Origin of the sequence: Robertmurraya mesotrionivorans (genome assembly GCF_050971805.1) — a bacterium.
In the GTDB taxonomy this organism is placed as follows: domain Bacteria; phylum Bacillota; class Bacilli; order Bacillales; family Cytobacillaceae; genus Robertmurraya_A.
The window spans coordinates 57,672-173,014 of sequence record NZ_JBPCCH010000003.1 but is presented as its reverse complement, the minus strand read 5'-3'; the positions used below and the strand labels follow the sequence as shown (position 1 = coordinate 173,014).

At 37.6% G+C, this 115,343-nt stretch carries 82 protein-coding genes, 2 pseudogenes and 1 riboswitch (2 of these 85 cut by a window edge); of the genes and pseudogenes, 76 read left to right on the top strand and 8 right to left on the bottom strand.

Annotated elements, in window-relative coordinates; translation table 11 throughout:
- From ACRX5O_RS07175 to araA, 9 genes and pseudogenes are all read left to right on the top strand, one after another.
- On the top strand, positions 1-4,654 hold the 3' portion of the coding sequence (locus tag ACRX5O_RS07175) for an immunoglobulin-like domain-containing protein (protein WP_433905335.1). 1,721 nt of this gene lie to the left of the window's left edge; only the last 4,654 of its 6,375 coding nucleotides appear in the window; its start codon lies beyond the left edge, outside the window; its stop codon occupies positions 4,652-4,654.
- Between the two features lie 139 nt (positions 4,655-4,793).
- Positions 4,794-5,903, top strand: coding sequence for a substrate-binding domain-containing protein (locus ACRX5O_RS07170; RefSeq protein WP_433905334.1), 1,110 nt, complete (start codon positions 4,794-4,796; stop codon positions 5,901-5,903).
- A gap of 905 nt (positions 5,904-6,808) precedes the next feature.
- Positions 6,809-7,816 carry a substrate-binding domain-containing protein gene (locus ACRX5O_RS07165; protein ID WP_433905333.1) on the top strand — a complete coding sequence of 336 codons (1,008 nt, stop codon included), beginning with the start codon at positions 6,809-6,811 and terminating at the stop codon, positions 7,814-7,816.
- Positions 7,817-7,835: 19 nt separating this feature from the next.
- Positions 7,836-9,623: a cache domain-containing sensor histidine kinase gene (locus ACRX5O_RS07160; RefSeq protein ID WP_433905332.1), complete on the top strand. Its 1,788-nt coding sequence runs from the start codon at positions 7,836-7,838 to the stop codon at positions 9,621-9,623.
- A 34-nt stretch (positions 9,624-9,657) separates the two neighbouring features.
- Entirely contained in the window at positions 9,658-10,890 is a 1,233-nt protein-coding gene (locus tag ACRX5O_RS07155) for a response regulator transcription factor (protein WP_433905331.1), read from the top strand.
- A 275-nt stretch (positions 10,891-11,165) separates the two neighbouring features.
- Positions 11,166-12,242 (top strand): multiple monosaccharide ABC transporter substrate-binding protein, encoded by a 1,077-nt coding sequence (gene chvE / locus ACRX5O_RS07150; RefSeq protein ID WP_433905330.1) that lies wholly within the window; start codon positions 11,166-11,168, stop codon positions 12,240-12,242.
- An 85-nt stretch (positions 12,243-12,327) separates the two neighbouring features.
- Positions 12,328-13,857: a multiple monosaccharide ABC transporter ATP-binding protein gene (mmsA, locus tag ACRX5O_RS07145; RefSeq protein ID WP_433905329.1), complete on the top strand. Its 1,530-nt coding sequence runs from the start codon at positions 12,328-12,330 to the stop codon at positions 13,855-13,857.
- 6 nt (positions 13,858-13,863) lie between these two features.
- Positions 13,864-15,027: a multiple monosaccharide ABC transporter permease gene (gene mmsB / locus ACRX5O_RS07140; protein ID WP_433905328.1), complete on the top strand. Its 1,164-nt coding sequence runs from the start codon at positions 13,864-13,866 to the stop codon at positions 15,025-15,027.
- A gap of 180 nt (positions 15,028-15,207) precedes the next feature.
- Positions 15,208-16,687, top strand: a pseudogene (gene araA / locus ACRX5O_RS07135) (L-arabinose isomerase).
- Between the two features lie 134 nt (positions 16,688-16,821).
- On the opposite strand, the pseudogene ACRX5O_RS07130 reads toward araA, so the two are convergent.
- Together ACRX5O_RS07130 and ACRX5O_RS07125 are read right to left on the bottom strand one after the other, a co-directional pair.
- Positions 16,822-16,957 (bottom strand): annotated as a pseudogene (locus tag ACRX5O_RS07130) (IS3 family transposase); the annotation flags it as partial.
- A 367-nt stretch (positions 16,958-17,324) separates the two neighbouring features.
- On the bottom strand, positions 17,325-17,531 hold the full coding sequence (locus tag ACRX5O_RS07125) for a helix-turn-helix domain-containing protein (RefSeq protein ID WP_433905327.1): 207 nt from the start codon (positions 17,529-17,531) through the stop codon (positions 17,325-17,327).
- 703 nt (positions 17,532-18,234) lie between these two features.
- Here ACRX5O_RS07125 and ACRX5O_RS07120 point away from each other — a divergent pair.
- From ACRX5O_RS07120 to ACRX5O_RS07000, 25 genes are all read left to right on the top strand, one after another.
- Positions 18,235-21,990 (top strand): alpha-L-arabinofuranosidase C-terminal domain-containing protein, encoded by a 3,756-nt coding sequence (locus ACRX5O_RS07120; protein ID WP_433905326.1) that lies wholly within the window; start codon positions 18,235-18,237, stop codon positions 21,988-21,990.
- 252 nt (positions 21,991-22,242) lie between these two features.
- The gene (locus ACRX5O_RS07115; RefSeq protein ID WP_433905325.1) at positions 22,243-23,355 is read left to right on the top strand and encodes a type I restriction endonuclease; all 1,113 of its coding nucleotides are present in this window, start codon (positions 22,243-22,245) and stop codon (positions 23,353-23,355) included.
- A 180-nt stretch (positions 23,356-23,535) separates the two neighbouring features.
- Positions 23,536-24,609, top strand: coding sequence for a Wadjet anti-phage system protein JetD domain-containing protein (locus ACRX5O_RS07110; protein ID WP_433905324.1), 1,074 nt, complete (start codon positions 23,536-23,538; stop codon positions 24,607-24,609).
- The gene (locus ACRX5O_RS07105) at positions 24,600-26,114 is read left to right on the top strand and encodes a hypothetical protein (RefSeq protein ID WP_433905323.1); all 1,515 of its coding nucleotides are present in this window, start codon (positions 24,600-24,602) and stop codon (positions 26,112-26,114) included. The genes ACRX5O_RS07110 and ACRX5O_RS07105 overlap by 10 nt, the downstream gene beginning before the upstream one ends.
- The gene (locus ACRX5O_RS07100) at positions 26,111-26,857 is read left to right on the top strand and encodes a DUF6063 family protein (protein WP_433905322.1); all 747 of its coding nucleotides are present in this window, start codon (positions 26,111-26,113) and stop codon (positions 26,855-26,857) included. Before ACRX5O_RS07105 ends, ACRX5O_RS07100 begins: the two co-directional genes overlap by 4 nt.
- The gene (locus ACRX5O_RS07095) at positions 26,835-31,298 is read left to right on the top strand and encodes a hypothetical protein (protein WP_433905321.1); all 4,464 of its coding nucleotides are present in this window, start codon (positions 26,835-26,837) and stop codon (positions 31,296-31,298) included. Before ACRX5O_RS07100 ends, ACRX5O_RS07095 begins: the two co-directional genes overlap by 23 nt.
- 224 nt (positions 31,299-31,522) lie before the next feature.
- On the top strand, positions 31,523-32,608 hold the full coding sequence (bglB, locus tag ACRX5O_RS07090; RefSeq protein ID WP_433905320.1) for a beta-galactosidase BglB: 1,086 nt from the start codon (positions 31,523-31,525) through the stop codon (positions 32,606-32,608).
- A 37-nt stretch (positions 32,609-32,645) separates the two neighbouring features.
- Positions 32,646-33,473 carry a sugar phosphate isomerase/epimerase family protein gene (locus ACRX5O_RS07085; RefSeq protein ID WP_433905319.1) on the top strand — a complete coding sequence of 276 codons (828 nt, stop codon included), beginning with the start codon at positions 32,646-32,648 and terminating at the stop codon, positions 33,471-33,473.
- A 62-nt stretch (positions 33,474-33,535) separates the two neighbouring features.
- Positions 33,536-34,846 (top strand): Gfo/Idh/MocA family protein, encoded by a 1,311-nt coding sequence (locus ACRX5O_RS07080; protein ID WP_433905318.1) that lies wholly within the window; start codon positions 33,536-33,538, stop codon positions 34,844-34,846.
- Positions 34,847-34,870: 24 nt separating this feature from the next.
- On the top strand, positions 34,871-35,902 hold the full coding sequence (locus tag ACRX5O_RS07075) for a glycoside hydrolase family 88/105 protein (RefSeq protein ID WP_433905317.1): 1,032 nt from the start codon (positions 34,871-34,873) through the stop codon (positions 35,900-35,902).
- 85 nt (positions 35,903-35,987) lie between these two features.
- Positions 35,988-38,075: a glycosyl hydrolase 115 family protein gene (locus ACRX5O_RS07070; protein WP_433905316.1), complete on the top strand. Its 2,088-nt coding sequence runs from the start codon at positions 35,988-35,990 to the stop codon at positions 38,073-38,075.
- The gene (locus ACRX5O_RS07065; protein ID WP_433905315.1) at positions 38,072-38,761 is read left to right on the top strand and encodes a rhamnogalacturonan acetylesterase; all 690 of its coding nucleotides are present in this window, start codon (positions 38,072-38,074) and stop codon (positions 38,759-38,761) included. Before ACRX5O_RS07070 ends, ACRX5O_RS07065 begins: the two co-directional genes overlap by 4 nt.
- 35 nt (positions 38,762-38,796) lie before the next feature.
- Positions 38,797-40,794 (top strand): beta-galactosidase, encoded by a 1,998-nt coding sequence (locus tag ACRX5O_RS07060; protein WP_433905314.1) that lies wholly within the window; start codon positions 38,797-38,799, stop codon positions 40,792-40,794.
- Positions 40,791-41,105, top strand: a complete 315-nt coding sequence (gene rhaM / locus ACRX5O_RS07055; protein ID WP_433905313.1) for an L-rhamnose mutarotase — start codon at positions 40,791-40,793, stop codon at positions 41,103-41,105. The genes ACRX5O_RS07060 and rhaM overlap by 4 nt, the downstream gene beginning before the upstream one ends.
- A 113-nt stretch (positions 41,106-41,218) precedes the next feature.
- Positions 41,219-42,970 (top strand): ABC transporter ATP-binding protein, encoded by a 1,752-nt coding sequence (locus ACRX5O_RS07050; protein ID WP_433905312.1) that lies wholly within the window; start codon positions 41,219-41,221, stop codon positions 42,968-42,970.
- Between the two features lies 1 nt (position 42,971).
- Positions 42,972-44,753, top strand: a complete 1,782-nt coding sequence (locus ACRX5O_RS07045; RefSeq protein ID WP_433905311.1) for an ABC transporter ATP-binding protein — start codon at positions 42,972-42,974, stop codon at positions 44,751-44,753.
- 240 nt (positions 44,754-44,993) lie between these two features.
- On the top strand, positions 44,994-46,760 hold the full coding sequence (locus ACRX5O_RS07040) for a cache domain-containing sensor histidine kinase (RefSeq protein WP_433905310.1): 1,767 nt from the start codon (positions 44,994-44,996) through the stop codon (positions 46,758-46,760).
- A complete protein-coding gene (locus ACRX5O_RS07035; protein WP_433905309.1) occupies positions 46,753-48,312 on the top strand; it encodes a response regulator transcription factor in 1,560 nt (519 codons plus the stop codon). The genes ACRX5O_RS07040 and ACRX5O_RS07035 overlap by 8 nt, the downstream gene beginning before the upstream one ends.
- Positions 48,313-48,337: 25 nt before the next feature.
- The gene (locus ACRX5O_RS07030; RefSeq protein ID WP_433905308.1) at positions 48,338-49,633 is read left to right on the top strand and encodes an ABC transporter substrate-binding protein; all 1,296 of its coding nucleotides are present in this window, start codon (positions 48,338-48,340) and stop codon (positions 49,631-49,633) included.
- Between the two features lie 193 nt (positions 49,634-49,826).
- Positions 49,827-51,128: an ABC transporter substrate-binding protein gene (locus ACRX5O_RS07025; protein WP_433905307.1), complete on the top strand. Its 1,302-nt coding sequence runs from the start codon at positions 49,827-49,829 to the stop codon at positions 51,126-51,128.
- 90 nt (positions 51,129-51,218) lie between these two features.
- Entirely contained in the window at positions 51,219-52,178 is a 960-nt protein-coding gene (locus ACRX5O_RS07020; protein WP_119707678.1) for a carbohydrate ABC transporter permease, read from the top strand.
- A gap of 2 nt (positions 52,179-52,180) precedes the next feature.
- On the top strand, positions 52,181-53,026 hold the full coding sequence (locus tag ACRX5O_RS07015; RefSeq protein WP_433905306.1) for a carbohydrate ABC transporter permease: 846 nt from the start codon (positions 52,181-52,183) through the stop codon (positions 53,024-53,026).
- A gap of 124 nt (positions 53,027-53,150) precedes the next feature.
- The gene (locus ACRX5O_RS07010) at positions 53,151-53,789 is read left to right on the top strand and encodes a YesL family protein (RefSeq protein WP_433905305.1); all 639 of its coding nucleotides are present in this window, start codon (positions 53,151-53,153) and stop codon (positions 53,787-53,789) included.
- Positions 53,790-53,863: 74 nt separating this feature from the next.
- Complete coding sequence (locus ACRX5O_RS07005; RefSeq protein ID WP_433905304.1) at positions 53,864-54,664, top strand: alpha/beta hydrolase; 801 nt, start codon at positions 53,864-53,866, stop codon at positions 54,662-54,664.
- Positions 54,665-54,704: 40 nt separating this feature from the next.
- A complete protein-coding gene (locus ACRX5O_RS07000; protein WP_433905303.1) occupies positions 54,705-55,547 on the top strand; it encodes a glycoside hydrolase family 43 protein in 843 nt (280 codons plus the stop codon).
- A gap of 57 nt (positions 55,548-55,604) precedes the next feature.
- Here the strand turns inward: ACRX5O_RS07000 and ACRX5O_RS06995 are convergent, their stop codons facing one another.
- Positions 55,605-56,966: a PFL family protein gene (locus ACRX5O_RS06995; protein WP_433905302.1), complete on the bottom strand. Its 1,362-nt coding sequence runs from the start codon at positions 56,964-56,966 to the stop codon at positions 55,605-55,607.
- A gap of 17 nt (positions 56,967-56,983) precedes the next feature.
- The gene (locus ACRX5O_RS06990) at positions 56,984-57,259 is read right to left on the bottom strand and encodes an ACT domain-containing protein (protein WP_119707683.1); all 276 of its coding nucleotides are present in this window, start codon (positions 57,257-57,259) and stop codon (positions 56,984-56,986) included.
- A gap of 90 nt (positions 57,260-57,349) precedes the next feature.
- A riboswitch (glycine riboswitch) is annotated at positions 57,350-57,427 on the bottom strand.
- A gap of 519 nt (positions 57,428-57,946) precedes the next feature.
- On the opposite strand from ACRX5O_RS06990, the gene ACRX5O_RS06985 reads away from it, so the two are divergent.
- The 4 genes from ACRX5O_RS06985 (at position 57,947) to ACRX5O_RS06970 (ending at position 62,821) form a co-directional block, all read left to right on the top strand.
- A complete protein-coding gene (locus ACRX5O_RS06985) occupies positions 57,947-58,918 on the top strand; it encodes an ABC transporter substrate-binding protein (protein ID WP_433905301.1) in 972 nt (323 codons plus the stop codon).
- 87 nt (positions 58,919-59,005) lie between these two features.
- Positions 59,006-60,562, top strand: coding sequence for a sugar ABC transporter ATP-binding protein (locus tag ACRX5O_RS06980; protein WP_433905300.1), 1,557 nt, complete (start codon positions 59,006-59,008; stop codon positions 60,560-60,562).
- Positions 60,562-61,539 (top strand): ABC transporter permease, encoded by a 978-nt coding sequence (locus tag ACRX5O_RS06975; protein WP_433905527.1) that lies wholly within the window; start codon positions 60,562-60,564, stop codon positions 61,537-61,539. The genes ACRX5O_RS06980 and ACRX5O_RS06975 overlap by 1 nt, the downstream gene beginning before the upstream one ends.
- Before the next feature lie 523 nt (positions 61,540-62,062).
- Positions 62,063-62,821, top strand: a complete 759-nt coding sequence (locus tag ACRX5O_RS06970; protein WP_433905299.1) for an NAD-dependent epimerase/dehydratase family protein — start codon at positions 62,063-62,065, stop codon at positions 62,819-62,821.
- A 106-nt stretch (positions 62,822-62,927) separates the two neighbouring features.
- Here the strand turns inward: ACRX5O_RS06970 and ACRX5O_RS06965 are convergent, their stop codons facing one another.
- Entirely contained in the window at positions 62,928-63,614 is a 687-nt protein-coding gene (locus ACRX5O_RS06965) for a rhamnogalacturonan acetylesterase (protein WP_433905298.1), read from the bottom strand.
- Between the two features lie 330 nt (positions 63,615-63,944).
- Here ACRX5O_RS06965 and ACRX5O_RS06960 point away from each other — a divergent pair, with 330 nt between their 5' ends.
- Positions 63,945-66,176: a helix-turn-helix transcriptional regulator gene (locus ACRX5O_RS06960; protein ID WP_433905297.1), complete on the top strand. Its 2,232-nt coding sequence runs from the start codon at positions 63,945-63,947 to the stop codon at positions 66,174-66,176.
- An 81-nt stretch (positions 66,177-66,257) separates the two neighbouring features.
- Here ACRX5O_RS06960 and ACRX5O_RS06955 read toward each other — a convergent pair whose 3' ends face one another.
- Positions 66,258-67,142, bottom strand: coding sequence for a carbohydrate ABC transporter permease (locus ACRX5O_RS06955; RefSeq protein WP_433905296.1), 885 nt, complete (start codon positions 67,140-67,142; stop codon positions 66,258-66,260).
- A gap of 396 nt (positions 67,143-67,538) precedes the next feature.
- Between ACRX5O_RS06955 and ACRX5O_RS06950 the strand changes: the two genes are divergently transcribed.
- The 11 genes from ACRX5O_RS06950 to ACRX5O_RS06900 all read left to right on the top strand — a co-directional run bounded on the left by ACRX5O_RS06950 (position 67,539) and on the right by ACRX5O_RS06900 (position 79,698).
- Positions 67,539-68,423: an ABC transporter permease gene (locus ACRX5O_RS06950; protein ID WP_433905526.1), complete on the top strand. Its 885-nt coding sequence runs from the start codon at positions 67,539-67,541 to the stop codon at positions 68,421-68,423.
- 21 nt (positions 68,424-68,444) lie between these two features.
- A complete protein-coding gene (locus ACRX5O_RS06945) occupies positions 68,445-69,125 on the top strand; it encodes a YesL family protein (protein WP_433905295.1) in 681 nt (226 codons plus the stop codon).
- A complete protein-coding gene (locus ACRX5O_RS06940) occupies positions 69,094-70,605 on the top strand; it encodes an extracellular solute-binding protein (protein ID WP_433905294.1) in 1,512 nt (503 codons plus the stop codon). The genes ACRX5O_RS06945 and ACRX5O_RS06940 overlap by 32 nt, the downstream gene beginning before the upstream one ends.
- Before the next feature lie 108 nt (positions 70,606-70,713).
- A complete protein-coding gene (locus tag ACRX5O_RS06935; RefSeq protein WP_433905293.1) occupies positions 70,714-71,829 on the top strand; it encodes a glycoside hydrolase family 88/105 protein in 1,116 nt (371 codons plus the stop codon).
- Positions 71,830-71,833: 4 nt separating this feature from the next.
- Positions 71,834-73,168 (top strand): glycoside hydrolase family 28 protein, encoded by a 1,335-nt coding sequence (locus ACRX5O_RS06930; protein ID WP_433905292.1) that lies wholly within the window; start codon positions 71,834-71,836, stop codon positions 73,166-73,168.
- Positions 73,165-74,064, top strand: coding sequence for an alpha/beta hydrolase family protein (locus ACRX5O_RS06925; RefSeq protein WP_433905525.1), 900 nt, complete (start codon positions 73,165-73,167; stop codon positions 74,062-74,064). The genes ACRX5O_RS06930 and ACRX5O_RS06925 overlap by 4 nt, the downstream gene beginning before the upstream one ends.
- Positions 74,034-74,963 carry a pectinesterase family protein gene (locus ACRX5O_RS06920; protein WP_433905291.1) on the top strand — a complete coding sequence of 310 codons (930 nt, stop codon included), beginning with the start codon at positions 74,034-74,036 and terminating at the stop codon, positions 74,961-74,963. Before ACRX5O_RS06925 ends, ACRX5O_RS06920 begins: the two co-directional genes overlap by 31 nt.
- 25 nt (positions 74,964-74,988) lie before the next feature.
- Positions 74,989-75,426 carry a DUF4064 domain-containing protein gene (locus ACRX5O_RS06915; RefSeq protein WP_433905290.1) on the top strand — a complete coding sequence of 146 codons (438 nt, stop codon included), beginning with the start codon at positions 74,989-74,991 and terminating at the stop codon, positions 75,424-75,426.
- Positions 75,404-76,978, top strand: a complete 1,575-nt coding sequence (locus ACRX5O_RS06910) for a glycoside hydrolase family 43 protein (protein ID WP_433905289.1) — start codon at positions 75,404-75,406, stop codon at positions 76,976-76,978. The genes ACRX5O_RS06915 and ACRX5O_RS06910 overlap by 23 nt, the downstream gene beginning before the upstream one ends.
- 44 nt (positions 76,979-77,022) lie before the next feature.
- Positions 77,023-79,461: an Ig-like domain-containing protein gene (locus ACRX5O_RS06905; RefSeq protein WP_433905288.1), complete on the top strand. Its 2,439-nt coding sequence runs from the start codon at positions 77,023-77,025 to the stop codon at positions 79,459-79,461.
- A 78-nt stretch (positions 79,462-79,539) separates the two neighbouring features.
- Complete coding sequence (locus ACRX5O_RS06900) at positions 79,540-79,698, top strand: hypothetical protein (RefSeq protein WP_433905287.1); 159 nt, start codon at positions 79,540-79,542, stop codon at positions 79,696-79,698.
- 42 nt (positions 79,699-79,740) lie between these two features.
- Here ACRX5O_RS06900 and sstT read toward each other — a convergent pair whose 3' ends face one another.
- A complete protein-coding gene (gene sstT / locus ACRX5O_RS06895) occupies positions 79,741-80,973 on the bottom strand; it encodes a serine/threonine transporter SstT (RefSeq protein ID WP_433905286.1) in 1,233 nt (410 codons plus the stop codon).
- Positions 80,974-81,265: 292 nt separating this feature from the next.
- Here sstT and ACRX5O_RS06890 point away from each other — a divergent pair, with 292 nt between their 5' ends.
- The 8 genes from ACRX5O_RS06890 to ACRX5O_RS06855 all read left to right on the top strand — a co-directional run bounded on the left by ACRX5O_RS06890 (position 81,266) and on the right by ACRX5O_RS06855 (position 90,579).
- Positions 81,266-81,607 (top strand): hypothetical protein, encoded by a 342-nt coding sequence (locus tag ACRX5O_RS06890; RefSeq protein WP_433905285.1) that lies wholly within the window; start codon positions 81,266-81,268, stop codon positions 81,605-81,607.
- Between the two features lie 91 nt (positions 81,608-81,698).
- Positions 81,699-82,862, top strand: coding sequence for a serine hydrolase domain-containing protein (locus ACRX5O_RS06885; protein ID WP_433905284.1), 1,164 nt, complete (start codon positions 81,699-81,701; stop codon positions 82,860-82,862).
- Between the two features lie 569 nt (positions 82,863-83,431).
- A complete protein-coding gene (locus tag ACRX5O_RS06880; protein ID WP_433905283.1) occupies positions 83,432-84,604 on the top strand; it encodes an ABC transporter substrate-binding protein in 1,173 nt (390 codons plus the stop codon).
- A gap of 106 nt (positions 84,605-84,710) precedes the next feature.
- Positions 84,711-85,583, top strand: a complete 873-nt coding sequence (locus ACRX5O_RS06875; protein ID WP_433905282.1) for a branched-chain amino acid ABC transporter permease — start codon at positions 84,711-84,713, stop codon at positions 85,581-85,583.
- Between the two features lie 16 nt (positions 85,584-85,599).
- Positions 85,600-86,637 (top strand): branched-chain amino acid ABC transporter permease, encoded by a 1,038-nt coding sequence (locus ACRX5O_RS06870; protein ID WP_433905281.1) that lies wholly within the window; start codon positions 85,600-85,602, stop codon positions 86,635-86,637.
- A gap of 6 nt (positions 86,638-86,643) precedes the next feature.
- Positions 86,644-87,411, top strand: coding sequence for an ABC transporter ATP-binding protein (locus ACRX5O_RS06865; protein WP_433905280.1), 768 nt, complete (start codon positions 86,644-86,646; stop codon positions 87,409-87,411).
- Positions 87,411-88,139, top strand: coding sequence for an ABC transporter ATP-binding protein (locus tag ACRX5O_RS06860; RefSeq protein WP_433905279.1), 729 nt, complete (start codon positions 87,411-87,413; stop codon positions 88,137-88,139). Before ACRX5O_RS06865 ends, ACRX5O_RS06860 begins: the two co-directional genes overlap by 1 nt.
- 208 nt (positions 88,140-88,347) lie before the next feature.
- Positions 88,348-90,579, top strand: coding sequence for a helix-turn-helix domain-containing protein (locus ACRX5O_RS06855; RefSeq protein ID WP_433905278.1), 2,232 nt, complete (start codon positions 88,348-88,350; stop codon positions 90,577-90,579).
- A gap of 60 nt (positions 90,580-90,639) precedes the next feature.
- Here ACRX5O_RS06855 and ACRX5O_RS06850 read toward each other — a convergent pair whose 3' ends face one another.
- Positions 90,640-91,626, bottom strand: coding sequence for an alpha/beta hydrolase fold domain-containing protein (locus ACRX5O_RS06850; RefSeq protein WP_433905277.1), 987 nt, complete (start codon positions 91,624-91,626; stop codon positions 90,640-90,642).
- A gap of 389 nt (positions 91,627-92,015) precedes the next feature.
- On the opposite strand from ACRX5O_RS06850, the gene ACRX5O_RS06845 reads away from it, so the two are divergent.
- The 18 genes from ACRX5O_RS06845 to ACRX5O_RS06760 form a co-directional block, all read left to right on the top strand.
- A complete protein-coding gene (locus ACRX5O_RS06845) occupies positions 92,016-92,870 on the top strand; it encodes a 3-hydroxyacyl-CoA dehydrogenase family protein (protein WP_433905276.1) in 855 nt (284 codons plus the stop codon).
- 18 nt (positions 92,871-92,888) lie between these two features.
- A complete protein-coding gene (locus ACRX5O_RS06840; RefSeq protein WP_433905275.1) occupies positions 92,889-93,668 on the top strand; it encodes an enoyl-CoA hydratase-related protein in 780 nt (259 codons plus the stop codon).
- A 76-nt stretch (positions 93,669-93,744) separates the two neighbouring features.
- Positions 93,745-95,313 (top strand): class I adenylate-forming enzyme family protein, encoded by a 1,569-nt coding sequence (locus ACRX5O_RS06835; RefSeq protein WP_433905274.1) that lies wholly within the window; start codon positions 93,745-93,747, stop codon positions 95,311-95,313.
- A 14-nt stretch (positions 95,314-95,327) separates the two neighbouring features.
- On the top strand, positions 95,328-95,747 hold the full coding sequence (locus ACRX5O_RS06830; RefSeq protein ID WP_433905273.1) for an acyl-CoA thioesterase: 420 nt from the start codon (positions 95,328-95,330) through the stop codon (positions 95,745-95,747).
- 4 nt (positions 95,748-95,751) lie between these two features.
- Complete coding sequence (locus ACRX5O_RS06825; protein WP_433905272.1) at positions 95,752-97,455, top strand: acyl-CoA dehydrogenase FadE; 1,704 nt, start codon at positions 95,752-95,754, stop codon at positions 97,453-97,455.
- 44 nt (positions 97,456-97,499) lie between these two features.
- Entirely contained in the window at positions 97,500-98,675 is a 1,176-nt protein-coding gene (locus tag ACRX5O_RS06820) for an acetyl-CoA C-acetyltransferase (RefSeq protein ID WP_433905271.1), read from the top strand.
- A 245-nt stretch (positions 98,676-98,920) separates the two neighbouring features.
- Positions 98,921-99,913: a thiamine pyrophosphate-dependent dehydrogenase E1 component subunit alpha gene (locus ACRX5O_RS06815; RefSeq protein ID WP_433905270.1), complete on the top strand. Its 993-nt coding sequence runs from the start codon at positions 98,921-98,923 to the stop codon at positions 99,911-99,913.
- Positions 99,914-99,946: 33 nt separating this feature from the next.
- Entirely contained in the window at positions 99,947-100,975 is a 1,029-nt protein-coding gene (locus tag ACRX5O_RS06810; RefSeq protein ID WP_433905269.1) for an alpha-ketoacid dehydrogenase subunit beta, read from the top strand.
- Positions 100,976-101,001: 26 nt separating this feature from the next.
- The gene (locus tag ACRX5O_RS06805) at positions 101,002-102,228 is read left to right on the top strand and encodes a dihydrolipoamide acetyltransferase family protein (RefSeq protein WP_433905268.1); all 1,227 of its coding nucleotides are present in this window, start codon (positions 101,002-101,004) and stop codon (positions 102,226-102,228) included.
- Between the two features lie 15 nt (positions 102,229-102,243).
- Complete coding sequence (lpdA, locus tag ACRX5O_RS06800; RefSeq protein ID WP_433905267.1) at positions 102,244-103,623, top strand: dihydrolipoyl dehydrogenase; 1,380 nt, start codon at positions 102,244-102,246, stop codon at positions 103,621-103,623.
- Positions 103,624-103,641: 18 nt separating this feature from the next.
- A complete protein-coding gene (locus ACRX5O_RS06795; RefSeq protein WP_433905266.1) occupies positions 103,642-104,700 on the top strand; it encodes a 2,3-butanediol dehydrogenase in 1,059 nt (352 codons plus the stop codon).
- Between the two features lie 167 nt (positions 104,701-104,867).
- The gene (locus tag ACRX5O_RS06790; RefSeq protein WP_433905265.1) at positions 104,868-106,727 is read left to right on the top strand and encodes a sigma-54-dependent Fis family transcriptional regulator; all 1,860 of its coding nucleotides are present in this window, start codon (positions 104,868-104,870) and stop codon (positions 106,725-106,727) included.
- A gap of 144 nt (positions 106,728-106,871) precedes the next feature.
- The gene (locus ACRX5O_RS06785) at positions 106,872-107,846 is read left to right on the top strand and encodes a LacI family DNA-binding transcriptional regulator (RefSeq protein ID WP_433905264.1); all 975 of its coding nucleotides are present in this window, start codon (positions 106,872-106,874) and stop codon (positions 107,844-107,846) included.
- Positions 107,847-108,059: 213 nt separating this feature from the next.
- Positions 108,060-109,016: an ABC transporter permease gene (locus tag ACRX5O_RS06780; protein WP_433905263.1), complete on the top strand. Its 957-nt coding sequence runs from the start codon at positions 108,060-108,062 to the stop codon at positions 109,014-109,016.
- A 12-nt stretch (positions 109,017-109,028) separates the two neighbouring features.
- Positions 109,029-109,943, top strand: a complete 915-nt coding sequence (locus tag ACRX5O_RS06775) for a carbohydrate ABC transporter permease (protein ID WP_433905262.1) — start codon at positions 109,029-109,031, stop codon at positions 109,941-109,943.
- 56 nt (positions 109,944-109,999) lie between these two features.
- Positions 110,000-111,607, top strand: coding sequence for an ABC transporter substrate-binding protein (locus ACRX5O_RS06770; protein WP_433905524.1), 1,608 nt, complete (start codon positions 110,000-110,002; stop codon positions 111,605-111,607).
- A 92-nt stretch (positions 111,608-111,699) separates the two neighbouring features.
- Positions 111,700-113,193 carry a glycoside hydrolase family 32 protein gene (locus ACRX5O_RS06765; protein ID WP_433905261.1) on the top strand — a complete coding sequence of 498 codons (1,494 nt, stop codon included), beginning with the start codon at positions 111,700-111,702 and terminating at the stop codon, positions 113,191-113,193.
- Positions 113,194-113,324: 131 nt separating this feature from the next.
- A protein-coding gene (locus tag ACRX5O_RS06760) for a GH32 C-terminal domain-containing protein (protein ID WP_433905260.1) crosses the window boundary here: on the top strand, positions 113,325-115,343 show its 5' end (the start). 3,384 nt of this gene lie beyond the right edge of the window; 2,019 of the gene's 5,403 nt are visible here — the first part of the coding sequence; it begins with the start codon at positions 113,325-113,327; its stop codon lies off the right edge, out of view.

Below are 115,343 nucleotides of genomic sequence, written 5' to 3'. Positions count from 1 at the left end.
TGATGACCTTGTAAACTGGAGCGAACAGCGAATGGTTGAGGTGGCTCCTAAAACAGGTGGTAATACTTGGGCACCTGAAGCAATTTATGACGAAAAAACAGGGGAATACGTTGTATTTTGGGCGTCTTCAATGAAAAATACTGAAACATATGGTGATTACCCAAATGGAAGACCAGCAGGACAGTATAATGTCATGTATTATGCAACAACTAGGGATTTCCATGCGTTTTCTGAACCCAAAGTATTTATTGATGAAGGCTTCCCAACAATCGACACAAGTTTTGTTCAAGATAAAGGCTCATTTTATCGCTTTACAAAATCTGAAGTGAATTACAGAGTATATTACGAGAAAGCAACAGATATTTTCCAAGATAAAGATGGAATCAAGGAGAATGGGTATCAATATGATGTGATTTCAGGAACAAAGGATGGAAATAGAGGACTAATCGGTCATCAAGGTAACAATGAGGGACAGACGATATTTAAAGATATCCATGAAGATAAATGGTATATGTTCTTAGATTCATGGCCATATCACGTTCGTTGGTCAACAAATTTGGAGGATGGTTCACAGTTTGTTAATAATTTACTTCCTGAATCAGAATATGCACTACCTCCTGGCCCACGACATGGTACGGTTATTCCGATTACTCGTTCTGAATATAATGCGCTCAATGACAAGTATGGCGTGCCTAGACCGGAAGTAATGAAGGAACCAGTAGTTCATTACACTTTTAATACAGAGGATATGAATGGGACAACAGTAAAGGATGTTTCAAAAAGTGGATTTGATGCAAAATTAGTAGGTGGATCTAAGATTAATACGATTGATACAGTTGGAAAATCAAGTGGATCAGTAGAACTAGATGGGACTGGGTATGTTGAATTTCCCCAAAATTTAATTAAAGAACTAAACCTAGAAAAAATGACAATGTCAACTTGGGTTAACGTAAAAAAGAACCAAGCAAATCAACGAATCTTTGACTTTTCCTCTAATACAGGAAGAGTAGCAAACCGTAATACCATGTATTTAAGTACTCAAGGTGATTCAGGTAACTTGGAATTTGCAATTGTTACTCCTTTTACCGAAAAATTCGCCAATCAAAGTTCAGTCTTAGGAAGTTCCTATAAATATGCTGTGAGAGCTCCTATGCTTTCTGCTACAAACTGGCATCATGTGGCCATAACCATAGAAGGGTTTGATGCCGTGTTATATGTAGATGGAAAAGAAGTATCTAGAAGTTCTACATATAATGTGGAGCCAAGAATGATATTAGAAACAACCATGAACTATCTAGGTAAATCCAGCAACGAAAATCACAGTCTTTTTAACGGGAAATTTGATGATTTTAGAATTTATAACCGTGCCCTAGATGCTGAGGAAATTGCTAATCTAGCAGATGAGGAGGTTTCTACACCTCCAGTAGAGGAGCCGTTAGAGTCTAAGCTAATCCTTAATTATGATATGAATAAAATTGAAGACACTAGAGTCATAGATCAAACAGGTAATTTTGATGGAAAACTGGTAAACCCACAAAGCGCTGAAGTAATTAAAGGAGAAGCAGCGGGTGTCATAAACTTTACAGGTGGATCTACAAGCTCTTATATTGAAATGCCTAAGGGCGTCTTAACGAATTTAGAAAGTGTAACGGTTTCATCCTTAGTGAATTGGGAGGGTAAGAATGAAGCGGAATGGATCTTTGCTTTAGGTCAAGATAGCAATAAATATCTATTCACGACACCAAAACGAAATTCAGGTGATCGTTCTGCTCGAGTGGGACTTGGAATAACAAGTTGGAATAATGAGGCTGGAGCAAACGCAAATACTGGTTCATTAAAGTCAAATGAATGGAAACTGGTCACAGCAGTGATGTCTGGTGAAGGCAAAACTCTAAAATTGTATATTGATGGTATTGAAGTAGCATCTGGATCTACGAATGGATATACATTAGCTCAAATCAACAATGTTAATGGGAGAAGTGGATATATTGGCCGCTCATTCTATTCTTTTGATCCGTACTTCGGCGGGATGATTGCAAATTTTGAAGTATATGATGGTGCCTTAACACCATCTGAGATTAGTAAGTTAAAAGTAAAGGCTGATGAAGAAATTGTTAAACTAAATGGGTTACAGCTTGAAAATGCATTTAAACAATTAGACTACCCAACTATTCTTAATAAAAATGAAAACAAAGATGAAATCACATCAGACTTATCATTCCCTAAGACAGGAGCATATGGAACTTCCATCACTTGGGAATCACAAAATGTAGGCATCATTACAAATGAAGGTAAGGTTAATAGACCGACATATGAAAATGGAAATCAAACCGTAAACATTAAAGCGACTATTTCAGACGGAAAGAACGAGATGACAAAAGAATTTTCAGTGACAGTACTAAAGAAACTGCACGATTCTGTAGCTGTTAGAACAGATGCCGAGGCATTAAAGGTTCATAACATTCATGATGTTCGTGGGAATCTAACATTACCGAAATCAGGAGAAAATGGGTCAACGATTTACTGGAAGTCTAGTGATTCAAAAATCATTAGTCCATATGGAGAGGTTAAACGTCCCGCGCATGGTGAAGGAAATACAAAGGTTAAATTGACTGCAACGATCACACTCAATAATGAGTCAATAACAAAGGCATTTTTAGCAAATGTTAAAGAATTACCGAAAAAGGAAAAGTATGAAGGCTACGTCTTCAGTTACTTTACTGGAGAAGGTTATACAAATGGTGAGCAAATATATTTTGCATTGAGTGAAGGCAACAATCCCCTTAAATGGAATGAGTTAAACAATGGTGCACCAGCAATTACATCTAATTTAGGAGAGAAGGGACTTAGAGACCCGTTTATCATTCGATCTCCTGAAGGGGATAAATTCTACCTCATTGCAACAGACTTAAAAATTAATGGAGATTGGAATTGGGACCGAGCACAAAGATCAGGAAGCAGATCAATCATGGTTTGGGAATCGACTGATCTGGTCAATTGGTCTGAACAACGAATGGTTGAAGTAGCACCTCCAGAGGCCGGAAATACGTGGGCGCCCGAGATTATTTACGATGACACAACAGGAGAGTATATAGTTTTCTGGGCTTCGAAGCTATATGATAATGCAGAGCATAACGGCTCAACTTATAACAAAATGGTGTACTCGAAAACAAGAGATTTCTATACCTTTACTGAACCTGAAGTATTTATTGATCTAGGGTATTCCGTCATTGATACAACGATGATCCAACATGGTGAGAAGGTTTACCGATTATCAAAGGATGAAAGAAATAATACGTCATCTTCACCAAATGGTAAGTTTATTTTCCAAGAGGTTGGAGATTCAGTACTTGATCCTAACTTTGAGCTTATTAAAGAAGGGATTGGAAAAGGGTCAATAGGTGCAGGTGAAGGACCTACTATCTTTAAATCGAATACTGAAGAAAAATGGTATATGTTCATTGATGAATTTGGTGGAAGAGGATATGTTCCTTTTGAAACCACGGATCTACAGTCAGGTGAATGGAAGATGTCTGAAAACTACGATTTACCTGCTCGTCCTCGTCATGGAACGGTTATACCTGTTACAAAAGCAGAGCATGAAGCGTTAATGGCAAATGTTCCAACGGTCACTTTACCAACAGCAGAACAAAAGCCAACAAGTGTGGTACTTGACCAAACATCATTAAAGCTCGATGAAGGTAAAACCGTACAGTTAACGGCAACCGTTGCGCCTAATGATGCAGATAGTAAAGCGGTTGTATGGTCAAGTAATAATGAACAAGTGGCAACCGTTGATGATAACGGAAGAGTAACAGCACTGAAAGAAGGAACAGCAAAAATAAGTGTGGCAACGGTGGACGGTGGTTTAATGGCTGTTAGTGAAGTAACGGTTGAGAAGCCTAAAGATACAACACCACCAGAGGGTCATTTTAGTATTAATAATGGAGCCGAGTTTACGAATAAATCAACTGTTGTTCTATCTCTAGAGGCAAAAGATAATTTAAGCGGTGTTCACCAGGTTCGTTACTCAACTGATTCGGTAGGATGGTCAGAATGGGAAGAATATAAAACAACAAAAGAATTAACTTTGCCAGCTGGTGAGGGAGAAAAAACCGTCTTTGTTCAATTTAAAGATGGTGCTGGAAATAGGAGTGTGTCGTATCTACAAAGGATTATCCTTGATACGACCGCGCCAGTGATCGAATTTGTAGGGCATCTAGAAACTTATTCTATTGATTCTACTATTAATATTTCTTGTAATATAATGGATGAGTTGTCTGGTATTGCTTCAAAAGAATGCGAAAATGTTGAAGGACCAGCATATACATTCGACTTAGGAATAAACAAAATCACTGCAACAGCGACAGACAAAGCAGGAAATACTTCCAACGCAGAAGTTCAATTTACGGTAACTGTTGACTTTGACAGTTTAGGTCATTTAACGGAAACTTTTGTCACGAAAGAAGAAGTCGCTCATTCATTAGTGAAAAAGCTTCAATCTGCAAAAGCATCAGCAGCAAGGGGTAATGTTCAGGCGATGAATAATCAACTAAATGCGTATGAGAATCAATTAATTGCTCAAAGCGGAAAATCAATATCCGAAGAAAATAAAACACAATTAATTAGTTTTTCAAAGGAATTAAAAGAATAAGAGAGGTTTAAGAAATAACAAAGATTTATATAATTTGGACCATTTTTTCAGAAAAATGGTCTTTTTTATCAATTTGTATCTCCTAGGCGAGGAGGAGATTAACGCGAACGAAAATGAGTAAAGGTAAAGAGGTGAGATAGTGGAAAAACAAACTAAGTATAATATGGTGAAAGAAAAGGTAATGGAGTGGATTACCACCGGCCAAGTTCTACCTGGTGATAAGATTTACCCAGAAAGTGAACTAGTAAGAATGTTTCGGGTTAGCCGACATACTGTTCGATTGGCAATTGGAGATTTAGTACATGAGGGGTGGTTGTTTAGAGAAAAAGGTGTTGGGACATTCTGTACCCACCAGACAATGAATAATCATACCGAATTCAATAATCCAACCACTAAGAGTATTGGTGTAATAACCACGTACATTTCTGATTATTTTTTTCCTCTAATCATTAGGGGGATCGAATCTTATTTAAGCGATAGAGGATATTCATTAATTCTAGCTTGTACATACAATAATATTGATAAAGAAAAACAGTGCCTTGAGAGTATGCTAAATAGAAATATTGATGGATTAATCGTAGAACCCACGAAAAGTAGTAATTATAATCCTAATATAAATTACTATTTAGAATTTGAGAATAAAAACATACCTTATCTTATGATTAACCAGTATTATCCGCAATTGTTTCCTCCTCATTTCATAGTAAATGATGAAAAAGGAGGATTTATTGCAACGGATCATTTAATTGAACTAGGACATGAAAGAATTATTGGAATCTTTAATACAGATGATCTCCAAGGTGTTTACCGTATGAAAGGGTTCATTCGGGCATTAAGAAATAACAATATTACTTTTTCTACGGAAATGATCTTAACTATATCAACTGAAGATGAAACCAATATTCTAAAGGATAAAATCCGTAAATTCATTCTGTCATTGAAAACTGTGCCGACAGGAATTGTTTGCTATAACGATCAATTAGCAATTACTGTATTAAATATTCTAAGAGATTCAAAGATAAGAGTACCCGAGGATATTTCAATTGTCGGATATGACGACACAAATTTGGCAGTGGCAACGGATGTCAAGTTAACCTCTGTTTCCCATCCCAAAATGAATATGGGGATTGAAGTAGCTAAGTGGATAGTAGCTGCTGTTGAGAACAAACTTAAAAGTAGGAATACTCCAGAATCAATCATATACGAACCTGAGTTAATTATAAGGAATTCTACTAAATCATTAAAATAAGTTAATATCAAAAATGATACTTCGTTTAATACTATGCAGGGCAGAGTTCTTAGTTAGATGAAATATAATAGCTGAATTACTTGCTTTTAGAGTGGGATAACTAGTTTGGAAATTCCTTCGGATTATACATTTAGTGTCACAGCTTCAAGACTAGTATTACCCTCTCCTAGCAATTGTCTCGGAACATTTATTGCCCTTTGCAAATAATTGTTGATTTCTATTATGTTTTATTTTTCCAATGCTTCAGATAAATATCAGACATTATTCGGTGCCGAGTTTGGTGCCCATTTAAATAAATTTAATGATACTACAAAACACTCTAAATCACAGAAACCTTATTCTATAGTACTTTATGGGACTTATTGATACTAAAAATTACATACAGGATAGAACTTCAAAACCGCTTGTGTCCTGCGTGCCAGGATAGCTGGGTTCGATTCCCAGGCAGTCCCGCCAAATAAATTATTTTCAATCGGAACTGAATGAAAGTTCTTGCTTATTCCCAAATGGACTATGAAGAAGTATTCTTCAATTAAGGGTTTGTAAGGGAGAGTATATTCAAAATAAGTTTTTGTAAGAGTTTTCCTTTTAAAAGTCAGCTAAAACAGCTGGCTTTTTCATTTGGTGAAAAATGGGTATATCGAGTCTTTCTATTCCTTTAATTGTTAGTAACACCCTTAAATAACATACATAGAGATTTATTTGTCAGTTTAAAACACAGCAGAGAAATGCTTTAAAATACAGACATCCCCAATGTCGTTCTCTTACTTTTCTCCTATTTATGGGAAAATAATGAATTTCAACATTTTTCGACAAAAAAACAGAATAAATATATAGTAATATTAACCTACTAGCATTAACATACATACGTAAAAAAATTTTTGTATTTATGAAAGGGGTTTCATATGAAAAAGCTATTAATGGTTTATGCTTTTTTAATAGCTATCTTCCTTATATTTTTTTTAAACTACCAAATGCAAAAAATTAATGCGAATCTTGAAGGAAAACCAAAAGCTTTAAACGGGGAGAAAAATGAGATTTATGTAATGGTTACATTTCAAGCAGGAATTGATTATTGGAAAAGTATATTAAAAGGCTTTGAGGATGCTGCGGAAGCGTTAAATGTATCCGTTGAATACCGGGGTGCAACAAAATATGATGTAAAAGAACAAATAACTGTTCTTGAACAGGTAATTGCGAGAAAACCTTCAGGGATCGCGATTTCTGCCATCCACCCGGAAGCATTAAATATAACAATTGGAAAAGCTATTGATGAAGGAATACCTGTAATATTAATTGATTCTGACGCTCCTAATAGTAGAGCATATTCATTTCTAGGTACAAATAATTATGAAGCTGGTTCTAAAGCAGCGCGTGAAATAGCTAATATGATTAATAATAGCGGAAAAGTAGCTGTAATTACATTACCTAATCAACAAAATCATATTGATCGATCAACTGGGTTTCAGGAGACAATCGATAAACATTATCCCGAGATTGAAGTTGTGGCTGTTAAAGATGGAAAAGGAGATCAACTAGTTTCTAGGCAAGCTGCGATTGATATTTTAAAGAAACATCCGGATATAAAAGCAATATTTACTACGGAAGCAAATGGAGGTGTTGGAGTTGGAGAAGCCCTGATTTACCTGAAAAAAGACAAAATAGTAAAAATTGTTAGTTTTGATACAGATAAACAAACACTTGATATGGTTAAAGATGGTACCATTGCTGCCACTGTGGCTCAAGGAACCTGGAACATGGGCTATTGGTCACTGCAATATTTGTTTCATCTTCAGCATAATCTAATCAATCCACAAAGTGGCCCTGCAAGAGGTATTGAATTTACTCCGAAAACAGATACCGGGATAAAGATAGTGACTAGGGAGAATGTTGAAAAATACTATGCGAGATGAGGCAAATCGGAATTGAGTGATGACGTTGAAAAAATTATCTTCATTTAAAATGAATGATTTACCAATTAGGTACAAAATCATAGCACTGTTATTAGTGATCAGTATTCTGCCTTCGATCGGCATGGGCTCTTTAGTTAGTATTGCCGTAGATAAAATCATAGAAAAACAAGCTACTGAACACACCTTGCAATTAATTGGCCAAGCAAATAGATCGTTAGAATCATATATAGAAAATATGCAAGATAGTTCTTATATTATATCTTTCAGTCCACAAATGAATGATTTTCTTAACGAAGGGATGGATCAATCAATAAATAACCAGTACCAAATGAAACAATTTTTGCAAGGGTTTACAACCGTTAATCCAGAGATAGCTGGTATCCTAGTAATTAATAATAGAGGAGAATATATCAGCAACGAATTGTATGCTAAAAATATGAAATTATTAAGTGAAGAAAAATGGTATAAAGAAGCCATTGCGAATAATGGGATTTTTGAGATAATTGGCCATCCTAAAAATAGAAGTATTAAATCTCACGTCAATTATGAGGAAAGCGATATTGTTTCTGGTGTACGGGCAATACTGGATCCCGAGACTCAAAATGTAATGGGAGTCATTTTAATAGATTTGAAATTAAGGGTAATATCTGAAATAGTTGAAGACATAAGACTAGGGAAGAATGGTTATTTAATGGTTATAGATGATGAGGGTGAGGTAATTTATTCTCCAGAAGAATCACTAGTTAATGAAGTACGACCAAAATGGTTTGAAAGAGGTTCGTCAGGAGCATTCTTAAAAAATATTGATGGAGAAAGCATACAATTTATTTATAAAAAGTCACCCTTTTCAAATTGGACGACGATTGGGGTATTCTCTACAAATGAATCAGTTATGGAGATTCAGCAAATCAATTTTTACGTAATTAGCTTCATATTTGTTGTTTGTGCATTTGGAATTGGAGCATCATATTATTTATCCCACTCCATGGCAAGACCAATTAATCAATTAAATGTTTTTATGAATCAAGTGGAAGCAGGCGATTTATCGATACGTTATCAAGGGGTTCGAAAAGACGAAATAGGTATGCTAGGGCGTAGCTTTAATAATATGTTAGAACACATAAACAAATTAATCTCTTTGATTGAGATCCAAGGTCGAAAAAAGCGGGAAGCAGAATTAAGGGTCCTTCAGTCTCATATTAAGCCCCACTTTTTATACAATACACTAGATACTATCAATTGGTTGGCTAGAAAAAAAGGGGCATTGGATGTCTCTGATCTGGTGGAATCTTTATCCCAGCTTTTTCGCATAGGTTTGAGCAAAGGAAATGATATTATCCTATTGGAAAATGAAATCGAGCATATCGAAAGTTATTTGAAGATTCAAAAGGCTAGATACAAAGATAAACTAAAATACAATATTTCAATTGATTCCAATCTATTACATATATCAGTCACAAAGCTTGTGTTGCAACCAATAGTTGAAAATGCAATCTATCATGGAATCAAGGAAAGGCGAGGCCCTGGACACATCAAAATTATTGGAAAAAAACATGGGGAGAATTTAGTGCTTTTTGTAAATGATGATGGGGTTGGAATTCCTAAGGAACGATTAGATAAACTAAATGAAAGTTTGTCAGTTAGCTTTGATAGTCTTGAAGAAACGAAAAAAATAACGAATATTGGTTATGGGGTTATGAATGTACAAGCTAGAATCAAATTAACATATGGAGAATCATATGGTTTGTATATAGAAAGTATTGAAGGAAAGGGTACGACAGTGAAAATTGTACTTCCATTAAAATGAGAATGTATATCCTAAATGGTAATGGGGTGTTTATTTGCAACAACTATTAAAAGTACTAATCGCAGATGATGAGCCTAATATTAGGGAGGGCATTCGATACTCAATTGACTGGCATGAGATTGGGATGGAAGTTGTAGCCGAAGCTGAAGATGGTGAAGAAGCCTTAGAATTGGCCCTAAAATACAAGGTTGATGTTCTTTTAGCCGACCTGAATATGCCGATTATGAATGGATTAACATTAATAAAGAATATCCGTGAAAATATCAAAAAGTGTAGTGTTGTCGTTATATCGGGTTATGATGATTTTACGTATGCCCAGGAGGCTTTACGTTTACAGGTTGATGATTATATTTTAAAACCAATAAAACCAAATAATTTGAGGCAGGTTCTCAAAAAAGTGTCTGAAAAGCTACAAACTCAGACAGTTCAAAAGAAATATATGGAAATTGCCTCAAGCAACATTTCGGAAAATACATTATTAATTCAAGAACAGTTCTGTCGAAACTGGGTAGATGGAACTCTAAAAAATGACAAAATAAAGGAGCAGCTTCACTTTTGGGGTTTACCTGAGGTACCTCCCAATATCCTTACAACTGTTTTCATCCAAGAGTTAGAAATAAAGCAGCCCCACATTAAAATGACAGATCGGGAATTATTTATTTTTGGGGTGAAAAATATTCTTACAGAAGAATTGGAAAAGGAGAAAAAGCTGGTTTTTAGTGATAAATCTGGGTTGTTGATTATCCTATTGTGGGGAGAAGCACATGAAGAATCATTTTCAAGAATAGAAAACAGCATTTTATCCTATTTACAAGTGTCTCCTATTCTATTTTCTGAAGTTATTACAGGGGATTTTGACGCTCTTCCTGCAGTATACGAGAATTGTAAGAAAAAGCTGCATGAAGAAGGTCAGGTATCTCCTATTGTTAGGCGCGCTCAAAATTATATTCGTGAGCAATATACAAGCTCTACTTTAACTTTAGAATCAATTGCTCAACAATTACAAGTATCACCTGCTTATTTAAGCAGGATAATCAAACAAGGGCTGGGAACTACTTTCGTAAGTTTGGTTACTGAGATGAGAATAAAAAAGGCAATTAAATTATTACATTCTAGTAATTTACAAGTTTGTCAGATAGCAGAACAAGTCGGCTATGAGTCACAACATTATTTTAGCACCGCATTTAAAAAGATTGTCGGTGTTTCACCAAATCAATATCGAAAAGGATTTATACAGCTATCCCATGAAAAACCTAGAAATTATTAATAATAATAAAAAGGGTGAAGTCTACTGTAAATAAGTAGCTCTTCACCCTTTTATTTTGTTATTTCACAAAGTTTATACTGATTGACACAAAACCTATTTTCACTGAAAGAAAAGTGTTTTTAAAACTGAATGAAAGCGCTTAAATAAAAGTAAAAATATTATAAAAACTGTAATTTTTTTAAAAAGACTGTTTTAGACTCATTTGTTACTATGATTTTAGAGAAAGGGCTTACAACCAAACTCGAATAATTTGTATCTAAGGAAGGGGAGTAACAATGAAGAAAGTTTTAGTAACAATCTTTATGTTAACAATGATTTTTGTTTTAGCAGCTTGTGGTAGTAAAGAATCTTCTGGTGAAGGAGATAAAGGATATGTTGGAATAGCAATGCCTACTAAGTCCTCGGAAAGATGGGTATTTGATGGAGAAAACATGGTAAAGGAATTTGAAAAGCTAGGCTATAAAACAGATTTACAATATGCTGAAGACGTTGTCGAAAACCAAGTTTCTCAAATTGAAAATATGATTACTAAAGGTGTTAACGTTCTTGTAATTGGTTCAATCGACGGGGAAGCTTTAACAGATGTTTTACAAAAAGCTAACGATCAGGGAATTAAAGTGATAGCGTATGACCGATTAATTAAAAACACTGAATATGTAGATTACTATGCTACGTTTGACAACTTTAAAGTAGGTGTTCAGCAAGGTTCATATATTGAGGAAAAATTAGGTTTAAAGGATGGAAAAGGTCCATTTAACATTGAACTATTTGCAGGATCCCCAGATGACAATAATGCATACTTTTTCTTTGATGGTGCCATGTCTGTATTAACACCATATATCGAATCTGGAAAGCTAGTAGTAAAAAGTGGGCAAACTGAATTCGAACAAGCAGCTACTTTAAGATGGGATGGAGCAACAGCTCAAGCTAGAATGGATAATCTATTAAGCTCTAAATATGCTTCGGATAGAGTTGATGCAGTGCTATCACCATATGATGGAATTAGTATCGGTGTTATCTCTTCATTAAAAGGTGTAGGTTATGGATCCTCAGATCAACCTCTACCAATCATTACAGGGCAGGATGCTGAATTAGCTTCAGTTAAATCGATTATCGCAGGGGAGCAAACACAAACTGTATTTAAAGATACTCGTGAATTAGCGAAGAAAGCAGTAGAAATGGCAGATGCTGTATTAAATGATAAAGAAGCTGAAGTAAACGATACAAAAACATATGATAATGGGGTTAAGGTTGTACCTTCTTATCTGTTAGAGCCTGTATCAGTTGATAGTAGTAACTATAAATCTGTTCTTGTAGACAGTGGATATTTTACTGAAGAAGAACTTAAATAGAAATCTCTTAATAGAAAATGATTTAGTGCTCCTTTTAAAAAAGTGCACTAAATCATTTATTACATTATGAAAGTGTGGTGTTCCAATGTCGGAGATTATATTAGAAATGAAAAGTATTACAAAAGAGTTTCCAGGCGTTAAGGCACTAGAGAATGTTAATTTGAAAGTGAAAAAAGGAGAAATTCATGCACTAATGGGTGAAAATGGTGCAGGAAAGTCTACCTTGATGAAGGTACTAAGCGGGGTATATCCGATTGGAACGTATAACGGCGATATTCTTTTTGAAGAAAAAATATGTGGATTCAAAAATATAAAAGAGAGTGAAGAATTAGGAATTGTCATTATCCATCAGGAGCTCGCATTGATCCCAGACTTGTCTATTGCAGAAAATATTTTTCTGGGTAACGAACAAGCGAAAAAAGGAATCATTAATTGGAATGAAACTAAGGTTAAGACAAAAGAACTCTTAACTAAAGTAGGCTTGTCAGAAAATCCTCAAACATTGATAACCAATATAGGTGTAGGTAAACAGCAATTAGTAGAAATAGCAAAAGCATTGTCGAAGCGAGTAAAATTACTTATTTTGGATGAACCGACTGCGGCATTAAACGAAAATGATAGTGAGAACCTTCTTAATCTATTATTAGAATTAAAGAAACAAGGTATTACCGCTATTATTATTTCACATAAATTGAATGAGATTTTAAAAGTGGCTGATTCCATTACAATCCTTCGCGATGGTCAAACAATTGAAACTTTAGATGTTCATGAAGGAAACATTACTGAAGATCGCATTATTAAAGGCATGGTTGGACGAGATTTAACCGATCGCTATCCTAAACGAAATCCTAAAATTGGAGAAGTTATATTCGAAGTCAAGAATTGGAATGCTTACCATCCAATGCACAGTGACCGCAAAATACTTGATAATGTAAATCTTAATATTAAAAAGGGTGAGATTGTTGGTATAGCAGGATTAATGGGTGCAGGAAGAACCGAACTGGCCATGAGTATTTTTGGTAAAACATATGGTCAAAAGATAAGTGGACAGATCTACATGAAGGGGAAAGAAGTTCATTTTAATAATGTTTCTCAGGCAATCAAGAATGGTTTGGCATATGTGTCGGAAGATCGAAAAGGGAACGGCCTAATTTTAATAGATGATATTAGAAAGAATATCACTCTTCCAAGTTTATTTAAAATCTCCAAAAACAATGTGATTAATGGAAATCAAGAAATTGTTGAAGCTGAAAAATTTCGCGACAGATTAAAAATAAAAACACCGAATATTTGGCAACAAGTAGGAAATTTAAGCGGTGGCAATCAGCAAAAGGTTGTTTTAAGCAAATGGATCTTGTCTGGCCCAGAAATTTTAATTCTAGATGAACCTACCCGTGGAATTGATGTTGGTGCGAAATTTGATATTTATTCTATTATTAATCAATTGGCGGATGAAGGAAAAGGTATTTTAGTAATTTCATCTGAACTCCCAGAAATACTGGGTATTTGTGACCGTATATACGTGATGAGTGAAGGCAGAATATCAGGAGAAGTTAATAGAAAAATTGCAAATCAAGAAAACCTAATGCATTTAATGACAAAGACTAGGGGGTAATACTACATGCAAACATTAGCAATCATGGCAAAAAAGAATATGAGGCAGTATAGTATGATTATTGCTTTAATTTTTATTATGCTACTCTTCCAGATTTTAACCGATGGTATTTTATTAAAGCCTTTAAATATTACAAATTTGATTCTTCAAAACAGTTATATTTTAGTTTTGGCAATCGGGATGGTCCTTGTTATTATTACGGGTCATATAGATCTTTCTGTAGGATCAATTGCAGCATTTGTCGGAGCCATTTCAGGTATTCTGATCGTACAGTATAATATGTCGACGTTCATGGCAATAATCATTTCATTGTTAATCGGTGGCATTATTGGAGCTTGGCAAGGATTTTGGATAGCTTATATGAAAATCCCTGCATTCATTGTTACACTTGCTGGTATGCTTTTGTTCAGAGGTTTGACAATGGTTGTATTGAAGGGGCAATCGATCTCGCCATTTCCAAAGGCTTACCAAGGGATGAGTTCTGGATTCATTTCTGACCTATTTAGAGGGGGATCTATACATCTTTTAACTATTGTGATCGGTATACTTTTATCTATTATTCTAATTTTTTCTGAGTTGAGAAATAGAAAAGTGCAGCTGAAATATAATTTTGAAGTACCTAGAACTAGTGTATTTGTTGCAAAATTAGTTGTTATGATTGGGATTATCAATGTATTTTCATATGTTCTTTCTACATATAATGGTATCCCGAATATTTTAATTACGTTAGCAATATTGGTTCTTCTATACACATATGTTATGAGAAAAACAGTTGTTGGACGTCATATCTATGCAATTGGAGGAAATGAGAAGGCAGCGCTCCTTTCTGGAGTGAAAACGAAAAAAGTTACATTTTGGGTATTTGTTAATATGGGCGTCCTTTCAGCCTTATCTGGATTAATTTTTGCTGCTCGCCTTAATGCAGCAACACCAAAGGCAGGTAACCTATTTGAGCTTGATGCCATTGCCGCATGTTTCATTGGGGGAGCTTCTGCTTACGGCGGTATAGGTACAGTACCTGGAGCAATAATTGGTGGACTTGTTATGGGTGTAATGAACAATGGGATGTCATTAATTGGACTAGGAATCGACTGGCAACAGGCTATCAAAGGACTTGTATTATTGGCTGCAGTCGCGTTTGATATCTATAACAAAAATAAATCATCCTAATGATGATGATTTACTCAAAATCTTAATTGAGGAGTTCGCCCAATTGCTCAAGCAATTCTCTATAAAATACTATTTACTTAGGTACAAGCCGAGACGTAGTACAGACAAAAATATGTATACTTGTACGGATGACTTAAAATCTATTACTCTACCAATACATTTTCTTTAGGGGGATTTACTTTGTTAACGACAAAAGCTTATGAATTTTGGTTTATAACAGGAAGCCAATTATTGTACGGAGAAGAAGTGTTAAAAGCAGTGGAAAGTAACTCACGTGTCATAGTAGAAGGCTTAGATGCAGATGTTCCTTACAAACTAGCATTTAAATCCGTTGTAAAAGACGCAGATGCCATCCGTAAAGTGATGTTAGAAGCGAATGCGGACGATAATTGTGCAGGTATTATCACGTGGATGCATACATTCTCTCCTTCAAAAATGTGGATTGCAGGGTTATCTGCCTTACAAAAGCCATTCCTGCACCTTGCTACACAATTTAACCGTGATATTCCATGGGATTCGATTGATATGGATTTCATGAACCTAAACCAATCAGCACATGGTGACCGTGAGCATGGATTCATTACAAGTAGATTAAATGTTAAGCGTAAGGTAGTTGTAGGACACTGGGAGAACCAAGAGGTAAAAGAACGCGTGGGAAGCTGGATGAGAACGGCTGTAGCTCATTCAGAAAGCCAAATCCTGAGGGTTGCACGCTTCGGAGACAATATGGCGTCAAGTGGCAGTTACTGAAGGTGACAAGGTTGAGGCACAAATTAAATTTGGTTGGACAGTGAATGGATATGGTGTAGGTGACCTTGTACAACGAATGAATGATGCCTCTGAACAAGAAATTGATCAGCTAATGGCTGAGTATGAAGAGAAATATACAATTGTTCCAGAAGGATTAACGGATGGTCCTGTTAGAGAATCTATTCGTTACCAGGCAAGAATTGAACTTGGGATGAAGGCGTTCTTAGAGGAAGGTGGATATTCAGCTTTCACGACTACTTTTGAAGATCTTCATGGTATGCGTCAGCTACCAGGATTAGCTGTACAACGATTAATGGAACAAGGTTACGGCTTTGCGGGTGAAGGAGATTGGAAAACAGCTGCATTGGTACGCTTAATGAAAATTATTGCTGGAAACGAGCAAACTTCGTTCATGGAAGATTACACATACCATTTTGAGCCAGGAAATGAAATGGTTCTAGGTGCACATATGCTAGAAGTTTGTCCAACGATTTCTGCTACACGTCCAAAAATCGAAGTTCATCCACTAGGTATTGGTGGGAAGGAAGACCCAGCAAGAATCGTGTTTGATGGAATGGGTGGATCTGCATTAAATGCGTCTATTGTTGATTTAGGACATCGTTTCCGTCTTCTTGTAAATGAAGTAGATGCTGTTCAACCAGAAGAAGACATGCCAAATCTTCCAGTTGCACGCGTTCTTTGGAAGACTCAGCCTTCTTTAAGCCAAGCAGTGGAAAATTGGATTCAGGCAGGTGGAGCTCACCATACATGCTACTCTTACAAAGTAACAACAGAGCAATTAAGAGACTTTGCTGAGTTAACCGGTATTGAAATGGTTGTCATTAATAACGATACAAAAACGAATGACTTTAACAATGAATTACGCTGGAACGAAGTAATTTACCGTTAACATCTAATCAATTTATAGCTAGGGGTGAGTAATAATCCTATAGGATTATACTTAAAACTTTAGGCAACTGAATGATATTCGAGTTGATCTGAGCCCCAAAAATAAGATACATTGTTTAATTAGCTTCTAAAAATCTAAGTCCGGGTTTGAACTGGACTTAGATTTTTTAATTTTCCTCATATGTTTTTGATTATAGTAGTCTATATAAGTATCTAATTCAATTTCAAAGTGCTCTATACTTTCGAATTCCCGGAGGTAAAGTAGCTTAGACTAAGTTTTATCAATCGTCCTACGATCAACTCACTTAACCCGACAATTTACTCTTATTGATCTTCTTCATCTTTAAGCCCCTCATTAACATTTTTCATTTAGGTAAAGCTGAAAGAATATTAATTTCAATATCTGAATTAATGTTTATTTTTGTATATACATAAGATCCACCTCAAGAATATTTATCAGAATAACAAAAATATATTACTTATCACAGCTGGATACTTCTTGTTATCTTACATATATATCATTAACTAAAAAAACCACTGATTTCTATTTAGCAGTGGTTTAGATTTTATATTTGTTCTTCGGGTCTTTCACTACTGTGCATAGTCCCTAAAAATGAAATCATCATCGCCTTCCATTTCTAGTAATTATTGAGATTAATACGAGAATAGGCCTTTCGAAACTCGGAAGGTGTCATATTTTCATGCTTTTTAAATAACCTCATAAAATATTTTTCATCATATATTCCTACCTGATAGGAGATTTCCTTAATGATATAAGATGTACTTGAAAGTAATTCCTTAGCTTTCCGAATTTTTAAATAGTGTAGATACTCTAGGACATTCATTCCTATTTTTTGTTTAAAAAGACGGGTAAGATAACATTTATTATAGTTAAACTTTCAGCTATAGATGTCACCGTCATATCATTATGAAGGTTGATAGCCGTGGCGAAGGATTTTTCAGCTATAAAATGGCAGTGGAGCCGAATAAACAAATGTATCTTCAAGTCACTTATTATGGGGGAGACAATATCCTATACAGTGATGGAAAAAATATACCAACACGACCTCGAGTTTAATTGATGGAAAGTTAATTGCCAATCAAAAACTAACGGGTAGCAATCCAGATGGCCTTATTGATGTTTTTTATGAAATTCGGATAGAGTTAGCGGAAGGGGAAAAAAGGTAGAAGTGAAATTTTCATCACATGTAGGGACATCTACTGGTGGGGTATAGGATATTAGAGTCATAAATTCTATTTTAAGAGATTAATAGGTTTTTTTTACACATTTCTTGGACATGGTCCGCTTATTGGATAACTTCCTGTTATTGTGAATCAATGATAAGACTATATTACTAAGTTTGAAGCATATCTTCACATGTATTGAGAAAACTCATTAATTATCTGAAAACCTATTGGAAAAAATGGAGGTTGATATTATAATAGTTGTAAGTACATGTTGTTGTTTATCCTAACATATACGTACAAGTTTATTGATATCAATGGAAAAGAGTACTTACAATATGATTTTTGCTAAGGAGACCATCCATGAAACAAAATAACGAAAACATATCATTTAAGGACCGTATGATTGCTCATTATTATTTTGCTGATCCAGATTATGTGGGAAAAGACAGCACGGGGAGTGGCAATAATGCCATAACTGCGGGGACAACAAAACCAATCATAGAAACAGTAGGTGGTAAAACGGGTGTTACGTTTGCCGGTGGAAATAGCGGGACTTCATTTATGCAGCTTCCTTCGGGGTTACTCAAGGATATTAGTGATAACTCCGGGATTACAGTTAGTACATGGGTTTATTTGAAAAAAGGTACGAATGTGTGGGAAAGAATTTTTGATTTTGGCAAAGGGTCTTCTGGACCGTATCTATTTTTAACACGAAGTTTACGTGGTACTTGTTATTCAGATGGAGATCTCGTGGCTGATGCTGGTAGAACTTACGCTTCGGGAGAATGGATCCATGTCGCTATGTCAGTTAAAGGGACGGAAGGCGGTACATTAAGCAGTGCTGGACCGATTATTTACGTCAATGGTGAAGTTGTTGCAGATGGTTCGATCAGCCAGACTTCGAGTGGTACATATGTAAAACTTCGCAATTGGTTTGAAACGTTCTCAGAACCATCCAATTACAGCAATAACTATATCGGTAAATCTCAATATGACGTAGATGCTGATTTTAGCGGTTCCCTCTCTGACTTCCGCATCTACAAAGCTGGATTATCACAAGATGAAGTGATTGAGGTAATGTGTGAATCTCTTACAGATGAAGAGATTGTTCAACTGGCCAAGGACAAGTATTTATCGTTTCCGATAACCATTGTAACGAAGGATGTGTCATTGCCTACTTTACTTATGGGTGGAAAGGTAAGCGTTTCCTGGGAATCAAGTAACCCGAAAGAGTTATCGAATGACGGTGTAGTAGGAGAAATCCATGGACCGAAAGGTGTTACTTTGACAGCGGTCCTAAACAAAGGGAATTCTACCACTAAAAAGGAATTTCCGGTGTCCATCCTTCCGAAGGGAGTCCCAACACATCACTTAACGATCGATGGAAGCCAAGAAGTGGTAGATATCAGTAAGACGTTATACGGGCTTTTCTATGAAGATATCAATAACGCAGCGGACGGTGGTATTTATGCCGAGCTAGTTCAGAATCGTTCCTTTGAATCGTTTGTGTTTGATACGTATTCCCATGCATCTGGCGAGTGTGGTTGCTCTACTGGTAGAAACCATGAACCGTTGCATGCCTGGTTTGGAGATGTTGATAAAGTAACGGTGAAAAATACAGGGGGATTGAACGAGTTTTTTGGAATTTCTGATCAAGATGTCAATTCTCATTATATTACCGCACCAAACGGAAGCACGATCATCAATAAAGGGTTTACCGATTCAAATCACCATTGTGCGATGTCTATCAAACAAGGGGATCAATATGAATTGACGATCTGGGCCAAGGCCGAATCAGCGGGAAGCATCACAGTCCAGATGCAAGATCCGAACGGCTTGCCTATCAGTGACACCGTAACGGTACAGGTGGAAGGCGGTTACACATGGCGGAAGTATGGCGTGGATTCAAAAATGGTACTGACGGGTTCGAATACCATTCTTGGTCAGCTTGCGTTAACCTTTACTGGTGAAATTTCCATTGATATGGTTTCTCTCATGCCGCAAGATGTGTGGGGAGCTGAAGAGGAAGAGAGATCGAAGACTGCTCATGCAAACTATAATGCAAATCCGAACTATCGTTTGCGAAAAGATTTAGTAAATGCTTTGGTCGACCTGCATCCCACATTTCTCCGTTTCCCTGGCGGTTGTATATCAGAGGGATCCTATATTTGGGAAAACGTATACGAATGGAAAGACTCTGTGGGCGATATCGAGCTCCGTAAAGAAAACTTTAATGTATGGGGTTACATGATGACGATGGGTCTAGGCTACATGGAATATTTCCAACTTGCCGAAGATCTGAATGCCACTCCTCTCCCTGTCATGGCATGCGGTGTGCTTTGTCAGGCTCGTTCGGATTATGTCAATCCTGCAGGTGGAGACCTGAGAGATTATTATGTTAAGAGCTTTACAGACTTGATTGATTTTGCCATCAACACCGATTTTTATCATAATGAATGGGCTGCTTTACGTAAACAGATGGGTCATGAAGCTCCGTTCGATCTACACTACTTAGGTGTTGGCAATGAAAACTGGGGAACAGAGTTTTTTGCAAACTTTGAGTATTTTAAATCAGCCATTGAAGAATACATGGACAAGCATTATCCAGGCTATGAATTACACATCATTTCAACTGTCGGTGCGCAAGCGGACGATGATGCCTACCAGCAAGGCTGGAAGTTCCTAAGCGGCAATATGACAGGAAGTGAAACGGTCAACTTTACGGACGGCAAGACGGTGACGGAAGAAACGGTCACTTGGTATGAAAAGCAGTCGAACTATATGGACACGATTGCTGATGAGCATTATTACCGTTCAAATGAGTATTTATTAAACAATGCGGACCGATACAACTATTATTACAGAGCTTATCAGCCTGATGGCACCATGAATGAAGCCGAGACCTCAAAGGTTTTCGTTGGAGAATTTGCCTCGACCGATAAGAATACATTGGCGGGAGCAATTGCAGAAGCAGCTGTCATGACTGGTTTTGAAAGAAATTCTGATGTGGTGAGATTAGCAGCCTATGCACCGTTATTTAACAAAGTTTTGACTGACGGAACCTATCGCTGGACACCGGATTTGATTTGGTTTAACGATGAGTCCGTTTGGTTCACACCGAATTACTACGTTCAGCAATTATTTGGGAAGTACCTTGGAACGAAACTGTTAGGTACAGCCTTCTCGACTTATCAGAATGGAAATATCACAGAATTAACTCCACGTGGTGGGATTGAAATCGCTGCAGGCAATGCCGAAATTCATGTAAAAACCGTGAAAGTGATTGATAATGTAAGTGGAACAGTGCTCTTTGACCAGGATTTTACCCAAGAATTAAATCCTGCTTGGGAGGTGATCCCAGGTTCAGCTGGATACTCACTTGATCCGGATAAAGGTCTAATATTACAGGCACAAAACGGCGGCTTAAACGGTTTATATATCATTAACGAAAGCTGGACCAACTATAAGGTTGAAGTGGAAGCAACAAAGTTATCTGGCTCCGACGGTTTTTATGTAGGTGTGGGCTTGACGGATATTTCTCCAGAGAAAAAGGATTGTTTAGAATACGCGATAGGATACAACGGAAATGCCACGGGTGTGAAGGTATACAAGCAAGGCATTCAAGGCTATACATTAGGTGACTATTCATCCAGTACGGCAGCAGGGAACTTACGAGCAAGCTGCTATGAAGAGTTAGCGGATAACACGCCATACACCATATCAGTTAATTACGGAGCAGGTACCGGGGATCGTCTCATCTGCTCTTACGCGGACGGCACGACAACAACCAAAGTGTTGGATTATAAACTGGAAGCTTATAACCGAGACATTTTTAACTCCGTTACAAAAGACGATCTTCACGTCTATGTGAAGCTTGTCAATGCCGATCCATTTGAAAAAACAACCAAAATTCTGCTGAAGGATTTGAACGTGGCGGAAGAGGGTCGTATGATCACAGTGACTGGGGATGAATCCCTTGTTCATACACCGAATGTCAATAAAACGAATGCGGAACAGATTGTTCCTTCCGAAACGGAAATCACACTTGACGACAATTGTGTGGTTGTCACATTAACAGCAAATTCAGTGAGTGTCATTGTTTTAGATGTAAAATAAAGGTATTAAGGACGTGTTTGCGGAAGCAAGCATGTCCTTTTTGTATACTTGGTATGGAGTGCAGGATTCTAGGAATGTTTATATAAAAACTTCTTAACTATTAGCTGTTGCTAGGGGTAAATCTCGAATAGCCACAAATTTGATGCTTTTCACTCATAAACTAAACTAAATAGTCATGAATGTAACGGACAATAGTATCATAGTTTGGTATAATAGGTGGTAAATTATTCTAATCGTACGGGAGTGAGGAACGTGGAGGATTTTAAACAACAAATAAAGAATCTAGGAAGTAGAATTGATAGGATAAAGGGAAATATTCAAACTGAGGAAGCAACTAAAACATCACTAATTATGCCTTTAATACAAGCATTAGGTTACGATATATTTAACCCTGAGGAACTTGTCCCTGAGTATGTTGCCGATGTAGGGATAAAAAAAGGGGAGAAGATTGACTATGCGATTATGCAGGGGGAAGAACCAGTTATTTTAATAGAAGCTAAAAGTGTTAACGAGCAACTCGGGAAACATGACTCCCAGCTTTTTAGATATTTTGGAACGACAAAAGCAAAGTTTGCTATCCTAACAAATGGTATTGAGTATAAGTTCTATACTGACTTGGATGAACAAAACAAAATGGATCAAAAACCATTCTTTGTTGTAAACATGTTGGACTTAAAAGATGTTGATATAACGGAATTAGCTAAGTTCCGAAAGAGTGACTTTGATGTATTAAATGTTTTAACGACTGCCTCGGAGTTAAAGTATACAGGTGAAATTAAGAAGTACTTAACTGAACAATGGGAAGAACCCTCTGAGGACTTTATTAGAGTAGTTCTAAATGAAATATATCAAGGAGTAAAAACAAAAAAAGTCATTGACAACTTCAGGGAGTTAGTGAAAAAATCCCTAAATCAATTTGTCAATGAAAAGGTAAATGATAAGCTACAAAAGGCACTAAACTCGTCTGCTGATAATACCGACAATACAGCACTAAATGCCGCCATTGAAGTTGAGAAAGAAAAAGAGAGTATTGAATTAACTAATGATACTAGGTCACCAGAAGAAGAAATACATACTACAGAAGAGGAAATAGAAGGCTATGTATTGATAAAGCTGATACTGAAAGAAGAAATAGACCCTTCAAGAGTCTTCTATAGAGATAATAAAAGTTACTTTAATGTGTTGTTAGACGACACAATTAGAAAATGGGTTTGTCGTTTAGGTTTTAACAGTACGAATAAGTATATTCAATTAAATGATGTTAACAGAACATATATTAAAATCGATTCAGTTAATGATATTCTTAACTATAAAGAAGAAATTCTTGAGGTTGCTAGACTATTTGATAAAGCCACAATAAAATAATCAAAAAAATTTATAAAATTTTCAAACGCACAGTGAGTATACTTGTGCGTTTTTTATTGTGATAATTTCTCTACTTTATTAACCAACAATTCACTTACAAACAATAGACCAACTAGTTTATAATAAAAGGATGTCCAAATAGGATAGAAGTAGGAGTTTGACACGAAGTAGAGTAAGTAGGTGAATACTATAGATATCATTGAAACAAGGGTGAGAGGTTTTATTGAAGATATTCAACACCCTAAACAAAAAAAGAAGATTAATATTAACGATTTAGAGCTTCAATTGCGTAAGCTGATGGATGATTATTTTGATATGGACGGCTATTCGTTGTTCTATCGTTCCATTGAACTCTTGCAAGCAGAAGGACAATTGATTCCTATTCAAAATAATCAATATAACGGAAGAACACCAGCGCTCCCTTTATATTACTGGGTAAATTTAAAAGATCAGTCAACTCAATGGGATCGTCTTGAGATGATGAAATTAAGTGATCAGTTTGACTTTTCCTATTATGAACGTCATCCTGAATGGCAAACGGTAGAGGAATGGAATCGAATCCAGAATGTCTATACTTTTCTCCAAAGCAATCAGGAACGAGACCTCGTTTCATTTGAAGAAAGAAGCTTGGAGCTGTTTGGTCATGAGAAATTTTTACTAGATGGTAACAGTTTTCCAGAAGGCAAAGGCTTTTTAGCTAGAATTGGAGTTTCGGAAGAGCAGCTGAAAATGGTGAGCTACGGGGAGCCTTTTGTGTTTTGGATGAAACAAGGAAAAGAAATAAAAGATATTCAGAGGGTACTTATTGTTGAAAATCTATCTTTCTTTCATACTTCCATTAAATTATTGGAAGCCAATGTACTGGATTATGAACCGGAACTAATTATTTATGGGGAAGGGACAAAAATTGAACGTAGTTTTTCCTTTTTCTTTCGAATGTTTCCGCCTAAATCCTATCTTTTCTATTACGCAGGAGATCTAGATGCCTCAGGATATGGAATCTTGGTTCGGCTTATCGAAAAGTATCCGGAATGCTGTATTCAACCTGCCTTAAAGATTTATCGGAAAATGCTTGAATGTTTAGAACAAAAAAATGACCAGAAATCTGGTCAGATACAAAATACGAAATACCGCGATTCCTTTTTCCAATGGTTTACCGAAGAAGAACAAGCATTATTGCTAGAATTATGGCGTGATAATAAGAGGATACCACAAGAAGTGTTAACAATTGAAACATGGAGGAGATGGAAGTGAACGAATCATGGGAAGGCTTCGCCCAGCGAATGCAACGATTAAATCCTCTGTTTGAGCTTGGAAGAGGAATGGAAGTGGGGGAATTGAAACCTCATATCCAAACCATTCTCATGCAAGTGCTCCTCACCATCTTTTATAGAGAACTAAATGATGATGATCATAGAAGCAAATCAGATATCAAGTATATGGTCGAAGATTCTATTAAACAAATGAGACTTTTAGCAGACGATAAGCAGATTGAACGAATCACGAGTGGGCTTTTATATCAGGGGAAAGAAGAGTATAGTAGGCCGTTTGAAGCCTTATATTACGACGAAATAAGGCAATCTTGGGAAACGCAAACTTTCCGATATGTCACGATGGATGAATTATATACGAATCTCGAAATAGGCGGCTCTATTGTTTATAAATTAACAGATGTCGCTCAGGAAATGATATTTATGAGCCGAGAAATGGCTGAGGAATTCTCGATAACGATTGAACAACTCTATAGTATGCAGTTGATTAAAAACGGAAATTTTAGAAAAGCTACTCGAAACCTCGATCACCTCATTTCACGAGTAAACCGCTTAATGGCAAATGAATTCACCTTCCAAAAGGAAATGATCAACAATCCCAAAATTTTATTGGTCGAAGAGGAAAGGCAAAGAGCAGACAATCGTGTGGAAATAGAAAAGCAATTTGAAGAGGAAAAAAATCACTTCCGTACGATTACTAGTATGATAGAAAAAACGAAACGTAGAAATGAAGCAGATGATTATATTCAGAGGGAATTGATTCTCCTCCAAGAGAAAATAGGTCATACAAGGCAATTGCATGATCGTTTTGCGAAGCTCGTTATTCAAAATATATCGTATGAGCTGAAGTTAAAAGCAGAAAATCCTTCATTGTTCTGGGAAAAGAGCATGGTATCCTTTCGAGAGCATGTGTATGAAAATTGGTTATTTAAAGAAGGCGTTCAGGATTTTTCAATCATAGAAAAAGTCCTCTCTCCCATATTTTCACCGAGGAATGAGTTTATTTTGCCTCTTGATTGGATTTGGGGAGAACAAGAATTCGATGAGCAACAACTAACAGATGTTGAAGTGATAGAAGAAGCAGAAGAAAACGTAACCCGTCCAAGAGTAACGAACTGGGATTCTGTTATTAAGGCGTGGAGTTATGTTTTTCAATTTTTACAAACGAACAGAGAGTTTTCATTATCCGATCTCGCAACCATGCCTTTGGAAGTGCAAGATTTGTGGTTTGAGGAATCTGAAACGATTGATTTATGGATGATGTTTGATAAAAAGCCGTTAAAGGTTCAAGTGCTGCACCGTAAGGAAGAAACACTGAGCGATGAGAGAGAAATTCTTCTGCATAAATTAATGAAAGAATATCCACAATTTCAAGTGTTTGAAGGGTTGAAGATCTTTACCATGTTTGATCCTCGAGCGGAGCCTTTTGTATGGTATCAAACGAAAATCACCCCTTTTAAAATATGTATAGAGGAGGAGAAGAGATGAATGCTGAAACGATCAAAAAAGCGTCAGCTGTTTATTTTACATTATTAAAAGATAAAGTCATCGACGAAAATAGTGAACACTTCCAAACCTTCTTTGATCCGGAAGTCAGACAGACGGTTTTATTATTAGCAGACGAATCAGGTACGTATATCATTGAATCACCCAAACGCATCCATTTAGTCGTTCAGCCAACTGGCTCGGTATTTGCGACGAATTTCACACATATGAAAGAGAAGCATCGCCAAATCGAAACAAAAAAACATTTTCACCTGATCAGCGTTATCATCATGTCTTTCTTAGCATCCATAGACCGCAACCAGGCGGCAAAAATCCGAACGAAACGGGAAGGAATTAGCTACTATGCCTTGGAACGGTACGTTAATGACTTGATGATTAATTGGGAGAAAATTCTTAAAGCGAAACCTAATTTCGGAGAAGAAGAACGACTGGATATGAAGGAAATGGTGACCACCTGGAAATACATGGAGGTCGACACCGAGGATTACGGGATGAAAAAAGGCAATAGAAGGACGAGAATCGGATTAATTGCCAGCGCTATGCGGTTATTAGAGACGGAAGGGCTAATCGTTATTCTTGATCGGGATGATATTCCAAAGGTGATTCCGAAACAAGAGCTTTTTGAGAGAATTGAATACTTGTATCACGATTATGACCGATACGAAGTATTAAAAAAATTGGTGACGACAGAGGAGAATGAGCATGCCGAAAATCCATCGAATTAGAATTGTTGGCCTGAAGTATGATGGCATGCAAAAGCAATATAAAGATACAACCTTTAACTTCCATAATGAAGAAACGTCAACCAATGGTCTCATCGCTATGATGAATGGGGGCGGAAAAGGTGTGTTTCTGCAGACGGTCTTCCAAATTCTCAAACCTGGAACGTCTTGGGGAAAACAAAACAATCGTTATTATCAGCAGTTCTTTTTTAATAATAAAGAGCAGTTTATTCCTTATACCTTTCATGTTCTCATTCAATGGGAATTAGACTGTGCAGATCGCAGGCATCTAATCACTGGAGGAATGTTCTCTGCTGAACAGAGGATTTCGATGAGTGAAGAAGGTGGAATTGAAAGCAAATCATTAGAACAGGAAGCAAAAATTCTACCTAATATTACTTTTTACACGAGAGAATTTGAACGGAAAGAAGAGGCAGCCGTTGAGCATATTCCGCTGTATGAAAATGATGAGGTTGCTGACAATGAAAGCTTGAAAGATTATCTGAAATGGAATGGATATGACGTTTATAAAGATATGAAGAAGCACTATCGCATCCTAGATACATACGGAATTAACCGTAAAGATTGGGACATTATGAAGGACATCAACAAGGATGAAGGTGGAGTAGGAAAATACTTTGAGGGAGCCGAAGATGATCATTCCCTTTTCCAAAAACGAATTATTCCTACTGTTAGTCAAGTCTTACATCGAATGGAACACCAAAAGAATGATCTAGTCGAGATTTTTAAGAGTCAGGCTAGTATTGCAAAGGATCTGCCTGTTCTTTTAAAAAGAGAGCAAGCCCATAAAGAATTTTTAGAAGATATTGTTCCCTTTGAAGAGCATTTAGCTAAAGGGGTCGAACATAAAGAAATTGTTCAGGAAAGTATAAAGGTAGGAAGACAACTGCTTGGTGCGTTAGAACATTTGAAGCAATCAGAAACGGAAATGTTGCTTACTTTAGAAAAAGACATAGAGAAATTAACACTCAAACAAGAAGACCTACGCTATCAAAAAGATAATTTGGAGTATGCAAAAGCTCATCGAGAGGTAATGGAGTGGGATAAGAAATTAGTAGAAGAAAGAAAAAAGCATACTTCCACTCAAGAAATAGTGAAAGAGAAACAGGAACGAAAAGAACAACTCGTCTTTCAGTTATTATTGAAAGAGTGGAGTGAAAACGAACAAACGATTCGCTCTCTGTCACAGCAAATTGCCATATTAGAACAAAATAGTGGCTTAGAGCAAGTGAATCAAAGAATGGATGAAATCAAAAAAGAAGTAGCAGAACAATGGGAGCATTCCTACCTAACCATACAAGAAGGTGTTAGGCAGTACTTGGGCTATCAGAAGTTCTTAAAGAAAAAAGAAACGGAGCTCACGCAACAGGATAAGCAGAAGACAAAAGAAATAGCTCAAATTAGTACGGAAATGGATTTTCTATATACTCAAATACATGCCTTTGAATCAAAAGATGCAGCACTCATCAAAGAATTTGGTGACCGCTTAACCTATGACATAAAGGGCTTGATAGAATCTTTCTCTAAACAAATTGAGGACAAAAACGCTACCTTAGAAGAGATACAAGCAAAAGATAAAGAATCTAGTGAAAAGCAAAATTCACTAGCCTCTTCCCATGGTACGCTCGTCCAATCCATTCAGTTTTCAGAAGAAAAGTGTGCGGAATTAAAGATAGCAAAAGACGAACAAGAGCAAAGAGAATCAAAATTATTGGATAAACTTCATGGTTTATTGGATGATGTCACTGCACCGTTTACTCACTCTCTTTTATCAAAGTATGCGTTACAGATAGAAGAACTTCTGGCAGGTAACAGACAACAAGGGGAACAAATTAAAAAAGAACTTTGGGAAACGCAGCTTGATCATTCCTTAAATGATGAGGGTTTTTGGATTGCAAATAAAGATGTGAAAGAATTAAAAGAATGGATCGACGAGAAAACGGGTATTGATGTGTTTTATGGTACTCAGTTTCTTCAATCATTACGTGCAGAAGATATGGCGAACTATTGCTTAACGTATCCGCTCCTTCCATACGGTTTAGTTGTAAGTCAGCATCAGTGGCAAAAAATTAATCAGCAGGTTCTATCAGGAAGAATGTTTAAAAGTCCGGTTCCGATTTTTATGCGTGAGGAAATGAACAGCGACAATCACCAACCATCCTTTGTCATCATTAACGGAACCGAGAAAGAGCTGTTATCTGATAAAAATCAATTCACCCACTGGAAAATTAGTATTGCTAAACAAATAGAAGAAAAGAAAGATACACTTATTGAGATTGAAAAAACAGAAAACTCCTTACGTCGTATGTTAAAAGAAATCGATCGGTTTCTATCAGGTCAACTATCTATTGATATTGAAAAAAACCTAAATCAGGAACAGAACGCACTTCTTGCTAAGAAAGCAAATTTACAGGAAATTACCATACAGCAAGAAAAGGAAAAGGAATTACAGCTTCAGTTAAAAGAGCAATTGGAACATACAAAACGAAAAATAGAAAAGCTTACAAAAGATGTGGAAACATTAGAGGAGTTTGAAAAAGAAAAAACCATTCATCAAGAAAATAAACGGGTGAAAGATGAAAAAGAGAAACAAAAAGAAGCTTTGGTCCTACAGCAGCAAGTATTAGGAAAAGAGCACCAACAGATCGTTGAGCTACAAACTAAGTGGAATCATACGTATGTAGAATGGAAACTGACAACCGAACAGAATATCAAGGAGATTGCCTTCTTTATTGAAGGAGCGGCTTTTCCTCCTGATGAAAAAGTAGACCAAAGTGAAGAAGTTCCGCGCCTATCAACTCATTTATTAGAAGAGATAAATGGGAGAATTGAAGAGTTGAAACAGCTTCAAAAATCAAAAGAAGAACAAGCTAGAGAATTACTCGTTATTCAAGCAAAGAAAGAAACCGAACAAAAGCAGCAAACAAAACTAGAGAAAAAACTCAAAGCAGCAAATGAGGAGTGGGAAAAAGCCTCTGAACCTGATGAACCAATAAGCATATTAGAAAATATGCTGCAAACCGCACAGAAGGAAACGAAGGCTGCGGAAAAGGAAGAACGTGAACAAGGAACGGCTGTAACGGTAGCAGAAACGTCCTTGCAGCATGCGACCGAACAACGCGAAAAGACAGGCAAAAAGATAGCAAAGCATGAAAAACAGCCTGAAGAATGGGCAGACCTTGACTTAGAAGTGAAGGAAGTAGAAATAAAAGACCAAACGAAGATAACGAAGGATGAAGTAAAGAAGACGGAGAAACGTCAGAAAGAAACAGAAACAAATATTGCAAGTTATGAAGGTGATTTGTTAACTCTATCAGTGATTTTAAAGGAAGATGCAGCAGCATTTACCGATTATGAGCTAGAAAAAATAAAAACTCAAGGGAAAGCGTGCATCTTATCCTGGTGTGAAGAACATCAAGAGATTCTAGAAGAAGGACAAGAAAAGCATGCGAAAATTGATCAATCCTTGCGTAACCTAAAGCTTGCAATTGAAGGAAAAGATTGGGAGATTCGTTTTAAGAATGATGTTTTAACTACATTAGACCATATGGATACAAGGCATTACTCGCATATTCAAAGCATTGTGAAAAATATGAAGCGTTTCTCACAAAGTGGCTTGGAACAATTAGAACGGGACAAAGAAAGGGCAGAAAAGGCTCAAAACTTCTGGGCTAGCCGAGCTAGTATGAAAGTGATGAGTATTTCGGAAGCCATTCGTTCCATGATTGCGAAAATGAAGCTGAAAAATGAACGAGGATCTTTCCCTCTCGTCCAATTAAAAGAAGACATCTTGCCTAAAAAGGCGGAAGATATCGAACCGCTACTAAAGCAGCACTTTGTATCGGCCATAAATAAAATTACGAAGCAATTTGATATGATTGATGATCATAATCGATTATTAGATCAGGAAATTAAACAGCTCATTAGTGACGAGCAAATTTTGTTTGTATCACTGAGAAATCGATATCCTGAGCTACTCGTCTATAATATGAGAACGGATAATGCCTTTATGTATGGGAAACCGCAAAGAGAGCATTACTCCACTTGGCAGACCATAAATCAAGGTTCTAAGACAAAATCGGATGGCAGTGGTGGACAAAAGTTATCAGCCCGCATGGTGATGATGATGATGTTATTATCAGTTAAAAGCGAAACCGATCAAAGCTGGGTTCCTTTAGTCTGTGATAATCCGTTCGGACAAGCTGCATCCACACATGTACTTGACCCGATCTTTGCAGTTGCCGATAAGTTAAAATTCCAATTCATCGTCGTCACACCGCCCGAACTGGTGAAAACAGAAATCAGCCAACGATTTGATTCCTACTATAAATTGGACTTCATTCGTGAAAAAGGTAAAGAAATTGTTTCCGACACCATCGTTCCAGCATTTCGGATATTTCAAGGAGAAGAAATGGTTCAATAAGATTAAAATAAAAAATCTCACCTTCCATTTGGAAGGTGGGATTTTTTTTGTACTACAGAATCTCGATGTGTAAAAAAATTGAAAACACTGTTTTTTGTTATAAAAAAACTGAATTTTAAATTTTATCCACTAAATCGTACCCATATAATAGAGTTGAATCTTTATACCATGTATTCTTATAGACATTTCCCTTAAAACAACTATATACGAAGGAGGTAATCAACATGCTAAGACATGAAATTGAACAGAAAATAGAGCTCCTAATTGATAACCTAATTAACCTAAATGATCCAGACGGGAAATATGCGATTCCACTTGCAGATGGAAGAAAAATCGATAACAAGAGTTTTAATTATTGGGAATGGACAGCAGGGGTCGGCTTATATGGCATGATGAAATATTATAAATTAACGAAAAAAGAAGAGATATTATCAATTATCATCAAATGGTTTGATGATCAGTTCAAAGAGCCTCCAGTTGAGAAAAATGTTAACACGATGGTACAAATGTTAACACTTGCATATTTATATGAAGAAACAGGTAATCCCACATACCTTCCTTATTTAGAAACATGGGGGGACTGGTTATATCATGATATGCCAAGAACAAAGGGTGGGGGAATTCAGCACGTAGTTTTCGGTTCCGAGAACTATCAGCAATTATGGGATGACACGCTAATGATGAGTGTTTTGCCGCTAACGAAGATCGGCTTATTGCTTAACAAACCCGAATATGTGGAAGAGGCAAAAAAACAATTTTTAATACATATCAAATATTTGTCTGATAAAAAGACGGGTTTATGGTTCCATGGCTGGACGTTTGAAGGGAATCACAATTTTGCTGAAGCGTTATGGGGACGTGGAAATTCATGGGTGACGATTGCCATTCCGGAATTTCTAGATTTAGTTGATTTAGATGAGACAGACGCCGTTCGTCAAGTATTAACTGATACGCTGGAGCAACAATTGGACGCTCTTGAGTTATGCCAAAATGAAAATGGTTTATGGCACACCTTGTTGCTAGATCCAAGTTCCTATGTGGAAGCCTCCTGTACCGCTGGTTTTGCGTTTGGAACGCTAAGATCTGTTCGTAAACGCTATGTTCCGAAAAGGTATTTGAATATGGGATTAAAGGCTATTTCAGCCGTCATTGAAAATATAAATGAAAAAGGAGAATTAGAAAACGTTTCAGCTGGAACTGCAATGGGAGATACACAAGAGTTTTACAAGCAAATCCCAGTTACTGCCATGCCATATGGACAATCAATGGCCATTCTTTCATTGGTAGAATACTTATATCACAGAATCTAAGAGATTAAGGGTTATTTAATAAGGTGAGGTGAACGAAATGAATATTGGCATTAGAGCTCATGATATTGAAAATCGTCCGCTAGAAGAGTTAGTGAAAGAAATAGCTGGAAAGGGGCTCACATCCGTACAGTTAGCCCTGAGTAAATCATTCGATAGTATTAATACCGAATTAGGTAGTTTAAGTCCTGGTTTAGCCAGATGTATTGGGAATGAGTTTTCGAAACAACATATTCAAATTGCTGTATTAGGTTGCTATTTTAATATGATCCATCCAGACCTTGTGGAGCGGAGAAAAGGTATCGAACGATTTAAAGAGCATATCCGTTTTGCAAGGGATTTTGGGTGTAGTATTGTTGCGACCGAAACGGGTAATGTAAACGCAGACATCATCTATACAGAGGATAATTTCAAAGAGGAACCATTTTTAGAAGTAGTTGAAAGTGTTCGTGAACTCGTTCAAGAAGCTGAAAAATTTGGTGTGATCGTTGGTATTGAAGCAGGAGTGAACCATCCTGTCTATTCTCCAAAAGTAATGAAGAGATTGTTAGATACCATCCCTTCGAATAATCTTCAAGTCATTCTCGATCCAGTAAATTTGTTAACCATTGATACGTATGAGAATCAGGAGGAGATTTTTCAGGAAGCAATGGAGTTATTCGGTGATCGGGTAGTCGTTCTACATGCAAAGGATTTTATTATCCAAAATAACCAACTAACAACGACTGCAGTGGGTAAGGGATTACTAAACTATGATTTCATTTTAAAACTGATTAAAGAGAAGAAACCATATATGAATATTTTATTAGAAGACACGAAGGAGCCGTATATTGATGAAAGTGTGGCTTTTTTAAAGGAAAGATACTAGTTGTCTTAGTGTTTTGGATCTTCTTTATTAATAAACTTTGGTTACTAATTGGGGGAAGAACCATGAAGAAAATTGTTGTATGTGGGTTAAGTAATCGAGCATTAGGAATGTTCGTTGACTCCATCCTTCATCAGTTTGGTTCACATAACCAAATTGTAGGATTACTTGATTCCGATGATCGAAGAATTGAACTTTGCAAGGAACGCTTTCCAGAATTAATAGCAATTCCCACTTATGATCCGGATCAATTCCAACAAATGATTGACGAAACAAATCCTGATACGGTGATTGTTGCGAGTAGAGATGATACCCATATCAACTATATATTACAAGGATTAGAGAGAAACTTAACTGTTATTACAGAGAAGCCAATGGTTACAAATGCAAAAGATGCTAGAAGAATCATAGAAGCGGAAAAGGTGAGCAAAGGGAAAGTGATTGTCGCCTTCAATTATCGTTATAATCCGTTCCATCGAAAAATTAAAGAATTGATTTTAGAAGGGAAAATTGGAAGAGTCACGTCTGTTGATCTTAATTGGTATATAGATACATACCATGGTGCCAGCTACTTCAAAAGATGGAACCGCAACCGGGAGTTTTCAGGAGGATTATCGATTCATAAATCAACTCACCATTTTGACCTAGTCAATTGGTGGCTTGATCAGAAACCAGAAGAAGTGTTTGCCTATGGCGCCTTACATTATTTTGGAAAAGACGGAGAATTTAATCCAAGTACAACAGACCATCGTTATTGTAGTACATGCGATGAAAAACAGTTGTGTCATTACTATATGCGCTGGTCCGACCGCAGAAATAATGTGAATGCGAAAGATGACCACATTAAAGCAGATAGCATTGAAAAGTCAGCACAAAACTATACGCATTATCGTCCGGATTCGTGTATTTTTGATCATTCTATTGAGATTGAAGATACATATGTGGCGACTGTAAAGTATGACAAAGGTGCGTTCTTGAGTTATTCCGTAAACTTTTCTCTTCCGTATGAAGGCTATCGATTAGCGATAAACGGTACGAAAGGAAGAATTGAAACCACTGAATACCATGAGCCAAACCGAATTCCGTTTGTGGTCCCTGAACAGACGATTGAGTTTTATCCGTTATTTGGCGGGGCCAAGGAGACGATTCATGTTCTCCAAACAGGAGGCGGCCACGGGGGAGGAGATCCAGTATTGTTGGAGGATCTGTTCTTAGGAGTCGATCAAATGCGCTCATATCCGATTTTAGCAGGTGCAGAAGCAGGAGCGTATTCCATTGCTGTTGGTGAAGGGGTATGGCGTTCTGTAAAAGAAAATAAGCCATATAAGATAGAAGACTTATTACGAAATAACGCAGATCTTTCTTTAACAAAGTAGATAACCAGCAAAAGGAGGAAAAAAATGCCACAATTAATTCTCGAGCAAAACAAGGTTTCTCAGGCCATCGACCGCGTTGTCGAAAGGACCTTTCAAATGGATTTCGGATGGGATTGGCCAGGTGGAGTCGCTTTATATGGTGTAGCAGAAGCATACGAGGTAACCGGTGAGGAGAAGTACTTGCAATACATCAAGGATTGGGTCGATGCCGAGTTAGAAGATGGTCTTCCAAGACTGACCGTAAATGCTTCTTCCATTGGTCATATTCTATTAACCTTGTACAAGGAAACGAATGAAGAAAAGTATATCGAATATGCCACTCAAATGGCAGACTATTTACTCCATGATGCCGAGCGCTTTGCAGATGGTGTCCTGCAGCATACCGTTAACGGAAGTAAGTATCAATTTCCGGAGCAAGCATGGGTGGATACGATGTTTATGGCTGGGTATTTCCTGTTGAGAATTGGCCATCTGTTAGATAGAGAGGATTATTTCAACTTTGGTTTAAAGCAATACCATGGACATGAAACATTTCTCCAAGATGACATGACAAACCTATACTATCATGGCTGGGACAATATTTCACAAAATCATATGTCCTCGATTTTTTGGGCAAGAGGGAATAGCTGGGCAGCCTATACAATGGCACGAGCACTTGAATTGATTGAGGTTCAGCATCCGTCTTTTATGATTATCCAGGGGTCATTACGTGACCAATTAAGTGCTTTAGTTCGCTTACAATCAGAGTCAGGACTTTGGCATACCATTGTAGATGATCCTACCTCTTATCTTGAAACATCAGGATCAGCTGGGATTGCTGCTGCACTATTAACAAGAGGGAAGATATACAACAAATATATTCAAAAATCGGTTGAGGCAATCCTTGGTCAAATCAGAGAGGACGGTTCGGTGATGGGAGTATCGGCAGGAACAGCTGTTATGTTCGATGCTAACGGTTACAAAGAAGTCCCTTTTAAGCGAGTCCAGGGTTGGGGACAAGGGCTTGTACTAGCCTTTTTATCACTGCTTCTAAAAAGAGAGAATAAAGACTTGTAAACATTGAAACCTGTGGTAGTAGAAAGCTTCCACAGGTTCTTTTAAATCAATAGATTCATGGATGGTGTGATAAAGGAGGAAGGAAATGAAACCTTCATATGTGGTGATTGATGGAAATTCAATTATTTCTATTCCCAAAACCGTCTCAACAGCAGTCAGGCATGCAGTTGAGATGATTAGCCGGGATCATGAAAAGGTACTGGGAAAATCACCTTCACTTGAAACAACTTTCACAGAAAAAGTGGATATGGTTATTAGATATGCTGAAACAGCAGATGAATGTCCTCAAAGCCCTGAAGCTTTTGGTTTTCGGTTTCTGGAACAAGACGGAAAATGGTCCTGTCATATTATCGGGTATGACGATTTAGGAATCATCTACGGTTTGATGCATTACAGCCAACAATACTTAGAGGTTGATCCTTTTTGGTATTGGGCGGATATTCCGATAAAACCGAAAACAAACATACATATTCCAACGACTGATTTTGATTCTGCAGAAAAAGCAGTAACGTACCGAGGCTGGTTTGTGAACGATGAAGTTTGTCTTATCGGGTGGAAGGAGGAATATCCACCTACGAAAGAGGTATGGTATCCCGTTTTTGAAGCGTTATTAAGATGCGGAGGAAATATGGTTATCCCTGGTACCGACCTTCCGAGGCATGGGATTCATGCGAAATTAGCATCAGAAATGGGATTGTGGGTAACCCATCACCACGCGGAGCCGTTAGGAGCCGAAATGTTTTTAAGAGCATTTCTTGGTAAAAAACCAAGCTATAAGGAACATCCAGCGTTATTTGAGTCGTTATGGGAAGAAGCGATACAGAATCAGAAAGAGGACAAAATTGTCTGGGTGTTATCATTTCGGGGTCAAGGGGATGCTCCATTTTGGCTGTATGATCCGGAATTCGATACACCTGAAAAACGGGGTAAGATGATATCTAAAGTGGTGCGACGACAATACGACCTGTTATGTGAGTCTGTAGAGGAGCCAGTTTGTTCTATGGCTTTATACGGCGAAATTGCGGAGTTATACAAAGAAGGACACATCGATGTCCCGGAGGGAATTATTAAGATTTGGGCTGATAACGGCTATGGAAAAATGGTGTCGAGAAGACAAGGGAATGAAAACTACCGAATTCCTGCTTTGCCGACTGCGGATGATTCCGGTGAGCATGGAATTTACTATCATATTACGTTTCATGATCTTCAGGCATCTAATCATTTGACCATGTTTCCCTCTTCTCCTGAACTCATTAAGGAAGAAGTAGAAAAGGCTTTACATGCGGGCGCTAACTCCTATGTTCTGGTTAATAGTGGCAATATTCGTCCTCATCTATACCCATTGGATGTAGTGAAAGAAATATGGACTTATGGCCAAGTAAAACTAGAAGAGCATATACAAACATTCATGAACCGTCTGTATACATCGAATACGAAAGAAATCTCACAGCTTTACAAAAGCTACTTTGAAAAAACGATTTCCTATGGTCCTCATTCAGATGACAAAGCAGGTGAGGAATTTTATCATCATCCAGCAAGAAAAATCATTGGGCATTGGCTAGAAGGAAAAACGAATACCCCTCATCCTAGGCTGATCTGGGCAACTGGTGAGATGTCTTTTAAGGACCAAGTTTGCTGGTTTAAAGAAAAATGTGAAAGCGCTGTTGTTGGATGGGAGCAGTTATTAGAGCAATGTAATGAATTATCCAATATGCTTTCAGAGCAAGACCGAAATCGTTTCTATGACCAATTTATGATTCATGTTGAACTTCATGTGTCGGGCTGTAAAGGATTTATAGCGGTATGCAATGCCTATCTTTCTTATGTTAAGGAAGAATATCCGCTTGCATTTGTTCAGTTGTATCAGTCAATGAAGGCTTATAAAAACGGTCAACATGCTCTTAAACGTGCCGAAGTTGGAAAATGGGAAAATTTTTATCGCGCGGATTGGTTAACGAATATAGAAAGTACGATTTACTCTCTAGAGGCAGCCAGAAAATTTGTACGAATACATGGGGATAGTCCGGAATTCTTTTTATGGTACAAGGAATATTTAATGCCAGAAACAGAAAAGCATATTTATTTGGAAAATACACATCGAAATCCATTATCTGATGATGAATTAGCTAAAAGGCTAGAAGAGAAATTTTTCAGTAAGGAGGAAGAAAAGTGAAAAGCGATGTAACAACTAATCGAATCAGGCTTTTTTTGGCTGGAGATTCGACCGTGGCAAGCTGTCCTCGGAATGAGGCACCAATGGCAGGTTGGGGCCAAGTGTTTCAGTCTTTTTTTACAGAGGATATTAAAGTTCTTAACTTTGCAAAGGGTGGAGCAAGTACCAATACCTTTATTGAGCAAGGGTATTTAGAGATCATACTTGAGTTCATTCAGCCGAACGATTACCTGTTTATTCAATTCGGACACAACGATCAAAAATCTTTTGGTACCGAGCCTTTCACAAGCTATCCGTTAAACTTGACGGAATATGTAAATGGTGCACGAGAAAAAGGTGCGATACCGATTCTCGTTACTTCTGTCCATCGAAGAAATTTTGATGAAGAGGGTCGATTAGTAAACACTCTCGGGGACTATCCAAGCTCCATGATTCAATTAGCAGAAACACTCGATGTACAACTGATTAACTTATGGGAAAAGACAGAAAAGCTCTATCAATCATTAGGTCCAGAAGACTCGAAGAAATTATTTGTTTGGTTTCGTGAAAATGAACACCCAAATTATCCAAATGGGCTTCAGGATAACACTCACTTTTGTGAGTCAGGAGCAAAGGAAGTCGGAAAGCTCGTAATAGAAGGAATAAAGGAATTAGAACTGCCGATCATGTCTTTTATAAAAGAGTAGATGGATAGACTTACAAAGAAGAGAAGGTGATAAATATGGGGAAAAAGTTATATCATGGAGCAGCTTATTACCCGGAGCTTTGGGATGAAAAGGCGATCGAAGAAGATATTAAGTTAATGAAACAAGCGGGTATTAATGTAGTTAGAATGGGAGAGTTTGCCTGGTCAACTATGGAGCCAGAAGAAGGGAAGTTTGAGCTAAGCTTTTTTGTGAAAATCATAGAAAGACTCTATGAAAATGGCATTGAATCCATCATGTGTACACCAACACCCACTCCTCCCATCTGGTTCAGCCATGGGCATCCAGAGCGTATGTATGTGGATCAAGACAGGAAGGTGATGGGGCATGGTTCGAGACAGCATGCATGTACCAACCATCCTTATTTTCGAGAAAGAGCCGCAATGATTACCGAAAATTTAGCAAGGGCAGTCGGAAGCTTGCCAGGAGTAATTGGTTGGCAAATTGATAATGAGTTTAAGTGTCACGTGAGCGAATGCATGTGTCATACGTGTGAGGAACAATGGAATCTGTGGTTAAAGTACCGCTATGAAACAATAGAAAATCTAAATGACGCTTGGGGTACGAAGATTTGGAGTGAATATTATCATAGCTTTGAACAAGTGCCACAGCCAGGTCCTGCTCCTTTCTTACACAACTCATCATTAAGTACGATGTACCAGATCTTTTCAATGGAGAAAATTGCTGAGTTTTCCGATGAACAGGCAGAAATCATTAGAGAGTATTCTAATGCACCTATTACCCATAATAGCTCTGTCTTTTTCAGTGTAGACAACGAAAGGCTTTACGAAAACTTAGATTTTGCTTCGTTTGACACTTATGCTACCATCGATCACTTTGAGAATTATTTGATTAATCATGATTTGTGGAGGAACTTCAAAAAAGGAAAGAATTTTTGGGTCATGGAAACAAGTCCATCCTATGCGGCGTCGTTAGAAAGTCATGCCACTCCTCATCCTAATGGATATCTAAAAGCGGAAGCAGCAGCTGCCTATGCATTAGGTGCTGAAGCGTTTTGTTATTGGTTATGGAGACAGCAGCGTGCAGGTTGCGAACAGCCGCACGGGTCTGTAATCAGCGCCTGGGGAAAACCGACCGTTGGATTCTCAAATGTGCTAGAAGTAGCAGAAATGCGTAAGGAAATTGAACCGGTTATTTTATCAACCACACCTTCGCAAGCAGAATTGGCCATTACGTATTCTGACCGTGGCAAGGCCTTCTTAAAGACTGAGCCGCATCGAGAATTGAATCATCGTACGTTAATCACAGATTTCTATAAGCGAATTTTATCCATGGGAATTCATCGTGATGTAATCCCTGAAGGAGCGAGTTTAGACGGTTATAAACTGTTGTTCACCCCGTTTATTCCGTATGTATCTTCCGATTATATAGCTCGGGCAATCGAGTTTGTAGAAAAGGGTGGGATTTGGATTGCTGGGCCATTAACAGGTGGCCGCACCGAACATCACACGGTTCATACAGATAGAGCTTTAGGGGAATTAGAAAAATATGCCGGTGTAGAAGTACTTTACACCTATCCAATGGATGGTACCGGAAGCATCGGGCGTGCTTTTGATATTGCTGCACCACTAGGGAAATGGAGTTCCGTGTTCGAAGCAGATTCTGAAACTGCCGTTGGAATCATTGAGGAGGGGCTATCTAAAGGGAAAGCCTTCCTAACAGAGCATCAACTTGGAGCAGGGAAAATCGTCATGCTTGGGTCATTGCCACTAGGAGATGCAGGAGACTTGCTATTGCAGAAATTAGTCGATCACTACTCACAGGAAGCAAATCTTACTATGAGAACCGATGTATCACAAGGTACCATCGTTGTCCCAAGACAAGGGGATGGGTACACGGTTTGGTTTATCATTAATATGGATGGGAAAGGCGGTTCAGTAACGATTCCGCAACGAGGTGTTAATTTGAAGACGAATAGCGCAGTTGCACCAGGAAAACTCGAGCTTAGCAGCTTTGAATATAAGATGATCCAATTTAAGGAGGAGTTACGATGATTCGAAAAGCATCAGTTATGAAAGTGTTTCCTGGCTGTCATGATGAATATAAAAAACGTCATGATGAACTTTGGCCGGAAATGGAAATCGAATTAAAGAATCACGGAGCGCATCACTATTCCATTTTTTTAGATGAGAAGACCAATAACCTCTTCGCATATGTAGAAATTGAGAATGAAGAAAAGTGGAATCAGATGGCGCAAACGGATATTTGTCAAAAATGGTGGGCGTATATGAAGGACATTATGGAAACGAACCCGGATAACAGTCCCGTTTCAACAGAGTTAAAGCAGGTGTTTTATTTAGAGTAGAAAAGAAAAAGAAAAAGAGAGACCATTAGTGCTACTTTTAGTGGTCTCTCGTTTTTATTATGAGTCTATTCATAAGGGTGCAGAAGTTTATAACAATAAGAGGGGGATAGTTTATGCATAGCTTGCGTTGGGCATGGAGCTATATCCGTCATTTTAAAGGAAAGTTGTTTATTGGTTTATTATTGGCATTGGCTGTGTCAGCCCTTAATATGGTGAATCCATATCTAGCAGGGAGAATAGTTGATGATGTTATGTATGGTGAAAATATAGGAATGCTATGGACCTTGGTAGCGTTAATGATCGGTACCACAATTGTGAGGACTTCCGTTCGATATGGATATCAGATCATGTTTGAAAAAATATCTCAAAATGTCATTTTCAGAATGAGAGAAAACCTTTATGATCGCCTTCTTCAATTGGATTTTACTTTCTATGATCGTACCAAAACAGGAGATATTATGGCTCGTATGACAGGTGACATGGAGGCCATTCGACATTTTACCGCTTGGACGATTTATATGATATTTGAAAATGTAACTATCTTTATCTTTGCTATCGTTTTTATGTTTACCATCCATCCACCATTGGCATTAGCCATTTTATCGATAGCGCCCGTGATCGCATTTTTTGCCTTCCGTTTATCGCGCGACGTTAAGCCAACATTTACGGAAATTAGAAATCAGTTTGCGAAGCTTAATTCAGTCGTTCAGGAGAATATCAGTGGAAATCGGGTTGTTAAAGCGTTTGCGAAAGAAAGTTATGAAATTGAGAAGTTTTCAGTCGAAAACGAAGCTTTCATGGATCGAAATCTGAAGTCTGCAAAAGTGTGGGAGAGATATTTACCCGTTCTTGATTCTCTTGCAGGTGTCTTAACGGTAGTAATGATCTTAGTCGGCGGTATTATGGTAATAAATGATTCACTAACGATTGGAGAACTCGTCATTTTCAATTCTCTGATCTGGGCGTTAAACAACCCCATGCGGATGGCAGGTTGGTTGATGAATGATGTACAAAGATTTATTGCCTCTGCTGAAAAAGTGGAGGAATTGCTCCTAACAAAATCAAAAATGATTAATGGTGTTGAAAAAAGTATCATACAGGAAAAATCAGCTACGGTTGAGTTTGACCGTGTTTATTTTAGCTATGGTGATGGAATGGTTCTTGAGGATGTGACCTTTGAGGCTCATCCCGGGCAAACAGTGGGAATCATTGGCCCAACTGGTTCAGGAAAATCAACATTAGTGAACTTGCTTAGCAGATTTTATGATACGTCCAGCGGAGCCATTAAAGTTGGTGGAAGAAACGTTAAGGAATGGGATATTCATCAATTAAGGTCATCCATGGGAATGGTTATGCAGGATATATTTCTATTTTCCGATACCATTGAAGGAAATATTGCCTATGGCAATCCTAATGCAACACTTGAGGATGTTCAAGCGGCGGCTAGAAAAGCTGAAGCTCATGATTTTATTACAGGCCTCCCTGACGGCTATGACACGATTGTTGGGGAAAGGGGAGTAGGATTATCAGGAGGACAGAAACAGCGGATTGCACTTGCAAGAGCCCTTTTGAAAGACCCGAGTATTCTTATTTTGGATGATACCACCTCAAGCGTGGATATAGAAACAGAGGAAAGAATTCAACACACACTTCAAGCTATTCAACAAAGCAAAACTTGTTTTATTATTGCCCATCGAATTTCGTCTGTAAAAGAGGCCGATATCATTCTCGTAATGAATAATGGCAAAATCATTGAAAAAGGAAATCATGATGAATTACTGTTAAAAAGAGGCTACTATTACCATGTTTTTCAAAACCAGTATGGAAACTTTGATATTCACCTAATTGCAGGGAAGGTGAGATAAAGTGGCACGTAATAAGTTTAATGTAGATGAAGAGCTGGAAACACCTTTTAGTATCGTTCACCTAAAAAGATTACTAGTGTATGTGAAACCTCATAAAAGAACAATACTATTAACTGTACTAATCATGCTTCTAGCAAGTGGTGCGAATTTAATTGGCCCCTATTTAATCAAACAGGCAATAGATGAAGAAATTCCAGGTAAGGATATTACAGGGTTAGTGATATTGGCGGGAATTTATTTAGGTGCCTTGATCATTACTGGCATCTGTATGAAATACAGAATCCGAATGATGTCTCAAATTGGTCACGATGTGATAAAACAAATTCGAAAAGATTTATTTACACACTTACAAAAGCTTTCTTTTTCATTTTTTGATAGCCGACCACATGGCAAAATATTAGTCCGGGTAGTTAATTATGTGAATGGGTTAAGTGATTTATTATCAAACGGTTTGATTAATTTAATTACCGATCTCTTTAGCTTATTGGTCATTATCGGCTTTATGCTTGCGATTGATGTTAAGTTAACGCTAGCTGCGATGGCTGGTTTTCCGATCCTTGCAGCAATTATTTTCTTAATAAAAAATGCTCAGCGGAAAGCATGGCAAAATTTAAGCAATAAGCAATCCAATATGAATGCGTATATCCATGAAAGCATTAATGGAATTAAAGTAACCCAAGCGTTTGTCCAAGAGGAAGAAAATAAGAAAATTTTTCATGGGGTTTCCAATGGGTATAGAGGTACATGGATTAAAGCGATTAAGGTTCATTTCCTACTTTGGCCAGCGATTGAAAATATTTCGGTATTAACCGTCTCTTTGATTTACGTTATTGGCATCAGTATGATTGGGAACGGCATTACAGTCGGAGCCTTGGTTGCATTTGTCGGATATATTTGGATGTTTTGGACACCACTGACCAATATCGGGAACTTTTACAATGCAATTATTAATGCTTCGGCATACCTAGAACGTATTTTTGAGATGATGGATGAAAAACCGACGATCATGAGTGAACCTGGAGCAACGGACCTAGACGCTATTAAAGGTAAGGTGGATTTTGAGAATGTCATTTTTGGTTATGAAGAAAACGATAGAAACTTAGATGGCATCAACTTCAAAGTGAATCCGGGTGAAACCATAGCCATTGTTGGCCCAACAGGTTCTGGAAAAACAACGATTGTCAATTTGATTAGCCGTTTTTATGATATTAATAGCGGAGTCATAAAAATAGATGATGTTGATATAAAGTCCGTTAGTGTTACGTCCCTTCGGAAGCAGATGGGAGTCATGCTTCAGGACCCGTTTATTTTTTCGGGAACCATTATGGAGAATATCCGTTATGGAAGATTGGAAGCGTCCGATGAAGAGGTCATGCAGGCTGCTAAGGCAGTGCAGGCACATGAATTTATTAGGCAGTTAAAGGATGGCTATCATACGGAGGTAAATGAAAGAGGAACAAAGCTCTCAAACGGTCAAAGACAGCTGATTTCTTTTGCTAGAGCATTACTCGCTGACCCGAAAATCCTTATTTTAGATGAAGCAACATCTTCTATAGATACCGAGACAGAACTTGCTCTGCAAAAGGGACTTGAGGCTTTGCTTTCTGGAAGAACTTCTTTTATCATTGCTCACCGGCTTTCCACGATTCAAAATGCATCCCGAATCTTTTATATTGAAAAAGGGAAGATTCGAGAAGAAGGGACACACGAGGAATTAATTCAACAAAAAGGACTTTATTGGAGTTTATATACTTCACAATACTCCTCTTTAGTTGTTGGCTAATGTTTGACCCCTGAGTACAGTACTTAGGGGCTATTTGATATGTTTTAAATGTTGCAACTATGTTCGGATTGTTTAGAAAAATCCAACTATTTAATTATTCCCTTTGAAAAATAGTTTGATAATGGTAAAATTTAATTAACACGTACGGACAAATTTTATGGTGTTTTCTTGCGGGAAAATGAGGACGCTTACATATGTATCTTTTTACCTACTATTATATGAAAATGGAGAATCACTCTAATGAAAAAGGCTTTTCGTCAACTAAAGAGGCGATATGACAATCTGAAAATTAAATACAAACTATTTGTACTCGTTTCATGGATTATGGTTCTCTCATTTTCTTTTACATTCTTTGGATTAAGCTATGCATTTAAAATGTATGATGAACAAATATATAGTAAATCCTCACAAGTTTTAAGTACATCCTCAAATAGTATAGAGAATGAACTAAAGAGGATGGAGGATGTTTCCTACAATATTTTAACGGATCCACAAATCCAACAATACTTGTCATTAATAATGGAAGACAGTACAGAATATGAAAAATTTCGATTGCGTAACCAAATGAGTGATAAACTTCTTAGCTATGTCAATAAAGAAACTTATATCCAATCGGTGTATTTAGTCGACGCAAATGGCGAAGAGTACGCTGTCGGTCCCAAAAACTTAAAACTAACAGAGAGACAAAAAAAGTATGTTACCGAGATGGCCATAAGTGCGGATGGGAGCAATGTATGGCTTAATCCAAAGGAAAATGATTTTACCATCGCTACCGCTCGGGAAATTAGACAGTACCGAAACCTAAGTTTTGACACCTTAGGTACACTCGTCATTTATATCAATATGGATAAGCTTGTAGGGAATATTTTAGAGGGATCGAAAAGGATGGATGGAGAATTCTTTATTGTTGATAATAATGACATTATTTTTCCAAAGGAAACCAATTTCCTAAAAGATCACTTACTAACATTAGACTCTGGCTATCAGATAAAAGAAATTGATAATAAAAGTTACTTTCTTGTTTCTATTAAGTCGAAATACTTTGATTGGGGTTATGTAAATGCGATTCCCTTTAATCAAATTTTCAACAATATAAATCTAGTGAAAACATTTTTAATCATTATATTTATTTTGATGTTCGCTGTTGTAACGGTATTAGGAATGCGATTTGCAAGGAACATAACCATTCCTTTAGAAAATCTTGTAGCTGGAATGCAACACGTAAAGGTTGGTGATTTTAAAGAGGCCAAAAAGGAAACGCTTAAATTTTCCACGACTCAGGATGATGAAGTAGGAAAATTGCAACAAAACTTTCAAACGATGATCCAACAAATTGACGAGTTGATCCATGAAGTGTTTTCTAAGCAGCTGACGATTAAGGAAACAGAGTTTAAAGCTTTACAGGCTCAAATTAATCCCCATTTTTTATACAATACATTAGAATCAATCAACTGGTTAGCCAAGGGGAATGGACAAACTCAAATTTCAAAAATGGTTGAAGCGCTCGGTTTTTTATTGCGCAATTCTATCTCTTTAAAGAAGCCATTAATTACGGTAGAGGAAGAGCTTGATATCGTTAAAAATTATATTATTATTCAGAGTTATCGATTTGAAGAACGATTGGATTTTCACTTGAATGTGAATACGGATCTTTATGGATATTCCATTCCAAAACTAACGATACAGCCCCTTGTGGAAAATGCCATTCACTATGCCTTAGAACCAATGATAGATACTTGTAAAATTGAAGTGTATTCAATTGTTGATAGTGACTCGTTCCAACTCATTGTGGAGGACAATGGCCCAGGAATGGAGCCTGCCTTTATTGAAAAGTTAAAAAGGGGAGAAGTGAAAACTAGAGGACAAGGGCTAGGGTTATCAAATATAGATGAAAGAATAAAGCTTTCTTTCGGAGAAGACTATGGAGTTAGGATTGAAAGTGTACCAAATGAAAGAACAAAAGTAATCATCGTACTACCGTTTGATAAGGGGGGAAATTATGTATAAGGTTTTATTAGTAGATGATGAACGAATCATTACTGACGGAATGGCAAAGGTAATTGACTGGGAAGCGATAGGGACCGAATTAATTGGAACGGCAAGAAATGGCATCGAAGCATTCAGTGTAATTGAACAAAAACAACCAGATATCGTTATTAGTGATATTAAAATGCCTGGGATGAACGGGTTAGAGCTTGTTGAAAAAGTTAACAGCGTGTTTCCACACATACGATTTATTCTCCTATCAGGCTTTAGTGAATTTGATTACGCAAAACAGGCAATGGCATATGGAGTGAAGCACTATCTATTAAAACCTTGTAACGAGAACTCGATTATGGATGCTGTAACCGAGCTTTGTGAGGAGTTAACACAAAGACAAAATCGAGAACAATTTGTTCAACAGATGAAAGGTACCCTCGAAAGTGTTATGCCCTATGCAAAGGAACAGATGTTAAAGGAAATTGTTACGAATCAGTATGAAAACAAAGATTTAGATTACTATCATAAACTATTTCAATTAGATTTACATTCTTCTAAAGTCCGGCTCATTTTATTCCAACTTGAGGGGGAATTCCAATTTGAGCATATGTTTGCTATTAAAAATATAGCGGAACATATTTTGCCCTCTTATATACTCAGCTGTACAGTTGGGGAAACCGTGTTGTTATTAATTGAAGGTTATGAGGACACTATTAGTCTTCATAGCCAAATTGAAAAAATTAAAAAAACATTTTACCAATATTACCAAATAGATTGTACGATTGCTATAAGTGACGAAGGAAGCATTTGTCACGCCAATAAATTATACAAGGAAGCCCTTGATTGCCTTTCATACCGGTTTTATTTAAATGAAGGAGGTATCATTACGACAAAGGATATCTCCAATCCTTACAATCTAGCGGAAGGAGATTTTTATTTTGATGATCAAAAATTTTGCCGTCTAGTAAAATCGGGTTCATGGGAGGATGTTAAGAACGAAATCAGTAATTTTATTAATCATCTAATCTATTTAAAACTCGATATTCATACGACCAAGTCTTATGTCATACAACTCTTTAATTCGATGATTCGTTTGTGTGAAGCAGAACAGATGAATAAGTATTTAGGTCAATTAACCGTTTTGCTAGAAATGGAAACGATACAAACGATGAAATCCTTTTTTGAAAGCGTTGCCCAAGAAATAACCTCTTTATTTTATAACCAAAATAAGAAGAAACATTCTGCCATTATTAATAAAGTAATTGAAATTATTGAAAAACATATGGGAAATCAGCATCTATCCTTGCATTGGGTTGCGAATGAGATGTTATATATGAATGCTGATTATCTAGGAAAGTTATTTAAGAAAGAAACGGGCGAAAAGTTTTCTAATTACCTAACCAAACAAAGAATTGAAATGGCTATTAAGCTTATTGAAATAGAAAACGATGTTAAGGTGTTTGAAATAGCAGAAAAAATTGGGTATGGTGAAAACCCTCAATATTTTAGTCAGGTCTTTAAAAAACATACAGGATACACTCCATCAGAATATAAAAAAGAATCGTTACAAGGGCAGTAAAAAATATAAAAAAGGGGAAATAACGATGAAAAAACTATTATTTTCAACCTTATCCCTAGTAATGGTATTTTGTGCTGGTGGTTGTGTAAAACTCGACCTGCTCCATTCGGCAGCAAGTAAGGGTCAGGAGAGGGTTACTATCCGGATTGCCTGGTGGGGTGAGCAGCCCAGACACGATTATACAATGGAAGTAATTGAATTGTTTGAAAAAAAATACCCCCATATAAATATTGAACCAGAGTATGCTTATTGGGATGATTATTGGAAAAGACTAGCTCCGCTGGCGGCTGCAAATCAGCTACCAGATATAGTGCAAATGGATCTCCTATATTTGAAAACATATAGTGAGAATAATCTGCTTGAGGACCTGACTCCTTTTATCGAGGAAGGAGTGATTAATACAGAGGATATTAGTGAAGATGTTCTTTTAGGAGGAAAAGTTAATGGATCTATGTACGGTTTTCCACTTGGTATGAATGTACCTGCTATTATTGTAGACCGGGATTTACTTTCTTCAGCTATTGATTCGTTTCCAGAATCCAACTGGACCTGGGCCGACTATGAAGAAATTGTTTCCAAGGTACATAATGCAAAGGGTATTTATGGAACCAATGGAATGAAATCCGTTGACGTGTTTTTTTCGTATTATTTACGAACAAAAGGAATGAATTTATATAATAATAGCGGCACAGGATTGGGCTATGAGGAAGATCAGTTGTTTATCGATTACTTTGAAATGCAATTAAGATTGCTAGAAAAAGGTGCCTTTCCAAGAGCGGATGAAGAAGATCAAATTAAGGGAATTGAGAATGGGTTACTTGTAAATAAATTAGCACCTATGACCTGGGCTTATTCCAATCAATACATCGGTTTATTAGAGACTGCCAACCGTGAACTTGAACTTATTCCCCCTCCGGGTCCAGGTCAGGGTGACGGACTAACATTAAGACCGAGCATGCATTTTTCTATTTCTAAGAGTTCAAAGAATAAAGAAGCAGCTGCGCTATTTATTAATTTTTTTATCAATAATATTGAAGCAAATCAAATCATAAAAGGGGAAAGAGGAGTACCTATTTCTTCAACAGTTGCCGAAGAAATAGTAACCATACTTTCCGAAGACCAGAAAAAAGTGTTTGATTATGTTTATCACGTAAAAAATAATAATCCTAAAGTGGAAAAAGCAGATCCGTTAGGCGCTATCGAGGTAGTCAGTTTACTACAGGATATATCTGACCAAATTCTTTTTAAGAAGATTACCCCAAGTGAAGGGGCGATAATGTTTAGAACAGAAGCGAATAATATTCTATCGAAAAAAAACTAGATCCTTTTTCTTGCAGTAAGGGCTCTTTTGAACAAGAAATACTACTTGTTCAAGGAGTCTTTTTTGTTTTCAAATAAATGTCTGATTTTTAAACAAATAGGACGGAAAAATGGATTCAGAATAGTTGGAATTGGTTGCATAATAAAAATGTAAACACTTACATAAAAGTGTGGAAAAAGAAGGGGGAAAAAGAATGAAAAAGTTTTTAGTGTTAATCTTTACTTTTGTTTTAGTTTTTTCCTTAGCAGCATGTAACAGCAGTTCACCTAGTAGCAATGAGTCTGAAGAACCAAAAGAAGACAATAAAGATGAAAAAGTAACTCTTCGTATTGCCTGGTGGGGATCACAACCACGTCATGATTACACACTTAAAATAATTGAAATGTATGAAGAAAAAAATCCAAATGTAAAAATCGAAGCAGAATATGCTGCATGGGATGATTACTGGAAGAAGTTAGCTCCACAAGCTGCTGCAAATGAGCTTCCGGATATTGTCCAAATGGATTTATCTTATTTCTCACAATATGCTCAAAACGGTCAAATCGCTGACCTAACTTCTTATGTTGGTAATGAAATTAATACAGCAGATATTTCTGAAAACGTTATCGATGGTGGGAAAATTGGCGACAAGCTTTATGGAATTAACGCAGGTGTAAACGTCGTTGGTTTCCATTATGACCCAGCGGGACTTCAAAAAGCTGGTGTGGATTCAATCCCTGAAAATTGGACTTGGGATGATTACCTAGATATCGCTGCAAAAGCGAAAGATGCAGGATTGTTTGTAGATACAAGCATGAAAGCCGATGTATTTTTTAACTACTATTTAAGAACAAAGGGTGAGTCTTTATACAGTAAAGATGGTGCTTCTTTAGGATATAAAGATGACCAATTGTTCGTCGATTTCTTTAAAATGAGATCCGATTTAATTCTGGACAAATCAGCTCCAACTCCAGACTTTATGGCTCAACTAAAAGGGATTGAAGATGATCCTGTAGTTACACAAAATGCGATTGGTATTTGGCAGTGGTCTAACCAATTCGTAGGTTTACAACAAGTTGCGAATAGAGATCTTGCTATTGCTCCAATGCCAGGTCCTGACAGCGATAAAGGACTATATTTAAAGCCAAGTATGTTCTGGTCTGTTGGAAATAATTCAAAAAATAAAGAAGAAGCTGCAAAATTTATTGACTTCATGATCAACGATATCGAAGCGAATAAATTAAATCTTGGTGACCGTGGTGTTCCTGGTTCTGCAACTGTTAAAGAAGCATTAAAGCCACTACTTTCTCCAGCACAAGTACAAGTATTTGACTATGTTGAGTGGGCAGAAGGAAACAGCTCTACATTTGATGGTCCAGACCCAGTAGGTGCTGGTGAAATTATCGAGACTCTAGATAGTTTAGCTGAACAAATGGCTTATGGAAATCTAAAAGTGGAAGATGCAGCAAAGCAGTTTAGACAGCAGGCTGAAAGCGTCTTATCGCAAAACAAATAAAAATTTCCAAAGATAGCTGATCACCTTTTCGATCAGCTATCGCCCTTTCATCTTATGGAAACGAGGTCAAAGAATTAAGGAGATGAACCAATGAGTACACCTGTGATAAAGGGAAATGCAAAAGCAGATCTTCCAATCCGTTCTATAAGCAAAAGAAGCCGTATCATCAAGGAAAACTTGACAGGTTATGCGTTTATTAGCCCTTTTGTTATTGGATTCCTTGCTTTTACATTCATTCCAATCGTTGCATCTTTATATTTATCATTTACAAACTATAACCTTTTTGCACCACCCAAATGGATAGGATTAGACAACTACATAAAAATGTTTACAGGCGATCCCCGCTATTGGCAATCGTTAAAAGTGACACTCATTTATGTGTTTGCTGGGGTTCCTTTACGACTCGCATTCGCATTGTTAATTGCCATGATGTTAAACACCGCTTCTAAAGCAGTAGGACTATATCGCTCATTGTTCTATTTACCGTCTCTAATCGGAGGCAGTGTGGCTGTTGCCATTATGTGGCGTAATGTGTTCGGTGATATTGGTATTGTTAATATTTTACTAGAATTAATTGGAATCCCAACCGTTAGATGGTTTGGTAACCCTACAGCGGCATTATGGATGCTTATCTTCTTATCTGTATGGCAATTTGGTTCTTCGATGTTAATCTTCTTAGCGGGATTAAAAGGTATTCCAAAGAGTTACTATGAAGCAGCAAGCGTGGACGGAGCCAATGGAGTTCAAAAATTCTTTAAAATCACTCTTCCAATGCTAAGCCCAGTTATCTTATTCAATACGGTCATGCAGACGATTGCTGCATTTATGACGTTTGTTCCAGCCTTTATTATTTCAAAAGGTACCGGGGGACCGTTAGACGGAACACTTCTGTATTCTCTATATCTATTCATTCAAGGGTTCGAGTTCTTTAATATGGGTTATGCTTCCGCAATGGCATGGGTCATGCTCATTATTGTGGGTATATTAACAGCGGTCATCTTTAGTACTTCAAAATACTGGGTTCACTATGAATCAGAAGGAGGCAGATAATCATGACATCGAAGTTAAAGTCACCAAGATGGTGGATCTATCACATACTTGTCGGCGGATTTGCTATATTGATGCTGTATCCAGTTATTTGGCTCCTCATGAGTTCCTTTAAACCCAGTGATACAATCTTTATTACTGCGAAATCACTCATCCCAGATCCATGGATTTGGACCAACTTTGCAGAAGGGTGGAAAGGGATTGGCGGCAATTCCTTTGGGGTGTTTATTAAAAACACAGCCATTCTGGTGGTTATTACCCTAATTGGACAAGTAATATCATCGGCCTTTATTGCCTTTGGATTTGCAAGATTACAGTTTAAAGGAAAAGCGCTTTGGTTTGGGATCATGATGGTTACCTTAATGCTTCCACACGATGTGTTAATGGTTCCTCAATATATTATTTTCTCGAAGCTTGGTTGGCTTAACTCCATTAAGCCACTTGCTATCCCAGCATATTTTGGACATCCGTTCTTTATTTTCCTCCTAGTACAATTTATTAGGACGATACCGAGAGAGTTAGATGAAGCGGCGATTATTGATGGATGTGGTACCTTTAAAATATTTACAAAGATTATTTTGCCATTAATTAAACCAGCATTAGCTACGGCATCGATTTTCTCATTCTATTGGACTTGGGAATCCTTATTAGGACCAGTGTTATATTTAAATAGCCCATCAAAGTATACCGTTTCCATGGCATTAAATATGTTTCTGAGTAATGAAACAGTTTCTAACTGGGGCTCCATGTTTGGGATGTCGGTGGTCACATTAATTCCTGTATTTGTTATTTTCTTTCTCTTTCAACGTCATGTTGTGGAAGGAATCAGTACGAGTGGACTTAAAGGCTAATAGGTACATCCAATTCTGTGGATTGTCTTATTCCTTTGCCACTTCATAAGAGGGATTGTAAGCAAACCGAAGTGGCAAAGACATGTATTACGGAATAGTTTCTTGGGAACGAGGGGGATGACAAATGGAAACTTCTGCTTTTATGGGCGGTTTTTATAAATTATTGGAATGGATATCAAGACTGGCTTTCTTAAACATACTATGGATTTCATTTTCCCTATTAGGTCTTATCCTATTTGGCTTTTTTCCAGCCACAGTGGCTATGTATTCGGTTGTTCGAAAGTGGATGTATGGAAAAGAAGATGTATCTATATTTAGGACCTTCTGGACTGCATATAAACAGGAGTTTGTAAAAAGTAATATTCTCGGATTGATTATATTTACGATTGGAGTCATTTTGTATATCGATTTTCACTTTGTGATTCAAGCAACAAGTAGCTTCGTATCGATCCTTTATATTCCATTTTTATTAATTTCTTTTATCTTAATTTGTATGTTGTTTTATATTTTTCCAATGTTTGTACATTATGATATGAAAATTAGTCAGGTGATTAAGAATTCATTTTTTGTGATGATTATGAATCCTCTTTCCACCTTTTACATGTTAATTGGTAGTTTTGGTATTTGTTTTGCGCTATCGTATGCACCGCCAATCTGTATCCTTTATAGCGGAAATCTTCTCGCTCTATTTATCATGAAACCTGCAACCATGGCCTTTGAGAAAATAGAACAAAAATCAAAATTACTACTTCAAGGACAGTAAAATCCGGGCTCTCAGTTTATTGAGACCCGTTTTTTTAATGACTTGCCTAAACCATTCAGAGAGAAGGGAATGTAATGGAGAAAGATGTTTCAAAACAAGTATTACTATGGAAATCAACAAACATCAAAGATGGTGGTAGAGATATTTCTCCTAATATAGAACTGTTTTTATTAGACGGGGAAGGTTCCCATCCAGTCATGATTATAGCACCGGGAGGAGGATACTCTCATCGAGCGAGCCATGAGGCTTATCCAGTTGCTAATTGGCTCAATTCAATAGGGATTTCTGCGATTGTTCTTAATTATCGTGTCGCCCCTCATAAACATCCACTTCCACTTTATGATGCTCAAAGGGCGATTCGAATGGTAAGATACCAATCTACTAATTGGAGGATCGATCCAAACCGGGTAGGGATATTAGGATTTTCTGCCGGAGGACATTTGGCATCTACCGCAGGAACACATTTTGATTTAGGAAATCCGGGGGCCGAAGACCCTATAGAACGAATTAGCTGTCGGCCTGATGTCACGGTTCTTTGTTATCCGGTGATCACAATGGGAGAATCGGCTCATGCCGGAAGCAAGCTAAATATTTTAGGTGAAAACCCAAGTGAAAAACTGATTTATCTGTTATCGAATGAGTTACATATTAATGAACTTACACCGCCAGCATTTCTTTGGCATACAGCTGATGATGAATCAGTAGACGTGGAGAACAGCTTCCTCTATGCAAAAGGGTTAAGGAGAAATTCCGTTCCTCTTGAACTACATGTATTTGAAAGTGGTCGACATGGATTAGGGTTAGCGGAGGATCATCCAGAAGTAAAAGTTTGGCCAAAGCTTTGTGAAAGATGGCTAAGAAAAAGGGGATTTTAAACCTATCTTGCGACACCGTTAGAAAAATTAGGAGGGAAATATGTTAACGAAAGATGAGATAAGGATTCTAGATCCTTTTATCCTTACTGACCATGATTCAAAAAACTATTATTTGTATGGAACGACAGGATTTGATGCCTATAAAAGCAGAGACTTAGTAAACTGGGAAGGTCCATTTCCCGTTTTCCGACCGGACGCATACTTTTGGGCAAATCAACATTACTGGGCACCTGAGGTGTATTTTTATCATGATCAGTATTATATGTTTGCTAGTTTTAAAGGGGAAGGAAAATGTCGCGGTACTCAAATCCTAGCTTCAGACCATCCATTAGGTCCGTTTTCACCTCTTTCAGAACATCCGATTACTCCTAGTCATTGGGAATGTCTTGATGGGACATTATTTATAGATAGTAACGAAGAACCATGGATCATTTTTTGCCATGAATGGCTTCAGGTTCAAGATGGAGAAATCTGTGCCCAGCGCTTATCACCTGATTTTCAATCGACAGTAGGGGAGCCTTATTTTTTGTTCAAAGCGTCAAGTGCCAACTGGGCAGTCTCGGTGAGAGGGGAGACGGAATATATCACAGACGGACCTTTTCTGTATCAAGATCAAAAAGGACGGTTACAAATGCTATGGTCAAGTAGAAGTCCTAAAGGGTATGCGGTTGGAATCGCTATATCAGAATCTGGTGATATACGTGGCCCGTGGGTTCAGGAGAAGGAATCTTTATTAGACGAAGATGGCGGACATGCGATGCTATTTAGAACTTTTAATGATGAATTAAAACTAGCCATTCATTCACCCAATCGGTCCCAAAATGAACGACCTGTATTTTTATCGGTTTTAGAGCAAAATGGCAAACTAGTCGTAGAAAAGTGAAAGAAAAAACTGTGTACCAAAAATGGTTAACACAGTTTTTTCTTTACCACTAATAATTTAATTAATCAGTGCTTGTAATGGTGCGGGAATTCTTCCACCGCGATTGATCATTTTTTGTGAGCTAAATGGATTTACTCCCATAACCGGTGCTCTTCCAAGAAGTCCTCCAAATTCAACCATTTCTCCTTCTTGTTTTCCAGGCACAGGGATGACCCTTACTGCTGTTGTTTTTTTGTTAATCATTCCGATGGCCGCTTCATCTGCAATCATTGCGGATAGGGTAGCAGGGGTAACATCTCCTGTTATAGCTATCATATCAAGGCCGACTGAACAGACGCATGTCATTGCTTCAAGCTTTGATAAACTTAGAGCACCGTCAATAATTCCTCGAATCATTCCATTATCTTCACTGACCGGGATAAAAGCACCGCTTAATCCACCAACATAAGAACTGGCCATGGCTCCACCTTTTTTTACCGCATCATTCATGAGGGCCAGGGCTGCGATCGTTCCATGAGTACCTACGCGCTCAAGACCGATTTCCTCTAAGATTTCTGCAACACTATCATTAATGGCGTTGGTAGGAGCCAAGGAGAGGTCCATAATTCCAAACGGAATGCCGAGCCGATTGGCTACCACTCTACCAATAAGCTCACCTGCACGTGTAATCTTGAACGCTGTTTTTTTGATAATATCAGATACTTCTCCTAGGTCAGCTTGTGGGTGTTTTTTTAACGCGTTCAATACGACGCCAGGGCCGCTAACTCCAACGTTAATAACAACTTCGCCTTCTCCAGCTCCATGAAAAGCTCCTGCCATAAATGGATTATCTTCAACTGGATTACAAAATACGACGAGTTTAGCACACGCAATTCCATTTTGATCCTTTGTCCGCTCGGCTGCTTCTTTGATAACATATCCTAATTGCCTAACCGCATCCATATTGATACCGGTGCGAGTGGTGGCGACTGAAACTGAGGAGCAAACGCGCTCTGTTACACTAAGTGCTTCTGGCAAGGCTTTAAGTAAGGTCTCATCTCCTTTAGAAAATCCTTTGTGAACAAGGGCAGAGAATCCTCCGATAAAATCTACACCTAATTGCTTTGCGGCTAGGTCAAGAGTTTTTGCAAGCTCCACGGTTTGTTCAACGGTTGCACTTCCTAGGATTTCAGCAATCGGGGTAATAGATATACGCTTATTAATAATCGGAACGCCAAATTCCTTTTCTGCTTCTTCTGCTACTTTCGTTAAATCCTTAGCATAAGTAGTTATTTTATGAAATACATTTTGCTGCATTTTATGGAAATCGGAATCCGCACAATCACGGAGACTGATTCCCATTGTTACTGTTCGGATATCAAGGTTTTCCATTTGAACCATTCGTATTGTTTGAAGGATTTCATCCATTGCAATTGTCATATACAGTCACCACCTAACTAAATTCTGTGCATCGCTTGAAAAATCTCTTCAAGCTGAATGTTTATTTTTAAATCCATTTCCTCTCCAACTAAGTCCAGTTGGTCACGGAGTTTTGACAAATTTTCATTTCCGGTCACGTCAATAATCATCATCATGGTAAAAAAGTCTTGTAAAATGGTTTGGCTGATATCCAAAATATTCATATTATTTTCAGCGAGAATAGTTGTCACTTTTGATATAATGCCAACCTTGTCCTTTCCAATCACACTTACCACTGCACGTCTTCTTTCCATTCGTTCCACCTCATTATTTTTTTGAAATAAAAAAAGATTGGAGTATCTCCAATCTCGGGTAAGAAGAGTGTGCAAAATATTATTATGCAAACATTCTCTCCTGTCCTTTTGCCTGAGATTGTGAATCCTTCGGCGCCGTATACATACGGTCTCTCCAGAAGCTGCTCCGGTAATAGTTTGATCCACTACCATCATGGCGGCTGTATTGAATTAAGTAAGATATTATCAATAAATAATAATTCAGTCAATTAAAATTTGTGAAAAATAAAAAAAAGACGGTATCGATTTTGACTTTTCTGAAAATTAATATTGAAAAATGGTAAAAAAGAACATATAATCAAAAATGAGCATAAACGAGCAAAAACATCCACGTTTATGAATGAATGTAAACGATTTATGAAAGCGCTATATTTTTGGAGGTGAGGCTTATACATAATAAAGGAAAATCTACTAGATAGAATTTCTATTTTCCTGTAGCAAAAAAAAGCAAGAAAAAAGTACGATTCAGGGGGACCCACGGCCAAATGGAAAAAAACCCTAAATCATACCTCTATTTGAGTATGCCTAAAATTCTTTAGAATTTTAGAACTCATTTTTATGGTATGGCAAAACAAACTTTTTTTCAAGATTTGTATTTTGAAAAACAACTATTATTCTAGGAAATTATTATTTGGAGGTTTTGATACCATGAAAATCATGAAGAGATTCCACATTATTTTATTCGTATTACTCTTAACTTTATTAAATGCTTGTAGCAGTGGAGAGAGCTCTTCTACGAATGCTACGGATGAAAATAATACTGATGATAAAGAAAAACAACTTAAGATCGGGTTGACCGTTCCAACTTTAGGGAATCCATTCTTCGTAGCAATGTCCAAAGGGGCTGAAGAAGTTGCTGCTAAATATGATGCAGAAGTCATTACTGTGAGTGCAGATCATGATCTGGCAAAGCAAACGGCACAAATTGAAGACTTCATTACAAAGAAAGTCGATCTCATTTTGTTAAGTCCATTTGATTCGGCTGGGATTGCAGGTGCAGTTAGTCAAGCAAAAGCAGCTGGAATTCCGGTTGTCGCTCTTGACGGTTTTGCAGAAGGTGGAATCGATACAGTTGTGATGTCAGATAATGTTCAAGCGGGGAGATTAGCTGCTGAGTACTTAGTAGAGCAATTGAATGAAAAAGGAAATATTGTCATTATTGATGGACCTCCTGTATCAGCTGTAACAGATAGAATTAAGGGCTTTAATGAAGTGATAAGCAAATATCCTGACATTAAAGTGGTTGCTAACCAGAACGGAGAAGGTAACCGTGAGAAGGCGCTTACTGTAATGGAAGGAATATTATCTGCCAATAAGAAAATTGATGCCGTTTTTACCATTAATGACGAAGAAGCTGTCGGAGTACAAATTGCTCAAGAACAAGCTGGTAGAGAAGATGAGTTCTTTCTCGTAAGTGTTGATGGTGCTCCTGCTGCAGTTGATGCACTGAATAAAGGTGGCAGCTTTGCAGGTACTTCAGCACAGTTCCCTAATCAGATGGTGATTGATGGTGTAGCTTTAGCATTAAAAATAATAGATGGAGAGAAAGTAGACTCAGAAGTTCTTATCCCAACTGAATTCATTACTCAAGAAAATGTTGATTCATATAGTGGGTGGTAATCAGTACCCCTCGGAATGAAAAGATAAACATAGTGCTCTAATATCGAGCACTATGTTTACACCAAATGTATGTAGGGAGGGGCAGTAATGAACGTAACGAAAAAGCAACAAACGAAGCATTATTCTCTAAATGAACAACCTATAATGAGTATGAAGGGTGTAACAAAGCAGTTTTCTGGTGTGAAGGTGTTACAAAACGTTGATATTGAGCTTTTTAAAGGGGAAGTTCATGCATTAATGGGTGAGAATGGTGCAGGGAAATCTACTTTAATGAAAATAATGGCAGGTGTGTACCAACCTGATGGCGGATCGATTATCTACAAAGGTGAAGAAGTGCGGTGGAATCATCCCATGGATGCTAGAAGCAAAGGTATTAGTGTTATTCATCAAGAGATAAGTTTATCGCCCAACTTATCGATTGGAGAAAATATATTAATGGGTACCTCGTTAAAGAAAAATAGAATGGGTTTAATTAGCTGGAACGATATTTATGAAAAAGCTGAAAAAGTTTTAACTTCCATTGGTTCTTCATTGGATCCTCGAGCGGATGTTAGTTCATTAAGTGTCGCTCAACAACAAATGGTGGAGATTGCTCGTGCATTATCACTTAACTCAGAAATATTAATTATGGATGAACCAACCGCCTCTCTAACAGATAAAGAAATAGAGAAGCTTTTTATAATCATAGACGAATTAAAAAGAAAAGGTGTTGCGATCGTTTACATTTCCCACCGAATGGACGAAATTTTTAAAATTTCCAATCGTTTTACCGTACTTCGAGACGGTCGCTTGGTCACGAGCGGTCCAATATCGGAAACAAATCCTACGCATTTAGTAAAACTTATGGTAGGACGAGAATTAAATGAGCTGTTTGTAAGAGAGAGAAGCGAAAATGATACAGGAGCGAAGAATCAACAACCAGTACTCGAGTTGAAAGGTGTCTCCGACAAAAAAATCGTGAAAAATGTCTCGTTGAAAATTTATCCTGGGGAAATTGTTGGTTTAGCAGGACTTGTTGGAGCTGGAAGAACTGAACTGGTGAGGACCATCTTTGGTTTATCCGAACGGTCAGAGGGTCAAATTATCATGGACGGAAAGTCTGTTCAGATAAGGAACCCAATTGATGCGATGAAGCTCGGGATCGCCCACGTACCTGAAAGCAGGAAAGAACAGGGTTTATTACCGAATCTATCAGTCAAAGAAAATATCATGATGGCACAATACCCCCTGTACCGTAAATTTAGGATTTTGCAATATAAGAAAATCAACCGTGAAGCGGATCGCTATATTGAAGAACTTGGAGTCAGAACGGCATCAAAAGAACAAAACGTAATGGGCCTTAGCGGTGGAAATCAACAGAAAGTCGTTATAGCAAAATGGCTATCCATTGGTCCAAAGGTACTGCTGCTAGACGAGCCTACACGAGGGGTAGATATAGGTGCGAAAACAGAGATTCATAAAATTATTAATCAACTAGCTGAAAAAGGACTTGCTGTATTGATGATTTCTTCTGAATTACCCGAAATACTTGGAGTAAGTGATCGGATCGTAGTGATGCACGAAGGCAGACTAAGAGCCGAACTGTCTCATGCGGAAGCAACACAGGAAAAAATAATGTTCTATGCTACAGGAGAGGTTAAATGATGAATATTAATGTACAATCTACTAGTCCAACAGTAGTTACATTCAAGGATCGTTCCAAACAAATATTTAATCAGCTGGGCATGTTAATCATTCTTGCTTTATTAATCGTAGTTATGAGTGTGATCGCACCAAATTTCACAGATTCAAGTAATATATTAAACGTATTGAAGCAAAGCTCAATCACTGCAATTCTTGCTGCTGGAATGACCGTTGTTATATTAACAGGTGGGATAGATTTATCTGTTGGATCAACTCTCGCTTTAAGCGGTGTAATATCTGTTTTACTTTCAAACGCAGGAGCTCCTGTTGTATTAGCGATGTTAGCTGGAGCTGGTGTTGGATATGTGGCTGGGGCGATTAACGGTTATTTAACAGCGGTAACCAAGCTACCTGCGTTTATCGTCACACTTGGTAGTATGACATATTTAAGAGGATTGGCGTATGTCATTACAGGTGGTTATCCCGTAGTTTTAGCATCAGAGAAGTTCAAGTTTATTGGAGCAGGTGAAATATTTGGTATACCTACTCCGATATATATCATGGCCATTGTTTATCTCATCATGTTTGTCGTCTTGAAATATACCATGTTTGGACGCCATGTCTATGCGATTGGCGGCAATGAAGAGGCTGCACATCTAACAGGAATTAAAGTGAATCGTACATTAATAAATGTCTACTCTATCAGTGGGTTACTTGCAGGTATTAGTGGAGTTGTTATGGCAGGACGCTTATTCTCAGGACAGCCGATGGTAGGTATAGCGTTTGAACTGGATGCGATTGCAGCTGTCGTTCTAGGTGGTACTAGTTTTGTAGGAGGACGCGGCAGAATACAAGGTACCATCATTGGGGTGCTAATTGTGGCTGTACTAACAAATGGAATGACCTTACTTAACGTAGATTATTACTGGCAACAAGTCGTAAAAGGGATAGTCATTGTCATTGCTGTTCTTCTTGATCGACTGCGTAGTAAAAATTAAGAATGGATGAAATAATGGTTGTAGAAAGGGATACATGCTACGTTTCTAATTAGGAACGTAGCTTTTTTGGTTTAATCATCCACTAATTTGGTCATAAAGAATAAAAAAGTGGATGTGATTACAATGGAAGAACATGAAGGGAATTTTGCGAGAGGATTTACTTGGGCTTTGGTGATTAGTCTTCCTATATGGATAGGGATTTTTGGGATTATTAAATTCATTTCAAAGTGATGATTGTCGTGTTTGAATTTTTTTAGATTTGGGTAAAGTCCAACACGTTAATCTAGGATAGGAGCGGTACATATGACGTTTATATCTAAGATTTTGTACAATTGGCATAGCTTTCGAATGAATTATCATTTTTTGTTAGTGGAAAGTTGTTTGGATTATGAACTGAAAAGTAAGCTAATAAAAAAATTTGAATATCATAAAGATAAGGCAATTCGGTTAAAACAAAATGGATAGCTTCTTTAGAATAGGGAAAATATATATCAGATATAACCTTTTCTAATGGAGGAGAGTAATGAAAAAAAAGATAACCATTATTGGTGGGGCGGGGACAATTGGTTCCATTTTATATAAGGGTCTTGCAGAGAAATATGAAATAGTCATTCTCGATAAAAAAGCTCCAAAAAAGGCTGATGAATTTATAGAAGTGGATGCTAGGAATGCTGAGATGTTATTAGAAAGCATTCCAAAAGATACGGATGCACTTATCAATTTACTCACGATTAAATCGGAAAACGATTTAGAGGACGTACAAGAGTTTCAACGTATGACCAATATACATTTGATATCTTCCTTTTTGGTGTTGCATGCTGCCATGACATTAGGTATTCCGAAGGTGGTGTATGCAAGCAGTAATCATACTACTGATACCTACGAGAAGAATGGTTTTTCTACATTAGGTAGAGAAATAACCACTAGTGATTATCCTTCTTCCCATGGATTATATGGGGTGTTAAAGTTTGCTTCCGAGCAAATTGGGTATTTAATATCCAAACAGTCAACAAATCTATCTATCATTAACTTACGGATTGGTAGTGTTCATCCTGATGAGCAAAAGGCGGTAAAGGATGACGATCGTCTACATCGGACCTTATTGTCGCATGCAGATACGATACAGCTTTTTGATTTAGCTATTCAATCTACCGTTCGATATGGGACCTACTACGGGGTATCAGATAATCCTGACAAACCCTGGTCATTGGAAAGTACTTATCGAGAGCTAGGTTTTATACCAAGGGTAAATTCATTACATATTAAAAAGAATGAATCTTAGTTTAATGGTTCCAATTTTTATTTTAGATTTTTTAGGCTTTTAAAGAAAAAAGATGCTACGATTAGCATCTTTTTTCTTACATTTGCAGCTGTTTTAACGCGAAAAACTAATGGTTTAACAGGTGCTTTAGTGGAAGGTCGCTTTTCTTGATTGTCTCAACAATTAAATGAGCTACAGCACGTGCGCCTTTATCATTAAAATGAGTATTATCTTGAACACCGTCAGGATAGTTTTCTGATTCGCCAGGCGATAAGTGTAAAAAGTAAGAAATGGATTCCTCTTCACCGATTGAATTCATCCATTCACAGGTTAGCTTATGAATATCTAGTGTAGGAACATGGTGTTTTTTTGCAAAGTGAAGCATCGCCTCTGGGTAGTCCCCAACTGATTTGGGATCAATCTTGTCTCCATTAAAGTATCTTCTAGTAACAGGAGTTAGTAATACGGGGTAAGCATTTGCCGAGTACGCCACGTCAATAAAATCATGCAGATTCTCTTGATAGTCTCTGTAAGGGTGCGTTCCTCTTTCAGTGTCTTCTATTTTTTGGTCATTATGTCCAAATTGAATGAGTAGATAATCTCCTGACTTGATGCTTTTCTTTATATTTTCCAAATGGCCTTCCCGAATAAAGGATTTTGTGCTTCTCCCATTGATTGCTCGATTATCCACTCGTACATGGTCCTTAAAGTAAGTTTGAAAAGCTTCACCCCAGCCAGATTCAGGACGTTTTTCTTGTAGTTTGCTAGAAGCAGTAGAATCCCCAGCTATATATATAGTGATTTTTCCATCCATGTTTTACTCCTCCTTTTACTGTTTATATTTATATGTATACGTTAACATTATTATGTTCCTTCAAAATTGTAGGAGATTTGATTGAATTAATTAGAAACTAAAAATATAAATTGAGTGAATGTTCAATTTATTGTGTTATAATGTTAACGTTAACATTTTATAGTGAAATCATATTAGTGTCAATTCTAGAAAAATTTAAAACTAAAAGCTCAGTTACACGGTTTATTTACTTATGGTAATATGTAGTAGATATTTTGAATTCAGGTCTAATATGAATGCTAAGAATGACAGCGCTTTCTCTACTGGCTTAGGAAAAAACCTATTAAAGGAGTGAACCTTTTGAGGAAATCAAGAGTGTTTTACAAACTGTTTATCCCGTTTTTCCTATTAGGAATAGGACTTGTAGTAGGATTCAGTATATATATCTATAATTCTACGTACAACTCAGTAGAGGAGAGCTTTTTAAAGGATAAGAAAAATTACACTAGGCAAATCTTAAACAATGTTGAACAAAAAGTGAGAACAATAGAATATGGATATACCGCTTACAGCTCAACATCTAATTTTGAACAAATCTTTATGCATCCCATGTCTGAAAAGGATTTTGAAACATTTCGTGATATAAAAAAGGAAATGAGCTACATAGAAATGATGGGGATTGAAGGGAGCAAATACAGTTTAATAAGCTTAGAGCAGGAATGGGGCATAGTTGATGGTTCATTAAAAAGGCTAACCACTAGTCAAATTACGGATTTTAAAGATACCTATATTTCTGCTAATACCAATGGACTTTTTTGGAAACCTACAGAATCAGGTATTGAAATGGTAATGGCTCTTCCTATGTATAAAAAAGAGAAGTTTGCTTTAGGCATTTCCAAAATTCCAAGAAGGAGTATTAATGAGATTGTTGGTGACAAAAACAATTTGGTTGAAATTTATAATAGAAAAGATCAACTGCTTTATTCTAATAAGTTGAAGGATAGCGAAGTGACAACAGAAATATTTCATCAATTTAAAGAAGTGGCAAAGAGTAGCAAAAGTCCTGATGTGCTAACAACTGAAAATGGAAAGAAATATGTATTTATGCAGTCCGAATACAATCAATGGTTATATGTTGTGGAAATCGATGAAAATGAGATTGGTAGCATTATTCATAATACAAGAGTAGGTCTATGCATAGTTTCAGCTTTCTTAATTTTGTTGGTCGGTATCATTTCTTATTTATTATCTGAGTCTTTCTCACGCCCAATAAAGAAAATACAGGAAAAATTAGCCGTTCATGGCGCAGATCCTAAACAAAATGAACTTTTGCTCTTGGCAGACTCTGTAGACAAAATAGTTGGACAAAATGAGATTTTGACTAATAACTTATCCATGCAAAAACCACAACTAGAGACCTTATTTGTTTTAAGCTTATTTAGAAAGCGTATATCCGAAATGGAAGTGATGAATCGTTTAGAACAACTTGGACATCGATTTAAGGAGGAAAAGGTATTTTATACAGGCTTGATTCAGATGGACAACATGGAAGATCAGCAAGTAGGGGATAAAAATCTGTTTTTATTGGCCATTAATAATATGGTAGAAGAGTTCGTACCAAAAGAAGAGCGTCTCATACCGATTGTATTAAATGATGAAATGCAAGCAACCATTTTTATATTAAATAAAAACGATGAAGAAGCTGAGCGGCGCATCATAAAATATTACGAAAACATTCAGGCTGCTGTTAAGAAGTCTCTTAACATGGTCATAAGTGTTGGAATTAGCCCTGAATATGATTCTTTAATAGATAGTAAAAAAGCGGTTGATTTAGCCAAAGAATCTCTTCATTACCGAGTGAACGTTGGTCCTGAGTCAATCATTTTTTATAACGATATTGCTTCTATGCTAAATGAAGCTTCTATATCAAAATTTCCTGTGGAATTGCTAAATGAGTTATTGAATGCGATTCGTTCAGGGGATGAGGAGGACGTGATGCGCATCGTTGACCTCCTTGTAGAAGAGATATTCCGCTTAAATAAAAACCCTATTAGTTTGGGTGTAACATTAATAAGAGTGATAAACGAGCTCGTACAATTAGGACAGCTTCTAGGTGCTGAATCAAAAATCTTTGAAAATATAAAGAAACTTTACCAAACAGCTATCAATGCGTATTATCCTGAAAAGATAAAGGAAATGTTAATTCATGATTTGATTAAACCAGTGATTATTAGTACTCACGATAAAACGGAAAGAGGGTTTAAATCACTTTCTGACAAAATCGCCTATATTGTCCAAACCGAATTCGATCAGGAGATTTCCCTTGAAATAATTGCGGAACGCTTGCATTATAATCCAAACTACTTAAGTAATGTTTTTAAAAAGGAGCACGGAGAAAATTTTGTTGATTACTTAATGAACTATCGGCTACAAATGGCGCAAACTTGGCTAAAGGAAACAGATCTGGCTGTAAAGGATATTGCCGAACGGCTGCAATACAGAAATTCTCAGAATTTTATTCGTTTCTTTAAAAAGAAATTAGGTATCACTCCTGGTGATTATCGTAAGGAATATACTCACTAAAAGAGACGGAATTTTCTATCTACTATCTATTTTCCCATATAGAAAAGCTTCTGTTGGTAGCAGAAGCTTTTTTATCATTTCTTATCCTTTTACAGACCCTACGAGAGCACCTTTAACGAAGTACTTTTGAACGAAAGGATATGCAATTAACATAGGAACTGTAGCGATAACAATAACAGCCATCTTTATCGTTTGAGCAGGTGGTACGACGTCTACAGAAGAGCCTTCTGCTTGCATACCACTTGATACGATAACAATTTGGCGAAGTAATACCTGTATCGGCCATTTGGTAGAGTCATTTATATAAAGAATCGCTGTCATATACGTATTCCAATATGTGACAGCATAAAACAAGGAAATGGTTGCAATGGATGGGAGAGCGAGTGGTAGCATGATTTTAAGGAAGACACCAAAATCTGAGCAGCCATCCATTTTTGCCGATTCCTCCAAACTATCCGGTAGGGCTTGGAAAAAGTTTCTCATGATTATTAGATTAAAAGCGTTAATGGCAACCGGTAATATTAATGACCAATAGGAATCAATTAAACCGACTGATTTAACCACTAGGAAGGTTGGAATCATTCCCCCGCTAAACAGCATTGAAAAAACAACAATAAAATTAAAGAAGTTTCTTCCGAGTAAATATTTACGAGATAACCCGTAAGCCATTAATGAAGTTAGAACCATACTAACTAGAGTACCAACTCCTGTTACTCCAATAGAAACCGCAAGAGATTTAAAAATGGTAGGTGTTGATAATATATAGCGATAGGCATCCAATGAAAAGGTGGTTGGAAATAAAATAAACCTCTTAGCGACAACTTCTTGGGTGGATGCAAAAGAACTGGAGATCACATTTACAAATGGAAGTAAGCAAGCGAGAGCGATGATGACTAATATGCTTCCATTTATTATAGGAAACAATCCACCTCCTTTCTTTTTTCTTTGATTTTTAAACTTCTCCATACAAATCCTCCTCCAATGATAGATAACTAATGATTTATATTATAGATACTCCTAACGTAACATCAGCTGTTCATTCCGTATATAATCAGTATCCCACAACTAAATAACCAGAAAGAAAACGCTTACTTTTATTATTAGTAATCCTAGACTATAAAAAGCTATCATTCTAGTGGATTGTAAGGTTAGAAACACGGATAACAAGCTATTTTGTAAGCGTAATCATAAAATGATTATGTACGTAATTTATTCATTTAAGTATGCTTAGAGCAAGAAAGGAAAAAATCGTATCAAAGGGGGATAAAAATGGAAGGTGCTGTGAAGCAGGAAGATCATTCTTTACCAATATTGTCTTCAAAGCAGCAAAAAATTCTAAAGAGACGAAAACTCTTTGCGGGTATGAAAACGAATAAAATCCTATATCTTATGATTTTTCCTGGAGTACTCTACTTTCTTATCTTTAAGTACTTACCAATGGCAGGTCTTATTATTGCGTTTCAAGATTATCAGCCGTACTTAGGAATCTTTGGAAGTCCATGGGTTGGATTTAAACATTTTATTCGTTTATTTACAGAACCAACGTTTTTTATGTTATTAAGAAATACGTTAATTTTGTTCGCATTGAATCTAATCATTTTTTTTCCGCTACCAATCATTGTTGCACTCATGTTGAATGAAGTCAGGAACAAGTACTTTAAGGCAGGAATTCAAACAATCATTTACATTCCTCACTTTATGTCCTGGGTAATCATTGTTTCCATCAGTTTTATTTTTTTAAATGTTGATGGGGGAATTATTAATGAGTTCTTAGCTTTAATAGGCTTAGAGAAAATTAGTTTTTTAACTTCACCTGATTGGACAAGAACCGTGTATATTAGCCAAATTATTTGGAAGGAATTGGGATGGTCTACCATCATTTATTTAGCCGCTATTACAGCAGTTGATACCCAATTATATGAAGCGGCTGAAATGGATGGGGCCGGACGTCTTCGTAAAACCTGGCATGTTACCTTGCCTGCGATTCGCTCAGTAATTATTACCCTATTAATCTTGAAGATTGGTAGCACCTTAGATTTAGGTTTTGAGCATATGTATCTTTTGCTAAACTCACTAAACCGCAGTGTAGCAGAAATTTTTGATACGTATATTTACACTGCAGGGTTAAAAAACGGTCAACTTAGTTTTAGTACGGCAGTGGGTTTATTTAAAGGAATTGTTGGTTTGATTTTAGTGATTCTGTCGAATAAGTTAGCGAAGAAATTCGGGGAAGATGGTGTGTATTAGATTGAGTAGGAGAGGGTAACCATGCTGAAATCAGTTGAAAAAGTAAATCATATCTTTAATACCATCCTGAATCTCGTTTATCTGAATATCTTATGGAGTGTCTATACTTTATTAGGATTGATTATATTCGGAATTGGCCCCTCTACTTACGCCTTAGTTAGCATTTGCAGACAATGGATACGCGGTAACCAAAATATACCCGTTTTCAAAAGCTATTGGAAGTATTACAAAGAGTGCTTTAAGGATTCTGTTGTAATCAGTTGGGTGTATCTATTAGCTGGTTTCGTATTGGTAGTCGATTTACAGTATGTAACTAACTGGTATGCAAGGGTTGCCTTATTTGTGATTAGCTTTATGTATTTGTTATCACTAGTTTATATTTTTCCTATTATGGCTCATTACAGCTGGAAGGGAATTTTATTAAAAATAAAAATGTCTTTTTTGTTTGGTTTGGCGTGCATGCAATACTCGCTTGTATTAGGTGTAGTGATTGTCGTAATTTATGGGGCAGCAACTAATTTTTTTCCAGGCATTCTTACCTTTTTTGGTATAAGCTTTCTATTCTATTTAATTACTTGGACGTCTAATCAAGTGTTTACAAGAATGGAATCAGTAAATGGAAAAGAGCTAGAGGGGAATATAAGTAATCAAATTGCAAAGGAGAATAGGGATGAAAAAAAGCAGGGTATCAAAGTTAGCTAGTATTAGTTTGGCAAGCATGTTATTTATGGCAGGTTGCAGTGATTCAGCTTCCAACACCAAAACCTCTGAGGGAGAGAAGGATAAAAACAGTAAAACTGAAATTACGTGGTTAAACATTTTGCATACCGCATCTCCTCCCACTGACACGGTACTAGACCTTATTGAGCAAAAAACGAATACAGAAATTAACTTTTCATGGATACCTGACGCATCAAAGGAAGAACGTCTTAACACAGCATTAGCTTCTGATTCATTAGCAGATATTGTAACATTAACGATCTTAGAGAACTCCTCTGTTCGAAATGCATTAAAATCAGGAATGTTCTGGAATGTAGAAGATTATTTAGACGAGTACCCAAATCTCAAAGCGATTTCAGAAGATACACGTAAATCAGCATCAATTGAAGGAAAGCTTTATGGGATTCCTTTTCAAAAGGATTTAGCTAGAAATGGTGTGGTTATTAGAAAAGATTGGTTAGATAAAGTGGGGCTACCAGTTCCTAAAACAACGGATGAACTAATGGAAGTTGCGAAAGCGTTTACAGAAGAGGATCCAGATGGAAATGGAAAAAATGATACAACAGGATTTATGGATCGAAGTGATTTGATATATGGTGCATTTAAAACACTAGGTTCCTATTTTGGGACCCCTACGAATTGGCAAGTGGATAGCAAAGGAAACTTTACTGCTGAGTTTGAAACCGATGAATACATTGAGACGATGGATTACATGAAGGAACTATATGAAAACGGTTGGATTAACAAGGATTTTGCTGTAACAGCTAAAACCGATCAACAACAAAATTTTGCACAAGGTAAAGCTGGTATTTATGTAGGAGCTTTGTTTGATGCAAAGAATCTGCAAACAATGGCAGAGGGAATCCAGGATCAGATGGAATTAGCGTTAGTAAACGATATGGTTTCAGATTCTAACCCTGAAAGAGCCATTTGGTCTGCTGGAAATGGAATTGGTGGTTTAATAGCCTTCCCTCGTACAGAGGTAGAGGATGAGGCAGAGTTAAAAAGAATCTTACAATTCGTTAACGATTTATTAGATCCAGAAATCTATACCCTCATGACTTATGGAGTAGAAGATACGCATTACAAGCTTAATGAAGAAGGTGCATATGAAATTATTAACCAGGATTTATGGCAGCAAGAGGTTCAGCCATTTGCAGCATCTCGTCCAAAAGAAACGGGATATGGACTAAAAGATCCTAACCCAATTAAAACGGAAGCAGATGAAAAGATCGCCGAAAACGCTAAATATGCGGTTTTAAACCCTGCCTTTCCACTAGAATCACCAACCTTCACTACCCAAGGATCTGAATTACAAAAGATTATTACGGATGCAACTTATCGCTATATCTTAGGTGAAATTTCCCTTGATGAATTTAAGCAATCGGTTAAGAGCTGGGATGAACAAGGGGGAAAAGCGATAAAAGAGGAATATAAAGAAGCTTACAAAGAAGCAAAATAATCAGGATGGAGGTTTTTCTATTAAATAATTGTTTAATAGAGAATACCTCCATTCTACATCTTAAACCTGTGAAGGTACTGAAACATAAAGAATAGGAGTTTGGTAATTATGAATTGGTCCGTTCGAACAGCGAGCTCAATTATGGAAAGGTGTCCTCGTCTTTATGAGAACAGAGGATACAATGGAAAATGGTCCTATGATTATGGAGTAATCCTAAAGGGATTTGAGAGAGTTTGGAATGTAACGGGTGAAGAAAAGTACTTTACTTATATTAAAGAAAACATGGACTATTTTGTACAAGATGATGGGTCAATAAAAGGGTATCGATTGGACGAATATAATATCGATCATATTAATAATGGAAAAATGTTATTTGTCTTATATAAAGAAACCGGAGAGGAAAAGTACAAAAAAGCTGCTGAGTTATTGCATAAACAGCTACGGTCACACCCTAGAACCTCTGAAGGGGCGTTTTGGCACAAACAAATTTATCCTTATCAGATTTGGTTGGACGGTCTGTACATGGGATCTCCTTTTTATGCGGAGTTTCTAACAACGTTTGCGAACGGAGAGGGTCTCGAGGACGTTATTCAACAGTTCCAGATTAGCTATCGGCATTTACTAGATAAAGAGACCAATCTTTTGTATCACGCTTGGGATGAGAAAAAAGTTCAGCCATGGGCAGATCAACATACAGGGTTGTCAGAGAACTTTTGGGGAAGGTCCATGGGATGGTATTTGTTAGCAATCGTTGACACATTAGAGATTATCCCAAAGGAGACAAAAGGGCGGGATTTTCTTGTGGAAATTCTTAATCGAACACTGCAAGCACTAGTAAACTATCAAGATCCAGCAAGCGGTGTATGGTATCAAGTAACAGATAAAGCAGGTGAAAAAGGAAATTATTTAGAAGCTTCCTGCAGCAGTATGTTTGTATGTGCAATAGCAAGAGGGATACGTCTTGGAGTACTTGATCGACAAGAATGGCAGGAACAATTAGTAAAATCCCATCAAGGATTATTGGACGAATTTGTCTTACTAACAAAGGAAGGTTGGATTAATCTTAATAAAAATTGTCAGGTTGCTGGTCTAGGTGGAGAAGACCGTCGTGATGGAACTTACACGTATTACATTAGTGAGCCGGTTATTTGTAATGACCAAAAAGGTTTAGGGGCATTTTTGCAGGCTTTGGCCGAGTTTGAAGAAGTAATGAATAAGGAGTAAAAAAATGACAACTTATCATATTTCAACTTATGGTGCAGTAAGTGATGGAAGCTTATGTACGGAGCAGATTCAAAGGGCCATAGATGAAGCTTATGCAAATGGTGGGGGACAAATCGTTATTCCTGCAGGAGAATACGTAACAGGTGCATTATTTTTAAAGGATCATATTAATCTGCACTTATCACCAGGTGCAACGTTGAAATTTTCGGATCAACAGATGGACTATCCAGTCGTCATATCGCGTTGGGAAGGGGTAAAACGGAAAGTATATGCTTCCTGTTTATATGCAGAGGATGCAAAAAATATTTCTATAACAGGTTTTGGTACCATCGATGGGAATGGAAGAAACTGGTGGAAACTTTTCCGAAATGAACAAGAAAAGCTTGATTATCCGAGGCCAAAATTAATTAGTTTTGACGGATGTGAACACATCATAATAAGAGATGTTAGGTTGCTCAATTCACCGAGCTGGACTGTAAATCCGATTCGATGTCAGGATGTCACCGTTGACAATGTATCGATTTTGAATCCGGCGGACTCTCCAAATACAGATGGGATAAACCCTGAATCGTGTACGAATGTAAGAATTAGCAACTGCCATATTGATGTAGGAGACGATTGCATTGCGATCAAATCTGGTACAGAAGATACGGAAGAAAGAGTTGCCTGTGAGAACATCACCATTACCAACTGTACGATGGTCCATGGTCATGGAGCGGTTGTACTCGGTAGTGAAATGAGTGGGGATATTCGAAATGTAACCATAAGTAACTGTACTTTCCAGGATACAGACAGGGGGATTCGTCTGAAGTCTCGTCGAGGACGTGGCGGTGTGGTTGAAGACATACGTGTGGACAATATTGTTATGGAGCGGGTAATCTGTCCATTTATTATAAACCTATATTATTTTTGTGGACCTCGAGGAAAAGACAAATATGTTTGGGATAAAAATCCATATCCAATAACTGATGATACACCGATGTTTAGAAGGATTCACTTTGCTAATATAACAGCCCGGAATGTTCATGCATCTGCGGGTTTTATCTACGGGCTAGCTGAACAATTTGTCTCTGAAATAACGTTTAACAATATTGATATTTCCATGTCAGAAAATGCGATACCAGGGAAACCAGCGATGATGGCAGGAATAGAAGATATGAGTAATCGCGGGTTTTACGTAGGATTTGCGAAAGATATTCTATTTAATCGAGTAACGATTGAGAATCATAAAGGTCCGGCTTTTCATATCGAATATAGTGAGGACGTTGAGGTATTTCATTGCAAATCGAAAAATACAAGAGCAGAAGAACTGTTGATAAAGGAAATAGAAGTGAAATGATAGAGGCAAGAAGAGGACATCTTTTAGAGCTTTTAGGAGAACGTTCGAAACCCAAGGAGGTTTTGGCAAAAGTACTTCAAGTGGAAACAAAACCAGGCTATGAGTTAGAACATTTGATGCTACATGCAAATGACATGGAAACGGTACCTGCCTATTTAGCAAAACCTTTGCATGCGCATGGTCCTTTACCCGTTGTTATCTATAATCACTCTCATGGTGGAAACTTTGAGCTCGGCAAGGAAGAGCTGTTATCAAGCAGTAGTTATTTACAAAGTCCTCCATTTGTTGAAGAGATTACGGGACTCGGATATGCTGTTTGTTCCATTGATATGTGGGGATTTAATCAAAGAAAAGGGAAACAGGAAAGTGAATTGGTAAAGGAAATGCTATTAAACGGTGAAACTTTGTGGGGAATGCGTATATTCGATAATATGAGCCTAATAGATTACCTAGAAACTCGACCAGATATAGATTGTAATAGGATGGCAACGATTGGAATGTCTATGGGTGGCTTGATGAGCTGGTGGTTATCAGCATTAGATGAACGGATAAAAGTAACGGTAGATATGGCAGCGCAGGTCCATTTAGAAACCCTAATGAAAAAGAGAGGGTTAGATCATCATGGTTTCTATTATTATGTACCTGGGTTTTTAAAGTATTTTTCTACATTAGCTGTTCAAGAAATGATTGCCCCAAGACCAAGGCTCAGCATGATCGGTAAGGACGATCGGATGTGCCCAATAGATGGAGCCGAATGGTTAGATGAACAATTGAGAAAGACCTATAAAGAGCAAGATGTTCATAATAATTGGGAATGTCGAATCCTTACGGGAGGACATCAAGAGACAAAGGAAATGAGAGAAGAATGGAAAACTTTCCTAAAGAAGCATCTGTAAGCTTTGTTAAGCATGTAGTTGTCGGAAAACGTGGCATATGCGATTTTACTAGTATACAAGAGGCAATAGATAGTTGTAGTTCAGTGTTTGGGCCAATTAAAATCACCGTTTTAAGTGGTGACTATTATGAAAATATAAGCTTATATCAATCCAATATTTTCTTAAAAGGTATCGGTACGGTAAAGGTGATTGGCAATCGATACGCTTTACAAAAAGATGAGTATCAAAGGGAAATAGGGACCTTTTTAACGGCAACACTCTTTATCAACAGTGAAAATATTACATTGGAAAATATCGAAATTATCAATAATGCGGGACCAGGTGAAGAGGTGGGGCAGGCCGTTGTTTTGTACAATGAAGGAAACCAAATCACCTTTAAGAATTGTTCCTTTAGAGGGTATCAGGACACCGTGTGTCTGGGCCCTTTGCCAGACTTTCAAAAGAATGGTCAGTGCTTTTCAACTCCAAATATAAAAACGAAATATCAAGATAATATATGTCACTTTATTGATTGCTTAATAGAAGGAACCGTTGATTTTATATTTGGCGGGGGAGAGGCACTCTTCAAAGACTGTGAAATTAAGTCATTAAAAAGACCACAAAACAAAGAAGGATATATTACAGCAGCTTCCACTTCCAAGGAGAAAAATGGCTTTACCTTTTATGGTTGCTACATTACATCAGAGACGGATGTGAACAATGTGTTTTTAGGGAGACCATGGCGTCCCTACTCAAAAACGGCATTTATTAATTGTTTCATAGGATCACATATTCATGAGGATAGATGGAGTGATTGGGGAAACCCCTCGAATAGAAGCACAGTATCGTACAGAGAGGAGAAAAATAAATATCAGTTAAAAAAGATGAAAACGATCGATTGGATTCAGTTGATAGAGTAGATTCAAAGGGAAGGGACCAAAGAGTATGAAGAGAAAATGGGAAGTAATCATAGGATTAATAGGAGCCATACTATGCGTTATTATGTTAGGTGGGTTTTCATTGACAATCACAACGATGGAGGAAGGTACTTTCGCAGAATCGGTTTTTCCGACATTGCAAGAAGGTGTGTCAATCAATGACCTTTCTGAGAGCTTTGAAGCAATGAAAGCGTTAGCCGTATGGTTTGGAATAACGCTGTTGATCGTACTGATTACCGTTGTTATAGCCACTCTTTCGATTTGGAGAAACAAATTTCCTAAAAGAGCTGCTATATTTTTTCTATTAGCAGGCTTAGCAACCTTAATCGGTACTCAAATGATTGCTTTCCCGATCGCCTTTTTCTTTTTTGTAGCATCTGGATTATGCTTTTTTAGAAAACTGATTGATAAGGAGCTAGATTATGTACCGAACAAAGATTGTTAATCCCATTTTACGAGGTTTTAATCCGGATCCATGTATCGTAAAGGCGGAGGATACTTATTATATTGTTGTGTCCTCATTTGAATGGCTTCCAGGAGTTCGGGTGTATCAATCAAAGGATTTAGTAAACTGGGAACATGAAACAGATATTCTTACAAATCAAATAGACTTACGTGGAAATCCAAAAAACGGTAGCATTTGGGCACCGCAGATTAGTTACTATGGCGGGGTGTTTTACCTTGTCTATACTGATGTGAAAAGTACAAACCGTCCATTTAAGGATAGCCATAATTACTTAATCACTGCTCCGAGTATAAAAGGACCATGGTCTATTCCGGTTTATTTAAATAGTAGCGGATTTGATCCGTCCCTTTTTCATGATAGTGATGGTCGGAAATGGCTATTAAATGAAATATGGGATTATCGAATGACTACGGGGAATAAGTCAGCAGGTGTGGTTCTCCAGGAATTTGATGAGGTGCAACAGAGTTTGGTTGGACCAGTCTATAAAATTTTTGATGGAACAGAATTGGCAAAAACAGAAGCTCCCCATATATACCGTTATGGAGATTATTATTATTTACTCACAGCAGAAGGAGGTACAGGTTCTGGACATTCGGTTACTGTTTGCCGAGCAAAAGAGATTACAGGACCATATGAATTAGATCCGAACTATCCGATGTTAACAGCTAGTGATAAACCTCAATCCCCATTGCAATGCTCGGGCCACGGGAGTATTATTCAATCGCCACTCGGGAATTGGTATATGGTGTATTTATGTACTCGTCCGTTACTCGGAAAAGCCGCGATACTGGGACGCGAAACCGCAATTCAGGAAGTGTATTGGACCGAAGAAGGGTGGCTTAGATTAGTAGACGGTGGGAATGGACCATCGGTTGAAACAGAAATCATTACTGACAAACCAACGATACAAACAATGAAAACTGACTTCCGAGATGATTTTACAGATGTTCTTAACAAAGAGTGGAATTCTTTACGCATTTTAGCGGATGATTCTTGGTGTGATTTAAAGAGTCGTAAAGGCTATTTGCGTATAATGTCAGGTGATTCCATCCAATCCTTGTTTGACCATCACGTTTTAGCGATTCGTCAAAGAGATTTCTGTTTTCATGCGTTAACGAAAATAGACTATACCCCAAAAACCTATAATCAAATGGCCGGATTACTGTTGTATTTAAATGATAGTAATTATCTTTATGCATACTTAACTTATGATGAGGACCAAGGTCGTGTCATTCGATTGATGCAATGCAAAGATGGGGAATTTACTCTTTTCCCAATCATCACTCCACTAGAGGCTGGGGAGGTAGAGCTAAAGGTTGAGGTGGATGGATCGATTGGTAGATTTTACTACCGAATGGAAGGTGAAGCTTCTTGGCTGGAAATGGGAAGTCCTCTGGAACTTTTATTTTTAGCAGGAGGATTCACGGGTAATTTTGTCGGAATTGCTGTTCACGATATGGATCAGAAAGCTGGTTCCTATGCTGATTTCGATTATTTCGAATATCACGGCTTAGATAGATTGCAAGATTAATAGAATTTAGTTAAAAATCATGGATTTAAGTAGATGATGAATGTATGAAACTAGAGTCACTCAAAAAAAAGAAAATCCAGGCCTCTCTATTAACCATGGTCTTAGCTATATCAACTTTTGTTATACCCCAAACGAACCAAAAGACGAATATCGTTCATGCGACTAATCATCACGCGGAGAGTGTTCTGGCATTTCCGGGTGCGGAAGGTGGGGGACGTTATACTTCCGGCGGACGCTATGGTGATATCTATATCGTTACTACGTTAGAGGATTATTCATTAGGTGAAAAAGCCATTAAAGGATCTTTACGTGATGCTGTAAGTAAAGACAATCGTTTTATCGTGTTTCATGTATCGGGAGTCATTCATCTCAAAGAACCTCTCTCTTTGAAAAATAGAAAAAATGTAACGATAGCTGGTCAAACGGCCCCTGGAGATGGAATAACGCTAACAGGATACGAAACGAATATCAGTGACTCTGAAAATGTCATCATTCGTTACCTTCGCTTTCGTCCGGGTGCTGACAATGTGCACCAGGGAGACTCTATGGACGCCATTTGGGGAAGAAGTATGAAAAATGTAATGATCGATCATATATCAACGAGCTGGTCTACGGATGAGACGATGTCGTTGTACCGAGCAGAAAACATGACTGTTCAATGGTCGATTGTCGCTGAAAGTTTAGCCATGAGTGGTCACACCAAAGGCCGTCATGGGTACGGTGGAATATGGGGAGGAGTAAATACTACGTATCATCACAATCTGGTAGCTAATCATACTTCTCGTAATCCTCGATTAGGTGGAGGGACTGTAGAGGCAGATGACAACAACCATATCGGCTTATTCGATATAAGAAATAATGTTATTTACAACTGGGGTTTTAATACCGCATACGGAGGAGGTCGCTCTTATGCTAATTATATGAATAATTATATGAAAGCGGGATTGGGTACACGTACTAGTGTTGAGTCACGCGTAATTGATGCCGGGGAAAAAGACAAACCAGGTAAGTTTTACATTTCTGGAAATGTAATTGAAGGAAATGAGGAAGTATCCAACGATAATTCTAAAGGTATTTATGTATCTGAAAGTGCTGCCCCAACGACAGAGATTGTCACTGAAGAGTTTAAGATGGATGGAACTACTGAGGGAGCACTTCGAACAACCTCTGCTGAACAAGCATACAAAGAGGTTCTAGAAAAAGCAGGAGCAACCTATCCAAAACGGGATGCATTGGATGCAAGGATTATTAATGAGGTGAAGAATGATTCCGGTAGATTTGTGAATCGCCATGAGGAAGTAGGAGGACTTCCTTATGCTGAAACGATTTATTGGTCAGAAAATTTTGATAAAGATCAGGATGGGATATCAGATGATTGGGAGTTAAAAAATGGGTTAGATCCAAACAATGCGAATGATAGCAAAGCGTTATCAGCAGACCATAGTGGCTATACCAATATTGAAAAGTACGTTCATTCATTGATTGATATGGAAAATATACCAGAGTATCCTGAGGTTTCACTGACATCACCAACTAATAATCAGATTTTTAAAACAAGTGAATTGATTACAATTGAAGCAAATATAACAGCGAAGTCGGACATTGAAAAAGTAGAGTTCTATAATGGAGATCAGATGATTGATACCGTGACAAGTGAACCATATGTTACTCATACCTATCTTCCTGATGGAACGTATTATATATCTGCAAAAGTGACAGATAAAGCTGGTCACCAAACACAGGCAACGGCTTCCGTCATACATGTAAATACCGATAGTAACATACAGCAGTGGAAGTCTGTTGATATTGGAAATCCAGGGGTCCCTGGTCATACCTCTATTCAAAATGCTGTCATGACGGTTAAGGGTTCAGGGAAACTAGAAAAAAGCGACGATGATTTTCATTTTGCGTATCGTAACATGGCAGGAGACGGAGAATTAATTGCTAAAGTAAAAACAATAACACCTGTGGATCACCATGCCTTTGCGGGATTAATGATACGAGAGGGTCTTGAAAAAGATGCGAAAACAGTAGCCTTAGGCCTTTCTTATACAAAATCTTATTCGTGGAAGGAAAAGGACCCGCTAACAGGAAAAGAAACCACCTATTATAGAAATCCTTGGTCAGCTTATTTAGCCTCTCGTTATGAAGTAGGTGGGAACATGGACAAATTGGGTGAAAACCTTGATTCGCCAAGTAGCGCCATAGAATCGGGTGTTGCGTTACTAAATGATATACCTTTTAAAGATAAAGATCGTTCTCTTGGGTATTACCTAAAGCTGAAACGAACAGGGGATGTGTTCCGAGCAGAAGGATCCGTTGATGGGATCAACTGGACTCTTATCGGAGAACGAACAATAGATATGAATCAAAAGGTTTATATTGGGTTTGCTGTAGATGGGAACAAGGTTGATAATGAATTAAATAACTTAAATACAGCTACTTTTTCTCACGTGCAATTTACCTTTTCGAAAAATCAATAAGGGTTCTGACTGGTTCATTGTATATTTAATGAGTATTTCCCTCACACTACCTCTAGAAATGATTTGGAGGGAAATATAATGGAAAATATAACGATTTCATTAGATAGCAAGTTATCGGGAATGTTAAACGAATTAAAGGATCATTATGATGAGGAAACGAGCAAATCAGTTAGTTATGAGGAGTTAATTAAGGAGTTGATTGTGGCTCATTATTATATGGAGGTAAAGAAGCAATAAGAAAACCCCATTCACGGCTGTGAATGGGGTTTGTTAGTTGATTTACGCACTAATCTTAACAACTTTACCTTCTTTACGCTTCTTCGCGTATTCAGCAGTAGCTGTATAAAGGACGTCAGATGATGAGTTAAGAGCCGTTTCACAAGAGTCTTGTACCACACCGATGATGAAACCAACTGCAACTACTTGCATAGCCACATCATTAGAAATTCCAAATAAGCTACAAGCTAAAGGAATAAGCAGGAGTGAACCACCAGCAACACCTGAGGCACCTGCAGCAGAAACAGCCGCTAAAACACTAAGGATAAGGGCAGTACCAATGTCTACTTGGATACCTAGAGTGTGAACTGCTGCAAGAGTAAGGACAGAAATCGTAATTGCTGCACCAGCCATATTGATGGTTGCCCCTAGAGGGATAGAGACAGAATACGTATCCTTATCTAGATCTAGTTTTTCACATAATGTCATGTTAACTGGAATATTTGCCGCTGAGCTACGAGTAAAGAAGGCAGTAATTCCACTTTCTTTTAAGCATTTAAATACTAATGGATAAGGGTTTGTACGAATATTTACATAAACGATGATTGGATTCACCACAAGAGCCACAAAGAACATAGAACCAACAAGAATAAGAAGTAATTTTCCATAGTCTAATAAAGCAGATAATCCGTTTGCTACAATGGCATCATACACAAGGCCCATAATACCAATCGGTGCTAAGTTGATCACCCATTTAACAAGTTGAGAAATCGCATTTGAAAAGCTTTCTAACAAGTTTTTTGTCGAGTCATTGGCACTGCGTAGGGCAATACCAAGAAGGATAGCCCAAGTAAGAATACCAATATAGTTGGCATTAATTAAAGCATTTACTGGGTTGTCGACTATTTTAAATAATAAGGTTTGAAGAACTTCTAGAATGCCACTAGGAGGAGCGATATCTTCTACTCCAGATGAAAGAGTTAAGCTAACCGGGAAGATAAAGCTTGCCACAACCGCAACAAGTCCTGCTAAAAATGTACTTGCAGCATATAACCCAATAATAGATTTCATATTGGTTTGTTGACCACTTCTGTGCTTAGAAATAGCATGCATAACTAGGAATAGAACTAACACTGGGGCAACAGCTTTTAGTGCACCTACGAATAATGAACCGAAAATAGATACCCATTTTGTCGCATCCGGAATGGCTAAAGCAAAAATGATTCCGATAATCATGCCTACGAGGATACGTTTGACAAGGCTCACTTCGTTCCACTTAAGAAATAGATTTTTCATTTGACCCTCCGATTTTTTATAATATTATGATGAAGACAAAGAACAAAGCTATTGCTTTGCTGCGTTAATATCTGTTAGTTTAACATGAATATTATAAATTGTGAAACAAATTATTATATTGAAATATTCGAATTTTTGTTAAATTTATCATTATAGTGTTAATATAAAATGATTAAATGTTCAGAAAATTATATAAGTATTCCCTCTAGAATAATAATCTCGATTATTAGTGTTACAAGAACATCTTCACTCATACACTTTTCTTAATAGTATTTCTAAGGAGATGAAGGGTATGATCCATGAGATGCAAAAAGCACTTCTACTCGCTGAAAATATAAAGGGTTTTATTCGGTATGTTGAAAAGCATAAAAACAGCTTCATGGTCGAATCAGATAAAATGTATCAAGTAAAACTATTTATGAACGAATATAAATTTAAAATTATTGCGGATGAACTTCATAGAATCAACCAGTTTGAATGGGATGGAAAGTACACATACTATTTAGTTGATAGTTTTCAAAAAGGACTCACCACAATTGATGAGTATGTACAACATAACTACAATGATTTGTTTATATTGACAGCCAGACTGTATACACTTAAGAATCTTAGCCATTCTTTTCAAATTCATTAGTCTATTCACTTACCTAAGAATGACAAAAAGACTATAATAGTAGTGTGTGTGGAGCGCTTTCAAACAATAGATTGATAAGGAGAGGAACTCATTGGAATGGAGCCCCCAATTACGTACACTACTTAACAGTTTTGTGGAAAAAGGTCCTGCTGGTTGTGCATGCTCAGTCTATCATCAAGGTAAACAGGTGTTTGAGGATTACATAGGATACGAAGACGTAGAAACGGAAAAACCAATTGCACTTGATACCATCTATCGAATTTATTCAAACACAAAAGTGGTTACCTGTGTTGCTGCTCTTAAGCTGTATGAACGTGGGTTGTTTTTACTTAATGACCCGATTGAGAATTACCTGCCTGAATTTAAAAATCCGCTCGTATACCGAAAAAATGAATCAGGGGAAATATACACTTCTCCTGCTTCTAGTTCTATTAAAGTGAAAGATCTTTTCACTATGACATCTGGATTAACTTATGAAGGGGATGGGAACGAAACAGAGCGTCAGGTGAAAGAGGCTTTGAAACGTGTCATGGAAAGCGGAGATACTAATCAATTCGACACTCGATCCCTATCCAAAATGCTTGCAGAGATTCCACTAGCCTTTGATCCAGGTACGAAATGGCAATACGGCTTTAGCCATGATATTTTAGGTGCATTAGTGGAAGTTCTGTCAGGAAAAACATTCGGCGAGTTTTTAAAAGATGAAATTTTTGACCCACTTGAAATGAAGGACACATTCTTTAAGATTCCAGAGGGGAAAAGTGATCGTCTTTGTAGTCTCTATGATCGAAGTGAAAACGGTGTATTAACTAAAAATAGATTAATTGATGGGAATTACCAGCCCGGAACCATGTTCGAAAGCGGTGGAGCTGGGTTGCTATCAACTCTAGATGATTATAGTCGCTTTGCTCATATGCTCGCGAATGGCGGCGAGCTTGACGGGGTGAAAATATTAAGTCGGAAAACTGTAGAACTAATGTCCAGAAACCATTTACAACCTGAGCATTTTTCAGACTATAACTGGGAATATCTTAAGGGTTATGGATATGGATTAGGAGTCAGAGTATTAATGAATCCTGCTGAAGCCGGGAGCAATAGTTCAGTAGGAGAGTTTGGATGGTCTGGCTTAGCGGGAACATGGGTATTAATCGATCCAAAAGAGAAACTGTCAGCCGTATATATGCAGCAAATGTTTCCTAATTTTGAAGCATACCATCAACCACGGCTTCGATCAGTAATTTATGGGGCATTATAAATTAGAAAGTGCTTGGTTTACCCTGAGTATGTGTTACAATGAAATTCCTTGGCAGGGGCAACTATTTTATATATATGAATATGTAAGGAGCAGGGGACTTAATGTATATTCCCCTGCTTTCTTGTTTTTCTATGAAGAAACCTGTTGGAAGTTCTTAAAGTCAAATTATTACTATTAGGAGAGTTTCACAATTCTACTATAAAAAAGTTTATAAATCATAGTTTCTCCACAAAAATGATGAAAATGATCTTGTTTTTTAGTTTATCGTGTAGGTATTTTTAAAAATATCCATCAATTATAATCTAATTACAGATATTTCTGAACATTCTTGAATATTTCCTCTCCGCTTATTTTGGACTGTATTCCTTAAAGGTTCTTGGTTATTTCTTTTGGATATTTTGAAAGCGGATACAAAATAATGGGAGTTAACTGTTTGAGTTTTTTTAGTGGAGGTGAAAGATAAAGTTTTTTTATTTATTAACACAAATTATTTTCGAACTATTTTTACTTTCTGGGTTATAGGAGATTCGGTATGTTGCAATTAAACATGATTAAAAGGGGGACTAAAGATGAAAAAGTTTTGTAAATCTATTTGTTCGTTTAGTTTGATGTTAATTTTAGTCATAGCTTTGTCTGCTTGTAACACGGAAACTTCTAGCAGTAATGATAAAAAAGATGGTGACGGTGAAAAAGAGGTTATAAAAATTGGAGCTATTTTTGCCGAAACCGGTCCTGCGTCTACTTTAGGAAAAACTCAGGCGAATTATGTGAAGCTCATCCAGAAGCAATTAGATGAAGCAGGATCAATCAATGGAAAGAAAATTGAAATTATTATGCAAGACTATGAAACGGACGATACAAAAGCTGTAATTGCTACAGACAAATTAATCTCAGAAGGGGTAGTTGCGGTTGTAGGTGCTACTCAAGCTAGTACCTCAATGGCAATCTTACCAAAGATTTCTAGTGCGGGAATACCATTAATGACTGTGGCTCCTGTTAATCCTGAAGCGAAAGATATTTTTCAAATGGCACCAAGTAACTTAACGAATGCGAGCTTAATAATTAAATTCTTAAAAGAAAATAATATTTCAAAAGTAGCCTGGATTAATGCCCGTGATGGGTTTGGGGTAGAAGGTCTCCCTTCCTTTGAAAAGGTAGCAAAAGAAAATGACATAAAAATCGTGGCACATGAGGAATTTGATGCAACTGCTACGGATATGACGGTTCAATTAACAAATATTCGGAAAGAGAATCCGGAGGCTGTAATCGTTTGGTCAAGAACACCAGGTGCTGGAATCGTAGCTCGTAATTTTAAAGCTCTCGGGTTTGATATCCCTATGATTCAATCTTCTGCCTCTGCAAATAAAGGGTTCTTAGACCAAGTGAAAGATAATAATGAAAATATCTACGTAATTGGTAGTAAATTAAGTGTTGTTGATCAGTTACCAAATGGAGAGCAAAAAGACCGATTAGAAAAGTTCCGTGAGGATTATCGTACAATGTTTAATAGTGATCCTGATAATTTTACCGCACATGCAGCGGATGGGTTCAATCTATTAATTGAGGCGATTAAAGCAGGAAATACTACCTCTGAAGATATTCATAATTACTTACAGACAGAAGTCAATAAGTACTCTGGGTTAACGGGTTCATTCGAATTACAATCCGATTATGTAGGACCTTATGAAGATGGATTTTCAGTTCTTGGTATTGAGAATAATGAATGGAAGTATTATGAGTAGAATAGTTCCAACGTTGTTTTTTATAGAGTATCTAAACCGTAAGAATAAAAAAGACCAATGGCAGAAACATAGGTTCTGCCATTGGTATTAAGAAAGGAGTACCTCCATGGAATTACTCATGCAATATATCGTAACGGGGCTAACAGTTGGAAGTATCTATGCTTTACTAGCAATCGGTTTTGTGACTGTCTATAACATTACCGGAATATTAAACTTTGCCCAGGGTGAATTTGCGATGATTGGTGCGCTGACTTGTATTACTTTTGTGAATGCAGGGCTACCAATGTATGCATCTATTATTTTAGCTATCCTTATCTCAGCTACCATAGGGTTAATAGTGGAACGTACGGCTATTCTACATGCTAGAAATACATCAGTCATTATCTTAATCATTATTACAATAGGAATTTCCACCTTCTTAAAGGGGATGGGATTAATTATATGGGGGACCAATCCGAAGCAACTTGCTCCCTTAATTAAAATGGAACCTATTCATTTTATGGGTGCTGTTATCAACCCACAAAGTATTTTTATTTTCATCGTTTTATTGATCCTGTTAGCTGTACTATACGTATTCTTTGAAAAAACCTATATCGGTTCCGCATTAAGAGCTTGTGAAAAGAATCCACGTGCCGCAAAACTTATGGGGATAAATACAAGTACCATGTCAGCCTTGGCTTTCACTTTGGCTGCCGCATTAGGGGCAATTGCTGGTATTTTGATTACCCCTATTACTGACGCAACTTATGAAATGGGATTTCTAATTGGTGTTAAAGGATTTGTTGGGATGGTCATTGGTGGAATGCATAGTATTCCAGGGGCTGTAGCAGGTGCTTTACTTGTCGGTTTGTTGGAAACCTTTTCTGGAGGTTTTATCTCCACGTTTTATAGTGATGCGATAACATTTCTCGTACTGATCCTTGTTTTATTTTTTAAACCGAATGGAATATTTGCAAGAGCTTCAGGTGAAAGAGTTTAGTAGGGGGGGAATATATATGTCGAAGCTGGAAAAAGTCTTATATGGAAATCGATTGAAACCTTTCCTATTTTTAGTGGGGCTTATTTTGATTTTACCTTTCGTAGTAAAATCTTCGTATATTTTTACCATTTTAATTTTAATAGGAATCTATTCAATCGTTTCTCTAGGTTTATGTCTGTTAATTGGCTATGCAGGACAAATATCCCTCGGGCATGCAGCCTTCTTTGGAATAGGAGCTTACACGTCGGGTGTGTTAACTACTAGTTTTCAGCTTTCTCCCTGGTTAGCACTTATTATAGGAATGGTTACAACTTTTTTTATCGCTTATATAATTGGAATACCAATTTTAAAATTGAAAGGTCATTTTTTAGCTCTTGCAACACTTGGAATTAACATCATATTTTATATTTTAATATTAGGTCTGAATCAGTTGACAGGCGGAGCAGCTGGTTTAATAGGCATACCCTCCTTGTCTTTATTTGGAGTACCGCTTACAGATAAATTATTTTTCTACTTCTTTGTTTGGGGGGCTGCTTTACTTGTTCTATTATTATCACTAAATATCGTCCGCTCTCATGTAGGTAGAGTGTTAAGAAGTATTCATGACAGTGAAATAGCAACAGAGACACTTGGAGTGAAAGTGGAGAATTATAAAGTTGCTATTTTTGCATTAAGTGCTGCTTTTGCATCGCTAGCAGGAAGTATGTATGCACACTATATTACCTTTGTTGCTCCACCTACATTTTATATAACAAAATCAATTTTGTTTTTAATTATGGTAATGGTTGGAGGCGCAAGCTCCGTTTGGGGTGCGATTCTAGGAACAACAGTTATTATGTTTTTGAATGAGATCATTCGCTTTGTAGGACACACTTATTTTGGCATTAGTGGAGAAGTGGAGATTGTTGTCTACGGATTAATTATTATTTTGATTATGATGTTTTTACCAAAAGGGCTGATGCATGTTATTTCGAAACCGATTCAAAAGCTTAAGCACAAAAAGAAAGTAAGTGTAAAGGCTCATAAAGATATGATTTCTCAAAAAGGAGTTTAATAGGTCATGTCAAAACTACTTGAAGTAAGGGGATTAACAAAACAATTTGGTGGAGTTACAGCGGTCTCTGATATCAGTTTTGATGTAGGAGCTGGAGAAATCGTAGCAGTCATTGGACCAAACGGTGCAGGCAAAACAACTTTATTTAATATGATTTCTTGTTTTCTTTCTCCGACAAATGGAGAAGTAAACTTCAAAGGAAATAAATTGACAGGACAAAAGATTCCCCAACTAGCTCACTTAGGGATATCAAGGACATTCCAGAATTTACAAATTTTTCACAATTTGACTGTCCTTGAAAATGTAATGATGGGTGCTCATGTCAGGTTGAAAACCAATGTCGTGAATGTTGCCTTCCGACTCCCAAGGGTTTTAAAAGATGAAAGAATTGCCTATGACCTAGCATTAGATGCGATTCATTTAGTGGGCCTAGAAGAATTAATGTTCGATCAGGCAGGCCAGTTATCATATGGCCTTCAAAAGCAGTTGGAGTTTGCAAGAGCCATTGTTTATAAACCAGATTTAATTATGTTAGATGAACCAATGGCAGGTTTGAATGATTACGAAACCAGTCGAATGGCAGGTTATATTAAAAAGTTGAAATCAGAAGGTAGTTCCTTTTTATTTGTTGAACATAAGATGGCGACGGTGATGGAGCTTGCTGATCGTATAATCGTCCTTGATTTTGGAAAGAAGATCGCGGAAGGAACTCCTGAAGAAATACAACAAAATGCAAAGGTAATTGCTGCCTATCTAGGAGAGGAGGTTGTCTAATGCTGAAGGTTGATGGCGTAAGTACCCATATTGGAAAAATAAAAATTCTTCATGAGATCTATTTTCAGGTGGAAAAAGGACAAATTGTCTCAATTATCGGTGCAAACGGTGCTGGGAAAAGTACGCTGTTAAATACGCTTGCTGGACTTTATCGGCCAACATCTGGAACGATTACTCTTGAAAATGAAGTTATAAGCGGCTATCCAGCTAATAAGGTAGTTGAAAAAGGCTTAAGTCTCGTTCCGGAAGGCAGACAAATCTTTTCTAACCTTACTGTAAAGGAAAATTTATTGCTTGGAATGTTTTCGAAATATTATAAGGAGAAGAAGCTAGCAGAAGAAAATTTAACGAAAATACTTGATATGTTCCCTGGTTTAAAGAAACATTTAAAAAACCTTGGTGGAAATTTAAGTGGTGGGGAACAGCAAATGTTAGCCATTGGTAGGGGATTGATGTCAAATCCTAAAATCATCCTTCTAGATGAACCTTCCATGGGTCTTGCGCCGAAAATAGTAAATGAAATACTTGATACATTAATGATAATTAAAGAGGATTTAGGAACAATGGTTATATTAGTAGAACAAAATGTGAAAGCTGCACTTAAAGTGTGTGACCAAGCCTACGTCATTGATCAGGGAAGAATGATTATAAATGGAACAAGAGACGAAATAAGCTCTAATCCTCAGGTGATCTCAGCTTATATTGGCATTAAGTCAGCAGGAGCATAAGAAAAAACGACGAATAGAAGATAAATAAATAGATAGAAAAGTTTCAGCTATTAATCCCAAAGAGTAATCTATGGGATTTTACTGTTTACTAAAAAAGGAGTATAGTATTTTTAGTTAGTAAATTTTGAAAATTTTTTGTTTTCGAAAATTAATAGTTTTTTATAGATTTATTATAAAAGTAGTAATTTTAAAATGAGGGGAATGAGCTATGCCAAATACAGTAAAAGATCGCCTTATGAAAAAATTAGAAAATCATTTACGATCAACTGCCAGACAACTAGTAAAGTTTGATACTGAAGAGGAAGTACTACAATATTTGACAGCTTCGTTTCAAAGTGAGCTATATTGTGATTTTGTAGGGGTTATTTTAAATGAAACAGGAACCTTTGTGACAAAAGCTTGGAGTGGAAACGTACCAGAACTGACCAATTATTTTCCCCTTGAACAAAAGTATTGCTCTAGCAGACTTCTCCGACAAAGCCTAACGAATGAAAACGCTGATCCTCCTGAAACCTGTAATTTATCTAAAGTACTTAAAGAGGCAAAAATAAAAACATGGTTTACTGTTCCTTTGTATGAAAGCGATTCCAATTTAGGTTTTTGTATCATTGGGTTCCTAAACTATGTTCCACTATTAGAAATGGAGGCTCCTTTTGAAGAATTTGGAAAAGATATTGCTGTGGCAATGGAAATGGCTAGGGAAAAGAAATCACAGTTAAAAAAGATCGAAGGGATTGAATGGATTGGCAAAAACCTTTCTCTTAATGCTCCTATTGAAAAGCACATTGCAGAGTTAACATTAAGAGCTGGAAAAGGAACAAATGCTGATTTTGCTTGTATTTATTTATATGACGAAAAGCAAAATTGTTTTATATTCCAACCGCCTTCCTATGGAGAGAAACAACATCCTGATACAATTATGATTGAAGATAATTATATGCTGAATAAATATTTTCCATTTCTCGAGAAGCCTGGAGGCACTCAACTAACCATCCCTTTAATCATAGAATTACGTACAATTGGAGTATTGCATATCGAGAACAATAAAGAAGATGTTTTTACGGAAAATGACTTAAGACTATTAGAGCTATTATCTAACCATGTAGCGACCATTTTAGAAAATGCACGACTATTTAACAGTGAGAAGGAGCATAAAAATCGCCTCCAATTTCTTTTAGATTTCCAACAAGCGCTTGTAAAAGAAACAATAGAAGTGGATGGTTTTGATGGCATTACCTCAATGCTTTCGAATCTATTTCAAAATCCAGTGATTTTATTTGATCGTTTTTTGCAGCCAATTTCAGTCCATATGAATAATAGAATCAATCAGGTTCAGCTTCTCGATCAACTTACCGAAATTGTGCAAAAAGAAAAGGGGAAATTAAGTAGTCCAGACTACTTTTTAATTAAGGATTCAGACGATCCCTCCGCCTTTTTTTCGTTCTTGATGGTACATGGGGGAGGAAGTTTACTAGGATATCTTGCCGTACGCAGATTGGGTCAAGAAATGGATGAGATTGATCGTTTAACGATTGAACTTGCTCGTAATATATATTCACTCCAATTTATTAAGCAAAAAATCGTACTAGATGCAAAAGAACAGACAAAAGATAGTTTTATTAGTAAATTATTATCTAAACAAATAGAAGATAAAGAGGGGATTTTACAGTTTGCAAATGTTTTTCAATGGGACCTTTTTCAAAGCCATCAACTATGCGTTTTGTCTATAATTTTGGATCAAGATGAAGTAAAAGGATCCAACCTTTTTGAGCAACAGTCGAAAAAGAACCTTGTATGGGATTATATTAAATCACATTTACTAGAAAAGGATCATGCCATCATAACGGCAACCCATGAGGAGAAAAATGTGTTAATAATTCCATGTGAAAATGAAGGTACACAATCGGAAAAATTTTGGCAATTACTTTATACGAAGATCAACAAGTGGGTGGGAGAAACCAATATAAGGTGCAAAGTGTTTATGGGGATTGGAGGAAAGACAAGTAACATACAAGACTACTTTTTAAGTTATCAGCAAGCCATTCAGGCACTAAATATTGTCAACAGCCGATTACGTCTAAAAGGTTATATGCTATTTGATGAACTTGGCTCATATGCGATCCTTCATCACTTGAACTACTCCATGGAAGTTGCCCTGTTTGTAAGTAAACAACTTGGACGGCTCCTATCTTATTCAGAAGGGAAAAATACCGATCTTTGCAATACTCTTCATACGTTTCTGCAAAATAATGGGAATGTTAAAAATACAGCTGAAGAGCTTTATATACATAGAAGTTCTTTGCTATATCGCCTTGAAAGAATAGAATCTCTATTAGATGTCCAGTTAAGTGATGCAGAAGTGAGATTTAATCTAATGCTAGCTTTAAAACTTCATGATATGTATGGGCAAGAAATAGAGAGAAACGTCTTATTAAGATGAAAGTTGCAATCTAAAAAATGGCCAATAGTCTTTTAATAAGATTATTGGCCGTTTTTCTAACTATTTATTTTCTTTTCCCTTTAAATGTGAATCTAAAAAGTCAATTATAAGATTAACAATTTTTGGCTGAGCCCATACATCTCCACCGTGACCAGCACCCTTTACAACATAACGAGTTGAATCTACCCCTTTATTTATTAATGCTTCATGGAGAATATGTGTTTGATTCGGTGAAACTAGCGTGTCTTGATCACCATGCATTAGTAGGAAAGGAGGGTCATCTTTTGTTACATAAGAAATTGGATTTGCTTTTGTAGCCTTGTCAGGATTGTCAAGAATGGAACCGCCCGGTCCAAATACTGCTGCCCCATTAACCCACATAGCTTCCGGGGCTGAAGGAGACTTATGAATTTCTTGCACTTCTTCCGAATATCCTTCCCCTACTTTTGTTAAATCTGAAAGTCCGTACAAATCTATAACGGCATTGACTTTACTGCTTTCATCGAGGAAATCACCCTTGTCATACTCTTTTATATCATTTGTTGTACCTGCTAATGCAGCAAGATATCCACCTGCAGAAGAACCCATGACAGCAATTTGATTAGGATCGATTCCATACTTTTCAGCGTTGGCACGTAAATAGCGAATAGCAGACTTAACATCTTCTAGTGGTGCAGGGAAAGTACTCTGAGGAGTTACCCTATATTCAATACTAGCAACAACATACCCAGCTTCAGAAATGTCCATTCTTTGTTGCAAATAATTGTCTTTGTTAGCTGCCATAAACCCTCCACCAGTAATAAATACAACTGCTGGGAGCTGATCTTTACTATTAGGTTTTAAAATATCCATTTCTAATGGATAATTTGGATATCCAAAAATAGATGGTTGAGAATAAACAACATCAGAAATTAAGCTAACAGATAATTTTTGAATGGGTACCTCTAGCTGTTTACTTGTGCTGTTTAAGGCACCTGCAATAACTGAAGTAGAAAGAAGAAGTGTTAATAAAACCGTAATGAAAAAGGTCCTTTTCTTAAAATTCATTAGTCATTCCTCCTAGTTATTAAATCTATCATTAAAACGCTTTCAGATTTGTTGAATTTAATAACATCCTCCTTTCCTTATAAAGAATTTATAGATCGTTATAGGATTAGAAACCTTATGCTAAATATAAGTGTATTTATCTTGAAAAATAAGGTCATTAAAGAGGGAAAAAAAAGTAGTTTTTCGTATAAATTGATAGTTGACAGTATAGTATTTCGGGTTACGCAAAAATAAAAATATAAGGTTTTATAAGAAGATAAATTCTTTACTATAATACGACGAAAAATCATAAGTATTTTCCTACATAGTGTAGGTACAAGGAAACAATCATTATTAGTTATAATAAATTTACAGAAATTATTAAAAATTCAAAAAAAGGAGTTGCGACAATGACCACTCAAACAATCGGTGTTGTAGGAGCTGGATCCATGGGGACGGGTATTGCAAACCTAGCTGCAATTAATGGATTCAATGTTGTATTAAGAGATATTGAGGAGCGATTTTTAGAAAACGCTTTAAATCGAATGAGTAAGTTTATGGATAAAAGTGTTTCAAGAGGAAAATTAACAGAAGAACAGAAACAAGAAGCATTAAGTCGTATACAAACAACCACTCAATTAGAGGATTTGAAGGATGTTGATATCGTAATTGAAGCGGTTATCGAGGATTTAACTTTAAAAAAGGAAGTATTCTCAAGCCTCGATCAAATTGTCCGTGAAGGTGTCATTATCGCGACAAACACATCCTCTATGTCAATCACTGAGATTGCATCGGCAACCACTCGTCCTGAACGAGTAGCAGGAATGCATTTTTTTAATCCTGCACAAATCATGAAGCTAGTTGAAGTGGTACGTGGATATAAGACTAGTGATGAAACGGTAGAAGAATTGAAAGCCCTATCTATAAAACTAGCAAAAGAACCAGTTGAAGTAAAAAAAGACTCACCAGGATTTATTGTAAATCGTATTATGCTTCCACAGTTTATCGAAGCGATCAAACTAGTTCAAGAGGGAGTGGCCTCTTATGAAGATATTGATAAAGCAGTGAAACTGGGATTGAATTACCCAATGGGGCCATTTGAGCTTCAAGATTTTGCTGGAGTAGATATCGGTTACCATGTAATGGAGTATTTTAAAAAAGAGTTTAATAACAATTTTTATGCACCACCACTTCTATTAAAGGAAATTATTCGAGCAGGAAGATATGGGAAGAAAACAGGTGCAGGATTTTACGATTACGAATAATGAATGGAGGAAAAGAGAATGAGTTATGAATTTTTACTATGTGAGATTAACAAAAATGTGGCTGTTGTTACAATTAACCGACCACCTGTAAATCCCTTGAATACAAAAGTTTTTCAAGGATTAAATACTATATTTGCTGAGCTTGAGGCAAATGATGAGGTGCGGGCAATTATCCTTACTGGAAGTGGAGAAAAAGCATTTGTTGCAGGTGCTGATATCAATGAAATGGCTAACCTTGGCCTTGTTGGAATTAATAAGATGAACAAAATTTCAAGAATGGTTTTTTCAAAAATTGAAAATTTAACAAAGCCTGTTATTGCAGCAATAAATGGTCTAGCTCTTGGTGGGGGATTAGAGCTAGCACTTGCTTGTGATTTACGGATTAGTTCAAGTAAAGCTAAGTTTGCATTCCCTGAAGTAGGTCTTGGTATTATTCCTGGTGGGGGCGGCACACAGCGTTTGCAAAAAATTGTTGGTCAGGGAGTAGCGAAGGAACTTCTTTACTTTGGAGAGATGTTTGATGCCTACCGTGCCTTAGAACTAAACATAGTTAACAAAGTAGTCCCGCCTGAAGACTTACTTGATATAGCACAGGAATGGGCTCTAAAGTTAGCCCAAAAACCACCAGTGGCTCTACAAATGTTAAAATTAGCCGTTAATACTGGAGGGAACACGGATCTTGAATCTGGTTTAATTATTGAAAGCACTTGTTTTGCAAACGCTTTCTCAACAGAGGATCGAAAGGAAGGATTACAAGCATTTATAGAAAAGAGAAAACCAATTTTTGCAGGAAAGTAAGGAAAGATTGTATCAAATGAAGTATCCATAAAAAATATGGATACTTCATTAAAAAAAAATGTTTTTTTGAGGGGTGATGAAAAGAGTGGGAAAAGATCGTAATCTATTTACGGTATATGGAATTTTGGAGTCTTCATCAAAAAATTATGGTCAAAATGAAGCATTATTTGATTTGAAAAGAGCAGTCACTTACTCACAGTTAAAAAGTGATGTTGATAAATTCGCAGTGGCTTTAACGAAACGAGGGGTAAATAAAGGGGACCGAGTTGCAGTATCCTTACCCAATTGGTACGAAACAGTTGTTATTTTTTTTGCCGTAGCAAAAATTGGTGCTATCCTTGTCCCGTTTAATCCTAAATATAAAGCTCATGAAGTGAACCATATACTGAAAAATTCTGAGCCAAAAGTAATCATTGTCTCTGAAGAATTTAACCACAATTTTGGGTTGAGAGAGGTTCTGTTTGTATTAGATGAGGTTATTACCGTCCGTTTTTGTTGGGAAGGACTCTTATCCTTTCACGAAATCATGAACGAGGAATCTATCAATCTTGGCGAAGTACCAATAGATGTAGATCAGGACGTATTTTGCATTTTATATACCTCTGGTACGACGGGAGTTCCAAAAGGCGTCATGGTTACTCATCGTAGTGTTGTACAATCTGCTAATACAATGGGTGTGGAACTCTTTTACTCCGAAAAAGATGTACAAATTCTTCCAGCTCCTTTATTTCACATATTTGGTATGGCAGTTAATTTGTTTTGCGCTGCCTTCACAGGTTCTCGTATCGTTTTATTAGAGAAGTTCCAACCAACTGAAATGCTCCGTTTAATTGAACAGGAAAAAGTAACGATTTTAAATGGCGTACCAACCATGTTTATTAAACTACTAGAAGTGGAAAACTTCGATCACTATAATTTGTCTTCGCTACGAACTGGTGTTGTAGGAGCATCCCCTATTCCACCATCAAAGGTGAAAGAAATTCGGAATCGCATGGGAATTAACCTTTGCCAATCATTTGGAATCACTGAGACGGTTACCGTTACAATGACTCCTTACGATGATAACGAAAAGAATATTACAGAAACACTAGGAAAGCCAATTCCTGGAGTAGAGTTAAGAATTGTTGATAGTAACCGTAAGGCGTTGGCGCCTGGAGAAAAAGGGGAAATCGCGATTAAGAGTTTTGGCACAATGAAGGGCTATTATAAAATGCCAGAGCATACAGCAGCAGTGATCGATCATGAGAATTGGTACTATACAGGTGACCTTGGCACTCTTAATGATCAAGGCTATTTAAAATTTGTTGGTAGAAAAAAAGAAATGATTATTCGGGGTGGACTTAATATTTACCCACAAGAAATTGAGTCTGTACTCGCAAGGCATCCAAAAATAGTAGAGTCTGCAGTTGTAGGTTTACCTGACGACACCCTAGGAGAATTAGTGTGTGCGGTTGTTCAATTGAAAAGTGGCGAAGAGTGTACGGAGGAAGAAATCATCAATTATATAAAGAACCATATTGCCTTATATAAGGTCCCTCAAAAAGTAACTTTCACAAATAAATTCCCGGTAACAGCAAGTGGAAAAATTCAAAAAATAAGGCTTCGTGAAGAAATAAGTAATAGTAATCCTACTATTCAAAGTTAAAGGAGGTAAGGATTATGAAATCGGAGTATCATTTTCAAGTACGTTGGGGAGATACGGACGCGGCAGGTATCGTTTATTATCCAAATTTCTTTAAATGGATGGATGAAGCAACACATGCTTTTTTTACAAAAATAGGTTATCCTTCTTCAAAGCTTTTTGCAGAACAGCAAATTGGGGTACCTCTGTTAGAGGCGAATTGTGCATTCAAGAGCCCCCTCGTGTTTGAAGACCATATTGTTGTACAAAGCTCCATAGAAGAGTTGCATAACAAAGTCTTTAAAATTAAACATGTTTTTATAAAAGAAGGCCAAATTGTTGCCGAAGGTTATGGCGTCCGTGCATGGGCCTCTTTTGCTGGTAAACCAAAAGCCCAAACTATCCCAGACTATATTCGTGAAAAAATGGTATCTCAAGTTAAAGCAATGGAGGGATAGTTAAATGCTTGTTGAAAAGAGGGGAAATCATCCATTTTTATATACTGGTAGATTACTAGGGGACATTCTTACACCAGAGGACTTTCATGATGAACATCAAATGCTAGCAGATTTGGCAAGTAAATTTGTCATGAACGAGGTTTATCCAAAGTTAGAAAAAATTGAAAATCAGGAGTTTGAGGAAACCGTTTCATTAATGAAAAAAACCGGTGAACTAGGTCTTATTCGTGCAGATATTCCAGAGGAAGATGGAGGTCTTGGATTAGGGAAGGTTAGTGCAACCATTATTTCTGAAAAGATGGCACTTGGTCGTTCGTTTGCTATTACCTTTGGAGGTCAAACCGGGATTGGAGCATTACCTATTGCTTATTTTGGAACGAATTCCCAAAAAGATACGTATCTCCCAGATATTTTGAGCGGGGAAAAAATTGCTGCTTATGCTTTGACAGAACCATCTTCAGGTACAGATGCAATGAGTGTGAAAACAATAGCCGTCTTATCTCAGTGTGGAAATTATTATGTATTAAATGGGGAAAAACAATGGATTACAAATTCTGCGTTCGCTGATATTTTTATCGTGTATGCGAAAGTGGATGGGACACAGTTTACCGCCTTTATTGTTGAAAAGAGCTTTAAGGGTGTCTCTACAAGTGCAGAAGAAAAGAAGATGGGGCTTAAAGGGTCTTCTACTCGATCACTTATTTTAGAAAATGTACGAGTTCCTATTGAAAATGTTATTGGAGAAGTAGGTCGGGGCCATAAAATTGCTTTTAATGTACTGAACATCGGCCGTCATAAGATTTCTGCAACATCACTCGGTACAGCTAAACGAGCTATTGAACTGGGAGTAAAATATGCCAACCAACGCATGCAATTTGGTCAGTGTCTTTCTGCCTTTAATCTAATTAAGAATAAAGTGGCTGATATGGTAATTAAAACGTATGTCAATGAAAGTGCTATCTATAGAACAGCGGGAATGATGGAAGAAGGCTTCGATTATATGAAAAAAAACGGGGATGATTTTGCAACTACAATTGCACTTTATGCAGTAGAGTGTTCGATTAATAAAGTCATGTCTACAGAAGCTTTAGATGAAATTGTTGATGAAGCGGTTCAGATTCACGGTGGTTACGGTTATATGACAGAGAATGAAATTGAAACACTGTATCGTGACTCTAGAATTAATCGAATCTTTGAGGGAACAAATGAAATTAATAGACTACTCATTGCCACCACTGTCTTTAAAAACCATGCAGATTTATCTGAAGGCGATGAGTGGAAAAATGGGTTACTTCAACATGAAAGACAGATTCTTCAATTAATGAAAAAACTATTTCATGCTGCTATTCAGTCTATAAATAAGAATAACCTTAGTAATTTTCAAATAGAGCAAGAAATTGCAGCATTCCTTGCTGATATGGTTATTACTATTTACGCTATTGAAAGCGCTATTTTAAGAACAGAAAAATTAATCATGAGATTGGGTGAGGAGAAGAACAGACAGAAGCTTGATTGTACTAAAGTATATACTCATGAAACTTCTCAACAGATTGCACTGAGGGCATTAAACATGATTAACCATTTTGGAGATGAAGAAATCTTTTCTCGATTTGCTAGTCGTTTGATCATGAGCAGTTCAGAAAATAATGTGTTGATCAAACGGAGAATTGCTGATGTTGTAATAGAGAAAGAGCGTTATTATTGTTAATTTGATCGTTTTCAAATGATCGTTTTTAAAAGGAGTTGTTAAACATGAGCAATATCGTTTTGGTAGATGGGGCACGGACAGCATTTACAGAAATTGCAGGTACCTTTAGAGGTATATCAGCTACCGATTTAGGGGTGGAAGCAGCCCGAGGAGCAATTCTAAAAGCGAATATTAATCCTGAAGATATTGATCAGGTCGTCTTCGCAAATGTTCAACAATCAAGTAAGGATGCACATATTTTGGCTCGGCATATTGGTTTAAAGGCTGGATTACCTGTACATGTTCCAGCTTTAACAATCAATCGCTTATGCGGAAGCGGTGTTGAAGCAATTATCACAGCAGCCCGATATATTATGACGAATGAAGCAAAGGCTGTACTTGCTGGTGGAACAGAAAGTATGAGTAATGTTCCTCATGTTATTCCAGGGATGAGGTGGGGTAGTCCGCTTGGGGGCCCAGGCATTGAAGACTGGGTATGGGACGGATTATACGATACCGTTGGTGACTGCACGATGGCTGATACAGCAGAAAATTTAGCTGAAAAATATGGCATTTCTCGGGAAGAGGCTGACAGTCATGCACATACCAGTCATGAACGGGCTCTAGCCGCAATCGAAAAAGGATATATGACAGAAGAAATTGTTCCAGTTGTAGCAAAAGAAAGAAAAGGAAGCAAAATCGTTAATCAGGATGAACATGTCCGAAAAACAAGCATGGAGAAGCTTGCGAAGTTAAAACCTCGTTTTAGAGAGAATGGAATTGTCACGCCGGGAAATGCAAGTGGGATGGTCGATGGGGCAGCATCAGTTATTGTCACTTCTAGTGAATTTGCCGCCGAAAAAGGATTAAAGCCAATTGCAAGACTATTATCGTGGGCGGTCGTTGGTGTTGAACCAAAATATATGGGGATTGGACCTGTTCCGGCTATTCAGAGCGCATTGCAAAAAGCAAACCTTACACTGAAGGATTTGGACTTAATCGAAATCAATGAGGCATTCTCGGCACAGTATCTTGCTTGTCAAAAAGAGCTGGGGTTTGATCCTGAAATTGGAAACGTAAATGGTGGTGCGATTGCTCTAGGGCACCCACTTGCTGCTAGTGGGACGAGAATTACTCTTTCTCTAGCTTATGAATTGCAAAGAAGTGCTGGGAAATATGGAGCATCAGCTGTCTGCATAGGTGGAGGACAAGGAATCGCCACGATTTGGGAGAGGTTATAAAAGGAAATTCAAACGATTTAATCTGAAAAAATTAAATTAAATCGCACGGAGAGCTTTTCACTAGTGAGATTTTTTTGTACACAGAAAAAGGAATCAAAGAGAGACAAAACGAGACATATGTCTCACTTTGTCTCTTTTTTTATCTCTGATTTCATTTTGAAACCCCTAAAGTATTGGCTTTTCATGTTGGCACAGTTCTTGCATTAAAAATAGTGTAATGAATTTTTCCTGGGAGGTTGGAATAAATGAGAGCATTGGAAAGCAAAGATGTGGCTTTAACTAAGGAAAAAGCACAGTGGATGTATCAAAAGATGTTAGAGATTCGCAATTTTGAGGACAGGGTTCATGAGTTATTTGCACAAGGGATCTTGCCGGGGTTTGTTCACTTATATGCTGGAGAAGAAGCTGTAGCTGTTGGGGTATGTGCCCATTTAAATGATAAAGATAGCATTACAAGCACTCATCGTGGGCATGGTCATTGTATTGCTAAAGGATGCGATTTGAATGGTATGATGGCTGAAATTTATGGAAAGGTGACAGGATTATGTAGAGGTAAGGGCGGCTCTATGCATATTGCCGATCTTGATAAAGGGATGCTTGGTGCCAATGGAATTGTTGGTGGCGGATTTCCACTCGCTTGTGGATCGGCTCTCACGGCTAAGTATAAAAAGACTAAAAATGTAAGCGTTTGCTTCTTTGGGGATGGTGCTCAAAACCACGGGACTTTCCATGAAGGCATTAATCTAGCTGCAATATGGAAGCTTCCTGTTGTGTTTGTCGCTGAAAATAATGGCTATGCAGAAGCCACTCCTTTTTCCTACGCATCCAGCTGTAAATCGATTGTTGATCGTGCGAGTGGATATAACATTCCTGGTATTAAAGTCGATGGGAAGGATGTTCTTGCCGTTTACCAAGCGGCTGAAGAAGCAGTCCAAAGAGCAAGACGGGGGGAAGGTCCTACTCTTATTGAGTGCGTAACGTATCGTAATTACGGGCACTTCGAAGGGGATGCTCAAAAATACAAAACAGAACAAGAAAAGTTAGAGCATAAGACGGAAAAAGACGCAATCTCGCTCTTTAGAAATTATATTGCAAGCGAACAGATTTTAGCGGAAAAGGAATTAGTTGAGTTAGAAGAATCGGTTGAAGAAGCAGTAAAACAAGCGGTGAAGTTTAGTGAAGATAGTCCATATCCTAACGCCTCTGATTTATTAACCGATGTGTATGTGTCTTATTAATTACTATGATCCATATAAAAGGAGGAATCAATCATGACAAGAAAATTAAGTATGTCAGCTGCAATCAATGAGGCTATGAAACTAGCGATGCGAAAAGATGAAAATGTCATTTTAATGGGTGAGGATGTTGCTGGAGGAGCGCAAGTTGACCATCTACAGGACGAAGATGCATGGGGCGGTGTACTAGGAGTAACAAAAGGGCTTGTTCAGGAATTTGGTCGTGACCGAATTTTAGATACTCCAATTTCGGAAGCTGGTTATATGGGGGCAGCCATGGCAGCGGCTTCCACAGGACTCAGACCAATTGCGGAGCTCATGTTTAATGACTTTATCGGAAGCTGTTTAGATGAAGTATTAAATCAGGGAGCGAAGTTCCGTTATATGTTTGGTGGGAAAGCACAGGTGCCCGTTACGATTCGGACGATGCATGGAGCAGGTTTTAGAGCTGCAGCCCAGCATTCTCAAAGTTTATATGCACTGTTTACTGCGATTCCAGGCGTGAAGGTGGTTGTTCCAACTACCCCATATGAAGCCAAGGGATTATTGCTTGCTTCCATTGAAGATAATGACCCAGTCATCTTTTTTGAGGATAAAACACTTTATAACATGACAGGTGATGTTCCAGATGGATATTATACGATTCCATTAGGAAAAGCAGATATCAAACGCGAAGGTTCTGACGTAACGATCGTTGCAATTGGGAAACAGGTGTATACCGCATTAGAGGCTGCAGCCACACTTGCAGCAAAAGGAATTGAAGTGGAAGTCGTAGACCCTCGATGTCTTTCACCATTAGACGAAGAAACGATTCTTTCGTCGGTCGCTAAAACAAATCGACTTATTGTTATTGATGAAGCAAATCCAAGATGTAGTATTGCAACAGATATCGCAGCGCTTGTGGGAGATAAAGGTTTTGATACCCTTGATGCACCAATTAAACGGATCACTGCACCGCATACTCCAGTACCATTCTCGCCTCCATTAGAGGACATTTATTTACCGAAGCCAGAACGTGTGGTCAAAGTGGTGTCTGAATTATTAGGTACACCAATCGAAGTATAGATAGAGAGCTGGAAGGAGAGAAAATCATGGCGGTAGAAGTCGTAATGCCCAAACTGGGAATGGCTATGAAAGAAGGGACTGTTTCCGTATGGAACAAAACAGTTGGTGATGCGGTCGGAAAAGGTGAACCGATTGCCAGTGTAAGCTCCGAAAAAATTGAAATTGATGTTGAGTCTCCAGCAGAAGGAACCGTATTACAAATTGCGGTTCCTGAAGGTGAAGGAGTTCCGCCCGGTACAGTCATTTGTTATATCGGAAATCCAGGAGAACAAATAGCCACGGTCACGAAAATTCAAGAAACAGAAGGAAAAAAAGTTACTTCTGTGAAGTTCGAACAAACCGAGCCTAAACAACAGACGAGAGCAGCTCGCGATCGAATAAAAATTTCCCCTGTTGCTAGAAAAATGGCTGAGGCTGGGGGATTAGATATTGAGAATATTCAAGGAACCGGACCAGGTGGAAGAATTACGAAGGAAGATGTACAAGAAGTTTTGAAGCAAGCTCGTACGACAAAAGTAGAACAGGTTAAAGAACCTGAACCTACTTCAGTAAAACCTGTAGAGGAGATTCAACAAATCCCTGTTACCGGAATTCGAAAGGTCATTGCAGAAAGAATGTACGATAGCCTCCAAAAATCAGCCCAACTTACGTTAAACATGAAAGTGGATGTAACGAAGGTAATTACCTTACAGAAGGAAACAGCAGAACTGGTTCAACATCGTTATGACAATAAGCTAACTATAACGGATTTTATTGCTAGAGCAGTAGTGCTTTCACTTCAACAACATCTGCAAATGAATAGCGCTTATATAGATGACAAAATTCATGTATACAAACAGGTTCATATTGGTATGGCCGTTGCGCTTGAACGAGGATTAGTGGTACCTGTAATTAGAGAAGCAGACAAATTAACGCTTATTGATTTATCAAAAAGCATTAACACCCTCGCAACAAAAGCTAGACAAGGCCAGCTTAGTCATGAAGAGATGCAGGGTTCCACGTTTACGATAAGTAACCTAGGCGCATATGGTGTGGATCATTTTACCCCTGTGTTAAATCCACCTGAAGCTGGGATTCTCGGTGTAGGTGCTGTATATGATACCCCAGTATTTGTTGATGAGAACGTAGAGAGAAGAAGTATTTTACCACTCAGTCTGACGTTTGATCACCGAGTTCTTGATGGGGCTCCGGCTGCTGCATTTTTACAAACCGTGAAAAAGTTTTTAGAAGACCCAATTACAATGCTTTTTTAGAAGGAAGGGAGTTCATTGACGACGATTATGATTATTGGAGGTGGACCTGCTGGCTATGTGGCTGCTATTACAGCAGCCCAGCAGGGACATCAGGTATCTCTTATTGACCAAGGCCCGTTAGGAGGAACTTGTTTAAATGAAGGGTGTATGCCGACGAAATCCCTCCTGGAAAGCGCGGATGTGTATAGTCATGTCCAGCAAGCTGGTGAATTTGGTATACAACTTTTAGCTGACGGAATTGAGATTGATTGGCAAAGGATTCAGCATCGGAAAAACCAAATAATTTCCACACTTGTACAAGGGATTCAGTATTTAATGAGAAAAAACAAGGTGAAAGTTATTAATGGAAAAGCTTCATTTATAACGAGTAATACGGTTAGGGTAAAAGGTGAGGGGACAGAGCAACAAGTTTCAGCTGACAAAATCATCATTGCAACAGGATCGGAACCTGTTGCGCTGCCTTTTGCTCCTTTTGATGGTGAATGGATTCTACACAGCAGTCACGCCATGTCGCTTCAAGAAATTCCAGCTTCAATGGTGATTATTGGTGGAGGTGTAATAGGCTGTGAGTTTGCTAGTGTGTATAGTAGATTTGGGACAAACGTTACCATAATCGAGATGTCTTGCCAGCTATTGCCAGGAGAAGATGAAGATATGGCTGCCGTCTTACATAAGAAGCTCCAAGACGACGGGGTCATAATCCACACATCGACAGCGGTAAAGGACTTACAAAAGGACAACAAGATGGTTCTTTTTGAAAATGAAGAAGGGATCCAAAAGCTTTCGGCAGATCTTGTGCTTGTATCGATCGGTCGAAAGCCAAGAGTGCAAAACCTCGGCTTAGAAAATATCGGGTTAGAGTTTTCCCATCAAGGGATTTTGGTGAATGAGCGTATGGAAACCAATATTCCGAACATCTATGCTTGTGGTGACGTCATTGGCGGGGTGCAGTTGGCGCATATCGCTTTTCATGAAGGAACAGTGGCAGCCTTACAAGCAAGCGGGGAGGAAGTTGAAGTAAATTATCGGGCCGTCCCCCGTTGTATTTATACTTCACCAGAAATCGCCAGTGTTGGGTTAACAGAAAAGCAAGCGAGAGATCAATACGGGGATATTCGGATTGGAGAGTTTCCTTTTGCAGCAAACGGAAAAGCTTTAATTACGGGGAAGCAGCAAGGAAAAGTAAAAGTGTTAGTTGAACCAGATTTCGGTGAAGTCATTGGAGTGTCCATTGTTGGAGTCCATGCCACTGAACTTATTGGCCAAGCGACGGTTATGCTGCATGCAGAACTCACAACAGATTCTCTTGAGAACTTCATAGCTGCTCATCCAACACTATCAGAGACTATCCATGAAGCTTTGCTAAGTGCCATAGGTCATGCTGTACATGTATAAAATATAGGAGGAATGTGAATGAGAGCTGCTCTCTGGTATAACAGAAAAGATATACGTGTGGAAAGTATTCCTGAACCTGTTGTTGAAAAAGATCAGGTAAAAATAAAAGTATCGTATTGTGGAATTTGTGGGTCGGATTTACACGAATACCTAGCGGGGCCAATTTTTATACCCGTTGAAGAGCCGCACCCCCTATCAGATGATCAAGCTCCGATTGTGATGGGACATGAGTATGCTGGTGAAATAGTTGAAGTAGGTAATGAAGTAACCAGCTTCAAGATAGGGGACCGTGTATGCGTTGAACCAATTTATAACTGTGGAACGTGCGCTTCATGTCTAAAGGGACATTATAACGTATGTGAACAGCTCGGGTTCATAGGTCTTTCTGGTGGGCTTGGAGGTTTTTCGGAATACAGTGTCGTCCCAGTTAAAATGGTTCATAAAATTCCTGACCATATGTCATGGGAACAGGCTGCACTTGTCGAGCCGACAGCTGTAGCTGTACATGCAGTTCGACAAAGTGAACTGAGAATAGGGGACTCTGTCGCAGTTATCGGTACAGGACCAATCGGTTTATTAGTTATTCAAGCAGCGAAAGCAGCAGGAGCAAGTCAGATTATTGCGGTTGAGGTTTCTCCTGAACGTCGTGAAATAGCGTTACAAGTAGGGGCTCATATGGTCATCAATCCAATGGAAGTGGATGCCGTGGAAGAAATAAAAAGCTATACGAATGGCTTAGGGGTGGATGTTGCCTTTGAGGTGGCTGGAATTGATGCAACAATTAACACAGCTATCCAAGCGACGAAAGCCGAAGGGAATGTAGTAAACATTAGCATTTGGGAAAAACCAGCTACTATTCCGGTGAATAACTTTATTTTAACTGAGAGAAAGATGACAAGTATTATTGCTTATCGTAATATTTTCCCCCAAGTTATTCAATTGATAGCGAATAGCCAAATTGAAGCTGAAAGACTAATTACAAAAAAAATCTCCCTTAATCAAATAGTCGATGAAGGGTTTGATGCCTTAACAAGGAGTAAGAATCAGATTAAGATTTTAGTAGACCCATCACAATAATCTCTAAGCCTTTGCGTAATAAGCGCAAAGGCTTTATTTTTTGAATTTTCTATATACGACTGATTACTTATTGAAAGCGAATACACCCTTTACTATAATGATAGGTGGAGATATATTCCTACACAGGTAAAAACGTGGAAAAATTTATCATGGATAGAGGAGGTTTCATGGATACTACCTTTTATTTTGATACTTGGAAGCGTTTTGTAAAGGAAGGTGTGCTCGATTCAGCTCGATTAAATAAAAGAATCCTAGAGTCGTGGTACAGGTGTAAGACAGAAAAAGTGAACCCTTATCTAAATAAAGCGCACTATGTACTCACCAATGAGGAATTAGGTGCAAAAAAGGAGGAACATGCTCTTCTTATCGAATTGGCTACCCCTTTTTTAAAGAAAATGGATCAACCGATAAAAGAATCGGGCATGATGGCCTTATTGGTTGACCCTGATGGATATGTCCTTTCCTTGTCTGGAAATGAAAGAACGTTAACGAATGCGAAAAAAATAAATTTTGTTGAAGGTGTGCGGTGGACGGAGACGGAGGTAGGTACTAACGCAATTGGGACAGCGTTACAAACAAAAGAACCAGTAATCATTCATGGGCCAGAGCATTATTCGGTTGCTTCTCATCAGTGGAGCTGTTCGGCCACTCCAATCGTTAAAGAAGATGGGAGATTGTTAGGAGTGATTGATGTTTCTTGCCCAGTCGAGTCTTCCCATCCTTTTATGATTGGAATGGTAACTTCTATTTCTTATGCGATTGAAAAAGAAATCACTAGTAGGTCTTATAAACAAGAAGTAGCCCTTATCCAACAAGCACTGATTCTAGCAGAAACACATAAAAATCACCTCTTCATAGTCTGTAATCATAACAACCTAATTCTATCTGCAAGTAAACCCATCCGAGAAAGATTTCCCCAAGTAATTGGTATGAACCTTCATGAGTTATTACATAACAAGTACAAGATTGATTTGGAAATGCCTTCTTTATTAAAGGAGGACTACAGTAGAAATGGAAGATGCTTCTTTTTATCAGAAATCGTTAAAGAACAGAACCGACTGTTTTTTTCTCATTCAGAAAATACGTTTCTATTTAAAGGGGAAACAGGGGTCAGTCGTGTTTTTCAAAACATGCTACAAAAGATAAAAATCGTTGCTCCATCTGATACCTCTGTTTTTATTACAGGAGAAACAGGGACAGGAAAAGAACTGATTGCTAGAGCTATTCATGACAATAGTCTTCGTAAAAAGGGACCGTTTATTTCCTTGAATTGTGGGGCGATACCAAAAGATTTGATGGAAAGCGAGTTATTCGGTTATGTAGAAGGGGCTTTTACTGGTGCGAGACGACAGGGGTATAAAGGGAAGTTTGAACAGGCAAATAAAGGGACCATTTTTTTAGATGAAATTGGAGAGATTCCACAGACGATGCAAGTTGCTCTATTACGAGTGCTCCAGGAGAGAAAGGTAACTCCGATTGGAAGCATGAAGGAAGTACCTTTAGATGTACGTGTCATTACAGCGACCCACCGTGATTTGTCAGAGCTAGTAGGGAAAGGGGAATTCAGAGAAGACCTCTATTATCGATTGCATGTGTATCCAATTGAAGCCCCTGCTTTACGAGATAGAAAAGAGGATATCCCTCATCTTGTAAGTTATATTTGTCAAAAAAACGCCTGGAGCATCGGTCATTCGGACGGTGTGATAGATAAATTAATAGAGTATGATTGGCCCGGAAATATAAGAGAACTAACCAATATTCTGGAGAGGTTGCATATTATGCTTCCAGAATGGCATGGATCGATTCAAGCTCTGTACAAGGAGATTCTGCCTACTAAGCACTTGCCAAGTGAGCCTAAGGATGAAATAGAATCTATCGAAAACCAGTTAAAACCACGTGAAAAAATTCAACGAGATCTCATGCTTGATGCATTGAAAAAAACAAAGGGGAATGTTACAGCAGCAGCAAAATTGCTTGATATCCCAAGAAGTACATTTTATAAGAGATTGCAGAGGTTTAGTTTGTGAGTAGTTTGGAGAGGATACCATTTTTTAGTGGAGGTGTCCTCTTTTTTATTTTGAAAATTCTTTTTATAAAACCGTTGAAACGTTTCAAATGTGGTGTTATGATAAATTCATGAAAACGCTTTAATTACGTTGGGGGTATTATTAGTGCCAAGTATAAAAGATGTTGCAGACTTAGCAGGAGTTGGGGTTGGCACTGTTTCACGTGTCATAAATAATAATCCCACTGTAAAGCCTGAAACAAGGGAAAAAGTGAATGCAGCTATTAAAAAATTAAATTACATACCAAATGAAGTAGCGCGAAATTTTAAGATGCAAAAATCAACGATGGTAGCGTTATTGCTCCCAAGTATATGGCATCCGTTTTTTTCAGAGTTCGCTTATTACATTGAAGATGCACTTGATAAACAAGGATATAAGTTAATGCTTTGTAATAGCGGGGGGAGACCAGATAAAGAAATCTACTATCTTGATATGCTTAATCAAAATAAAGTAGCAGGCATTATCGGGATCACTTACAATGAGATTGAAGATAGTGTTAGTACGGATATTCCTATTATCAGCTTGGACAGACATTTCGGAAAAAAGATTACATGTGTCACTTCAGATAACTATACCGGTGGTCGAATGGCCGTAAAGGAGCTTGTAAAGGCGGGAGCAACCAAGGTTGCCTATCTCGGGATTACTAGTTCTGTATATAGTGAGGTTTTGCTTCGCAAGAAAGGATTCTTGGACGAAGCGGAGGCACAAGGAATCAAATACGTGACTTACGAAGAGCACGATGGTGTTTATGATGACGATACCTTCTTTGATGATTTCTTTAGCAAAAAAGAACACCAAGACGTAAATGGTATTTTTGCAAATACCGATCTGCTCGCAGCTAAGTATATTGATAAAGCAAAACAAAAGGGGCTTCTTACTCCTAAGGATGTAAAAGTGATCGGTTATGACGGCATTCAAGATAATAAGTTGTTTCGTCCATTTTTATCAACGATACGGCAACCAGTTGAAGAAATGGCAAGGATGTCTGTGGAGCTCCTGTTAAGAAAGATTGAAGGAGAAACGCTAGACCAAGATATTTATCGAATTCCGGTTATTTATAGAGAAGGAGAAACAACGTAAGTTTTTTTAGCTTTTAGAATGAAACGTTTCAAAAGGTAAAGTAATAGTAGCGCTCAACTCCATATGAAGCTGAAGGGGTTGGGGATTACTTTAACATCAAATTGAAACGTTTCAAAATGAATTATGAGATGCATAAAAAATTTTATAATAGATTGGAAACGTTTCAACGGAAAGATTCATCTCAAAAAATACATATGTAAGTGAGGGAAGAGCATGGAAATAGCTAGAAAGGCAGATCCAGTAATCAACTCAACTACCACAGCGAAAAAAGGATTAAAGCTCAAAAAAATCTTGTTGAATTATCAGCTTTATTTATTTCTTTTACCCGCATTAATCTATTTTATTGTTTTCCATTATGTACCTATGTATGGAGTGTTGATTGCATTTAAAGATTTTGTTGCTACAAAAGGGATAATGGGAAGTCCTTGGGTTGGATTTAAACATTTTGAGAGGTTTTTTGATTCCTACCAATTTTGGTCGTTGATTAAAAATACTCTCGGACTTAGTATTACGCAACTAGTCGTTGGTTTTCCTCTTCCGATTTTCCTCGCTCTTATGCTAAACCAAATAAGAAGTGAGAAATCGAAACGGTTTGTTCAAACAGTTGTTTATGCACCGCATTTTATTTCCGTTGTTGTTTTAGCCGGTATGATTTATGTGTTCTTTTCCAATAACGGATTGATTAATAATATGATCCTAATGTTTGGTGGAGATCCTATCTCATTCATGGCAAAACCTGAATGGTTTAAACCATTATATATTGCATCTGGAGTATGGCAGGAGACAGGCTGGGCTGCCATCATCTATCTAGCAGCTCTAGCAGGGGTAAGTCCTGAGTTACATGAAGCAGCGATTATGGATGGTGCAAATAAGTGGCAGCGAATCTTTCATGTGGATATACCAGCTATCATGCCAACTGCAGTTATTTTATTAATCTTGTCAGTGGGAAGCATTATGAACATTGGTTTTGAAAAGGCTTACTTATTGCAGACACCGATGAATCAGCCTTCAGCAGAAATCATTCCTACCTATGTATACAAAATGGGTTTACAGCAAGCTCAATATAGCTTTGCTGCTGCGGTTGGATTGTTTAATGCAGTGATTAACTTGATTTTACTAGTGGCTGTAAACAACTTCGCAAAGAGATTATCAGGTACAGGATTATGGTAGGGGGGGCCAAAAATGAGTTTACTAACATTAAAGAATAAAAAGATTACTAGAAGAACGAAGGAAGATCGAGTGTTTGATGCCATTAACGTGTTCCTAGTTGCGCTCATTGTGATATTGGTTATTTATCCTCTGTACTTTATCGTTATTGCTTCCTTTAGTGACCCTAATATGATTTACGAAGGTAAGGTATGGTTGCTGCCAAAGGAAATCACTTTTGAAGGATACGAACGAATTTTCAGAGATAGCAAGATCTGGTTGGGGTATAAAAACTCTCTCATCTACACAGTTGTTGGTACGATCGTAAATGTATCGTTTACATTGATGGCTGCTTACGCCTTATCAAGAAAGGATTTATATGGAAGAAATGTCATCATGTTCTTGTTCCTAATGACGATGTTTTTCTCGGGTGGATTAATTCCAACTTATTTAGTTGTTAAAAATTTAGGCCTATTGAATACCATGTGGGCACTCATTTTACCTAAGGCAGTAGCTGTATGGAATGTGATTGTGGCAAAAACATACTTTGAAAGCTCCATACCTAATGAGCTTTTAGAGGCTGCCAAAATGGATGGCTGTTCTGATGCGAAGTTTTTCTGGAAGATTGTCTTGCCATTGTCCAAACCGATTGTGGCGGTCATGGTGTTATTCTATGCGGTCGGCCACTGGAACTCTTACTTTGATGCACTCATCTACTTGAATAATGAAAACTTATATCCGCTGCAGCTCATTCTACGAAATATATTAATTCAAAATGAGGCGTCCACCATGATGATAAGCGATCTAGAGTCATTAGCTGCGAAGCAAAGAGTTTCTGAGTTAATCAAGTATGGTGTCATAATTGTTGCTTCTGTTCCGTTATTAATCGTCTATCCTTTTGTTCAAAAGTATTTTGTAAAGGGTGTAATGATTGGCGGAATTAAAGGTTAATACAAAAAAATCAAAAATGAGGGGGAAAAGAAATGCTTAAATCAATGAGAAAAAGAATGAAGAAGAGCAAAGCGTCAACAATTTTGGTAGTAGGTTTAACAGCTACACTTGCGTTGACTGGATGTACAAACAATGATTCTGCAAGTTCAAATAATGCAGAAAAGGTTGCCTATAATAAAACAGGTTTACCGATTGTCGACAAACAAGTAACGTTAAACATCGTTTCACCAAAGGCAGCATTGGCACCTGACTATTCGGAAATGGTCATTTTCGACCGACTTCAAGAAGCAACGAACGTCAAAATTAAATGGAATAATATCCCTGGCGATGGATATCAAGAAAAGAAAAATTTAATGCTGGCAAGTGGCGACCTGCCAGATGCGTTCTATGCGTCAGGATTTAGTGATCATGACCTTGTGCAGTATGGTCAGAACGGTACTATTATACCATTAGAGGATTTAATAGACAAATATGCACCTAATCTAAAGAAGCTGTTTGAACAAAGACCGGATTTGAAAAAAGTCGTAACTGCACCTGATGGTCATATTTATTCATTGCCTCGTGCAGAAGAAATGGATTTAATTGGAATGCCTAATATTATGTTTATTAATAAAGTATGGCTAGATAAGCTAGGCCTCGAAATGCCTACTACTCTTGAAGAATACCATGATGTGTTAAAAGCATTTAAAGAAAAAGATCCAAATGGAAATGGAAAGCAAGACGAAATTGGGTTGACCTTTTGGTATAACGGCTGGTGTGGGAATGAAGGAGATTTAATTGGATTATTTGGTCTCCCTGATTCACCTTTTGAAGCAGATCATCGTGTCGTAAGAAATGGAAAGGTAATTTATGCCGCTGTTCAGCCAGAATTTAAAGAAGCGATCAGCTACTATAACGGGTGGGTAAAAGAAGGATTAATCGATCCAGAGGTTGTTACTCAAAAGACGGAGCAATTATTTGCAAAAGGAAAAACTGAGGATCCAACTCTAGGATCATTCATTTGGTGGGAGAATACAGAAGTTGTAGGAACGGATCGAGTAGATGATTATGTGGTTTTACCACCGTTAAAAGGAAAAGACGGCAATATTGTCATCGGTCGTTCCAACTATTCGGAGTATGGCAGAGATGCCTTCGTGATTACCTCTGCAAATCAAAACCCTGAAGTGACCATGCGTTGGGTAGATGAATTGTATGAGCCGAAAATGTCTGCACAAATCAACTGGGGTCCGATTGGTGAGATATATGAAGAAGATGCAAATGGAATGTTAGTCAATAAGGAGCTTCCTGAGGGAGTAGCGATGGGTGAGCTGCGTCAAAAAGTGGCACCAGGTGGTCCGTTTATTGTATTAAAAGACCACTTCGGTAGTGTGGTAGATATGGAACAAAGAGCGAAGGAAAGATTAGAAATTCTTGAGGAGTATTATAGACCACATATGGTGTCAGAAAATTATCCTTCTATCTTCTTTAGTCCTGAGGAGCTTGAAGTCATTAACACCATTGAGCCAGAAATTAAAACATTTGTAAAACAAAAAGAGGCTCAGTGGTTAATTGATGGTGGCATTGAGGAAGAATGGGATGACTATGTACAGCAATTAAAAGATATGGGACTTGATCAATTAATGGAAGTGTACCAGAAGGGTCTAGATCGCTATAACAAGCAATAACCCTATAAAGCCAGACAGAGTTTTCGTCTGGCTTTTCCATTCATACCAAAAAAATAAGCTGAAAGATTTTGAATGAGAGGCAGGCCGATTTTATGAATAACGTCTTAGAAAAGCAACAGTATTATACAGAGAAATATCGTCCACAATATCACTTCTCACCCGAGAAGAATTGGATGAACGATCCGAATGGTATGGTGTTTTATGAAGGAGAGTATCATTTGTTTTATCAATACCATCCACACGGAACGACATGGGGGCCAATGCATTGGGGGCATGCAGTAAGTAAAGATCTCGTGTACTGGGAACATCTTCCGATTGGTTTGGCTCCGGATGAGCATGGGATGATTTTTTCGGGTAGTGCAGTCGTTGATTGGAACGACTCTAGCGGTTTCTTTGAGGGGAAATCAGGGTTAGTAGCGATATTCACTCACGCGGACACATATCCAGAAACCAATCGTGGCAGACAAAGACAGAGTATTGCCTATAGTAAGGATCATGGTCGAACGTGGATAAAGTATGTGGGCAATCCTGTGCTTCTGGAAGAACATATTACCGATTTCCGTGATCCGAAGGTATTCTGGCATCGTGAAACGAACCGATGGGTTATGGTCGTTGCATCCGGACAAACGATTCGAATGTATACTTCTTTAAATTTAACATCTTGGGAGTTTGCTAATGAATTTGGAGAAGCAGAGGGCTCTCACCAGGGGGTTTGGGAGTGTCCTGATCTTTTTGAATTGCCTGTTGATAAGGATCCGAATCAGAAAAAGTGGGTGTTATTTGTTAGTATTGGCGATGATCCCAACTTACCAGAAGGTTCTCGAACACAATATTTTACAGGGGTGTTTGATGGAAAGAACTTTGTAAATGACAACTCTCCAGAAACGGTCTTGTGGATTGACCATGGTCGTGATAACTATGCGGGTGTTAGCTGGTCAGATGTTCCTAACAAAGACGGTAGAAGAATGTATATTGGCTGGATGAGCAATTGGCGTTATGCCAATGTTACTCCAACTAAGGAATGGCGCAGTGCGATGACACTTCCAAGAGTAGTAGAATTACAGTCAACAGAAGAAGGAATTCGACTTGTTCAGAAACCTGTTCAGGAAATGCAAAGTTTACGGGTGGACCATTTATCTTTTCAAAAGGAAGAGGTAAAGCCAGGGGCAAATCTTTTAGAAAATGTAAAAAGCAATACATTTGAAATACTTGCTGAATTTGAACTGACAACTGCAACAGAATTTGGATTCAAGGTGTGTAAGGGAGCAAATGAAGAAACGATTGTTGGATACGATGTGAAAAATCAAAGGGTTTTTGTGGATCGAAGCCATTCAGGAGAGGCCGCTTTTCATAAAGCTTTTGCTGGAAAACATAAAAGCAAGCTTGTAGCTGAAAACAACAAAATTACGTTACACATCTTTGTAGATCAGTCGTCAGTAGAGGTGTTTGGTAATCAAGGACGAGTGGTTATCACCGATTTAATTTTTCCAAGCGAAGAAAATAAGGATATAGAACTGTATGTAAAAGAGGGAGATGTAACTTTACATTCGCTAGAGTTTTATACATTAAAATCTACTTGGCGATAGTATAAGGAATCGGGGGATTAAAGCAAAGCTTATAATAGGGGTCATTGCTTCACTCCCCCTTTTTCTTGCAACCAGTTGAAGACACCACGGATGGACAGAAAATGAAAATACTTTTCTAAAAAGGTGATGTCATGAATCAAAAACTAAAGTGGAAAAAGGTTTTCTCAGTGCTTTTAATTTTAGTACTTATATATCAATCGTTTAAACCATTTTCAGTGCCTGTTCGCGCTACTTCCCTTCCAGTAGTGAATGATGAAAGCTACCGGCCAGGGTATCATTTTACTCCAGAGAAAAATTGGATGAACGACCCTAATGGTATGGTGTATTTCAACGGGGAGTATCATTTGTTTTATCAGCATAATCCCACTGATAAAGTGTGGGGACCGATGTATTGGGGTCATGCGATTAGTAAAGATCTTGTAAACTGGGAGCACTATCCGATATCGGTTTATCCAGATGAAAATGGGTTTGCATGGTCTGGAAGTGCGGTAGTTGATTATGAAAATACATCCGGTTTAGGAACGAAGGAAAATCCACCAATGGTAGTGATTTATACGAGTGAACTTGGTGGGGACAATCAACATGTGAGTGCCACATATAGTGTAGATAGTGGTAGAACATGGACTACGCTTGAACAAAATCCAGTTATTACGATGCCGAATGAGTTAAAAGCGAGTAACGGTGGCTCAGGCGTGTTTCGTGATCCAAAGGTTTTTTGGCATGAACAAAGCAAGCAATGGATGTTTGTCATCACGAGTGGGAAGCGTATCGATTTTTACACATCACCTGATCTATTGAATTGGCAAAAGGTGAGCGAATTTTCCGATCCAAAAGCAGCAGAACTTGGTCTGTGGGAATGTCCAGATTTGTTCGAGTTGCCCCTGTATGATACGAATGGAAACCAAACAGGTTCGAAATGGGTGCTAACAGTTAGTATTAATCCAACCCCATCAGGTGGAACAGGAATGCACTATTATGTAGGAGATTTTAATGGAACAAGATTTAGTCCGGATGACAACTCCGAACCATTAAATTGGGCGGATTACGGGGCCGATTTTTATGCAGCAGTTACATGGAGTAACACTGTTAACCAGCCAGAAGATGGTCGCAGAATCTGGTTAGGCTGGATGAATAATCCTGCTCAATACGCAGGGCAAATTCCAACTTCCACCTGGAGAGGTTCCAATACCGTGCCACGTGAGCTTTCATTAGTAGAAACAAATGAAGGTATTAGATTAAAGCAGCAACCAGTCAAGGAATTAACTAGTTTACGAGATACAGCGAATGAAGTGAAAATCGCGAATCAAAAATTTTCAACTAATAATGTATTAGAAAATGTAACCGCTGACATGTTTGAGCTTGAAGCTGAGTTTAACCTGAATGAATCGACAGCCTCTGAGTTTGGATTTCAAGTACGTAAAGGGGAAAATGAAGCAACTACAATCTCCTATCAAATGGCAGATGGAAAATTATCAGTAGACCGGACACAGTCAGGAGAGACCGATTTTCATAAGGATTTTCCTTCCATTCAGCATACGAACCTAACAGTAAATGATGGAATCTTACACGTAAAACTATTGGTTGACCGATCTTCAGTTGAGGTGTTTGCAGAAGAAGGAACCGCTGTGTTTACGAATCAAATCTTCCCGAGTGAAACAAGCAAACAAATTGATTTATACGCAAAAGACGGGGAGGTAGCGTTACGTTCCTTATCCTTCTATCCATTAAAAGAAGCAACATTTACGAAATTTGTAGAAGACGTGGATGTAGAAAACCTTCCAAATACGATTGAAAATCCTAATTTTGAAACTGGTGATTTAACTGGCTGGACAACTACGGGATCCGCGTTTAGGGCGCCTGTCTCCGATGCGACAAGCTTCTGGGGTGGCCCATTTGAGCATGAGGGCAGGTATCATTCATGGGGATTCCAAGGAGCGAAGAGTGATGATAAATCAGATTTACGAACCGGTGTGATGAAATCTAGCAATTTTGTTTTAGACGGAAATGGTGTGATCGACTTTTTAGTAGGTGGAGGTCAGGATTTAAATACCCTGTACGTATCACTAGTAAACGCTTCAACTGGTGAAGAACTAATGAAAGCAACGGGTGCCAATACAGAAAAGTACCGGCGAGTATCGTGGGATGCTTCC

Bases quoted from the DNA above. Each gene is read 5' to 3' on its own strand.
- ACRX5O_RS07165 (WP_433905333.1), top strand. From the start codon at position 6,809: ATGAAAAAGCTATTAATGGTTTATGCTTTTTTAATAGCTATCTTCCTT.
- ACRX5O_RS07160 (WP_433905332.1), top strand. From the start codon at position 7,836: ATGACGTTGAAAAAATTATCTTCATTTAAAATGAATGATTTACCAATT.
- chvE (WP_433905330.1), top strand. From the start codon at position 11,166: ATGAAGAAAGTTTTAGTAACAATCTTTATGTTAACAATGATTTTTGTT.
- mmsA (WP_433905329.1), top strand. From the start codon at position 12,328: ATGTCGGAGATTATATTAGAAATGAAAAGTATTACAAAAGAGTTTCCA.
- mmsB (WP_433905328.1), top strand. From the start codon at position 13,864: ATGCAAACATTAGCAATCATGGCAAAAAAGAATATGAGGCAGTATAGT.
- ACRX5O_RS07125 (WP_433905327.1), bottom strand. From the start codon at position 17,531: ATGAATGTCCTAGAGTATCTACACTATTTAAAAATTCGGAAAGCTAAG.
- ACRX5O_RS07120 (WP_433905326.1), top strand. From the start codon at position 18,235: ATGAAACAAAATAACGAAAACATATCATTTAAGGACCGTATGATTGCT.
- ACRX5O_RS07105 (WP_433905323.1), top strand. From the start codon at position 24,600: ATGGAAGTGAACGAATCATGGGAAGGCTTCGCCCAGCGAATGCAACGA.
- ACRX5O_RS07100 (WP_433905322.1), top strand. From the start codon at position 26,111: ATGAATGCTGAAACGATCAAAAAAGCGTCAGCTGTTTATTTTACATTA.
- ACRX5O_RS07095 (WP_433905321.1), top strand. From the start codon at position 26,835: ATGCCGAAAATCCATCGAATTAGAATTGTTGGCCTGAAGTATGATGGC.
- bglB (WP_433905320.1), top strand. From the start codon at position 31,523: ATGCTAAGACATGAAATTGAACAGAAAATAGAGCTCCTAATTGATAAC.
- ACRX5O_RS07085 (WP_433905319.1), top strand. From the start codon at position 32,646: ATGAATATTGGCATTAGAGCTCATGATATTGAAAATCGTCCGCTAGAA.
- ACRX5O_RS07080 (WP_433905318.1), top strand. From the start codon at position 33,536: ATGAAGAAAATTGTTGTATGTGGGTTAAGTAATCGAGCATTAGGAATG.
- ACRX5O_RS07075 (WP_433905317.1), top strand. From the start codon at position 34,871: ATGCCACAATTAATTCTCGAGCAAAACAAGGTTTCTCAGGCCATCGAC.
- ACRX5O_RS07070 (WP_433905316.1), top strand. From the start codon at position 35,988: ATGAAACCTTCATATGTGGTGATTGATGGAAATTCAATTATTTCTATT.
- ACRX5O_RS07060 (WP_433905314.1), top strand. From the start codon at position 38,797: ATGGGGAAAAAGTTATATCATGGAGCAGCTTATTACCCGGAGCTTTGG.
- rhaM (WP_433905313.1), top strand. From the start codon at position 40,791: ATGATTCGAAAAGCATCAGTTATGAAAGTGTTTCCTGGCTGTCATGAT.
- ACRX5O_RS07050 (WP_433905312.1), top strand. From the start codon at position 41,219: ATGCATAGCTTGCGTTGGGCATGGAGCTATATCCGTCATTTTAAAGGA.
- ACRX5O_RS07040 (WP_433905310.1), top strand. From the start codon at position 44,994: ATGAAAAAGGCTTTTCGTCAACTAAAGAGGCGATATGACAATCTGAAA.
- ACRX5O_RS07035 (WP_433905309.1), top strand. From the start codon at position 46,753: ATGTATAAGGTTTTATTAGTAGATGATGAACGAATCATTACTGACGGA.
- ACRX5O_RS07030 (WP_433905308.1), top strand. From the start codon at position 48,338: ATGAAAAAACTATTATTTTCAACCTTATCCCTAGTAATGGTATTTTGT.
- ACRX5O_RS07025 (WP_433905307.1), top strand. From the start codon at position 49,827: ATGAAAAAGTTTTTAGTGTTAATCTTTACTTTTGTTTTAGTTTTTTCC.
- ACRX5O_RS07020 (WP_119707678.1), top strand. From the start codon at position 51,219: ATGAGTACACCTGTGATAAAGGGAAATGCAAAAGCAGATCTTCCAATC.
- ACRX5O_RS07015 (WP_433905306.1), top strand. From the start codon at position 52,181: ATGACATCGAAGTTAAAGTCACCAAGATGGTGGATCTATCACATACTT.
- ACRX5O_RS07010 (WP_433905305.1), top strand. From the start codon at position 53,151: ATGGAAACTTCTGCTTTTATGGGCGGTTTTTATAAATTATTGGAATGG.
- ACRX5O_RS07005 (WP_433905304.1), top strand. From the start codon at position 53,864: ATGGAGAAAGATGTTTCAAAACAAGTATTACTATGGAAATCAACAAAC.
- ACRX5O_RS07000 (WP_433905303.1), top strand. From the start codon at position 54,705: ATGTTAACGAAAGATGAGATAAGGATTCTAGATCCTTTTATCCTTACT.
- ACRX5O_RS06995 (WP_433905302.1), bottom strand. From the start codon at position 56,966: ATGACAATTGCAATGGATGAAATCCTTCAAACAATACGAATGGTTCAA.
- ACRX5O_RS06990 (WP_119707683.1), bottom strand. From the start codon at position 57,259: ATGGAAAGAAGACGTGCAGTGGTAAGTGTGATTGGAAAGGACAAGGTT.
- ACRX5O_RS06985 (WP_433905301.1), top strand. From the start codon at position 57,947: ATGAAAATCATGAAGAGATTCCACATTATTTTATTCGTATTACTCTTA.
- ACRX5O_RS06980 (WP_433905300.1), top strand. From the start codon at position 59,006: ATGAACGTAACGAAAAAGCAACAAACGAAGCATTATTCTCTAAATGAA.
- ACRX5O_RS06975 (WP_433905527.1), top strand. From the start codon at position 60,562: ATGAATATTAATGTACAATCTACTAGTCCAACAGTAGTTACATTCAAG.
- ACRX5O_RS06970 (WP_433905299.1), top strand. From the start codon at position 62,063: ATGAAAAAAAAGATAACCATTATTGGTGGGGCGGGGACAATTGGTTCC.
- ACRX5O_RS06965 (WP_433905298.1), bottom strand. From the start codon at position 63,614: ATGGATGGAAAAATCACTATATATATAGCTGGGGATTCTACTGCTTCT.
- ACRX5O_RS06955 (WP_433905296.1), bottom strand. From the start codon at position 67,142: ATGGAGAAGTTTAAAAATCAAAGAAAAAAGAAAGGAGGTGGATTGTTT.
- ACRX5O_RS06950 (WP_433905526.1), top strand. From the start codon at position 67,539: ATGAAAACGAATAAAATCCTATATCTTATGATTTTTCCTGGAGTACTC.
- ACRX5O_RS06945 (WP_433905295.1), top strand. From the start codon at position 68,445: ATGCTGAAATCAGTTGAAAAAGTAAATCATATCTTTAATACCATCCTG.
- ACRX5O_RS06940 (WP_433905294.1), top strand. From the start codon at position 69,094: ATGAAAAAAAGCAGGGTATCAAAGTTAGCTAGTATTAGTTTGGCAAGC.
- ACRX5O_RS06935 (WP_433905293.1), top strand. From the start codon at position 70,714: ATGAATTGGTCCGTTCGAACAGCGAGCTCAATTATGGAAAGGTGTCCT.
- ACRX5O_RS06930 (WP_433905292.1), top strand. From the start codon at position 71,834: ATGACAACTTATCATATTTCAACTTATGGTGCAGTAAGTGATGGAAGC.
- ACRX5O_RS06925 (WP_433905525.1), top strand. From the start codon at position 73,165: ATGATAGAGGCAAGAAGAGGACATCTTTTAGAGCTTTTAGGAGAACGT.
- ACRX5O_RS06920 (WP_433905291.1), top strand. From the start codon at position 74,034: ATGGAAAACTTTCCTAAAGAAGCATCTGTAAGCTTTGTTAAGCATGTA.
- ACRX5O_RS06915 (WP_433905290.1), top strand. From the start codon at position 74,989: ATGAAGAGAAAATGGGAAGTAATCATAGGATTAATAGGAGCCATACTA.
- ACRX5O_RS06910 (WP_433905289.1), top strand. From the start codon at position 75,404: ATGTACCGAACAAAGATTGTTAATCCCATTTTACGAGGTTTTAATCCG.
- ACRX5O_RS06905 (WP_433905288.1), top strand. From the start codon at position 77,023: ATGAAACTAGAGTCACTCAAAAAAAAGAAAATCCAGGCCTCTCTATTA.
- ACRX5O_RS06900 (WP_433905287.1), top strand. From the start codon at position 79,540: ATGGAAAATATAACGATTTCATTAGATAGCAAGTTATCGGGAATGTTA.
- sstT (WP_433905286.1), bottom strand. From the start codon at position 80,973: ATGAAAAATCTATTTCTTAAGTGGAACGAAGTGAGCCTTGTCAAACGT.
- ACRX5O_RS06890 (WP_433905285.1), top strand. From the start codon at position 81,266: ATGATCCATGAGATGCAAAAAGCACTTCTACTCGCTGAAAATATAAAG.
- ACRX5O_RS06880 (WP_433905283.1), top strand. From the start codon at position 83,432: ATGAAAAAGTTTTGTAAATCTATTTGTTCGTTTAGTTTGATGTTAATT.
- ACRX5O_RS06875 (WP_433905282.1), top strand. From the start codon at position 84,711: ATGGAATTACTCATGCAATATATCGTAACGGGGCTAACAGTTGGAAGT.
- ACRX5O_RS06870 (WP_433905281.1), top strand. From the start codon at position 85,600: ATGTCGAAGCTGGAAAAAGTCTTATATGGAAATCGATTGAAACCTTTC.
- ACRX5O_RS06865 (WP_433905280.1), top strand. From the start codon at position 86,644: ATGTCAAAACTACTTGAAGTAAGGGGATTAACAAAACAATTTGGTGGA.
- ACRX5O_RS06860 (WP_433905279.1), top strand. From the start codon at position 87,411: ATGCTGAAGGTTGATGGCGTAAGTACCCATATTGGAAAAATAAAAATT.
- ACRX5O_RS06855 (WP_433905278.1), top strand. From the start codon at position 88,348: ATGCCAAATACAGTAAAAGATCGCCTTATGAAAAAATTAGAAAATCAT.
- ACRX5O_RS06850 (WP_433905277.1), bottom strand. From the start codon at position 91,626: ATGAATTTTAAGAAAAGGACCTTTTTCATTACGGTTTTATTAACACTT.
- ACRX5O_RS06845 (WP_433905276.1), top strand. From the start codon at position 92,016: ATGACCACTCAAACAATCGGTGTTGTAGGAGCTGGATCCATGGGGACG.
- ACRX5O_RS06840 (WP_433905275.1), top strand. From the start codon at position 92,889: ATGAGTTATGAATTTTTACTATGTGAGATTAACAAAAATGTGGCTGTT.
- ACRX5O_RS06835 (WP_433905274.1), top strand. From the start codon at position 93,745: ATGAAAAGAGTGGGAAAAGATCGTAATCTATTTACGGTATATGGAATT.
- ACRX5O_RS06830 (WP_433905273.1), top strand. From the start codon at position 95,328: ATGAAATCGGAGTATCATTTTCAAGTACGTTGGGGAGATACGGACGCG.
- ACRX5O_RS06825 (WP_433905272.1), top strand. From the start codon at position 95,752: ATGCTTGTTGAAAAGAGGGGAAATCATCCATTTTTATATACTGGTAGA.
- ACRX5O_RS06820 (WP_433905271.1), top strand. From the start codon at position 97,500: ATGAGCAATATCGTTTTGGTAGATGGGGCACGGACAGCATTTACAGAA.
- ACRX5O_RS06815 (WP_433905270.1), top strand. From the start codon at position 98,921: ATGAGAGCATTGGAAAGCAAAGATGTGGCTTTAACTAAGGAAAAAGCA.
- ACRX5O_RS06810 (WP_433905269.1), top strand. From the start codon at position 99,947: ATGACAAGAAAATTAAGTATGTCAGCTGCAATCAATGAGGCTATGAAA.
- ACRX5O_RS06805 (WP_433905268.1), top strand. From the start codon at position 101,002: ATGGCGGTAGAAGTCGTAATGCCCAAACTGGGAATGGCTATGAAAGAA.
- ACRX5O_RS06795 (WP_433905266.1), top strand. From the start codon at position 103,642: ATGAGAGCTGCTCTCTGGTATAACAGAAAAGATATACGTGTGGAAAGT.
- ACRX5O_RS06790 (WP_433905265.1), top strand. From the start codon at position 104,868: ATGGATACTACCTTTTATTTTGATACTTGGAAGCGTTTTGTAAAGGAA.
- ACRX5O_RS06780 (WP_433905263.1), top strand. From the start codon at position 108,060: ATGGAAATAGCTAGAAAGGCAGATCCAGTAATCAACTCAACTACCACA.
- ACRX5O_RS06775 (WP_433905262.1), top strand. From the start codon at position 109,029: ATGAGTTTACTAACATTAAAGAATAAAAAGATTACTAGAAGAACGAAG.
- ACRX5O_RS06770 (WP_433905524.1), top strand. From the start codon at position 110,000: ATGAAGAAGAGCAAAGCGTCAACAATTTTGGTAGTAGGTTTAACAGCT.
- ACRX5O_RS06765 (WP_433905261.1), top strand. From the start codon at position 111,700: ATGAATAACGTCTTAGAAAAGCAACAGTATTATACAGAGAAATATCGT.